The 115343-nt window shown below is 71.0% G+C and carries 101 protein-coding genes and 4 tRNA genes (2 of these 105 only partly in view); 43 read left to right on the top strand and 62 right to left on the bottom strand.

Annotated features, from left to right (window positions below; all coding sequences use genetic code 11):
* Positions 1–21: the start of an aspartate--tRNA ligase gene (gene aspS, locus ABS735_RS38015; RefSeq protein WP_373904801.1), read on the bottom strand. 1743 nt of this gene lie to the left of the window's left edge; 21 of the gene's 1764 nt are visible here — the first part of the coding sequence; it begins with the start codon at positions 19–21; its stop codon lies beyond the left edge, outside the window.
* A gap of 173 nt (positions 22–194) precedes the next feature.
* Between aspS and ABS735_RS38010 the strand changes: the two genes are divergently transcribed.
* On the top strand, positions 195–2348 hold the full coding sequence (locus tag ABS735_RS38010) for a SpoIIE family protein phosphatase (RefSeq protein ID WP_373904800.1): 2154 nt from the start codon (positions 195–197) through the stop codon (positions 2346–2348).
* Here ABS735_RS38010 and ABS735_RS38005 read toward each other — a convergent pair.
* The 3 genes from ABS735_RS38005 to ABS735_RS37995 form a co-directional block, all read right to left on the bottom strand.
* Positions 2291–3364, bottom strand: coding sequence for an AI-2E family transporter (locus tag ABS735_RS38005; RefSeq protein WP_373904799.1), 1074 nt, complete (start codon positions 3362–3364; stop codon positions 2291–2293). The genes ABS735_RS38010 and ABS735_RS38005 overlap by 58 nt on opposite strands.
* Positions 3365–3429: 65 nt before the next feature.
* Positions 3430–4407, bottom strand: coding sequence for a pirin family protein (locus tag ABS735_RS38000; RefSeq protein WP_373904798.1), 978 nt, complete (start codon positions 4405–4407; stop codon positions 3430–3432).
* 144 nt (positions 4408–4551) lie between these two features.
* A complete protein-coding gene (locus ABS735_RS37995; RefSeq protein WP_373904797.1) occupies positions 4552–5022 on the bottom strand; it encodes an SseB family protein in 471 nt (156 codons plus the stop codon).
* A 149-nt stretch (positions 5023–5171) separates the two neighbouring features.
* Here ABS735_RS37995 and ABS735_RS37990 point away from each other — a divergent pair, with 149 nt between their 5' ends.
* The 4 genes from ABS735_RS37990 to ABS735_RS37975 all read left to right on the top strand — a co-directional run bounded on the left by ABS735_RS37990 (position 5172) and on the right by ABS735_RS37975 (position 9314).
* Positions 5172–6998 carry an acyl-CoA dehydrogenase gene (locus ABS735_RS37990; protein ID WP_373904796.1) on the top strand — a complete coding sequence of 609 codons (1827 nt, stop codon included), beginning with the start codon at positions 5172–5174 and terminating at the stop codon, positions 6996–6998.
* A 78-nt stretch (positions 6999–7076) separates the two neighbouring features.
* Complete coding sequence (locus tag ABS735_RS37985) at positions 7077–8375, top strand: M18 family aminopeptidase (RefSeq protein ID WP_373904795.1); 1299 nt, start codon at positions 7077–7079, stop codon at positions 8373–8375.
* 113 nt (positions 8376–8488) lie between these two features.
* Positions 8489–8743: a DUF6458 family protein gene (locus tag ABS735_RS37980; RefSeq protein ID WP_373904794.1), complete on the top strand. Its 255-nt coding sequence runs from the start codon at positions 8489–8491 to the stop codon at positions 8741–8743.
* A 76-nt stretch (positions 8744–8819) separates the two neighbouring features.
* Positions 8820–9314 carry an LURP-one-related/scramblase family protein gene (locus ABS735_RS37975; RefSeq protein WP_373904793.1) on the top strand — a complete coding sequence of 165 codons (495 nt, stop codon included), beginning with the start codon at positions 8820–8822 and terminating at the stop codon, positions 9312–9314.
* Positions 9315–9420: 106 nt separating this feature from the next.
* On the opposite strand, the gene ABS735_RS37970 is transcribed toward ABS735_RS37975, so the two are convergent.
* A complete protein-coding gene (locus tag ABS735_RS37970; protein ID WP_373904792.1) occupies positions 9421–9576 on the bottom strand; it encodes a hypothetical protein in 156 nt (51 codons plus the stop codon).
* Positions 9577–9651: 75 nt separating this feature from the next.
* Positions 9652–10449, bottom strand: a complete 798-nt coding sequence (locus tag ABS735_RS37965) for a carbon-nitrogen family hydrolase (protein ID WP_373904791.1) — start codon at positions 10447–10449, stop codon at positions 9652–9654.
* A gap of 182 nt (positions 10450–10631) precedes the next feature.
* Between ABS735_RS37965 and ABS735_RS37960 the strand changes: the two genes are divergently transcribed.
* Positions 10632–11456: a maleylpyruvate isomerase family mycothiol-dependent enzyme gene (locus tag ABS735_RS37960; protein WP_373904790.1), complete on the top strand. Its 825-nt coding sequence runs from the start codon at positions 10632–10634 to the stop codon at positions 11454–11456.
* A 110-nt stretch (positions 11457–11566) separates the two neighbouring features.
* Here the strand turns inward: ABS735_RS37960 and ABS735_RS37955 are convergent, their stop codons facing one another.
* Together ABS735_RS37955 and ABS735_RS37950 are read right to left on the bottom strand one after the other, a co-directional pair.
* Entirely contained in the window at positions 11567–12877 is a 1311-nt protein-coding gene (locus tag ABS735_RS37955; protein ID WP_373904789.1) for an MFS transporter, read from the bottom strand.
* Positions 12874–13524 carry a GntR family transcriptional regulator gene (locus tag ABS735_RS37950; RefSeq protein ID WP_373904788.1) on the bottom strand — a complete coding sequence of 217 codons (651 nt, stop codon included), beginning with the start codon at positions 13522–13524 and terminating at the stop codon, positions 12874–12876. The genes ABS735_RS37955 and ABS735_RS37950 overlap by 4 nt, the downstream gene beginning before the upstream one ends.
* 219 nt (positions 13525–13743) lie before the next feature.
* Between ABS735_RS37950 and ABS735_RS37945 the strand changes: the two genes are divergently transcribed.
* From ABS735_RS37945 to ABS735_RS37930, 4 genes are all read left to right on the top strand, one after another.
* Positions 13744–14676: a D-alanyl-D-alanine carboxypeptidase family protein gene (locus ABS735_RS37945; RefSeq protein WP_373904787.1), complete on the top strand. Its 933-nt coding sequence runs from the start codon at positions 13744–13746 to the stop codon at positions 14674–14676.
* A gap of 125 nt (positions 14677–14801) precedes the next feature.
* Complete coding sequence (locus ABS735_RS37940) at positions 14802–15149, top strand: GntR family transcriptional regulator (RefSeq protein ID WP_007451644.1); 348 nt, start codon at positions 14802–14804, stop codon at positions 15147–15149.
* Positions 15146–16135, top strand: coding sequence for a DUF1648 domain-containing protein (locus ABS735_RS37935; protein WP_373904786.1), 990 nt, complete (start codon positions 15146–15148; stop codon positions 16133–16135). The genes ABS735_RS37940 and ABS735_RS37935 overlap by 4 nt, the downstream gene beginning before the upstream one ends.
* Positions 16136–16280: 145 nt before the next feature.
* Positions 16281–17258: a BRO-N domain-containing protein gene (locus tag ABS735_RS37930; RefSeq protein ID WP_373904785.1), complete on the top strand. Its 978-nt coding sequence runs from the start codon at positions 16281–16283 to the stop codon at positions 17256–17258.
* 83 nt (positions 17259–17341) lie between these two features.
* Here the strand turns inward: ABS735_RS37930 and ABS735_RS37925 are convergent, their stop codons facing one another.
* The 3 genes from ABS735_RS37925 to pdhA (ABS735_RS37915) are packed head-to-tail and all read right to left on the bottom strand — an operon-like array spanning position 17342 to position 21018.
* Positions 17342–18778 carry a dihydrolipoamide acetyltransferase family protein gene (locus ABS735_RS37925; RefSeq protein ID WP_373904784.1) on the bottom strand — a complete coding sequence of 479 codons (1437 nt, stop codon included), beginning with the start codon at positions 18776–18778 and terminating at the stop codon, positions 17342–17344.
* A 10-nt stretch (positions 18779–18788) separates the two neighbouring features.
* Positions 18789–19769, bottom strand: coding sequence for an alpha-ketoacid dehydrogenase subunit beta (locus ABS735_RS37920; protein WP_373904783.1), 981 nt, complete (start codon positions 19767–19769; stop codon positions 18789–18791).
* 1 nt (position 19770) lies between these two features.
* Entirely contained in the window at positions 19771–21018 is a 1248-nt protein-coding gene (gene pdhA, locus ABS735_RS37915; protein ID WP_373904782.1) for a pyruvate dehydrogenase (acetyl-transferring) E1 component subunit alpha, read from the bottom strand.
* Between the two features lie 323 nt (positions 21019–21341).
* Here pdhA (ABS735_RS37915) and ABS735_RS37910 point away from each other — a divergent pair, with 323 nt between their 5' ends.
* Together ABS735_RS37910 and ABS735_RS37905 are read left to right on the top strand one after the other, a co-directional pair.
* Positions 21342–21998 carry a response regulator gene (locus ABS735_RS37910; RefSeq protein WP_373904781.1) on the top strand — a complete coding sequence of 219 codons (657 nt, stop codon included), beginning with the start codon at positions 21342–21344 and terminating at the stop codon, positions 21996–21998.
* Between the two features lie 107 nt (positions 21999–22105).
* Positions 22106–22513 carry a pyridoxamine 5'-phosphate oxidase family protein gene (locus ABS735_RS37905; protein ID WP_373904780.1) on the top strand — a complete coding sequence of 136 codons (408 nt, stop codon included), beginning with the start codon at positions 22106–22108 and terminating at the stop codon, positions 22511–22513.
* A gap of 70 nt (positions 22514–22583) precedes the next feature.
* Here ABS735_RS37905 and ABS735_RS37900 read toward each other — a convergent pair whose 3' ends face one another.
* Positions 22584–24227 carry a protein kinase domain-containing protein gene (locus ABS735_RS37900; protein ID WP_373904779.1) on the bottom strand — a complete coding sequence of 548 codons (1644 nt, stop codon included), beginning with the start codon at positions 24225–24227 and terminating at the stop codon, positions 22584–22586.
* Positions 24228–24573: 346 nt separating this feature from the next.
* Between ABS735_RS37900 and ABS735_RS37895 the strand changes: the two genes are divergently transcribed.
* Positions 24574–26229 (top strand): protein kinase domain-containing protein, encoded by a 1656-nt coding sequence (locus ABS735_RS37895; RefSeq protein WP_373904778.1) that lies wholly within the window; start codon positions 24574–24576, stop codon positions 26227–26229.
* A 128-nt stretch (positions 26230–26357) separates the two neighbouring features.
* On the opposite strand, the gene ABS735_RS37890 is transcribed toward ABS735_RS37895, so the two are convergent.
* Positions 26358–26897, bottom strand: a complete 540-nt coding sequence (locus ABS735_RS37890; protein WP_133888806.1) for a bacterial proteasome activator family protein — start codon at positions 26895–26897, stop codon at positions 26358–26360.
* A 180-nt stretch (positions 26898–27077) separates the two neighbouring features.
* Between ABS735_RS37890 and ABS735_RS37885 the strand changes: the two genes are divergently transcribed.
* Entirely contained in the window at positions 27078–27839 is a 762-nt protein-coding gene (locus tag ABS735_RS37885; RefSeq protein ID WP_373904777.1) for a hypothetical protein, read from the top strand.
* Between the two features lie 65 nt (positions 27840–27904).
* Here the strand turns inward: ABS735_RS37885 and ABS735_RS37880 are convergent, their stop codons facing one another.
* The 7 genes from ABS735_RS37880 to pdhA (ABS735_RS37850) form a co-directional block, all read right to left on the bottom strand.
* Positions 27905–28885: an NAD(P)H-quinone oxidoreductase gene (locus ABS735_RS37880; RefSeq protein ID WP_373904776.1), complete on the bottom strand. Its 981-nt coding sequence runs from the start codon at positions 28883–28885 to the stop codon at positions 27905–27907.
* Between the two features lie 209 nt (positions 28886–29094).
* Positions 29095–30192 carry a potassium channel family protein gene (locus ABS735_RS37875; RefSeq protein WP_373904775.1) on the bottom strand — a complete coding sequence of 366 codons (1098 nt, stop codon included), beginning with the start codon at positions 30190–30192 and terminating at the stop codon, positions 29095–29097.
* The gene (locus ABS735_RS37870) at positions 30189–31553 is read right to left on the bottom strand and encodes a molybdopterin molybdotransferase MoeA (protein WP_373904774.1); all 1365 of its coding nucleotides are present in this window, start codon (positions 31551–31553) and stop codon (positions 30189–30191) included. The genes ABS735_RS37875 and ABS735_RS37870 overlap by 4 nt, the downstream gene beginning before the upstream one ends.
* Entirely contained in the window at positions 31553–32638 is a 1086-nt protein-coding gene (locus tag ABS735_RS37865; RefSeq protein WP_373905148.1) for an NTP transferase domain-containing protein, read from the bottom strand. The genes ABS735_RS37870 and ABS735_RS37865 overlap by 1 nt, the downstream gene beginning before the upstream one ends.
* 223 nt (positions 32639–32861) lie before the next feature.
* Positions 32862–34337: a dihydrolipoamide acetyltransferase family protein gene (locus tag ABS735_RS37860; RefSeq protein ID WP_373904773.1), complete on the bottom strand. Its 1476-nt coding sequence runs from the start codon at positions 34335–34337 to the stop codon at positions 32862–32864.
* Positions 34337–35341 (bottom strand): alpha-ketoacid dehydrogenase subunit beta, encoded by a 1005-nt coding sequence (locus ABS735_RS37855; RefSeq protein WP_373904772.1) that lies wholly within the window; start codon positions 35339–35341, stop codon positions 34337–34339. Before ABS735_RS37855 ends, ABS735_RS37860 begins: the two co-directional genes overlap by 1 nt.
* Positions 35338–36522, bottom strand: coding sequence for a pyruvate dehydrogenase (acetyl-transferring) E1 component subunit alpha (pdhA, locus tag ABS735_RS37850; RefSeq protein ID WP_373904771.1), 1185 nt, complete (start codon positions 36520–36522; stop codon positions 35338–35340). Before pdhA (ABS735_RS37850) ends, ABS735_RS37855 begins: the two co-directional genes overlap by 4 nt.
* 190 nt (positions 36523–36712) lie before the next feature.
* On the opposite strand from pdhA (ABS735_RS37850), the gene ABS735_RS37845 reads away from it, so the two are divergent.
* The gene (locus tag ABS735_RS37845) at positions 36713–37216 is read left to right on the top strand and encodes an Lrp/AsnC family transcriptional regulator (protein WP_121701438.1); all 504 of its coding nucleotides are present in this window, start codon (positions 36713–36715) and stop codon (positions 37214–37216) included.
* Positions 37217–37256: 40 nt separating this feature from the next.
* On the opposite strand, the gene ABS735_RS37840 is transcribed toward ABS735_RS37845, so the two are convergent.
* Positions 37257–37886, bottom strand: coding sequence for a TetR/AcrR family transcriptional regulator (locus ABS735_RS37840; RefSeq protein ID WP_373904770.1), 630 nt, complete (start codon positions 37884–37886; stop codon positions 37257–37259).
* A complete protein-coding gene (locus ABS735_RS37835; RefSeq protein ID WP_373904769.1) occupies positions 37883–39397 on the bottom strand; it encodes a 3-hydroxyacyl-CoA dehydrogenase in 1515 nt (504 codons plus the stop codon). The genes ABS735_RS37840 and ABS735_RS37835 overlap by 4 nt, the downstream gene beginning before the upstream one ends.
* 192 nt (positions 39398–39589) lie before the next feature.
* Between ABS735_RS37835 and paaN the strand changes: the two genes are divergently transcribed.
* A complete protein-coding gene (gene paaN, locus ABS735_RS37830) occupies positions 39590–41281 on the top strand; it encodes a phenylacetic acid degradation protein PaaN (protein WP_373904768.1) in 1692 nt (563 codons plus the stop codon).
* A 9-nt stretch (positions 41282–41290) separates the two neighbouring features.
* Here the strand turns inward: paaN and ABS735_RS37825 are convergent, their stop codons facing one another.
* From ABS735_RS37825 to ABS735_RS37800, 6 genes are all read right to left on the bottom strand, one after another.
* Positions 41291–42064, bottom strand: coding sequence for a TrmH family RNA methyltransferase (locus ABS735_RS37825; protein WP_373904767.1), 774 nt, complete (start codon positions 42062–42064; stop codon positions 41291–41293).
* Positions 42061–43362 (bottom strand): HTTM domain-containing protein, encoded by a 1302-nt coding sequence (locus tag ABS735_RS37820; protein WP_373904766.1) that lies wholly within the window; start codon positions 43360–43362, stop codon positions 42061–42063. The genes ABS735_RS37825 and ABS735_RS37820 overlap by 4 nt, the downstream gene beginning before the upstream one ends.
* Entirely contained in the window at positions 43359–44339 is a 981-nt protein-coding gene (locus ABS735_RS37815) for a DUF5819 family protein (RefSeq protein ID WP_373904765.1), read from the bottom strand. Before ABS735_RS37815 ends, ABS735_RS37820 begins: the two co-directional genes overlap by 4 nt.
* A 195-nt stretch (positions 44340–44534) precedes the next feature.
* The gene (locus ABS735_RS37810) at positions 44535–44864 is read right to left on the bottom strand and encodes a rhodanese-like domain-containing protein (protein ID WP_373905147.1); all 330 of its coding nucleotides are present in this window, start codon (positions 44862–44864) and stop codon (positions 44535–44537) included.
* Between the two features lie 49 nt (positions 44865–44913).
* Complete coding sequence (locus ABS735_RS37805) at positions 44914–45729, bottom strand: hypothetical protein (protein WP_373904764.1); 816 nt, start codon at positions 45727–45729, stop codon at positions 44914–44916.
* A gap of 107 nt (positions 45730–45836) precedes the next feature.
* On the bottom strand, positions 45837–47375 hold the full coding sequence (locus ABS735_RS37800) for a DUF2252 domain-containing protein (RefSeq protein ID WP_373904763.1): 1539 nt from the start codon (positions 47373–47375) through the stop codon (positions 45837–45839).
* A gap of 406 nt (positions 47376–47781) precedes the next feature.
* Here ABS735_RS37800 and ABS735_RS37795 point away from each other — a divergent pair, with 406 nt between their 5' ends.
* Positions 47782–48678, top strand: coding sequence for a carbohydrate-binding protein (locus tag ABS735_RS37795; RefSeq protein ID WP_373904762.1), 897 nt, complete (start codon positions 47782–47784; stop codon positions 48676–48678).
* Positions 48679–48764: 86 nt separating this feature from the next.
* Here ABS735_RS37795 and ABS735_RS37790 read toward each other — a convergent pair.
* Positions 48765–48851: transfer RNA gene (locus tag ABS735_RS37790), tRNA-Leu, on the bottom strand.
* A gap of 517 nt (positions 48852–49368) precedes the next feature.
* Between ABS735_RS37790 and fhaA the strand changes: the two genes are divergently transcribed.
* From fhaA to ABS735_RS37755, 7 genes are all read left to right on the top strand, one after another.
* Complete coding sequence (gene fhaA, locus ABS735_RS37785) at positions 49369–50235, top strand: antibiotic biosynthesis regulator FhaA (RefSeq protein ID WP_373904761.1); 867 nt, start codon at positions 49369–49371, stop codon at positions 50233–50235.
* A gap of 10 nt (positions 50236–50245) precedes the next feature.
* On the top strand, positions 50246–50764 hold the full coding sequence (gene fhaB, locus ABS735_RS37780; protein ID WP_373904760.1) for an antibiotic biosynthesis regulator FhaB: 519 nt from the start codon (positions 50246–50248) through the stop codon (positions 50762–50764).
* A gap of 141 nt (positions 50765–50905) precedes the next feature.
* Positions 50906–52447, top strand: coding sequence for a Stp1/IreP family PP2C-type Ser/Thr phosphatase (locus ABS735_RS37775; protein ID WP_373904759.1), 1542 nt, complete (start codon positions 50906–50908; stop codon positions 52445–52447).
* Between the two features lie 27 nt (positions 52448–52474).
* Positions 52475–53911: an FtsW/RodA/SpoVE family cell cycle protein gene (locus ABS735_RS37770; protein WP_373904758.1), complete on the top strand. Its 1437-nt coding sequence runs from the start codon at positions 52475–52477 to the stop codon at positions 53909–53911.
* Positions 53908–55380, top strand: a complete 1473-nt coding sequence (locus ABS735_RS37765; RefSeq protein ID WP_373904757.1) for a peptidoglycan D,D-transpeptidase FtsI family protein — start codon at positions 53908–53910, stop codon at positions 55378–55380. The genes ABS735_RS37770 and ABS735_RS37765 overlap by 4 nt, the downstream gene beginning before the upstream one ends.
* A gap of 189 nt (positions 55381–55569) precedes the next feature.
* Positions 55570–57576, top strand: coding sequence for a Stk1 family PASTA domain-containing Ser/Thr kinase (gene pknB, locus ABS735_RS37760; RefSeq protein ID WP_373904756.1), 2007 nt, complete (start codon positions 55570–55572; stop codon positions 57574–57576).
* Between the two features lie 155 nt (positions 57577–57731).
* Positions 57732–58742: a restriction endonuclease gene (locus ABS735_RS37755; protein WP_373904755.1), complete on the top strand. Its 1011-nt coding sequence runs from the start codon at positions 57732–57734 to the stop codon at positions 58740–58742.
* A 96-nt stretch (positions 58743–58838) separates the two neighbouring features.
* Here the strand turns inward: ABS735_RS37755 and ABS735_RS37750 are convergent, their stop codons facing one another.
* From ABS735_RS37750 to ABS735_RS37730, 5 genes are read right to left on the bottom strand one after another with little or no spacing between them, the layout of a single operon-like run.
* Complete coding sequence (locus tag ABS735_RS37750) at positions 58839–59600, bottom strand: class E sortase (RefSeq protein ID WP_373904754.1); 762 nt, start codon at positions 59598–59600, stop codon at positions 58839–58841.
* A gap of 13 nt (positions 59601–59613) precedes the next feature.
* Complete coding sequence (locus ABS735_RS37745) at positions 59614–60672, bottom strand: class E sortase (RefSeq protein ID WP_373904753.1); 1059 nt, start codon at positions 60670–60672, stop codon at positions 59614–59616.
* A complete protein-coding gene (locus tag ABS735_RS37740) occupies positions 60669–61307 on the bottom strand; it encodes an aminodeoxychorismate/anthranilate synthase component II (protein ID WP_373904752.1) in 639 nt (212 codons plus the stop codon). Before ABS735_RS37740 ends, ABS735_RS37745 begins: the two co-directional genes overlap by 4 nt.
* Positions 61304–61501, bottom strand: coding sequence for a hypothetical protein (locus ABS735_RS37735; RefSeq protein ID WP_162832944.1), 198 nt, complete (start codon positions 61499–61501; stop codon positions 61304–61306). Before ABS735_RS37735 ends, ABS735_RS37740 begins: the two co-directional genes overlap by 4 nt.
* A gap of 45 nt (positions 61502–61546) precedes the next feature.
* On the bottom strand, positions 61547–62326 hold the full coding sequence (locus ABS735_RS37730) for a DUF881 domain-containing protein (protein ID WP_373904751.1): 780 nt from the start codon (positions 62324–62326) through the stop codon (positions 61547–61549).
* A gap of 151 nt (positions 62327–62477) precedes the next feature.
* Between ABS735_RS37730 and crgA the strand changes: the two genes are divergently transcribed.
* Complete coding sequence (gene crgA, locus ABS735_RS37725; RefSeq protein ID WP_003975080.1) at positions 62478–62732, top strand: cell division protein CrgA; 255 nt, start codon at positions 62478–62480, stop codon at positions 62730–62732.
* A 267-nt stretch (positions 62733–62999) separates the two neighbouring features.
* On the opposite strand, the gene ABS735_RS37720 is transcribed toward crgA, so the two are convergent.
* A complete protein-coding gene (locus tag ABS735_RS37720; protein ID WP_373904750.1) occupies positions 63000–63905 on the bottom strand; it encodes a rhomboid family intramembrane serine protease in 906 nt (301 codons plus the stop codon).
* 103 nt (positions 63906–64008) lie between these two features.
* Complete coding sequence (locus tag ABS735_RS37715; protein ID WP_373904749.1) at positions 64009–64542, bottom strand: peptidylprolyl isomerase; 534 nt, start codon at positions 64540–64542, stop codon at positions 64009–64011.
* 320 nt (positions 64543–64862) lie between these two features.
* On the opposite strand from ABS735_RS37715, the gene ABS735_RS37710 reads away from it, so the two are divergent.
* On the top strand, positions 64863–65564 hold the full coding sequence (locus tag ABS735_RS37710; RefSeq protein WP_373904748.1) for a DUF5324 family protein: 702 nt from the start codon (positions 64863–64865) through the stop codon (positions 65562–65564).
* Positions 65565–65663: 99 nt separating this feature from the next.
* On the opposite strand, the gene ABS735_RS37705 is transcribed toward ABS735_RS37710, so the two are convergent.
* Entirely contained in the window at positions 65664–66440 is a 777-nt protein-coding gene (locus tag ABS735_RS37705; RefSeq protein WP_373904747.1) for an isoprenyl transferase, read from the bottom strand.
* Positions 66441–66849: 409 nt separating this feature from the next.
* Positions 66850–66922: transfer RNA gene (locus tag ABS735_RS37700), tRNA-Ala, on the bottom strand.
* A 180-nt stretch (positions 66923–67102) separates the two neighbouring features.
* Here ABS735_RS37700 and ABS735_RS37695 point away from each other — a divergent pair.
* Both ABS735_RS37695 and ABS735_RS37690 read left to right on the top strand, forming a co-directional pair.
* Positions 67103–67651 (top strand): helix-turn-helix domain-containing protein, encoded by a 549-nt coding sequence (locus tag ABS735_RS37695; RefSeq protein WP_087808365.1) that lies wholly within the window; start codon positions 67103–67105, stop codon positions 67649–67651.
* 84 nt (positions 67652–67735) lie between these two features.
* A complete protein-coding gene (locus tag ABS735_RS37690; protein WP_373904746.1) occupies positions 67736–69628 on the top strand; it encodes a serine/threonine-protein kinase in 1893 nt (630 codons plus the stop codon).
* A gap of 22 nt (positions 69629–69650) precedes the next feature.
* Here ABS735_RS37690 and ABS735_RS37685 read toward each other — a convergent pair whose 3' ends face one another.
* Positions 69651–71003 (bottom strand): hypothetical protein, encoded by a 1353-nt coding sequence (locus ABS735_RS37685; protein ID WP_373904745.1) that lies wholly within the window; start codon positions 71001–71003, stop codon positions 69651–69653.
* 161 nt (positions 71004–71164) lie between these two features.
* Positions 71165–71293 carry a DLW-39 family protein gene (locus tag ABS735_RS37680; protein ID WP_003999697.1) on the bottom strand — a complete coding sequence of 43 codons (129 nt, stop codon included), beginning with the start codon at positions 71291–71293 and terminating at the stop codon, positions 71165–71167.
* A gap of 338 nt (positions 71294–71631) precedes the next feature.
* Here ABS735_RS37680 and ABS735_RS37675 point away from each other — a divergent pair, with 338 nt between their 5' ends.
* The 3 genes from ABS735_RS37675 to ABS735_RS37665 all read left to right on the top strand — a co-directional run bounded on the left by ABS735_RS37675 (position 71632) and on the right by ABS735_RS37665 (position 73798).
* Entirely contained in the window at positions 71632–72024 is a 393-nt protein-coding gene (locus ABS735_RS37675; RefSeq protein WP_373904744.1) for a DUF6344 domain-containing protein, read from the top strand.
* 203 nt (positions 72025–72227) lie between these two features.
* A complete protein-coding gene (locus tag ABS735_RS37670; protein ID WP_373904743.1) occupies positions 72228–73016 on the top strand; it encodes a GntR family transcriptional regulator in 789 nt (262 codons plus the stop codon).
* 8 nt (positions 73017–73024) lie between these two features.
* Positions 73025–73798 carry a glycosyltransferase family 2 protein gene (locus ABS735_RS37665; protein ID WP_373904742.1) on the top strand — a complete coding sequence of 258 codons (774 nt, stop codon included), beginning with the start codon at positions 73025–73027 and terminating at the stop codon, positions 73796–73798.
* A 105-nt stretch (positions 73799–73903) separates the two neighbouring features.
* Here the strand turns inward: ABS735_RS37665 and ABS735_RS37660 are convergent, their stop codons facing one another.
* Both ABS735_RS37660 and ABS735_RS37655 read right to left on the bottom strand, forming a co-directional pair.
* Positions 73904–74779, bottom strand: coding sequence for an FkbM family methyltransferase (locus ABS735_RS37660; RefSeq protein WP_373904741.1), 876 nt, complete (start codon positions 74777–74779; stop codon positions 73904–73906).
* Between the two features lie 80 nt (positions 74780–74859).
* The gene (locus ABS735_RS37655; RefSeq protein ID WP_373904740.1) at positions 74860–75072 is read right to left on the bottom strand and encodes a ferredoxin; all 213 of its coding nucleotides are present in this window, start codon (positions 75070–75072) and stop codon (positions 74860–74862) included.
* A 177-nt stretch (positions 75073–75249) separates the two neighbouring features.
* Between ABS735_RS37655 and ABS735_RS37650 the strand changes: the two genes are divergently transcribed.
* Together ABS735_RS37650 and ABS735_RS37645 are read left to right on the top strand one after the other, a co-directional pair.
* On the top strand, positions 75250–75825 hold the full coding sequence (locus tag ABS735_RS37650) for a hypothetical protein (RefSeq protein WP_373904739.1): 576 nt from the start codon (positions 75250–75252) through the stop codon (positions 75823–75825).
* A gap of 378 nt (positions 75826–76203) precedes the next feature.
* Entirely contained in the window at positions 76204–80535 is a 4332-nt protein-coding gene (locus ABS735_RS37645) for a WD40 repeat domain-containing protein (RefSeq protein ID WP_373904738.1), read from the top strand.
* 185 nt (positions 80536–80720) lie between these two features.
* Here ABS735_RS37645 and ABS735_RS37640 read toward each other — a convergent pair.
* From ABS735_RS37640 to dnaA, 10 genes are all read right to left on the bottom strand, one after another.
* Positions 80721–80795 (bottom strand) — tRNA-Trp (locus ABS735_RS37640).
* Between the two features lie 92 nt (positions 80796–80887).
* Positions 80888–80964, bottom strand: a tRNA-Ile gene (locus ABS735_RS37635).
* A gap of 111 nt (positions 80965–81075) precedes the next feature.
* A complete protein-coding gene (locus ABS735_RS37630; protein ID WP_373904737.1) occupies positions 81076–81819 on the bottom strand; it encodes a DUF3566 domain-containing protein in 744 nt (247 codons plus the stop codon).
* Positions 81820–81837: 18 nt separating this feature from the next.
* The gene (gene gyrA / locus ABS735_RS37625; RefSeq protein ID WP_373904736.1) at positions 81838–84432 is read right to left on the bottom strand and encodes a DNA gyrase subunit A; all 2595 of its coding nucleotides are present in this window, start codon (positions 84430–84432) and stop codon (positions 81838–81840) included.
* 42 nt (positions 84433–84474) lie between these two features.
* Positions 84475–86535, bottom strand: coding sequence for a DNA topoisomerase (ATP-hydrolyzing) subunit B (gyrB, locus tag ABS735_RS37620; protein WP_373904735.1), 2061 nt, complete (start codon positions 86533–86535; stop codon positions 84475–84477).
* A gap of 434 nt (positions 86536–86969) precedes the next feature.
* Positions 86970–87563, bottom strand: a complete 594-nt coding sequence (locus tag ABS735_RS37615) for a DciA family protein (RefSeq protein WP_373904734.1) — start codon at positions 87561–87563, stop codon at positions 86970–86972.
* Positions 87560–88681 carry a DNA replication/repair protein RecF gene (gene recF, locus ABS735_RS37610; RefSeq protein ID WP_373904733.1) on the bottom strand — a complete coding sequence of 374 codons (1122 nt, stop codon included), beginning with the start codon at positions 88679–88681 and terminating at the stop codon, positions 87560–87562. Before recF ends, ABS735_RS37615 begins: the two co-directional genes overlap by 4 nt.
* 58 nt (positions 88682–88739) lie before the next feature.
* Positions 88740–89615 carry a phosphogluconate dehydrogenase (NAD(+)-dependent, decarboxylating) gene (gene gnd / locus ABS735_RS37605; RefSeq protein ID WP_373904732.1) on the bottom strand — a complete coding sequence of 292 codons (876 nt, stop codon included), beginning with the start codon at positions 89613–89615 and terminating at the stop codon, positions 88740–88742.
* Between the two features lie 201 nt (positions 89616–89816).
* Positions 89817–90947: a DNA polymerase III subunit beta gene (dnaN, locus tag ABS735_RS37600; RefSeq protein ID WP_007388949.1), complete on the bottom strand. Its 1131-nt coding sequence runs from the start codon at positions 90945–90947 to the stop codon at positions 89817–89819.
* Positions 90948–91869: 922 nt separating this feature from the next.
* The gene (gene dnaA, locus ABS735_RS37595) at positions 91870–93858 is read right to left on the bottom strand and encodes a chromosomal replication initiator protein DnaA (RefSeq protein ID WP_373904731.1); all 1989 of its coding nucleotides are present in this window, start codon (positions 93856–93858) and stop codon (positions 91870–91872) included.
* A gap of 376 nt (positions 93859–94234) precedes the next feature.
* On the opposite strand from dnaA, the gene rpmH reads away from it, so the two are divergent.
* The 9 genes from rpmH (at position 94235) to ABS735_RS37550 (ending at position 101288) form a co-directional block, all read left to right on the top strand.
* The gene (gene rpmH, locus ABS735_RS37590; protein ID WP_003975051.1) at positions 94235–94372 is read left to right on the top strand and encodes a 50S ribosomal protein L34; all 138 of its coding nucleotides are present in this window, start codon (positions 94235–94237) and stop codon (positions 94370–94372) included.
* A gap of 21 nt (positions 94373–94393) precedes the next feature.
* Complete coding sequence (gene rnpA / locus ABS735_RS37585) at positions 94394–94765, top strand: ribonuclease P protein component (RefSeq protein WP_373904730.1); 372 nt, start codon at positions 94394–94396, stop codon at positions 94763–94765.
* A complete protein-coding gene (gene yidD / locus ABS735_RS37580) occupies positions 94762–95136 on the top strand; it encodes a membrane protein insertion efficiency factor YidD (protein WP_373904729.1) in 375 nt (124 codons plus the stop codon). The genes rnpA and yidD overlap by 4 nt, the downstream gene beginning before the upstream one ends.
* Positions 95137–95139: 3 nt before the next feature.
* A complete protein-coding gene (gene yidC / locus ABS735_RS37575) occupies positions 95140–96447 on the top strand; it encodes a membrane protein insertase YidC (RefSeq protein WP_373904728.1) in 1308 nt (435 codons plus the stop codon).
* 15 nt (positions 96448–96462) lie between these two features.
* A complete protein-coding gene (locus ABS735_RS37570; protein WP_373904727.1) occupies positions 96463–96975 on the top strand; it encodes a Jag family protein in 513 nt (170 codons plus the stop codon).
* Between the two features lie 127 nt (positions 96976–97102).
* Positions 97103–97822, top strand: a complete 720-nt coding sequence (gene rsmG, locus ABS735_RS37565; protein WP_373904726.1) for a 16S rRNA (guanine(527)-N(7))-methyltransferase RsmG — start codon at positions 97103–97105, stop codon at positions 97820–97822.
* 339 nt (positions 97823–98161) lie between these two features.
* The gene (locus ABS735_RS37560; RefSeq protein ID WP_373905146.1) at positions 98162–99235 is read left to right on the top strand and encodes a ParA family protein; all 1074 of its coding nucleotides are present in this window, start codon (positions 98162–98164) and stop codon (positions 99233–99235) included.
* On the top strand, positions 99232–100332 hold the full coding sequence (locus ABS735_RS37555) for a ParB/RepB/Spo0J family partition protein (protein ID WP_373904725.1): 1101 nt from the start codon (positions 99232–99234) through the stop codon (positions 100330–100332). The genes ABS735_RS37560 and ABS735_RS37555 overlap by 4 nt, the downstream gene beginning before the upstream one ends.
* Before the next feature lie 338 nt (positions 100333–100670).
* Positions 100671–101288, top strand: a complete 618-nt coding sequence (locus ABS735_RS37550) for a GNAT family N-acetyltransferase (protein WP_373904724.1) — start codon at positions 100671–100673, stop codon at positions 101286–101288.
* Positions 101289–101376: 88 nt separating this feature from the next.
* On the opposite strand, the gene trxA is transcribed toward ABS735_RS37550, so the two are convergent.
* The 7 genes from trxA to ABS735_RS37515 form a co-directional block, all read right to left on the bottom strand.
* Positions 101377–101709, bottom strand: a complete 333-nt coding sequence (gene trxA, locus ABS735_RS37545) for a thioredoxin (protein WP_003975042.1) — start codon at positions 101707–101709, stop codon at positions 101377–101379.
* Positions 101710–101748: 39 nt separating this feature from the next.
* Positions 101749–102717 carry a thioredoxin-disulfide reductase gene (trxB, locus tag ABS735_RS37540; RefSeq protein ID WP_373904723.1) on the bottom strand — a complete coding sequence of 323 codons (969 nt, stop codon included), beginning with the start codon at positions 102715–102717 and terminating at the stop codon, positions 101749–101751.
* A gap of 158 nt (positions 102718–102875) precedes the next feature.
* On the bottom strand, positions 102876–103760 hold the full coding sequence (locus ABS735_RS37535) for an anti-sigma factor family protein (RefSeq protein ID WP_373905145.1): 885 nt from the start codon (positions 103758–103760) through the stop codon (positions 102876–102878).
* A gap of 17 nt (positions 103761–103777) precedes the next feature.
* A complete protein-coding gene (sigM, locus tag ABS735_RS37530) occupies positions 103778–104503 on the bottom strand; it encodes an RNA polymerase sigma factor SigM (RefSeq protein WP_373904722.1) in 726 nt (241 codons plus the stop codon).
* A gap of 30 nt (positions 104504–104533) precedes the next feature.
* A complete protein-coding gene (locus ABS735_RS37525) occupies positions 104534–106252 on the bottom strand; it encodes a protein kinase family protein (RefSeq protein ID WP_373904721.1) in 1719 nt (572 codons plus the stop codon).
* A 139-nt stretch (positions 106253–106391) separates the two neighbouring features.
* Positions 106392–108806, bottom strand: coding sequence for a murein biosynthesis integral membrane protein MurJ (gene murJ / locus ABS735_RS37520; RefSeq protein WP_373904720.1), 2415 nt, complete (start codon positions 108804–108806; stop codon positions 106392–106394).
* A gap of 44 nt (positions 108807–108850) precedes the next feature.
* Positions 108851–111259: a DUF6049 family protein gene (locus ABS735_RS37515; RefSeq protein ID WP_373904719.1), complete on the bottom strand. Its 2409-nt coding sequence runs from the start codon at positions 111257–111259 to the stop codon at positions 108851–108853.
* A 224-nt stretch (positions 111260–111483) separates the two neighbouring features.
* Between ABS735_RS37515 and ABS735_RS37510 the strand changes: the two genes are divergently transcribed.
* Entirely contained in the window at positions 111484–112935 is a 1452-nt protein-coding gene (locus ABS735_RS37510; protein WP_373904718.1) for a CCA tRNA nucleotidyltransferase, read from the top strand.
* Positions 112936–113027: 92 nt separating this feature from the next.
* On the opposite strand, the gene ABS735_RS37505 is transcribed toward ABS735_RS37510, so the two are convergent.
* From ABS735_RS37505 to ABS735_RS37495, 3 genes are all read right to left on the bottom strand, one after another.
* Positions 113028–113546, bottom strand: a complete 519-nt coding sequence (locus tag ABS735_RS37505) for an LppU/SCO3897 family protein (protein WP_373904717.1) — start codon at positions 113544–113546, stop codon at positions 113028–113030.
* Between the two features lie 122 nt (positions 113547–113668).
* Complete coding sequence (locus ABS735_RS37500) at positions 113669–114931, bottom strand: MFS transporter (RefSeq protein ID WP_373904716.1); 1263 nt, start codon at positions 114929–114931, stop codon at positions 113669–113671.
* Between the two features lie 79 nt (positions 114932–115010).
* A protein-coding gene (locus tag ABS735_RS37495) for an inositol-3-phosphate synthase (protein WP_109029148.1) crosses the window boundary here: on the bottom strand, positions 115011–115343 show its 3' end. 750 nt of this gene lie beyond the right edge of the window; only the last 333 of its 1083 coding nucleotides appear in the window; its start codon lies off the right edge, out of view; the stop codon is at positions 115011–115013.

Below are 115343 nucleotides of genomic sequence, written 5' to 3'. Positions count from 1 at the left end.
GTGGGACCTGTACCGATGCATCGTCGTTCATCCAGCCTTCGCGGATCGGGGATGGTGTTTCGCGTTTCACGTGAAACAACCCCAGCGTACCGGGCAGCCATGCCTGCCTTCCTCCCCATTGACTCGCCCCGGGGCGGGCCGGGCGCCGCGGCGAGCGGTGGCAGCGTCCGATCACCTCTTCTTAAAGTGGGGCAATGCGTACTGGTGAGCCCCTGCCCGAGGTGGGGGACGTCCTTGCCGCCCTCGCGACCGGACTGTGGCACTGGGACACCGCCACGGGAGAGGTCGCGGTGGACGGAGAGGCCGCCCGCCTGCTCGGCCTGCCCGCCGAACCGGCGACCCTCACCGAGGCACAGGTGCGGGCCCGGCTGCATCCGGTGGACTGGAACGAGATCACCGGGGTGGTCCAGCTCGCCGTCGCCGAGGGCACTCTCGCCGAGGTCCGGATCCGGATCATGGACGAGCGCGGCCATGTCGTCCGGGTCGTCCGCAGCCGCTCCAAGCCCTCCTTCGATCCCGTGCGCAAGGCGTACGTGCTGACCGGCACCCTCCAGGAGGTGGCCGAGCCGAGGCCGGGCACCCCCGCCGGGCGCAGCGCGGTCACCGGCGAGTGGCGCCGCTCGCGGGAGGCCTTCCTGCTGGACGCGGGCCGGGCGCTGGCCGAGGCGCGGTCCACCGAGGAGGTGCTGCGGGTCGCGGCCGGACTGTCGATGCCGGGGTTCTCCCCGGACGGCCTCGCGGTGTTCGGGGTCTCGGGGGACCGGCTGACCGTCATCGGCCACCACGGTCAGCCGGAGAACGACATGAACCCGTTCGTCGACATGCCGCTGGAGACGGACTATCCGGCTGCCGAGGTGGTGCGCACCGGTCGGGCCGTCTACCTCTCCTCCCCCGGGCAGTACCGGTCCCGCTACCCCCTCACCTGGCCCCTCGCCGAGCCCTTCGGCCGCCGTTCCTGGGCTTTCCTGCCCCTGACGGTGGCGGGCCGCACCATGGGCGCCTGGATGGCGGCCTTCACCTACCCGGTCGCCTTCACGCCCGACGAGCGCTCCGTGCTGACCACCGTGGCGCGGATGCTGGCCCAGGCCCTGTCCCGGGCGGGCGCCGCCGAGAACCAGCGGGAGCTGGCCGAGGGGCTGCAGCGCTCCATGCTGCCCATGCTCGGCCCGGAGATCCCCGGCATGGACATCGCCGCCCGCTATGTCCCCACCGGTGGCGGCCTCCAGGTCGGCGGCGACTGGTACGACATGATCCCGCTGCCCGGGGGCCGCTTCGCGCTGGTGATCGGCGACGTCCAGGGCCACGACGTGCGGGCGGCCGGGCTGATGGGCCAGCTGCGCATCGCCCTGCGCGCCTACGCCTCCGAGGGCCACCGCCCCGACGCGGTGCTCGCTCGCGCCTCCCACTTCTTCCACGGCCTCGCCGCGTCCGAGGACGACCCCGGCGACCTGCGCTTCGCGACCTGCTACTACGCCGAGGTCGACCCCGCCACCGGCACCGTGGAGAGCGCCCGTGCGGGACATCTGGACCCGGTCGTACGCATGGCGGACGGCACGGCGCTGATCCTCGCCACGGCAGGCGGACTGCCGCTGGGCATCGACCCGGACTCCGACTACCCGACGACGCGGCTCGCCCTGGAACCCGGGGACACCCTGATGCTGTGCACGGACGGCCTGGTCGAGACCGGCGGCCACGATCTGCAGAGCGGCTGGCACCGCCTGCGCGTGATCCTGGAGGAGCACGCCGACGGCCTGGAGGAGCTGGCCGACGCGCTGGTCCAGGCCGTGCACGGACCCTCCTCGCACCACACCGTCGGCCCGCTGTCCGACCGCCGGGAGGACGACATCGCGCTGTTGCTGCTGTGCCGGCAGGGCGAGGGCTGCGGCTGCGGCGAATCCACCGCGACGCGGGCGCCGGTGCGGCGCACGATGCTGACGGTCGCCCAGGCCGAGCCGGCGCGGATCGCCACCGCCCGGCAGCACCTGCGCGACCTGCTGCACGACTGGCCGGGCGAGGAGCAGCGGGACGCGGCCGTGCTGCTGCTCTCCGAGATGCTGACGAACGTCCTGGTCCACACCGACACCGACGCCCTGCTCGTCGCCGAGGTCGCCGGGGAACCGGGCGAGCGGCGGATCCGGGTGGAGGTCACCGACAACGGAGACGACCTGCCGCACAAGCGCAGGCCGGGGGAGATGGCGTCCTCCGGACGCGGGCTGATGCTGGTCGAGCTGCTCGCGGACTCCTGGGGCGTCGCCCCGCGCGGCGAGGGCAAGAGCATCTGGTACGAGCTCTACGAGTCCGAGGGCGGGGACGACGCCTCCGGCCCCGCGGCGGCCGGGGCCTCGTAACGCCCCTGAAGCTCGTGCACGACCCCGAACGCCGCGGCGGTCAGGGGCACGGCGAGGAGCATCCCCAGGATGCCCGCCACCGAAGCGCCCGCGGTGAGCGCCAGCAGTACGACGGCCGGATGCATCTGGACGGTACGGCTCTGGATCATCGGCTGGAGCACGTGTCCCTCCAGCACCTGCACGGCCAGCACCACGCCGAGGGCCCACAGCGCGATGACGAATCCCCGGTCGGCCAGCGCCACCAGCACGGCGACGGCACCGGAGATGAACGCGCCGAGGTAGGGGATGTAGGCGCCGACGAAGACCAGCGCCCCGAGGCCGATCGCGCCGGGCACGCGCAGGACGAGCAGCCCGACGGTGATGCAGACCGCGTCGATGAGGGCGATCAGGGTGGTGCCCCGCATGAATCCCTCGACGGCCCCGAACGCCCGCCGTGCCATGGCCTCGACCATGTCGGCGCCGCCGGGCGGGGCCAGGGCGCGCACCGTGCCGACGGCCCGGTCGGAGTCGCGCAGGAAGAAGAACACGAGCAGCAGGGCGAGTACGGCCATGGCCAGCATCTCGCCGGCGACGCTGATCCCGCTGACCACGCCCGAGGCGGCCGTACCGCCGAACTTGCCGAGGAGTTCGCGTGCGTTGGAGGCGACGTCGTCCAGCGAGGTCCCGGCCGCACCGAAGTGGTCGGCGACGCCCTTCGCCGCGTCCCGGAGCGAGGCGATGATCTGGTCACCGGTCTCGATGAGCGCGGAGACCACGATGTACACGGCCCCGCCGACCACGGCCAGCACGGCGACGCAGGTCAGCCCGGCGGCCAGCGACCGCTGCACATGGGCCTTCACCAGCCGCCGGTGCAGCGGTCTGAGCAGGGCGGTGCCGAGCAGCGCGAGCAGCGCCGGAGTCACCGCGGTGCGGAACTCGACGCAGAGCCGGATCGCGACGTAGACGACGCCACTGGCGAGCAGGATGACGGCGCACCAGGCGGCGAACCGGCGCACCGGGCCGGGGAGCAGCTGCACGTCCCCACCCGATCACGCGCCGGGCGGGCTGTCCTGCGCGGACGGCCCGCCCGGGTGACGCACGGTCAGGCGCCGGGGCCCTCGTCGGACATCCCGTGCACCGCCGGGACGGTCCCGAGGCGCCCCTTCTGGAAGTCCTCGAAGGCCTGCATCAGCTCGTCCTTGGTGTTCATCACGAACGGGCCGTAGTGGGCCATCGGCTCCCGGATCGGCCGCCCGCCGAGCAGCACGACCTCCAGGTCCGGGGTGTGCGAGTCCTGCTTCTCGTCCGCGCGGACGGTCAGCGAGCCCCCGGCGCCGAAGACGGCGGTCTGCCCGAGGTGGACCGGACGCCGCTCGGCGCCCACGGACCCGCGCCCGGCCATGACGTACGCGAGGCCGTTGAAGTCCTCCCGCCAGGGCAGGGTGACCTCGGCGCCCGGCGCCAGCGTCGCGTGGACCATCGTGATCGGCGTGTGCGTGATGCCGGGGCCCTCGTGCCCGTCCAGCTCGCCGGCGATGACGCGCAGCAGCGCGCCGCCGTCCGGGGAGGTGAGCAGCTGGACGCTGCCGCTGCGGATGTCCTGGTACCTGGGGGCCATCATCTTGTCCTTGGCCGGCAGGTTCACCCACAGCTGGAGCCCGTGGAACAGCCCGCCGGACATCACCAGCTGCTCCGGCGGCGCCTCGATGTGCAGCAGCCCGGAGCCCGCCGTCATCCACTGGGTGTCGCCGTTGGTGATGGTGCCGCCGCCGCCGTTGGAGTCGTGGTGGTCGAAGATCCCGTCGACGATGTAGGTGACCGTCTCGAAGCCGCGGTGCGGGTGCCAGGGGGTGCCCTTGGGCTCGCCGGGCGCGTACTCCACCTCACCCATCTGGTCCATCATGATGAACGGGTCGAGATGGCGGTAGTTGATCCCGGCGAACGCGCGGCGCACCGGGAAGCCCTCGCCCTCGAAACCGCTGGGCGCGGTCGTGACGGTGAGCACGGGACGTGCGACGGCGTCGGCGGGCGCGGATACGCGGGGCAGCGTCAACGGGTTCTCGACGGTCACGGCAGGCATGTCGACCTCCTCGGGCGGTGTGCGCCCACTTTAGTTGAGCGTTGAACTTCTTGTCACCTCGAACCACGAAAGCCCGGAGGGCATTCCCTCCGGGCTCACGAGCGTCCACTCGGCGGCACCTGGCCGTCTGCGAAGCAATGGCGTCTAGCCATACATGCGACGCATGGCGAAATCGACCATTTGTTCGACAGCCTTCGCGTCGAACACCATCCGGTGCTCGCCCTCCATGTCCAGGACGAAGCCGTAGCCGGTCGGCAGCAGGTCGATCACCTCCGCGCCGGTGATCACGAAGTACTTCGACTCCTTGCCCGCGTACCGGCGCAGCTCCTTCAGGCCGGTGAACATCGGGATCACCGGCTGCTGGGTGTTGTGCAGCGCGAGGAAGCCGGGGTTGTCGCCGCGCGGGCAGTAGACCTTCGAGGTCGCGAAGATCTGCTGGAAGTCCTCGGCGGACATCTGGCCGGTGGTGAAGGCGCGCACCGCGTCCGCGAGCGAGGGCGGGGACGGCTCGGGGTACAGCGGCGGCTGCTGCCCGTACCCGCCGCCCATCGGCTGCTGCGGGGGCGGGGTGTACTGCTGCTGCTGTTGGCCCGCGGTCTGGTCGTAGCCGTACATGCAGCACAGAGTAACGAGTAACGAGTCACAGATGGGCGGCTCGGGGTTGCTTCTTATTACCGACGGGTAGCATCATCGTAGCTACTAGTTGGTACGTGTACGGATGCGAGGAGCGAGTGCCTCGCCGATCTCTCAACGGAGCCGTCGCCATGGGGCACTACAAGCCGAATCTCCGGGACATCGAGTTCAACCTCTTCGAGGTGCTCGGCCGTGACAAGGTGTACGGCACGGGCCCGTTCGCGGAGATGGACACGGACACCGCCAAGAGCGTCCTGGAGGAGCTGACCCGCCTCTCCGAGAACGAGCTGGCCGAGTCCTTCGCCGACGCCGACCGCAACCCGCCGGTCTTCGACCCCGAGACCAACACCGCGCCGGTCCCCGCGTCCTTCAAGAAGAGCTACCAGGCCTTCATGGACTCCGAGTACTGGCGCCTCGGCCTGCCCGAGGAGATCGGCGGCACCACCTCGCCGCGCTCCCTGATCTGGGCGTACGCGGAGCTGATCCTGGGCGCCAACCCGGCCGTGTGGTTGTACTCCTCCGGCCCGGCGTTCGCCGGCATCCTCTTCGAGGAGGGCAACGAGGTCCAGAAGCACATCGCCTCGATCGCCGTCGAGAAGCAGTGGGGCTCCACCATGGTGCTCACCGAGCCGGACGCCGGTTCGGACGTGGGCGCCGGCCGCACCAAGGCCGTGCAGCAGGAGGACGGCTCCTGGCACATCGAGGGCGTGAAGCGCTTCATCACGTCCGGCGAGCACGACATGTCGGAGAACATCCTCCACTACGTCCTCGCCCGCCCCGAGGGCGCAGGACCCGGCACGAAGGGCCTGTCCCTCTTCCTCGTCCCGAAGTACGAGTTCGACTTCGAGACCGGCGAGCTGGGCGAGCGCAACGGCGTCTACGCCACCAACGTCGAGCACAAGATGGGCCTGAAGGCCTCCAACACCTGCGAGATGACCTTCGGCGACCGCCACCCCGCCAAGGGCTGGCTGATCGGCGACAAGCACGACGGCATCCGCCAGATGTTCCGCATCATCGAGTTCGCCCGCATGATGGTCGGCACGAAGGCGATCTCCACCCTCTCCACCGGCTACCTCAACGCCCTGGAGTACGCCAAGGAGCGCGTCCAGGGCCCGGACCTGGCCAACTTCATGGACAAGTCGGCCCCCAAGGTCACCATCACGCACCACCCGGACGTCCGCCGCTCGCTGATGACGCAGAAGGCGTACGCCGAGGGCATGCGCGCGCTGGTGATGTACACCGCCTCCGTCCAGGACGAGATCCAGGTCAAGGAGGCGAACGGCGAGGACGCCTCGACCGAGCACGCCCTCAACGACCTGCTCCTGCCGATCGTCAAGGGCTACGGCTCCGAGAAGGCCTACGAGCAGCTCGCCCAGTCCCTGCAGACCTTCGGCGGCTCCGGCTTCCTGCAGGAGTACCCGATCGAGCAGTACATCCGCGACGCCAAGATCGACACCCTGTACGAGGGCACGACGGCGATCCAGGGCCAGGACTTCTTCTTCCGGAAGATCGTCCGCAACCAGGGTGCCGCGCTGAACTCGCTCGCCGAGGACATCAAGAAGTTCCTGGCGCTCGCCACCGGCGGCGAGGAGCTGTCCGGCGCCCGCGAGCACCTGGCCAAGGCCGCCGTCGAGCTGGAGGCCATCGTCGGTCTGATGCTCACCGACCTCGCGGCCACCGAGCAGGACGTCAAGAACATCTACAAGGTGGGCCTCAACACCACCCGCCTGCTCCAGGCCTCCGGCGACGTGATCGTCGGCTACCTGCTCCTCAAGGGCGCCGCCGTCGCCGCCGAGAAGCTGCCGACGGCCTCCGCGAAGGACAAGGCCTTCTACACCGGCAAGATCGCCGCGGCGAAGTTCTTCGCGGCCAACGTCCTGCCCGGCCTCACCCTGGCCCGCAAGGTCGCCCAGGGCGTCGAGCTGGACCTGATGGAGCTGGACGAGGCGGCCTTCTAGGACCGGCCGTCCCTCCCCCCGAGGGCCCGCTCCCGCCGGACGGGAAGCGGGCCCTCGTACGTCGTTAAGGTGAACCCCATGAGCGCACCCTCCCGCTTCGACCGCGGCCACACCGACGACCTGATGACCTTCCTGTCGGCGAGCCCGACTCCGTACCACGCCGTGGCGAGCGCCGCCGAGCGGCTGGAGAAGGCCGGCTTCCGCCAGGTCGCGGAGACCGACGCCTGGGAGGGGACCGGCGGCGGCAAGTACGTCCTGCGCGGCGGCGCCATCGTCGCCTGGTACGTCCCGGAGGGCGCCGCCGCCCACACCCCCTTCCGCATCGTCGGCGCCCACACCGACTCCCCCAACCTGCGCGTCAAGCCCCGCCCGGACACCGGGGGGCACGGCTGGCGCCAGGTCGCCGTTGAGATCTACGGCGGCCCGCTGATGAACTCCTGGCTGGACCGCGACCTGGGCCTGGCCGGCCGCCTCTCGCTGCGCGACGGCTCGACGCGCCTGGTCGACATCGACCGCCCGCTGCTGCGCGTCCCGCAACTCGCCATCCACATGGATCGCAACGTCTCCACGGACGGCCTCAAGCTCGACAAGCAGCGCCACCTCCAGCCCGTCTGGGGCCTGGGCGACACCGTGCGCGACGGCGACCTGATCGCCTTCCTGGAGGAGGAGACCGGCGTTCCCCGCAGCGAGGTCACCGGCTGGGACCTGATGACGTACCCCGTGGAGCCCCCGGCGTACCTGGGCCGCGGCAGGGAGCTGCTGGCGGGCCCGCGGATGGACAACCTCCTGTCCGTGCACGCCGGTACGGCCGCCCTGGCCGCGGTCGCGGCCTCCGGCGCCGACCTGCCGTACATCCCCGTCCTGGCCGCCTTCGACCACGAGGAGACCGGCTCCCAGTCGGACACGGGCGCCGACGGACCGCTGCTCGGCAGCGTGCTGGAGCGCTCGGTCTTCGCCCGCGGCGGCTCCTACGAGGACCGCGCACGCGCCTTCGCCGGCACCGTCTGCCTGTCCTCCGACACGGGCCACGCCGTCCACCCCAACTACGCCGAACGGCACGACCCGACGCACCACCCGCGCGTCAACGGCGGCCCGATCCTCAAGGTCAACGTCAACAACCGCTACGCCACCGACGGTTCGGGCCGCGCGGTGTTCGCCGCCGCCTGCGAGAAGGCGGGCATCCCCTTCCAGACCTTCGTCTCCAACAACTCCATGCCGTGCGGCACGACCATCGGCCCCATCACCGCGGCCCGGCACGGCATCAGCACCGTCGACATCGGCGTGGCCATCCTGTCGATGCACAGCGCCCGGGAGTTGTGCGGCGCCGACGACCCGCACCTGCTGGCCAACGCGCTGGTGGCGTTCCTCCAGCCGTGACCCGCAGGCAGAACGACCGCCCACGGCATGGGGGTTGACACGCGGGGTACCCGCACGGAACCGGATCGGCCGGAAAGCCGGAACCGACCGGATCTGACAGGGAGGCAACACTCATGGGCCTCGGCGGGTGCATCATCCTCATCGCCGTGGGAGCCATCCTCACGTTCGCGACCGACTGGGACATGCAGGGCGTCAACCTCGACCTGGTCGGTGTGATCTTCATGGTCGTCGGCCTGATCGGCATCGCGACGTTCAGCAGCATCGCCCGGCGCCGCCGGGTCGTGATGCCGCCGTCGACCCCGGTCGTCGAGGAACAGCCCCACCACCACCACACGCAGGACGGCTACCACAACGGCTACGGCGCCTGAGCCGGCCGGGCACGGCACTCAGCCTGTCGGCCTACCGGCCGCGTTCCGCGGCGGCCGGCGGGGAAGCGGTCAGAACATGAGATTCCTCGTGTACGACCGGCTCCTCGGTATCGGTGACGACTACTGGATCGAGGACGACCACGGCAACAAGGTCTTCCTCGTCGACGGCAAGGCGATGCGGCTGCGGGACACCTGGGAGCTGAAGGACGCCCAGGGGCGCGTGCTCATCGACATCCACCAGAAGATGTTCGCCCTGCGCGACACGATGGTGATCGAGCGGGGCGGCGAGCCCCTGGCACGCCTCAAGCGGAAACGTCTCTCCCTGCTGCGCAACCACTACCGCGTCACCCTGGCCGACGGCACCGAACTGGACGTCAGCGGCAAGATCCTCGACCGGGAGTTCGCCGTCGAGTACGACGGCGAACTCCTGGCGGTCGTCTCCCGGCGGTGGCTGACCCTCCGGGACACCTACGGCGTGGACGTCGTACGGGACGACGCGGACCCGGCGCTGCTGATCGCCCTGACCGTGTGCGTGATCCATCTGGCGGAGAAGGAGCGGGAGGACGACTGAGGGGCCGACGGCTCCTCGGACCGCCCGGCGGACGGCGCGTCCCGGGAGCAGCGGCACGACCAGGTGGCGCATCGGCGCGGCCCCGACTCCACGGTGCGCCGTCCCCTCACGTGCCGCGCCGAGGACCGCGTCCCGGGCGCAGGCCCAGCACACCCGTCCAGCCGGTCCGGAGCAGTTCGCGCAGTACCGCGGGAGTGTCCTCGAAGGTCGAGCGGGCCCGCTCCTCGGCCGTCCGGCGCGGCAGCCCGGCGGCCGGGAGCACGAACGCCGACGCGAAGTGGGCGCCGTCCGAGCCACCGCGCCCGCACCGCGCCCTGCCACCGCGCCCGCACCGCCGCTACCGCCGTGGTGGCTCCAGACCCAGCACCCGGTCCTTCAGGGCCGGGAACTGCTCCCGGGTCCGCGCCACCTTCGCCGGATCGAGGTCCACCGTGAGGACCTCCTCGTCCGCGCCGGCCTCCGCGAGCACCTCGCCCCAGGGATCCACCACGATCGAGTGACCGGCCTGCGGAACCCCGGCGTGCGTCCCGGCCGTTCCGCAGGCGAGGACGAACGCCTGGTTCTCCACGGCCCGCGCCTGGGCCAGGAGCGTCCAGTGGGACCGGCGGCGCTCCGGCCAGCCCGCCGGGACGACGAGGATCTCGGCACCGGCGTCGACGAGGGAGCGGAAGAGTTCGGGGAAACGGAGGTCGTAGCAGGTCGCCACGCCGAGGGTGGTGGTGTCCGCCAGCCGGACCGTCACCGGCTCGCGCCCCGCGCCCATCAGCACGGCCTCGCCCTTGTCGAAGCCGAAGCGGTGGATCTTGCGGTAGGAGGCGGCCAGCTCGCCGGCGGGGGAGAAGACGAGAGAGGTGTTGTAGAGCCGTCCGTCCGGGCCGCGCTCGGGGACCGACCCCGCGTGCAGCCACACGCCCGCGTCGCTCGCCGCCTTCGCCATCACCTCGTGCGTCGGTCCGCGCAGCGGCTCGGCCGCCGCGTCGAACTCCTCGAAGGCGAACGCGCCCGTGGTCCACAGCTCCGGCAGCACGACGAGATCGGCGCCCGCCTGCTCCCTCACCAGAGCCGCCGCCCGCAGGCGACGCCCTTCGACCGTTTCGTCCTCGTTCACAGCGATTTGGAGCAAAGAGGCGCGCACACTACCACCGTCCTGGCATTCGAGCCGTCCACACGGGCCTACGATCGTCACACGAAAGCACTGCCGGGGTACCGCACAGCAGCGTAACTTAGCCTCCCAAGACACCCGCCGACTGCCGCCACCGCCCACTGGCACCGCCGCCACCAACCGCCCGTGTACCGACCGCCGAGGGGTCCCGTTCCGTGAGTCTGCATCCCACCCTCCAGCCCTACGCCGACGCCTGGACTCACTCCATCGAGGCGATATCCGAGCTGGTCCAGCCGCTTGTGGAGGCAGAGTGGAACCGCCGGACCCCCTGCCCGGGCTGGTCGGTGCGCGACATCGTCTCGCACGTGATGGGCCTGGACTCCGAGATGCTCGGCGACCCGCGACCCATCCACACCCTCCCGCGCGACCTCTACCACGTCACCAACGACCACCAGCGCTACATGGAGATGCAGGTCGACGTCCGCCGCCACCACACGGCGCCGGAGATGACGTCCGAGCTGGAGTACATGATCATCCGGCGCAACCGCCAGCTGCGCAACGAGTCGCGGGACCCCGGCACGAAGGTGCGCGGCCCGCTCGGCACCGAGCTGACCCTCGAGGAGGCGATGCGCCGGCACGCCTTCGACGTGTGGGCGCACGAGCAGGACCTGCGCACGGCCCTCGGCCGCCCCGGCAACCTCGACTCCCCCGGCGCGCACGTCGCGCGTGACGTGCTGCTCGGCGAACTGCCCGACGTCGTCGCCGAGCGGGCGGACGCGCCGCGCAGCTCGGCCGTCGTCTTCGACGTGCACGGCCCGGTCGAGTTCCTGCGCACCATCCGCGTCGACATCCAGGGCCGCGGCACCCTCGAATCGTCCCCGGCCCTCGGCCCCGCCGCCACCCTCACCCTCGACTGGGAGACGTACTTCCGCCTGGCCTGCGGCCGCGTGACCCCGGAGGCGGCGGCGGACCGCATCAAGACGGAGGGCGACCCGGACCTGACGGCGGCAATCCTGCGGAACTTCACGGTGACGCAGTGATGCCGGTGAGCATCTCCGGCCCGTCCGGCGATTGAGGACGATGCCGTTCAGGCCGAAGCGGGGGTCTGGGGGCAGCAGCCCCCAGCCCGGCCCGCGTCTTCGCCGGGCGCCTACACAGGCACGTGCACCGTCTCCACCCGGCTCGCCACCAACCGCTCCCGCTCCCGCAGCGCGGCCCGCTTCCGCAACCGCAGAATCTGCGTGACCCCGAGCGCCTGCAACACGAACACGGACGAGAACGCCACCCCGTAGTCGTCCCCCGTCGCGTCCAGCAGCACCCCCACCGCGAACAAGGTCGTCATCGACGCCACGAAGCCCCCCATGTTCGTGATCCCGGACGCCGTCCCCTGCCGCTCCGGCGGATTGGCCGGCCGCGCGAAGTCGAAGCCGATCATCGACGCCGGCCCGCACGCCCCCAGCACGGTGCACAGCACCACGAGCAGCCACATCGGCGCGTGCTCGGCCGGGTAGGCCAGCGTCGCCGCCCACAGGGTGGCCGTCACGCCCACCGTGCCCAGCGCCAGCGGCAGCCGCGCCGCGTGGTGCCGGGCGATGATCTGGCCGTAGACCAGGCCGACCGCCATGTTGGACAGCACGACGAGGGTGAGCAGCGTGCCGGCCGTGGCCCGGGACAGCCCCTGCGCCTCGACCAGGAACGGCATCCCCCACAGCAGCAGGAACACCATCGCCGGGAACTGGGTGGTGAAGTGCACCCACAGCCCCAGCCGCGTCCCCGGCTCACGCCAGGACATGGCGATCTGCCGTCGCACGTACGCGGCCCCCTGGTGCGGCAGCGGCTCCGGCTCGTGCCCATCGGGGTGGTCCTTGAGGAAGAGCAGCAGCAGGACGAAGACGACGGCACCCGCCAGCGCGCTGCCCGCGAACGCCGCCGTCCAGCCGATGCCGTGCAGCAGCCGGGCCAGCACGAGGGTGGAGACGAGGTTCCCCGCCATGCCGACCAGACCGGCCAGCTGGGCGACCATCGGTCCCCGGCGGGCCGGGAACCAGCGGGTGCCCAGCCGCAGCACGCTGATGAACGTCATCGCGTCCCCGCAGCCCAGCAGCGCCCGCGAGGCCAGCGCCATGCCGTACGAGGGGGAGAAGGCGAAGCCCAGCTGTCCTGCCGTGAAGAGAACGACGCCGATCCCCAGCACCTTCTTCGTGCCGAGCCGGTCGACCAGCAGGCCGACGGGTATCTGCATGCCGGCGTAGACCAGCAGCTGGAGGATGGAGAAGGTGGACAGCGCGGAGGCGTTGACGTGGAAGCGGTCGGCGGCGTCGAGGCCGGCGACCCCCAGGGACGTACGGAAGATGACGGCGACGAAGTAGACGGACACGCCGATGCTCCACACGGCGATCGCCCGCCGACCGCCCGGCGGATCACCGGGCAGCGCGCGGCCGGCCGAGGTGGCCGAACTCATCGGACCTCCCCCCGGGCCAGATGCGAGAACCAGCCCACGTGCCGGCCCACCACGCCGACGGCCGCCTCCGCGTCCCCGGCGCGCAGTGCGTCGAGGATCTCCTCGTGCTCGGCGAGGGTGTGGGCGATCCGGTCGGGGTGGGAGTGCATGACGGCGACGCCCATGCGCAGCTGGCGGTCACGGAGCTGGTCGTAGAGGCGGGAGAGGATCTCGTTGCCGCCGCTGCGGACGATCTCGGCGTGGAAGCAGCGGTCGGTGACGGAGGCGGCGGCGAAGTCACCGGCGGCCGCCTGCTCCTTCTGCCGGGCGAGCAGCTCCTCCAGCCGTTCGACCAGCCCGGGCGGTGCGGGTACGGCCTTCCTGGCCGCGTGCTCCTCGACCAGCAGCCGGGTCTCCACCACGTCCGCGATCTCCTGCGCGGAGACGGGCAGGACCAGGGCGCCCTTCTTGGGGTAGAGCCGGATCAGCCCCTCGACCTCCAGCCGCAGCAGCGCCTCGCGCACCGGTGTGCGGGAGACGCCGACGGCCTCGGCCAGCTCCCCCTCGGTGAGCAGCGTCCCGCCCTCGTAGCGCCGCTCGAGGACGGCCTGCTTGACGTGGGTGTAGACGCGGTCCGCCGCGGGGGGTTGCTTCACTGCCGTGGTCATGCCGACAGGATAGATACAACAGGGACACAAGAGGGATCCGTTCCAGCATCCGGACGCCGCCCCACCCCGCTCACCCGCCAGGGGGAAACCGGCGCCTCCCCCGCCCCGCCGCACAACCATTCACCCCCTTCGGGTGTCGCACTGACGCGGCCACAGCTCCACCGACCACAACTCGGCCGCGTTCCAAGAGGCTTCACCGTAATCGGGGTAACCAACTCAATGAACACCATTCCGGGCAACCGTCTGCGCAGGGCCCTCGCCGTCGCCCTGACCGGCGGCGCCGTCCTCGCCACCGGTGCCCTCGCCACCGCACCCGCACAGGCCGCCGCTCCCGAGCGCGCCCTCGCGGCACCCGTGCGGGCCGCCGCCGTGCCCTCGATCGCCGCCAAGGGCGGCTTCGTGATGAACAACGCGACCGGCAAGTCGCTCTACACCAAGGCCGCCGACACCAAGCGCTCCACCGGCTCCACGACCAAGATCATGACCGCCAAGGTCGTGCTCTCCCAGCCGAAGCTGAACCTGGACGCCAAGGTCACGATCCAGATGGCGTACAGCGACTACATCGTGTCGAAGAACGCCTCCTCCGCCCGCCTGATCGTCGGCGACCAGGTGACGGTCCGCCAGCTGCTGTACGGGCTGATGCTGCCGTCCGGCTGCGACGCCGCGTACGCGCTGGCCGACAAGTTCGGCTCGGGCAAGACGCGGGCGGCGCGCGTGAAGTCGTTCATCGGCAAGATGAACGCGACCGCCAAGAGCCTCGGCCTGAAGAACACGCACTTCGACTCGTTCGACGGCATCGGCAACGGCAAGAACTACTCCACGCCGCGCGACCTCACGAAACTCGCGAGCAGCGCGATGAAGAACTCCACCTTCCGCACCATCGTCAAGACCAAGAAGTACACGGCGAAGACGAGGACCAAGAAGGGCGGCACCCGCACGATGGCGCCCTGGACCAACACCAACACGCTGCTCGGCAGTTACAGCGGCGCGATCGGCGTGAAGACCGGTTCGGGCCCGGAGGCCAAGTACTGCCTGGTCTTCGCCGCGACCCGGAAGGGCAAGACCGTCATCGGCACGGTACTGGCGTCCTCGTCGTCGGCGCAGCGCGCCAAGGACGCCACGAAGCTCATGAACTACGCCTTCACGAAGTAGGCCTGCCGCCTCAGTACCCGCGCACCCCACCACCGAGAAGGGCCCGTCGCCGACGCGACGGGCCCTTCTCGCCGTACCGATCCCCCTGTACCGATGAAACACATGGTGATAGTTTCATTAGCACCATGCTGCTGAGTCTGGACAAGACCGACACCCGCCCCCTGCACGAACAGGTGGCCGGCGCCGTCCGGCGCGCCATCGCCGAGGGCGAATGTGCGCCGGGGGACCGCCTGCCCTCGGCCCGCGACCTCTCCGAGGCCCTGGACGTCAACGTCAACACCGTGCTGCGCGCACTGCGCGGCCTGCGGGACGAGGGCCTGCTGGAGTTCCGCCGGGGCCGGGGGGTGACGGTGGCCGAGGGCGCCCGACCGCACTCCGAGCTGCAGATCAGGGTCAGGGAACTGCTCACCGAGGCGGCTCGGCTGGGCTACAGCAGGACCGATCTCATCGACATGATCAGGGGGATGCCATGAGGGACACGACAGCGGCGCGGCGTACGACGGCGGCGGTCTGGACGGCCGGGGTCACGGCCGTGCTCGCCGGGATGCCGCTGCTGGCGCGGGACCGGCTCCCCGACCGGCTGGCGACCCACTGGGGCCTGAACGGCGAAGCCCCCGACGGCTCGATGCCCCTGTGGGCGGCGTCCCTCGTTCCCGCACTGATCTGGCTGGGCACGGCGGCCGCGGTCACCGTCCCGCTGATGCGGGCGGGCCCGGCGGCCCGTCCGTGGACCACCGTGACCCTGCTCCCCATGGGCATCGTCCTCACCGGCGCGCAGGCCGCGGTCATCCGCTCCAACCTGGACCGCGCGGACTGGCACGAGGCCCGTCAGCCCACCGCCTGGGTCGTCGCGATCCTCGTCGCGGCCGTACTCGCGGGGGTGGCCGGATGGCTGCTCGTCACCCGGCGGCGCGGCACCCCGGACGACGAGACGACGCCCGACGAGGGCGCCCCCGCGCTGGACATCCCGAAGGGCCGGCGGCTGGTCTGGTTCTCCCGCACCGCCAACCCCTGGCTCCAGCTGCTGGCGGCCGGGACCGGCCTGGTGGCGGCCGGTGCGCTCGTCGCCCTGGTCGGCGGCCTGGCCGCCCCGCGCGGCCTGTGGTCACTGTTCGCCGGCTGCGCCGTCGCGTCCCTCGCCTGCGCGGTGTTCTCCTCGGTCCAGGCCCGCGTCTCCGAGCGCGGCCTGGAGGTCTCCTTCGGCCCGCTCGGCTGGCCCGGACGCCGCTGGGCGCCCGGTGACATCGACACGGCTCGGATGGAGGTCCGCCGGCCCGCCCAGGTCGGCGGCTGGGGCTACCGGCTCAGCGGCCTCGGCACCACGGTGATGCTCCGCGCCGGCGAATGCCTGGTCATACGGCCCCGGGGCCGCCGAACCGACTTCGCGGTGAGCGTCGACGACGCCGAACGCGGCGCGGCCCTGCTCAACGCACTGCGCACGGACCGACCCCGGGGCTGAGTACAGCGGCCTCGGGGCCGTCATACACACACTCGTCGGCCGCCGCAGGACTTTCGATCACCTTCGCTCGCAGTCGTGAACATCATCGATCTGGCTGGCATATGCCCTTGGCTTCGCCCTACGTTCCGCGGCGGAGGTGGTTCACATGAACGAACCCAGCAAACGACAGAACTCCGGCGCGCGGCACGAGGCGATCGACGTCAGCGACTTCGTGTACGCGGCCACCGGGGCCCGGGTACGCCGGCTGACCATGCCGGACGGAAGCCACTGGTTTCCGGCGGCGGACGTGTGCAAGGAGTTGGGATACACCACGACCCGAAAGGCGCTTCTCGATCACGTCCCGGAGGAACATCGAGACAATCTCGAGACTGTGACTGGAAGTCACAGTCTCAGCGTTCCTGCAGGTAGGAGTTGGCGACGAGACCTGCAACTCATCGATCTCCAAGGTCTCATCCTGCTCGTCAACGCCTGCACCAAACCGGCCTGTGCCCCCTTCAAGCAGTGGGTCGCCGAAGTCATCGAGACCGTGCAGCGCGAGGGTACGTACTCTCTGGACGAGGCAGAGGTGCAGCCCGTCGAACCCGGCGCCCCCATCGCCTACGCCATGCCGGACCAGGTCGCCGAAGCCATCGTCCGGCTGGAGGCGCACAACCTCCGACTGGACGAGGAGTTGGCCGAGGGACAACGTGCGTCCATCGCCCTGCAAAGGGAAATGCTGTCCACGCAGCAGGCCACTCTCGCCACCCAACAGGCCACCCTGGCCGTGCAACAGGCCATGGTTCGCGCCTTGGAGCGCATCGCGGACCGGTTCGACACCCTGGTTCTCCACCAGGGGCCGCCCCGCGGTCACTTCACCCCGGCACCGACCACGGAGTCCGTGCTGGCCGACTGGCGGCAGCGGTTGTCCGTGACGGAGGACGTGTGGACGGTCGCCCAGGTCATCGCGCCCGTGCTCGTCGAGAAGGGTGAGCTGAGGGAGCCGCTGGAGTCGATCGCCGCCCGTACGGGGCTTTCCGTGCGGCGGGTCAACGAGTGTCTCCGGCTGCTGCGCACCCACGCCTGCATCCGCTCGCGGGGCGGGGCCGGGGACGGGGCTCCGGTGTACGTGCTGCACCAGGTCTGATCCCGGTACGACACGACGGAAGGGGCGTCGCAACTCGAACTTGCGGCGCCCCTCCCGTCATGAACCTACTCGGTTCGTGGCTCTCATGCCCAGCTGATCAACCGCTTCGGCTGCTCCAGGACCGCCGCCACGTCGGCGAGGACCTTGGAGCCGAGTTCGCCGTCGACCAGGCGGTGGTCGAAGCTCAGCGCGAGGGTGGTCACCTGACGCGGCTTCACCTTGCCCTTGTGGACCCACGGCTGGAGCTTGATCGCACCGACCGCGAGGATCGCGGACTCGCCCGGGTTGAGGATCGGCGTACCGGTGTCGACGCCGAAGACGCCGACGTTGGTGATGGTCACCGTGCCGCCCTGCATGGCGGCCGGGGAGGTCTTGCCCTCCCGGGCCGTCGAGACCAGCTCACCCAGGGAGCCCGCCAGCTGCGGCAGCGTCTGGGCGTGGGCGTCCTTGATGTTCGGGACGATCAGGCCCCGGGGGGTGGCGGCGGCGATGCCCAGGTTGACGTAGTGCTTGACCACGATCTCCTGGGCGGCCTCGTCCCAGGACGCGTTGATGTCCGGGTTCCGCTTGATCGCGACCAGCAGGGCCTTGGCGATCAGCAGGAGCGGGTTCACCCGCAGGCCCGTGAACTCCTTGTCCTGCTTCAGCTCCTCGACCAGCTTCATCGTGCGCGTCACGTCGACCGTCACGAACTCGGTGACATGCGGCGCCGTGAAGGCCGAGCCGACCATCGCCGCCGCCGTCGCCTTGCGCACGCCCTTGACCGGCACACGGGTCTCCCGCGCCGTGTCGTACGACGTCGGCGCCGCCGTCGGGGACGGGGTGGGCGCGACGGCCGCGGGGGCCGCCTGCGACTCCGGCGTCGCGGGCTGCGCCGACACCGCCGCGTGCACGTCCTCGCGCGTGATGATGCCGTCCGGGCCGGAGGGGACCACGGTCGCCAGGTCGACGCCGAGGTCCTTGGCCAGCTTGCGGACCGGCGGCTTGGCCAGCGGACGCTCACCGCCGACCGGAGCGGCCGGTGCCGCGGGTGCCGCGGGCCCGTGGCCGTTCATCTCGGCCTGGATCGCCGCCGACGCCTCCTGCGCGGCGGCCGGGGCCTGAGCGCCCTTGCGGGGGCGGCGCCTGGTCGAGGAGGTGGAGACCCCGTACCCGACCAGGACCGGCTGGCGGCCCTCGGGCTTGGGCTCCTCCGCCTCGGCGGTGGCCGGCGTGTCCGCCACGGCCTCCTGAACCGGCTCAGCGGCGGCCGCCGCACCATCGCCGACGGCCACCGCGATGATCGACGTACCGACGTCGACCGTGGTGCCCTCGGGGAAGTGCAGCTCGCGGACCACGCCGTCGTAGGGGATGGGCAGTTCGACGGCGGCCTTGGCCGTCTCGACCTCGCACACCACCTGGCCGTCGGTGACCGTGTCACCGGCCTTGACGTACCACTTGAGGATCTCTGCCTCGGTGAGCCCCTCGCCCACGTCGGGCATCTTGAACTCACGCACGGAGCTGTCCGTCATCGTCGTCACGCTCCTCTCCTCAGTACGCCAGCGAGCGGTCGACGGCATCCAGCACCCGGTCCAGGTCGGGCAGGTACTCCTCCTCCAGGCGGGCCGGCGGGTACGGGGCGTGGTAGCCGCCGACCCTCAGCACCGGGGCCTCCAGGTGGTAGAAGCAGCGCTCCGTGATCCGGGCGGCGATCTCCGCGCCCGAGCCCAGGAACACCGGCGCCTCGTGGACCACGATCAGGCGGCGGGTCTTCTCCACCGACGCCTGGACGGTGTCGAAGTCGACCGGCGAGATCGAGCGCAGGTCGACGACCTCCAGGGAGCGGCCCTCCTCGGCCGCCGCGTCGGCGACCTCCTGGCAGAGCTTCACCATCGGGCCGTACGCGGCCAGCGTGAGGTCGGTGCCCTCGCGCACCACCCGCGCGGTGTGCAGCGGGCCGGGGATGGCCTCCACGTCGACCTCGGCCTTGTCCCAGTACCGGCGCTTGGGCTCGAAGTAGATCACCGGGTCGTCGCTCTGGATGGCCTGCTGCATCATCCAGTACGCGTCGGCCGCGTTGGAGGGGCTGACCACCTTCAGGCCCGCCACGTGGGCGAAGAGGGCCTCGGGGGACTCGGAGTGGTGCTCGACCGCGCCGATGCCGCCGCCGTAGGGGATGCGGATGACGACCGGCATCTTGACCTTGCCGAGCGAGCGGGCGTGCATCTTCGCCAGCTGGGTGACGATCTGGTCGTAGGCCGGGAAGACGAAGCCGTCGAACTGGATCTCCACCACCGGGCGGTAGCCGCGCAGGGCCAGGCCGATGGCGGTGCCGACGATGCCGGACTCGGCCAGCGGGGTGTCGATGACCCGGTCCTCGCCGAAGTCCTTGTGCAGGCCGTCGGTGACCCGGAAGACACCCCCGAGCTTGCCGACGTCCTCGCCCATGATCAGGACCTTGGGGTCCGACTCCAGCGCGCGGCGCAGCGACTCGTTGATCGCCTTCGCCAGCGCCATCTTTTCCGCTGCCATGTCAGACCCCCTCTGCGTCTGCGAACGATGCCTGGTAGGCGGCGAACTGGGCCCGCTCCTCGTCCACGAGCGCGTGCCCGTCCGCGTACACGTTCTCGAAGATGGCGAACCGGTCCGGGTCCGGCATGGCACGGACCACTTCGCGCACTCGTTTGCCCAACGTCTCGCTCTCGGCCTCCAGTTCCGCGAAGAATCCCTCGTCCGCGTGGTTTGCGGACTCCAGGAAGCGGCGAAGGCGCAGGATCGGGTCCTTCGCCTCCCAGGCGGCCCGCTCGTCGTCGTGCCGGTAGCGGGAGGGGTCGTCCGAGGTGGTGTGGGCGCCCATGCGGTACGTGTACGCCTCGATCAGGGCCGGACCCTCGCCGCGCCGGGCGCGGTCCAGGGCCCAGCGGGTGACCGCGAGGGAGGCCAGGACGTCGTTGCCGTCGACGCGGACGCCGGGGAAGCCGAAGCCCTGGGCGCGCTGGTAGAGCGGCACCCGGGTCTGCTTCTCGTTGGACTCGGAGATCGCCCACTGGTTGTTCTGGCAGAAGAACACCACGGGGGCGTTGTAGACGGCGGCGAAGTTGAACGCCTCGCTGACGTCGCCCTGGCTGGAGGCGCCGTCGCCGAAGTACGCGATCACGCCCGAGTCCGCGCCGTCCTTGGCCACGCCCATCGCGTAGCCCGTGGCGTGCAGCGCCTGCGAGCCGATGACGATCGTGTACAGGTGGAAGTTGTTGCTGTTGGGGTCCCAGCCGCCGTTGTTCACACCGCGGAACATGCCGAGCAGGTTGGTCGGGTCCACCCCGCGGCACCAGGCGACGCCGTGCTCGCGGTAGGTCGGGAAGACGTAGTCGTCCTCGCGGGTGGCCCGGCCGGAGCCGATCTGGGCGGCCTCCTGGCCAAGGAGGGAGGCCCACAGGCCCAGCTCGCCCTGGCGCTGCAGGGCGGTGGCCTCGGCGTCGAAGCGCCGGGTGAGCACCATGTCGCGGTACAGGCCGCGCAGCTCGTCCGGGGTGATGTCGGCGACGTACGAGGCGTACTCGGCGTAGGCGGCGTCCTCGACGCGCTCGCCCTCGGGCGTCAGCAGCTGCACCAGCTCCGTCTCGGAGCCCTTCTTGGCAGCGGTGCGGGTGGTACTGGTGGTGCGCTTGCTGCCGGTGCCGGCCTTGCTGCCGGTGGTCCCGGCCGCCTTGGTGCCGGTGGTGCCGGCCGCCTTGCTTCCGGCGCTGCGTCGCGGCTTGCGCGCGGCAGTGCTCTCGGTCACGTGTGCTCCTCCGTCGGTCCGGCCCCCGGGTTCGCCGGAAGCCAGTGCGGCTCACCTGCGGCCCGGCGGACGCACAAGGGTGGGTGCGGCCCGATCGGGAACAGGCGTGACAGGTGCCCCGGCGAGCGCCCTGCGAACAGCACGTTACCCAGTGCTCCACATTTCTGTGAAACCCCTCCTGACCTGCGTTTTTACTCGGATCTCCAAGTAAATCGGCGTAGGGCGGAAGTTTTACTGGTCACAGCCTTGCAGGGGGCCGGAACAACGGCACGTTATCCCGGCCACCCCGGGCACGGGAAGAGTCGGTGTGTGACACTGACCGCGTGCGCGAAGACGGAAAAATCCGGGTATTCCTCCTCGACGACCACGAGGTGGTCCGCCGCGGGGTGCACGATCTGCTCGCCGGAGAGGCCGACATCGAGGTGGTGGGGGAGGCCGGTACGGCCGCCGAGGCACAGGCCCGGGTCGCGGCCACCCGCCCGGACGTCGCGGTGCTGGACGTGCGGCTGCCGGACGGCAGCGGCGTGGAGGTCTGCCGCGACATCCGCTCGCGGGACGAGTCCGTCCGCTGCCTGATGCTGACCTCCTTCGCCGACGACGAGGCCCTCTTCGACGCGATCATGGCGGGCGCCTCCGGCTACGTCCTCAAGGACATCCGCGGCGCCGAGCTGCTCGGTGCCGTACGGGAGGTGGCCGCCGGGAAGTCGCTGCTCGACCCGGCGGCCACCGCGCGGGTGCTGGAGCGGCTGCGCGGCGGCGGGACGAAGCCCGACGACCGGCTGTCCAGCCTCACCGACCAGGAGCGCCGCATCCTGGAGCTGATCGGCGAGGGCCTGACCAACCGCGCGATCGGCGAGCGGCTGCACCTGGCGGAAAAAACGATCAAGAACTACGTGTCGAGCCTGCTGGGCAAGCTCGGCATGCAGCGGCGCTCGCAGGCGGCCGCCTTCGTGGCCCGGCTGGAGGCCGAGAACCGCTGACGGGCCCGGGCACAAGGGCCTGCTCCGGACTTACTCGGGACTTACGTCCCCTCCTGCCGGGGCGGGCGACTCTGTTCCCGCGCCTGCCGCTCCCGCACAGTGAGTCCATGCCCTCCGACGCACAGCTCGCCGTCGGCCTGCTCGGCCGTACCCCCTACGGCCGGGCGGCCACCACCATGCGCGCGCTGCCCGTCCTCGCCCTCGCGCGCCACATCGTGGCCGACGGCCGGGTCCTGCTGCGCATGCCCAGGAGCTGGGGGTATCACCAGGTGTGCGCCGGGAGCGTCGTCGCGTACGGAGCGGACAACCTGACCTCCGCACGGCCCGGCGAGAGCCTGTGGACCGTGCAGGTCGTGGGCCGGTGCGAGACCCACGAGCCGAGCGCCGCCGAGCTGGATCGGTTCGGTCCCGCGCCGGGCCGGGTGGACGGCGACCCGTTCGAGCCCGCCTACCTGCGCGTGGACCCGCAGTTCGGCACGGTGCACTTCACGGACGGGGCCACGGGGCCCGCGTAGGCGAACGCAACGCGCGCGTGGAGCCCGTTCCGGGGCCGCACGCGCGCGTGGGGTGTCGTGGGGGTTGCGGTCACTCGCCCGCCGGGTCGGTGGCGCCGCCCGTGTTTCCGGAGCCGCCCTCGGTGCCGCCGCCGTCCGGTGGGGTCTCGCCACCGCCGGGGGTCTCATTGCCACCAGGCGTGTCACCACCACCAGGGCTCTCACCGCCACCAGGCGTCTCACCGTCACCGGGCGACGCGTCGCCACCAGGCGTCTCACCACCGCCGGTCGAATCGTCCGTCTCCGTCTGCGACGGCGTCCACGACGGCGTGTCCGGCTGCTCCCAGTTCCCGTCGCCGCTGCCGCCCCCGCCCGAGCCCTGCTCGGTGCCCGGGTCGGTGGTCTCCTGGGTCTGCTCGTCGCTGGGCGACGAACTGGGCGTCTCCTCGCCGGTGCTCTGGGAGGTGGTCGCCGACGGGCTCTTGTCCGTCTCGGTGCCGCCCTTGTCGCCGCCGCCGTTGTTCAGGGCCAGCGCGACGCCGGCCGCAATGGCGATCACCGCGAAGACGGCCAGTATCCACAGCTTGCCGCGGCCGCTGCCCTTGTTGCCATGGCCCTCGAAGCCGCCGTCGTCGCCCCCGCCGTACCCGCCCGGCAGGATCGGCTGGGGGATCTGCTGGGTGCCCGACGCACCGTGCTGGTCGGGGTGCGGCAGCACCGTCGTGCCCGCCAGGCCGGCCGCGGGGGTGTGCCGGCCGTCGTGCGCGGCGACCGGGCCGGTGTTCCAGGTGCCGGTGTGGCCGCCCTGCTCGTACAGCATCTGCAGGCCGTACTGGACCAGGCCGCGCATCTCCTCGGCGGTCTGGAAACGGTCGTCGGGCTCCTTGGCCAGCGAGCGCATCACCAGGCCGTCCAGCTCCGGCGGGGTGGCGTCGGAGACCTCGGACGGGGGCGTCGGAATGTCCTGCACGTGCTGGTAGACCACCGACAGCGGGGTCTCCCCGGTGAACGGCGGGCGCAGCGCGAGGAGTTCGTAGAGCAGGCAGCCGGTGGCGTACAGGTCGGAGCGGTGGTCGACGGCCTTGCCGAGGGCCTGCTCGGGGGAGAGGTACTGCGGGGTGCCCATGACCATGCCGGTCTGCGTCATCGTCGACTGGGCGCCGTGCAGGGCGCGCGCGATGCCGAAGTCCATCACCTTCACCGCGCCCGCGTTGGTGATGATGACGTTGGCGGGCTTGATGTCGCGGTGCACGATGCCGTGCTGGTGGGAGTAGGCGAGGGCCTCCAGGACACCGGAGACGATGATCAGCGCCTGCTCGGGGCCGGGCGCCTCGGCGTTGAGGAGGAGGTCGCGGATGGTGCGCCCCTCGACGATCTCCATCACGATGTACGGCACGGACTGGCCGCCGACGACGTCCTCGCCCGAGTCGTACACGGCCACGATGGCATGGTGGTTGAGGCCCGCCACCGACTGTGCCTCGCGCGTGAAGCGCGCCTTGGAGACCGGGTCCTCGGCGAGGTCCGCGCGCAGCAGCTTGACCGCCACCGTGCGCCCCAGGCGGACGTCCTCGGCGGCGAACACCTCGGCCATGCCGCCCCGCCCGAGCCTGCGGGTCAGCCGGTACCGGCCGTCGCCGACCAGGCCGCCGTTGCCCCAGTTCTCCGGCGCGTCAGACATACCGCCGCCAGATGCCTCGGGTTCGGACGGGCCCTGGGCGCGCTGCTGCTGTGCCATCAGTCCTCGCCGTCGTTTCTGCCCGCGGTACGCGCGGTGTTGTTACGGTCTCCGTCGGCCACGCTACAGCCTTCGCGGGGGCCTCCGGTCCGGGATGAGCGCCGGGACCGGACATGAGACGGACCGGTCATGAAACCCTGGTTCCGTACTCTCGTGCAAATTCCGTGGACCGGAAGTACGCCGGCTGTAACGCTTCCGCGACGCTTCTTTCGCGTACGGTCACGGAACGGGCACCGCGCTTGACGTGTCAGTGCCCTGGGGCAGACTTGGCCGGGAATAGCACTTTCGATCACGAGCGCGCGTGCCGCTGCCACCGGCGCCCGCCGCCTATGGGGGACGCAGAGACATGAGCCAGGACGCCGGACAGGGACGGTATGCGGGGCGGGCGCTCGCCGGTGGCCGTTACCAGCTGCGCGACTTGCTCGGCGAGGGCGGCATGGCCTCCGTGCACCTGGCGTACGACTCGGTCCTCGACCGCCAGGTCGCGATCAAGACGCTGCACACCGAGCTGGGCCGCGAACAGGCCTTCCGCGAACGCTTCCGCCGCGAGGCCCAGGCCGTGGCCAAGCTCACGCACACCAACATCGTCTCGGTCTTCGACACCGGTGAGGACGATCTGGACGGCATGACCACGCCGTACATCGTCATGGAGTACGTCGAGGGCCGGCCGCTGGGCTCCGTGCTCGACGAGGACGTGCGGCAGCAGGGCGCGATGCCCGCCGACAAGGCGCTGAAGATCACCGCGGACGTGCTGGCCGCGCTGGAGATCAGCCACGAGATGGGCCTGGTCCACCGGGACATCAAGCCGGGCAACGTGATGATGACCAAGCGCGGCGTGGTCAAGGTGATGGACTTCGGCATCGCCCGCGCCATGCAGTCCGGCGTGACCTCGATGACGCAGACCGGCATGGTCGTCGGCACCCCGCAGTACCTTTCGCCGGAACAGGCCCTCGGCCGCGGCGTCGACGCCCGCTCCGACCTGTACTCGGTCGGCATCATGCTGTTCCAGCTGGTCACCGGACGCCTGCCGTTCGACGCCGACTCGCCGTTGGCGATCGCGTACGCGCACGTGCAGGAGGAGCCGGTCGCCCCGTCCACCGTCAACCGCGCCCTGCCCCCGGCGGTGGACGCGCTGGTGGCCCGCGCGCTGAAGAAGAACCCCAACGAACGCTTCCCCAGCGCCGAGTCCATGCGCGACGAGTGCCTGCGCGTGGCGGCCTCCTTCCAGGCGGCCCCGCCGAGCATCGTGCCCGGCGCCCGGACGTCGAGCGGCGCGGGTGTCGGCTCCGCGGTCTTCCCGCCGGTCGGCCAGGGCACCCCGGCGCCCGCGGGCCCCGTCCAGACGCCGTACCAGCCGACGCCGGCCCCCGGTCCGAACCCGTACGGCACCCCGGCCCCGGCGGCGCACTCGCCCGCGTACGGCTATCCGCAGCAGGCCGGGTACCAGACGCCGGCCCCGTCGCCGTACGCCCAGCAGCCGGCCACGCCTCCGCCGTACAACCTGACGCCGTCGCCGCAAGGCCCCGGTTCCCCGGGCGGGGGCAAGAACAACAAGCCGGTGATCATCGGCTCGGTCGTGGTCGCCCTCGTGGCCGTCGGCGGACTGATCGCCGCGCTGCTGATGAACGGCGGCGGGGACGAGGACCCGGAGGCCGGCGGTGGCGGCTCCGCGAGCGTGTCCGCTTCGCCGTCGAAGGCGGCGGGCTACCGCGGGCCGGACAAGACGAAGACGATCGAGACGGACAAGTGCACCGAGCCGGAGGAGTCGTACAACGACCCGGACAAGATCAAGGTGCCGGACTTCACGTTCAAGTACATCGGCTCGGTCAAGGAATGCTTCAACGCCGCGGGCTGGGAGATGAAGGTCGTCGAGGTCGACGAGAACACGTACGGCGAGGGATCGGTCCGGGACCAGTTCCCCGTCGCCGGCACGGACGTCGACCCGGAGGACATGCCGAAGATCCAGCTCAAGGTCTCGTCGGGCAACCCGGCCACCGAGTGAGCCCGTGACGGCGTGACGCGCGGCTGACGACGAAGGGCCCGGCAGCGAGTGCTGCCGGGCCCTTCGCGATGTCGGTGGACGCGAGTTCTACAAGGTCTCCAGGTCTACAGGTCTACAGGTCTACAGGTCTACAGGTAGGGACCGCCGGAGCGGCCGCCCGGATGCGGGGGCTCCTCGCCCTCCGGGGCGACGCCGGGCGGAAGCGCGCGGCGCATCTGCTCCAGCTGGGCCCGCGCGGCCATCTGCTGGGCGAACAGCGTGGTCTGGATGCCGTGGAAGAGACCCTCCAGCCAGCCGACCAGCTGTGCCTGGGCGATCCGCAGTTCGGCGTCGGTCGGGGTGCCGTCGTCCGTGAAGGGCAGGGAGAGCCGCTCCAGCTCCTCCACCAGCTCCGGCGCCAGACCGTCCTCCAGCTCCTTCACCGAGCTGGCGTGGATCTCCTTGAGCCGGACCCGGCTCGCCTCGTCCAGCGGCGCGACCCGCACCTCTTCGAGCAGCTGCTTGATCATGCTGCCGATCCGCATGACCTTGGCAGGCTGCTCCACCTGCTCGGTCACCGGGATCTCGCGGGAGTCGTCGTCCCCGCCGCCGCTGAGCGCCATTCCGTCCTGGCCGACGACCAGGATCTGGGGGTTCTCCGGCGACCTGTCGTTCCTCGGCATTTCCATGCCGCCATTGTCTCCCACGCGTGGTCCGCGAACGGGTGCTGCCCCGGGGAAACCGGCCCCCACGCGTTCGGCGGCGTCCGGAATGCCGGTATCGCCGACCGGTGTGAGGCTTGTTGCGTCGTTTTCCACGACTTCTACGACGCTTTCCACGACTGGTCTCACCGGGAGGGGGTCACGGACGTGACTCCATGGCTGCGCACACTGCGGGCGACGGGTTTGGCGGGCGCCCTGGGGGTCGGCGCGCTGGTGTCGCCGTACGGCGCGGAGCCGGCCCACGCCGCCTCTGCCGCCGGCGCCGGGTTCGCGGCGGTGGTGGCACCGTCCCCGGCGTCCTCCGCGGCGGGCCACGATCCGGCGCCGGAGGCGGCCACCGTCCCGGACGGCTCCGCCACCCACGACGGGCGGGGCGGTCACGAACGTCCCCGGCGCCCCGCCGGCCCCGACCGCCCGGAGCGCCCGGACGCCGGGTCCGCCTCCCGGCCCGCCGCGGACCCCGGCCCCTCGGACAGTGCGGGGCGCGGTTCCGCCAAGCCCTCCCCCTCTTCCCCCACACCGTCGGCGTCCCGCACCACGGCCGACCCCGAGCCCTCCCGGGCCGGGAGCCTGCCGGGCGAGGGAAGGCAGCGGCCCGGTCGCGCCGAGGAGCGTGAGCCGGAACACGACGGCACGGACGAGAACGCCGGTCGGCGCCAGGACGGCGACGGCGGCGACGGTGTCCCCGAGGACCCGGCCACCGCCACCGCCGCCGCCGTCCCGCCCGGACAGACCGAGGCAGCCCGGGCGCCCTCGGTCTCCCCGTCCCGGACGGGGTCGCAGGCCGGCATGCGGGCCCAGGGGGCCGCCGAGCCCGTACTGCGGGTCCTCCCGCTGGGCAGCGGGCTGGTCCTCATCGGGCTCGGCCTGGCCCTGGGCCTCGTGGGGCTGCGCCTGCGCCGGGCGTAGGGGCCCGCCGCGCACCGACCGTGCGTGCCGCCGTTCGTGCCGTTTGCGAGCCGTCCACGCGTCGTCTACGAGGTGACCAGCAGCACCTTGCCGATGTGTCCGCTCTCCTCCACCACCCGATGGCCCTCCGCGGCCTCGCTCATCGGCATCTCGCGGTCGACGACCGGGCGGACGTGGCCCCCGTCGAACAGCGGCCAGACGTGTTCCCGTACGGCCGCCACGATGGCCGCCTTCTCCTCCAGGGGACGGGCCCGCAGCGAGGTCGCGCTGACGGCGCCGCGCTTGGCGAGGAGCGTGCCGATGTTCAGCTCGCCCTTCCGGCCGCCCTGCATGCCGATGATCGCGAGCCGGCCGTTCACGGCGAGGGCCTGGACGTTGCGGTCGAGGTACTTCGCGCCCATGTTGTCGAGGATGACGTCGGCGCCCGCACCGCCCGTCGCGTCCTTCACCTCGGCGACGAAGTCCTGCTCCCGGTAGTTGATCAGGACGTCCGCGCCCAGCTCGGCGCAGCGCTCCAGCTTCTCCTTCGTCCCCGCCGTCACCGCGACCTTCGCGCCGACGGCCTTGGCGAGCTGGATCGCCATGGTGCCGATGCCGCTGGAGCCGCCGTGCACGAGCAGCGTCTCGCCGGGGCGCAGGTGGGAGACCATGAAGACGTTCGACCAGACCGTGCAGACCACCTCGGGCAGCGCCGCCGCCCGCTTCAGGTCGACGCCCTGCGGCACCGGCAGCAGCTGACCGGCCGGGACGACGACCTTCTCGGCGTAGCCGCCGCCCGCGAGCAGCGCGCACACCTCGTCGCCGACGGCCCAGCCGGACACCCCCAAACCGAGCGCGGCGATCCGTCCGGAGCACTCCAGGCCGGGGTAGGCGGAGGCGCCGGGCGGGGGGTCGTAGAAGCCCTGGCGCTGCATGATGTCGGCCCGGTTGACGGCGCTGGCCGTCACCTCGACCAGGACCTCGCCCTCGCCGGGCTGCGGGTCGGGGACCTCGGCCCACACCAGCGCCTCGGGGCCTCCGGGTTCGGGAATCGTGATCGCATGCATGGGGCCGACGCTACTCCTGTGCCCCGGTCGGGGCCCCGGCACGGGCCCGCGCGGCCTGATGACGGGCGACTGGCCCGGCGTCCAGATCGCCTGGACGCTGGGCTGGGCGGCCTGTTCCTGCGGGTCTTCGGCCCGGTCACGACGCGGCTCCACAACCGCAAGTAGCGCGCCCCGGGGAGCGGGCCCGCGACCGGGCCGAGAGGAGCGGCTCAGTCGCGGGGCAGCGGGCGGGCGTCGGGTGCCACATGGGTGGCCGGTGTCGCCCGTACGATCGTGATCAGGCGGTCCGTCAGCTCCAGCCCGCCGACGGCCGGATCGTCGTAGCCCAGGACCCGGTGCCCGCGCAGCACGCTCACCACCAGGTCGTCCATCTCCCGCGGGTTCCTGCCCACCTCGGCCTTTATGACGGGCCGTTCGATGAGGTCGAGTCCGCTGCCCTGGCTGATGAGGTCCTCCATGACCATGCCGGCGGCGGGGCTGAGCACGGAGAGTCCGAGCAGTCGGCCGGCGGCGCTGGCGCTGGTGATCACGGCGTCGGCGCCGGACTGCTTGAGCAGCGGCGCGTTCTCCTCCTCGCGGACCGCGACCACGATCTTCGCGCCGCGGTTGAGTTGCCGGGCCGTCAGCGTGACCAGCACGGCCGTGTCGTCGCGCTGCGTGGCGATGATGATCTGCTTGGCCCGGAACGCCTCGGCCCGGTTGAGCACGTCGCTGCGGGTCGCGTCACCGACCACGCCCGCGTAGCCGTGGGCCGTCGCGGCCTCGATGGCCTTGCCGCTGGGGTCGACCACGACCACCTGGTCCTTGCGCAGCCCGGTCGCGCAGACGGTCTGGATCGCCGACCGCCCCTTGGTTCCGAAGCCGACGACGACGGTGTGATCGCGCAAGGCGGACCTCCAGCGGTTCAGGCGCCACTCCTCCCGAGTGCGCTCGGTGAGGGCTTCCAGCGTGGTGCCGACCAGGATGATCAGGAAGAGCACGCGCAGGGGCGTGATGACGAAGATGTTGGTCAGCCGGGCGGCGTCGCTGACGGGCGTGATGTCACCGTAGCCGGTGGTGGAGAGGGTGACGGTGGCGTAGTAGAAGGAGTCGAGGAGGTCGACGGAACCGTCGGAGTTGTCGGTGTAGCCGTCGTGGTCGACGTACACGACGACGGCCGTCACCACCAGGACCACCAGGGCGATGGACAACCGCTTGGCGACCTGACGGAACGGGTGCTCCACCAGTTTTCTGGGGAGTTTCACCCGGTGGGTCACGAGGTGTTCGTCCGCCTGGCGGGCGATCGCGTCCTGGCCCGGAAGTTTCACGTGAAACACACCCCGATTCCGCCGGTCGCCCAGGGCAGGTCGAGCAGCTCGGCCTCCTGCCCGGACCGCGCACCGCCCGGGGGTACGACGGCCAGCGCGTCGGCGGCCGCGATACCGCGCAGCATCGCCGGACCGTTGTAGTGCAGCGACACGGCGCCCTCGCCGCGCAGTACGACGGGCACGAGCCGGGTGTCGTACGGGTGCCCGTGCACGGCGTCCCGCAGCGGCAGCGTGTACGGCTCGGGCGCCGGGCGGGCGGCGAGGGTGCGCAGCAGCGGCTCGGCGAGGGTGAGCAGTCCGGAGACGGCGGCGAGGGGATTGCCGGGCAGCCCGACGAGGTGCTGGTCGTCCTTGAGGCGGGCCAGCAGCATGGGGTGGCCGGGGCGCACCTTGACGCCGTCCACGAGGAGTTCGGCGCCGATCCGGCGCAGGGTCGGATGGACGTGGTCGACGGGTCCCGCGGCGGTGCCGCCGGTCGTGACGATCAGGTCGGCGTCGGAGGTCGTGACGGCGCGGCGCAGGGCCTTGGCGTCGTCGCCGATCCGGCGGACGGTGCGGACCTCGGCGCCCAGCGCGCGCAGCCAGGGCGGCAGCATCGGGCCGAGCGCGTCCCGGATGAGGCCGTCGTGCGGGAGGCCCTCGGTGAGCAGTTCGTCGCCGAGGACGAGGACGTCGACGCGGGGGCGGGGGACCGCGGTGAGCGTGTCGTATCCGGCGGCCGCCGCCAGGCCCAGTACCGCGGGGGTGGCGAGGGTGCCGACGGGCAGCAGCTGGTCGCCGCTGCGGCACTCCTGACCGCGCGGGCGGATGTCCTGGCCGTGGACGACCTCACGGGTGGGGTGCAGGCGGCCGCGTTCGTCGGTGCGGCCGTGCTCGGTGCGCAGGACGGCGGTGGTGTCCGGGGGGATCCGTGCGCCGGTGGCGATGCGGACGGCCTCGCCGTCGGTGAGGGGCGCGGGTTCCGCGTGTCCGGCCAGGACGCCCTCGTCGCGCACCGCCCAGGGGCCCGGCCCCGCGACGGCCCAGCCGTCCATCGCGGAGGTGTCGAAGGACGGCAGGTCGGTGAGGGCGGCCAGGGGTGCGGCCAGGGTGAGGCCGAGGGCCGCGTCGAGGGGCACGGAGACCGGGGTGCGGCGGACGGCACGGGCGGCGGCGCGGGCGGCACGCTCGGCGGTCGTCCGGGCCTCGGGCCAGGGGGTCGCGCGGTGGTGGGAGCCCGCTCGGCCGTGCTGCGGGGTGTGCGCGTCCTGTCCGGCGTGGCCGCGGTGGGCGGGGCCGGGGTTCTCCTGCACGAGGGCGAGTGCCTCCTCGACGCCGAGATCGTCCGCTTCCTCGTCGGCTCGCGTGCCGGGGGAGGTCATCACGCGTCCGGGCGGGTGTCGGGGGTGGCGTCCGGGGCCACGTCGGGCTTCCCCTTCGCGGCGGCGGGGCCGGTGCCGGCGGCCTCCTCCGCCCAGCGCAGTGCGAGGGCGGCGGCCCTGCGGGCGGTCTCGGCGACGGCCTCGGGGCCTCCCTGGGCCCGCCCGGCCGCGTAACCGACGAGGAAGGTGGTCAGCGGGGCCGCCGGCCTGGCCACCCCGTGCGCGGCGTCGCGCGCGAGATCGAGCAGGACCTTGGTGTCGACGTCCAGGTCGATGCCCAACTCGTCCTTGGCTGCGGAAATCCATTCATCCAACACGTGACCATGCTCCCTGATGCGTGCCCTTGCGGTGGCGATGTCGTCCCAGGTGTCGCAGTCGAAGGAGGCGACGGCGTCCGGGAGGCGAGTGAGGCGCAGAGCGCCGGTCAGGCGGCGCAGCGGCAGCCCGGTCAGGTGTCCCCCGTCTGCCCGGGCAGCCCCGCCTGCCTGGTCTGCGCGGTCCGTCCGCCGGCTCCGGTCGGTCCGGTCTTCCCGCTCACGCCGGTCGGCGCGGTCTACCCGTTCACGCTGGTCGGCGCGGTCTACCCGTTCACGCCGGTCGGCCCGGTTCCGTGCGAGTTCATTCCGGTCGGCCTGGTCTACCCGTTCACCCCGGTCGGCCCGGTTCCGTGCGAGCGCCGCCAGTTCGCGGCGCAGCGCGGACGCGCGGTAAGCGGCGACGAGGGGCTGGTCGCGGCCGTCGGCGTCGGTGAGCAGCACCCCGTCGGCGTCACCCGCGGCGAGCGCCGACAGCAGCCGCCCGACGGTCGGCCCGGCGAGGAACGGCAGGTCGGCGGAGAGCACCACGACGTGCTCCGCCGTGGTGTGCCGCACTCCGGCGGCGAGGGCGGCGAGCGGTCCACCGCCGGGCGGGTCCTCGCGCGCCCAGGTCACGGGACGCGCGGTGGACCGGGGTTCGGCGACGACGACGGTGGTGCGGGCCCCGGCGCAGGCGGCGAGCACCCGGTCGAGGAGCGCGCGGCCGCCCACCCGCAGCCCGGGTTTGTCCGCGCCCCCGAGCCGCCGCGCGGCCCCGCCGGCGAGCACGACGGCGTCGTACCCGGCGGGGCCTGAACCCGGCGCGGGGTCCTGGCCCGGCCCGGCATCGGAACCCGGCGCGGGGTCGCTGCCGGCGCCTGGGTCGCCGACGGGCTCGTACGCGGTCATCCCCCGAGTATGGGGCCCTGCGCGATCACAGGGAACGCAGGGGAGCCCGCGCGATCGGAGTGTGCGCGGACACACCGTCACCCAGGGGGCGTCATCACCCCTGTCACAGGGTCCGCAGGAGCACCACCGGCTGTTCCACGCAGTCCGCCACGTACCGCAGGAATCCGCCCGCCGTACCGCCGTCGCACACCCGGTGGTCGAAGGTGAGCGACAGCTGCACGACCTGACGCACCGCCAACTCGCCCTCGTGCACCCACGGCTTGGGGACGATGCGGCCGACGCCGAGCATGGCCGCCTCGGGGTGGTTGATGATCGGCGTGGAGCCGTCGACGCCGAAGACGCCGTAGTTGTTCAGCGTGAAGGTGCCGCCGGTCAGTTCGCCCGGCGTCAGCCTGCCCGCGCGGGCCGCCTCGGTCAGCCGGGCGAACTCCGCGGTGAGCGACTCGGCGTCCCGCGCTTGCGCGTCCCGGACGACCGGCACGACGAGACCGCGGTCCGTCTGGGCGGCGAAGCCGAGGTGGACCCCGTCGAGCCGGACGATCTCCCGGGCCTCCGTGTCGACCGTCGAGTTCAGCTCCGGGAAACGGGCCAGGGCGGCCGTGCAGATCCGGGCCAGCAGGGCGACCAGGGAGATCTTCGGCCCGCCGGAAGCGTTCATCGCGGCACGCGCACGCATCAGCTCGGTCGCGTCGGCGTCCACCCAGCAGGTCGCGTCCGGGATCTCCCGCCGACTGCGGGAGAGCTTGTCGGCGACGGCTGCGCGCACGCCCTTGAGGGGGATGCGGGTGCCCTCGGCGGGCGAGGCGGAGGAGGTGACAGGAGGGGAGGAAGCGACGGGAGGGGAGGAGGCGACGGACGCGGCGGTCGGCACCTCGCTCGTCCCGGCCTCCTGATCCACCGTGCGGCCGCCCTGCGCGGCGGCGGCCCGCAGCGCGTACTCCACGTCCGCCCGCAGGATCAGCCCGTCCGGTCCTGAACCGGTCAGCTCGCGCAGGTCCAGGTCGTGCTGCCGGGCCAGCCTGCGCACCAGCGGGGAGATGACCGGGACCGGGCCGTCCACCGGCTCGGCCGTGCGAACCTGGCCGCCCACCGGCTCCACCGTACGAACCCGGCCGTTCGCCCGCCCGGACGGTCCGGTGGCCGCCGGTCGGCCGGGCCGCACCCTGCGCCGCCGCGCGGGCGCCTCGGAGGTGCCGTAGCCGACCAGGACGTTGCCGGAGCCCTCCGCCTTCCTCTCCGCGGCGGACGGCTCGGCGGCCGGCGTCTGTGCGGCGCCGGTACCGGATTCCCGTGCCGGGACGTCGGCGGCGGCCTCACCTCCACCCACCGCCACGGTCACCAGCGGCGCCCCGACGGGCAGCTCGGTGCCCTCCTCACCGAAGCGGGCGGTGACCACGCCGCCGTAGGGGCAGGGCACCTCGACCATCGCCTTGGCCGTCTCGACCTCGACGACCGGCTGGTCCACGGCGACCACGTCGCCGACCTCGACCAGCCAGCGCACGATCTCCGCCTCGGTGAGCCCCTCACCCAGGTCGGGCAGCTTGAACTCCAGAATGTGCCCGTCAGAAGCGTGTGCCATCAGCTTTCGGCCTCCCACTGCAGGCGCCCCACGGCGTCCAGAATCCGGTCCACACCGGGCAGGTGGTGACGCTCCAGCATCGGCGGAGGATACGGGATGTCGAACCCGGCCACACGCAGCACCGGCGCCTCCAGGTGGTGGAAGCAGCGCTCCGTGACCCGGGCCGCGATCTCCCCGCCCGGGCCCCCGAAGGAACCCGACTCGTGGACGACGACCGCCCGTCCCGTCCGCCGCACCGAAGCGCACACCGTCTCGTCGTCGAACGGCACCAGGGAGCGCAGATCGACGACTTCGAGGTCCCAGCCCTCGGCCCGGGCCGCCTCGGCCGCCTCCATGCAGACGGCCAGCGACGGCCCGTACGTGATGAGCGTGGCGCTCCGGCCGGAGCGCCGCACCACCGCGCGGCCCATCGGCTCAACGGGCGTCGGCTCCTCGGGGTTCCAGGTGTCCTTCGACCAGTACAGCCGCTTGGGTTCGAGGAAGACCACCGGGTCGTCGGAGGCGATGGACGCGCGCAGCAGCCCGTAGGCGTCGGCGACCGTCGCGGGCGTGACGACATGGAGCCCCGGAGTCGCCATGTAGTACGCCTCGGACGAGTCGCTGTGGTGCTCGACGCCGCCGATGCCGCCGCCGTAGGGGATGCGGATGGTCAGCGGCAGGGGCATCTTCCCGCGCGTGCGGTTGCGCATCTTGGTGACATGGCTGACGACCTGCTCGAACGCCGGGTAGGCGAAGGCGTCGAACTGCATCTCGACGACCGGGCGCAGCCCGTACATCGCCATGCCGACGGCCGTGCCGAGGATGCCGGCCTCGGCGAGCGGGGTGTCCGTGCAGCGGTCCTCGCCGAACTCCGCGGCGAGCCCGTCGGTGACCCGGAAGACGCCGCCGAGGGTGCCCACGTCCTCGCCGAGGACGTGCACGCCCGGGTCGGCGGCCATGGCGTCGCGCAGCGCGCGCGTGAGGGCCTGCGCCATGGTGGCCGGCTTGACGGCGACGGTGGTCATCGACGTCCCCCTTCCGGTGTTCCGGCTTCCTGCGCTCCGCTCTCGGCCTCGGCCTCGGCCTCCGCCTCCGCCTCCAGCTCAGCGCGCAGTTGTGCCCGCTGCTCGCGCAGTTGCGGTGTGGGCTCGGCGTAGACGTGGTCGAACAGGTCCAGCGGGTTCAGCTCGGGGTCCTGGTTCATCCGGGCGCGCAGGTCGGCGGCCATGCTCTCGGCGTCCTCGCGGGCGGCACGGATGCCGTCCTCGTCGAGCAGGCCGCGCTCGGTCAGCTCCCGCTCCAGCAGCGCGACCGGGTCGTGCCGGCGCCAGGTCTCCACCTCGGCGTCGCCGCGGTAGCGCGTGGCGTCGTCGGCGTTGGTGTGCGCGTCGACGCGGTACGTCACCGCCTCCACCAGCGTGGGGCCGCCACCCGCGCGCGCGTGCCGTACGGCGTCGGACAGGACCTCGTACACCGCGGCGGCGTCGTTGCCGTCGACCAGGCGGCCGGGCATCCCGTAGCCGACGGCCTTGTGGGCCAGCGACGGGGCGGCGGTCTGCTTGTCGAGCGGGACGGAGATCGCGAAGCCGTTGTTCTGCACGAGGAAGACGACCGGGGCCTGCCAGACGGCGGCGAAGTTCAGCGCCTCGTGGAAGTCGCCCTCGCTGGTGCCGCCATCGCCGACCATGGCCAGCGCGACCACGTCGTCGCCCTTGAGGCGGGCGGCGTGGGCGAGACCCACGGCGTGCGGCAGCTGGGTGGCCAGCGGTGTGGACAGCGGGGCGACCCGGTGCTCGTAGGGGTCGTAGCCGGTGTGCCAGTCGCCGCGCAGCAGGGTGAGGGCCTCGACGGGGTCGACGCCGCGCGAGACGACCGCGAGGGTGTCGCGGTAGCTGGGAAAGAGCCAGTCCCGCTCCTCGAGGACCAGCGCGGCGGCGATCTCGCACGCCTCCTGGCCGGTGCTGGAGGGGTAGACGGCCAGCCGGCCCTGCTTGGTCAGCGCCGTGGCCTGCGCGTTGTAGCGGCGGCCGCGCACCAGCCGGGCGTACAGCGTGCGCAGCAGCTCGGTGTCGGCGCGGTCCGCGGCCTTCGTGCCGAGAACGCGGTACGGCTCCGCGTCCGGCAGCAGTGGCGCGGGGTCGGTACGGGGCTGCCAGGCGGGCGGCGGTGTGGGCCGGTACGCGCCCCGCTGCTCCATGACCGTCATGACGGCACCTCCTCGTGGGAGACGGCTCCGGGCTCGCCACGGGTGTGACGGGCCTCACCTACCGATTGTTCGGTCGCCGGCACATTTTGGCTACAGGCGGCCCCAGGCTGTGGACAAACGGTTCTCCACAGCCTGAGATGGACGCAGTACGTCCATGAGGGGAAGGCGGGGGCACGTGGCATCTGAACAAATGGCCGATCGCCCTGGGGAGGGCGGCGGCACGGACGAGGCCGGCGCCCCGCCGCCCCCGCGCCCGCTGGACGCCATCGATCAGGACATCCTGCGCATGCTCCAGGCGGACGGCCGCGCCTCCATACGGTCGGTCGCGGAGCGGGTGCACGTCTCGCGCGCGAACGCCTACGCCCGCATCAACCGGCTCGTCGAGGACGGTGTCATCCGCGGCTTCGGCGCCCGCGTCGACCACGAGCGCGCCGGGCACGGCACCTCGGCCTACATCACCCTGAAGATCGTCCAGAACTCCTGGCGGACGGTCCGCGCCCAGCTGCGGCAGCTGCCCGGGGCCTCGCACATCGCTCTGGTGGGCGGCGACTTCGACGTACTGCTGCTGGTGCACACCCCGGACAACCGGGCCCTGCGCGAGCTGGTGCTCAGCCGCCTCCAGGCCATCCCGGAGGTGCTCAGCACGCGCACCCTGCTGGTCTTCGAGACCGAGGACCTCGAACCGCAGAGCTGACCGGCGATGGGGCCGGCCGGCCCCACCCGTCCCAGGCCGCTCAGGACGCCTTGCGCAGCCCGCCGAACACCAGCCGCGCCACCGCCTCGACCACCTCGCGCTCGCCCGCGCCGCTCGCACCACTCACGCCACTCGCGCCACCCCGGCCGTCGGGACCGTCGGGGCGGTACCACTCGACGATCGAGTTGATCATGCCGAAGACGAGGCGGGTCGCGAGCCGCACCTCCACGTCGGCGCGCACGTCCCCCTCGGCCGCCGCGTCCTTCAGCAGGGCGGCGACCCGGTGGTCGAACTCGCGCCGCCGCTCCAGCGCCCACCGCTCGGTGCCGGTGTTGCCGCGCACCCGCAGCAGCAGCGTCACATAGGGCAGCTCGGCCATGAGCACCTCGACCATGCGCCGCACGACGTACTCGAGGCGCTCGGCGGCCGTCCCCACGCGCGCGTGCTCCTCGTCGAGGATCCCGAAGAGCTCGTCCAGGGCCCGGCTCACGGCCCGGCGCAGCAACTCCTCCTTGCCCGTGACGTGGTGATATATCGACGACTTGGAGATCCCCGCCGCCTTGGACAGGTGCTCCATGGAGGTGCCGTCGTAGCCGCGCTCGATGAAGACCTGCACGGCCACGGACAGCAGCGTCTCGGGCGTGTACGTGTCGCGCTTGGCGGTGGTCATGAGTCGGTGTCCTCCCGGGCCTCGGCGGCGTCGGCGTGGCGGTGGAGCGCGAGGGACGGCGCGCAGCGCCCGGACGGTTCCCACTCGTGGACGTGGGACAGCAGGTCGCGGGCCCAGGTGTCACCGAGCCGACGGCTCCATGCGAAGGGGCCGAGGGGATAGTTCACACCCAGCCGCATCGCCGTGTCGACGTCCTCCGGGGCGGCCACGCCCTTGGCCACGGCGTCGAACGCCAGGTCGATGATCCGGGCCACCGTCCGGGCCACGATCATGCCAGGGACGTCGCCGATGACGCTGACCTTCTTGCCGAGCGCCTGGAACAGGCCGGTGGCCTCGGACAGGAGGCCCGGACGGACGCCTCGGGACGCGGACAGGGCGACCCGGGTGGCCGCGCGGTAGTCGAGGGCGAGGTCGAAGTGGACGAGGTCCTTCGACACGGGCAGCTCACCGTCGGCGAGGCACAGCGTGCCGCCGCCGGGCAGGACGAGCCGTCCCGCGCCGTACCCGTCCTCCGGACGCACCTCGACGCCTGCCTCGCGGATCAGCGCGACCAGCTCGGCCGCCGGTCCCAGGTCCCCCTCGACGACGACGTACGCGGGCGCCCCGGCCGGTTCGGCGGTGTGCGGCCCGGGGCGCTCGGCGCCGTCGCGGTAGTCGTACCAGCCCTGCCCACTCTTGCGGCCGAGCCGGCCGGACTCGACCAGGCGGCGCTGGGCCAGGGACGGGGTGAAGCGCACGTCCTGGAAGAACGACTGCCACACGGAGTGCGTGACGGACTCGTTGACGTCCTGGCCGATGAGGTCGGTCAGCTCGAAGGCGCCCATCCTGAAGCCGCCCGACTCGCGCAGCACGGCGTCGATGGTGGCCGGGTCCGCGCCCCGTGCCTCGTGGACGGCGAGGGCCTCGGCGTAGAAGGGCCGGGCGACGCGGTTGACGACGAAGCCGGGGGTGTCGGCGCAGGCCACCGGGGTCTTGCCCCAGGCGCGGGCCGTCTCGTACGCGCGCGTGGCCGACGCGGGGTCGGTGGCGAACCCGGAGACCACCTCCACCAGCGGGAGCAGCGGCGCGGGGTTGAAGAAGTGCAGGCCCACGAAGCGGCCGGGGACGCGCAGTGCGCCGCCGACCGCGGTGACGGACAGGGAGGAGGTGTTGGTGGCGAGCAGGCAGTCGTCGCCGACGACGTCCTCCAGCGCGCGGAACAGCTCCTGCTTGACGTCAAGACGCTCCACGACCGCCTCGACGACGAGCGCGCAGTCGGCGAGTTCGGCGAGGGTATCGGCGGACGTGAGCCGGGCGCGGGCGGCGTCCCGTTCGGCGCCGGTGAGGCGGTCCTTCTCGACGAGCCGGTCGAGCCGGGCCCCGATCACGTCTGCCGCCTCCCGGGCCAGCCCCGGGGCGGCGTCGTACAGCCGTACGGGATGGCCCGCGACCAGCGCCACCTGGGCGATGCCCTGGCCCATGGTGCCGGTGCCGACGACGGCCACGGGGCTGCTGAGGTCGAGTGCTGTCATGTGCGCGATCCTCCCGCACGGGGTTTTCCACAGATGCGGCGGTCCCCCTTGTACCGACCGATCGTTCGGTTACTCTAGCCGTGTCCGCCTGTTTCTGCCCAGGTTTCCCCCAGGTCCACGGACTCGACAGACAGTCGACAGAGCGTCGACGGGAAGTCGGCGAGTCCGTGAGAAACGAGGAGTTGGTCCCGCATGGCCGCCGAACTCACCGCACACCAGCTGATCGCCCAGCACCGGCCGACCCTGGACCTGGCGCTGGAGACGATCCGCACGCGCGCGTACTGGTCCCCCCACCCCGAGCACCCCAAGGCCTACGGGGAGAACGGCAGCCTGGACACGGCCGCGGGCAAGGCCGCCTTCGACGCTTTGCACGGCACCCGCCTCGACCTCGGCCAGCCGGGCACCGACGGCTGGGTGGGCGGCGAGGTCTCCCCGTACGGCGTCGAGCTGGGCGTGGAGTATCCGCACGCGGACCTCGACGTGCTGCTGCCCGCCATGAAGGCCGGCCAAAGGGCGTGGCGGGACGCGGGCGCGGAGCTGCGCGCGATGGTCTGCCTGGAGATCATCGGGCGGATCGCCGACCGGACGATGGAGTTCGCCCAGGCGGTCATGCACACCTCAGGACAGGCCTTCATGATGGCCTTCCAGGCGGGCGGCCCGCACGCCCAGGACCGCGGCATGGAGGCCGTGGCCTACGCGTACGTGGAGCAGTCCCGCACACCCGAGACGGCGGAGTGGACCAAGCCCCAGGGCAAGCGCGACCCGCTCGCGCTCACCAAGCGGTTCACGCCGGTCCCGCGCGGCATCGGCCTGGTCATCGGCTGCAACACCTTCCCGACGTGGAACGGCTATCCGGGCCTGTTCGCCTCCCTCGCCACCGGCAACGCGGTCCTGGTCAAGCCGCACCCCCGCGCGGTGCTGCCGCTCGCCCTCACCGTCCAGGTCGCCCGCGACGTCCTCACCGAGGCCGGCTTCGACCCGAACCTGGTCGCGCTGGCCGCCGAGCGCCCCGGCGAGGGCATCGCCAAGACCCTCGCGACCCGCCCCGAGATCCGGATCGTCGACTACACCGGCTCCACCGCCTTCGGCGACTGGCTGGAGGCCAACGCCCGCCAGGCGCAGGTGTACACGGAGAAGGCCGGCGTCAACACGGTGATCGTGGAGTCGACCGACGACTACCAGGGCATGCTCGCCAACCTGGCCTTCTCGCTCTCCCTCTACAGCGGCCAGATGTGCACCACCCCGCAGAACCTGCTGATCCCCCGCGACGGCATCCGCACCGACCAGGGCGCCAAGACCTACGACGAGGTCACCGCCGACCTGGCCCGCGCCGTCGACGGCCTCCTCGGCGACGACGCCCGCGCGAACGCGCTGCTCGGCGCGATCGTCAACCCGGACGTCAAAGCCCGCCTGGAGGCCGCCGCCGGCCTCGGCGAGGTCGCCCTCGCCTCCCGCGAAGTGACCAACCCGGAGTTCCCGGACGCGGTCGTGCGCACCCCGGTGATCGTCAAGCTGGACGGCGCCAAGCCCGAGGACGAGGCCGCCTGGACCAGCGAGTGCTTCGGTCCGGTCTCCTTCACGGTCGCCGTCGACTCCGCCGACCACGCCCTGGAGCTGCTGCGCCGCAGCGTCCGCGAGAAGGGCGCGATGACGGTGGGCGCCTACACCACCGACCCCGAGGTCGAGGAGGCCGTGCAGGAGGTCTGCCTGGACGAGGCCGCCCAGCTCTCGCTGAATCTCACCGGCGGGGTGTACGTCAACCAGACGGCCGCCTTCTCCGACTTCCACGGCTCGGGCGGCAACCCGGCGGCCAACGCGGCCCTGTGCGACGGCGCGTTCGTCGCGAACCGCTTCCGGGTGGTGGAGGTCCGCCGCCCGGCCTGAGACAGGGCCCTAAGGCAGCACGTGCGGTGTGCCCCCGCCGGCACTCCAGTGGTACAGCGTCATGGCCACACTGGTCGCGAGGTTGTAGCTGGAGACCTGGGGGCGCATCGGCAGCGCCACCAGGTGGTCGGCCCGCGCGCGCAGCTCCCGCGAGAGCCCGCTGCGCTCGGAGCCGAACGCGAGCAGCGCGTCGTCCGGCAGCTTCAGCCCCCGGATGTCCTCGCCCTCCGGGTCCAGCGCGAACACCGGCCCCGGCGGCAGCCCGGCGACCTCCAGCCGCTCCACGACGGTCGCGAAGTGCAGCCCCGCCCCGCCGCGCACCACCGTGGGGTGCCAGGGGTCGAGCGTGCCGGTGGTGACCACACCGGTCGCCCCGAAACCGGCGGCCAGCCGGATCACCGCCCCCGCGTTGCCGAGGTTGCGCGGCTGGTCGAGGACCACGACGGGGGCGCGGCGGGGTGTGCGCGCCAGCGCCTCGAGCCCGGCCGCCCGCGAGGGCCGTACGGCCAGGGCGGCCACCGCCGTGGGGTGGGGCCGCGCGACGAGCGACGCGTACGCCTCCCGCGACACCTCGGTCAGCAGCCCCGCCAGCGCCTCGCGCACGTCCGGCGCCAGCTCGTCGGCCAGGGCCAGGACGCCCGCGCGGTCGCTCGTGACCGCCACCGGCACCTCGGCGCCGAAGCGCAGCGCGTGCTTGAGGGCGTGGAAGCCGTCCAGCAGCACGCACCGGCCGGCGTTCAGGTGCCAGGCGGCCGGCGGGCCGGGGGCGACGGGGTCGGTCATGTGCGGAAGCCTACGTGCGTGGGGTCGGGGTCCTTCCCGTCCATCGCGCCCGCTCCGGCTCCGTCCGCCTCCTCGCCCCCACGGGTGCGGGGCCCGGGCACCGTCGCCGTACGACCGCCCCCGTGCCGGTCCGCCGCCCCCGCGAGTACCACCGAGGGCCCCCGGCCCGACAGCCGGCCACTCGCGCGTGCCGTCCAGCCGCCCAGCCGGCGCAGGAACGAGGTCGGCAGGAAGACCGCGTCGGCGGCGATCATCGCCAGCGAGAAGAACGGCAGCCCGAGCGTCACGGCGATCACCGCGTGCTCGGTCATCATCACGGCGAGGAGCACGTTCTTGATCCGCCGGTTGAACAGCGTGAACGGGAAGGCGACCTGCACGGCGACCGTGCCGTACGTGATGAGCATGATCACCGTGCCGTTGGCGGCCAGCGCGTCGGACAGCGCGGGCCACGGCGAGAAGTAGTCCAGGCGCAGCGGGTAGTAGACGGCCGTGCCGTCCTGCCAGCGCGAACCCTGGATCTTGTACCAGCCGGCCGTCGCGTAGATCAGACACGCCTCGGCCATGATCACCACCAGCGCGCCGTTGTGCACGATGTTGGTGACCACGTCCAGCAGGATCCGCGGCTGACCGCCCTCCGCGCCCCGCCCCACGAGCCACCACAGGCCGAGCGAGACCCACACCGCCCACAGCAGCACCGGGACGAACCAGTCGCCGACGAGAACACCCGCCGACGTCACCGCCAGCAGCAGGAACCCCGAGGCGCACCACAGCACCGGCCCGACCCGGTCCACGACACGCTCTCCGCGCGCGCGTGCGGCCGCCGCACGCCGGGCGCGGCGCGCGTCCAGCGACCACACCTGGCCGCACCGGGTGAGGACCAGGTAGATGCTCATCAGGTGCACGACGTTGTCGCCGCCGTCCCCCATGAACACGCTGCGGTTCTGCAGCGAGAGCACGCCGACCATGAACAGCACGGACATGGTGCGGGTGCGCCAGCCCAGCAGGAGCAGCGCGCTGCTCAGAACGGCCAGCGCGTAGACGATCTCGAACCAGGCCCGCCCGTCCGACCACATCAGCGCCGTGAAGGCGCCGTTGTCCGCGATCAACTGCTCGGCGAGGTCGTGGCTCCAGGGCCCGTCCGGGCCGTACAGCTCGTTCCGGTGGGGCAGTTCGCGCAGCAGGAAGAGCAGCCAGGTGGCGCTGAAACCGATGCGGATCACAGCGGTCTGGTACGGGCCGAGCGCCGCGCCCGTGACGCGGGCGATGGAGCGGGAGACCGAGAGGACGATGCCGTTCACGCGGCGCCCCCTTCCTTCCCGGCCGTTCCGGCCTTCTCGGCCCTGGCGTCTCCGGTCTCCGCGGACACCGACCACCAGGGCAGCTCACGGACGGTCGGCCGGTCGGAGACCTTCTCACCGCTCCACGAGGGCGGCTCCACGTTCGTGGTCAGGGAACGGTACTGGACGCGCTCGACGACACCACCCGGTCCGGCGGCGTCGTCGCGGTCCAGGCGCAGCAGCGCGATGCGCCGCAGATACGTCTCGGAGAGGGCGCCCCTCAGGCCCACCGGGCGGTCCTCGGAGTCGTGGGTCGCGACGAAGAAGTCCCAGGCCCGGCGCAGTTCGTTCTGCTGGGTGTGGCTCGGCAGCGGATTGCCGTCGATGGCCCGGCCGTCCTCGGCGGACAGGTCGTGCCAGCCGGTCGTCCGTATCCCGCCGTCCGCCGTACCGACCTCGGCACGGACCTGGACGGAGACGTTCTGCTGGAGCGGGTTGGGCGCGAAGAGCTTCCAGTTCTGCTCGAACTCCGGGAAGACCCACTCGTCCACCGCCGCGCCGTGCTTCTTGGTGAGCGTGTTGGACGGGGCCACGTGCAGGAACACCAGGCCCATGTGGGCGCAGACGGCGACCGCGACCACCGCGAGGGCGACCACGGCACCGACCTGGTAGCGCGGGGAGAGCGCGGCGACGCCGGTACGGGGCTCGGGGGTCTCCGCGGGCCGCACGGCACCGGCTTCCCCGGAGGCGGCGGCCACGACGCCCTCGGACGCGCCGGCTTCCCCGGAGGCGGCGGCCACGACGCCCTCGGACGTCCCGGCCTCTTCGGCGGCCCCCGCCGCCTCCCCCGGAGCCGCGGCGGTCCCGGCAGTCCCGGCCGGCCCGCCGGTTTCCTCCGCGTCCGCTTCGCCGTCCGGCCCGTCCGGCCCGTCCTGCCCCTGCCCCTGCCCCTGCCCCTGCCCCTGCCGGGCGTCCGAGTCCTTGTCGTACGCGTCCATTCCGCCCCGTTCGGTCCCGATCCGTCCATCCGCCCGTCCCGTCACGGGACGCCCAGCGCCACCTGTGCGGCTGCTCGGCGACGTTCGAACGGGAACGGTACTCAGGACCGGCCGCCCGCACAGCCCCCGGCGGACCGGCCGCACCGTGGCCGTCGCCACATCCGGCGGGACGGCCCGGAGCCGTTCGGGGACGGCCTAGAGAACGTGCCCGGGCTCACCCTTGTCGTCGACCACGGGGCGCCCGGCCGCGGCCCACTCCTGCATGCCGCCGTCGACGTTCACCGCGTCGACGCCCTGCTGGACCAGGTACATGGTGACCTGCGCCGAGCGACCCCCCACGCGGCAGAGCACGTGCACCCGGCCGTCCTGCGGCGCGGCCTCGGTCAGCTCACCGTACCGGGCCACGAACTCGCTGAGGGGAATGTGCAGCGCCCCGGCGGCATGACCCGCCTGCCACTCGTCGTCCTCGCGGACGTCCAGCAGGAAGTCGCCGTCCTCGAGGTCGTCGATCCCGACCGTGGGCACACCAGCTCCGAAACTCATGCCCCAGACGCTACCGGAGCCGCCGGCCGGCTCAGTCCTGCGCGAGCATCCCCGCCAGCTCCGCCTCGCGCTCCCGCACCTGGGCCGCCAGCTGCTCGGCGATCTCGTCCAGCAGCCGGTCGGGGTCGTCCGGGGCCAGCCTGAGCATGGCGCCGATCGCGCTCTCCTCCAGCTCCTTGGCGAGCAGGGTGAGCATCTCCTTGCGCCGGTCGAGCCATTCGAGCCGGACGTAGAGTTCCTCGCCGCGGCTCGGGCGCCGCTCGGGCACCGGCCCGGCGGCCCACTCCTCGGCCAGCTCGCGCAGTTCCGTCTCGTCACCGCGGGCGTAGGCGGCGTTGACGCGGGTGATGAACTCCTCGCGCCGGACCCGTTCGGCCTCCTCCTGCGCCAGGTCGGGGTGGGCCTTGCGGGCCAGCTCGCGGTAGAGCTTGCGGGCCTCCTCGCTCGGCCGGACCCGCTGCGGGGGCCGGACCGCCTGGTCGGTGAGCATCGCGGTCGCCTCCGGGAACAGCCCGTCCCCGTCCATCCAGCCGTTCAGCAGCTCCTCGACCCCGGGGATCGGCATCAGCCGGGCCCGCGCCTCGTCGGCCCGGCGCCGGTCCTCGTCGTCGCCCGTGCGGGCCGCCGTCGCCTCGAGGATCTGCGCCTCCAGCTCCTCGAGCCGGGCGTACACCGGGCCGAGCCGCTGCTCGTGCAGCCGCGAGAAGTTCTCGACCTCCACGCGGAAGGTCTCCAGCGCGATCTCGTACTCGATGAGTGCCTGCTCGGCGGCCCGTACGGCCTGTTCCAGCCGTTCCTCGGGACGCGGCGCACCCTCCTGCTCGGGCTCAGCTTCCGGCGTCGTCACCCGACCAGCCTAGGGGGTGTCCGGCGGACCGTGCCGCAGACGCGGGGCCGGGGCCGCCCGCACGCCCCCGCACACCCCGCCCGCCCCGATCGTCCCGCAGACCCCGCTCACACCCCCAGCTCCGCCGCGACCCGCCCCGTGCGCACCGCGGCCACCAGCTCCGCGTGGTCCGCCTCGGTGCGGTCGGCGTAGGCGACGGCGAAAGCGGCCACGGCCTGGTCCAGCTCGCCGTTCTTGCCGCAGTAGCCCGCGATCACCCGCGGGTCGGCGCTGTGCGCGTGGGCCCGGGCCAGCAGGGCCCCGGTCATGCGGCCGTAGTCGTCCAGTTGGTCGGCGGCCAGCGCCGCGGGGTCGACGCTGCCCTTGCGGTTGCGGAACTGCCGTACCTGGAAGGGCCGTCCGTCGACCGAGGTCCAGCCCAGCAGGATGTCGCTGACCACCTGCATCCGCTTCTGCCCCAGGACCACCCGGCGGCCCTCGTGCGCGGTCTCGGGGGCGTCGAACCCGGCGGCCGCCAGGTGGGGCAGCAGCGCGGAGGGCCGGGCCTCCTTGACCTGGAGCACGAGCGGCTCGCCCCGGTGGTCCAGGAGCAGTACGACGTACGACCGCGTGCCCACGCTGCCGGTGCCGACGACCCGGAAGGCCACGTCGTGCACCGCGTACCGGGCCAGCAGCGGCAGCCGGTCCTCGGAGAGCGTGCCCAGGTACGCCTCCAAGGCGCCCGCGACCGTCGCCGCCTCGGCGTCCGTCACCCGGCGCAGCACCGGTGCCGCGTCCACGAAGCGCCGGCCGCCGTTCTCGGTGGACTCGGTCGACTTCGCGGCGAAGCGCCCGCTGGTGTTGGCCCGCGCCTTCTCGGACACCCGCTCAAGCGTGCCGAGCAGGTCGTGGGCGTCGGTGTGGGAGACCAGTTCCTCGTCGGCGATGGCGTTCCAGGCGTCCAGCGCGGGGAGCTTCGCCAGCAGCCGCATGGTGCGCCGGTAGGCGCCCGCCGCGTCGTGGGCGGCCTCGCGGCAGGTGTCCTCGTCGGCGCCGGCCTCCCGGCCCGCGAGGACGAGCGAGGCGGCGAGCCGCTTGAGGTCCCACTCCCAGGGGCCGTGGACCGTTTCGTCGAAGTCGTTCAGGTCGATGACCAGACGGCCGCGGGCGTCGCCGTAGAGGCCGAAGTTGGCGGCGTGCGCGTCCCCGCAGATCTGGGCGCCGATCCCGGTCACCGGCGTGCGCGCCAGGTCGTGCGCCATCAGGCCCGCCGACCCGCGCAGGAAGGCGAACGGCGTGGCCGCCATCCGCCCGGCGCGGATCGGAGCGAGCCCCGGTATCCGGCCGCGGTTGGACTCCTCGACCGCGCTCACCGCGTCCGGCCGGGCGGCGTCCGGGTCGAACGCGGCGTGCGCGGACCGCGGGACGCGCGTGCGCAGCGCCTTGCCCTCCGCCTTCGGCGAGCCGGCCGCGGGCCACCGCGCGAACCCCGGGACGACCGGCATCCGCCCGCTCCGCACCGCCCCGCCCGTCCGTTCCGCGTCCCCGCCCGCACGCGCCGCCGGCACCACTCCGTCCGCCGCCTCCACGGACGCCGCCTCCGTGCCCGTCCCCGCCGCCTCCACGGTCGCCGCCTCCGTGCCCGTCCCCGCCGTCGCCCCGGTCATCCCGGCCGCCTCCCCGTACTCGTCGTACCTGTGCGTCGTACCGCGCTGAGTCGTGCCGCGCCGGGCCCGTGCGGCGTACCCGTGACCCGCACCCGTGCCCGTGCGCGCCGGGCCGCTCCCTGCCCCGGCGCCGGCGCGCCACGACCGTACCCCCGCCCGCACCGCCCGTACACGGGCCCCTGCCCGCCGCCCGCATAACGCCGGGCAGGGGGCGAAACAGGAGGTGCCCCCACCCCCCGCGACGCGCCTACGGTGGCCAGCGATCACCACGGAGCGCGCCCGTCGAAGCAATCACAGCAGCCTGCCCCGCGCCGGCGGGCGCGCTCCCTGTCCCCGACGTCCCGGATGTCGCACGTCCCGTTCAGCTTCCCCAGGGACCACTCACCGAGGAGACCGAGGAACCGCCATGACCTCCCACACCCCCACCACCCCCGACGGGCCCGAGCCCGGCCCCAGGCCCGGACCCGGCCCGGGCTCCGGCGGCGACCGCGGCATCAGCCGCAAGACGCTGCTCAGGGCGGCCGTCGCCGCCGGCGCCACCGTCCCGCTGCTCGCCACCGGCGGTATCGCGCTGGCCCGGGACGCCGCCCGCTCCTCCGACGGGCAGCGGCTGACGCCGACCCCGTACTGCGACGACGGCGACGACCCGACCCCCGACCAGATCGAGGGCCCGTACTTCAAACCGAACTCCCCGCTGCGCACCAGCCTGGTCACGCCCGGCACCCCGGGAACCCCGCTGACCGTCAGCGGCTACGTCTTCGGCCGCAACTGCGTCCCGCTGTCCGGCGTGCTCCTCGACTTCTGGCAGGCCGACGACAACGGCGACTACGACATGGCCGGGTACACCTTCCGCGGCCACCAGTTCAGCGACGCCACCGGCGCCTTCGCCCTGCAGACGGTCGTCCCCGGCCTCTATCCCGGCCGGACCCGGCACATCCACGTCAAGGTGCAGGCCCCCGGCGAGCCCGTGCTGACCACCCAGCTCTACTTCCCCGGCGAGCCCCGCAACAGCACGGACATGATCTTCGACCCGGCCCTGCTGATGAACGTCCGCGGCGCAGGCAACGGCAAGGAGGGCACCTTCGACTTCGTCCTGAACGTGGACGGCGACACCGGCCCCACGGATCCGCCCACCGACCCGCCCACCGACCCGCCGGGCGGCACCTGGACGAGCGGCCACGCCTACACCGCCGGCGACCGGGTGACGTACGGCGGACACTCCTACCGCTGCCTCCAGGCGCACACCTCGATGACCGGCTGGGAGCCGCCGAACGTACCGGCCCTGTGGCAGTCGGAGTCCTGAGACCTTCCTCACAGCGCACGCGTCCCGGGGTACCGTGCCCGGACACGCGGAAGCCCCCCAGGTCCGAGACCTGGGGGGCTTCCGGCTGGTGCGCGAGGGGGGAGTTGAACCCCCACGCCCTTGCGGGCACTGGAACCTGAATCCAGCGCGTCTGCCTATTCCGCCACCCGCGCATTGGGTGTGTCTTCCGGGCTTTTCCTTGCGGTCCGGCGCCTTCCGACACGAGAACATTAGCACGCTGGAAGGGGTCGATTCACATCCCTTTCCCCGGGCGGACCGGGGCGCCCGCCCTCCTTCGGGCACTCGTCCCGGTCCTTGGCCGTTCACGTATCAACCTCGTACCGGTCCGGCCCGTCTCCCCAGGAGCCGGTAGGGGACCGCGGTCAGGTGCGGGACACTGGTCTGCGGCCGCCTCTACGATCCTGGGCATGAGTACCTGAGGGAGCACATCCCGAGGGAACCGCGGGAGTTCGAAGAGGAGCCCCGGCGGGAACTCCGAGAGGCGTCGACACCCGTCGACCGGGCCGACAGGGGGAACCAGCCGATCGACCGGCGCGTGGATACGATCAGTAAGCAGTACCAGGTGGGCAGTGCGCGCACGCACCGCACTGCGCGGAGCAGCGGTACGCAACACAGCACTACGCAGGACAGTGGAAGCGGACAGGACGGCAGCGACGGAGGAGGTGCCCCATGGGAGTCCTGAAGAAGTTCGAGCAGCGACTCGAAGGCCTGGTCAACGGCACCTTCGCGAAGGTGTTCAAGTCCGAGGTGCAGCCCGTGGAGATCGCGGGAGCGCTTCAGCGTGAATGCGACAACAACGCGACCATCTGGAACCGCGACCGCACCGTGGTACCCAACGACTTCATCGTGGAACTGAGCACGCCCGACTTCGAACGCCTCAGCCCCTACTCCGGACAGCTCGGCGACGAGCTGGCCGGCATGGTCCGCGACTACGCCAAGCAGCAGCGCTACACCTTCATGGGACCGATCAAGGTCCACCTGGAGAAGGCGGACGACCTCGACACCGGCCTGTACCGGGTGCGCAGCCGTACCCTCGCCTCCTCCAGCAGCCACCAGGGCGGCCCGGCCCCCGCCGCGCCCCCGGCACCCCCCGCACGGCCCGGCGGACCGGGCGGCGGGTACGGCTACCCGCCGGCCGCCCCCGCGGGCGCCCCGCCCATGCCGGCCGCGCCGCCGCCCGGCCGCCCAGGCGGCTACGGCTACCCGCAGCCCGCCGGCGGCCAGCAGCCCCCTCCCACGCCCGCCCCAGGCGGACGCACCCGCCACTGGATCGAGATCAACGGCACCCGCCATCAGATCTCCCGCGCGACGCTCGTGCTGGGCCGCAGCACCGAGGCCGACGTGCGGATCGACGACCCCGGCGTCTCCCGCCGGCACTGCGAGATCCGGACCGGAACGCCCTCGACGATCCAGGATCTCGGGTCCACCAACGGCATCGTGGTGGACGGGCAGCACACCACCCGCGCTACGCTCCGCGACGGCTCGCGGATCGTCGTGGGCAGCACCACCGTTATCTACAGGCAAGCCGAAGGGTGATCCGGGGGCAATGTCAGAGCTGACCCTCACGGTCATGCGGCTGGGTTTTCTCGCCGTACTGTGGCTGTTCGTGATCGTGGCCGTGCAGGTCATCCGCAGCGACCTCTTCGGTACGCGGGTCACCCAGCGCGGCGCGCGGCGCGACGCCGCCCGACCGCAGCAGACCGCCACGCGCCAGGGCCAGGCGCCTCCACCGCAGCGCCAGCAGTCCGGCGGCAGCCGCGGCCGCCGGGGCGCGCCCACCAAGCTGGTCGTGACGGAGGGCACCCTCACCGGCACCACCGTCGCCCTCCAGGGCCAGACCATCACGCTCGGCCGGGCACACGACTCGACGATCGTGCTGGACGACGACTACGCCTCCAGCCGCCATGCCAGGATCTACCCGGACCAGAACGGCCAGTGGATCGTCGAGGACCTGGGCTCCACCAACGGCACCTACCTGGACCGGGCCCGGCTGACGACCCCGACACCGATTGGCCCCGGGGCGCCGATCCGCATCGGCAAGACCGTCATCGAGCTGCGGAAGTAGTGCTACACCAATGAATGAGCGCGAGCGGAGCGAGCACGCAGCGGCGGCCGGCACCCCGGGCCCCGGCGCGCTCCCGACCGGAGGGTGGGCAGTGTGGCTCGACACGACCGGCTGCAGTCGGAGCCGACGGGCGAGGTGCGCATGAGTCTGTCACTGCGCTTCGCCGCCGGTTCCCACAAGGGCATGATCCGCGAGGGCAACGAGGACTCCGGCTACGCCGGCCCCCGCCTGCTCGCCATCGCCGACGGCATGGGCGGCCAGGCCGCCGGTGAGGTCGCCTCCTCCGAGGTGATCTCCACCATCGTCGCCCTCGACGACGACGTACCCGGCTCCGACGTCCTCACCTCCCTCGGCGCCGCCGTACAGCGCGCCAACGACCAGCTGCGGCAGATGGTCGAGGAGGACCCCGCCCTGGAGGGCATGGGCACCACCCTGACCGCCCTGCTGTGGACCGGCCAGCGCCTGGGAATGGTCCACGTCGGCGACTCCCGCGCCTACCTGCTGCGCGACGGCGTCCTCACCCAGATCACCCAGGACCACACCTGGGTGCAGCGCCTCGTCGACGAAGGACGCATCACCGAGGAGGAGGCGGACACCCACCCGCAGCGCTCCCTGCTGATGCGCGCCCTCGGCAGCGGCGACCACGTCGAACCCGACCTGTCCATCCGCGAGGTCAGGGCCGGCGACCGCTACCTCATCTGCTCCGACGGACTCTCCGGCGTCGTCTCCCACCAGACGATGGAGGACGCCCTCGCCAGCTACCAGGGCCCGCAGGAGACCGTCCAGGAGCTGATCCAGCTCGCCCTGCGCGGTGGCGGCCCCGACAACATCACCGTCATCGTCGCCGACGTCCTCGACCTCGACACCGGCGACACCCTCGCCGCGCAGCTCTCCGACACCCCCGTGGTCGTCGGCGCCGTCGCCGAGAACCAGGCCCAGACGGGCGACAACGGCATCATGCAGACCCCGGCCGGCCGCGCCGCCGGCCTCGGCCGCCCGCGCGGCGGAGGCGGCGAGTTCGGCCCGCCCGGCAGCGGCGACACCACCGGCTTCATCCCCACCGGCGGCTTCGACGACTACGGCCCCGACGACTTCGTCAAACCCCGCAAGAACCGCAAGTGGCTCAAGCGGTCCCTCTACACCGCCCTCGCCCTCGCCGTCATCGGCGGCGGCACCTACGGCGGCTGGCGCTGGACCCAGACCCAGTACTACGTCGGCACCAACAACGACCACCTCGCGCTGTACCGGGGCATCAGCCAGGACCTGGCCTGGGTCTCCCTCTCCAAGGTCCAGAAGGACCACCCCGAGATCGAACTCAAGTACCTGCCGCCCTACCAGCAGAAACTGGTCGAGGCCACCATCCCCGAGAGCGACCTCAACGACGCCCGGGCCAAGATCGAGGAACTGGCGGTCCAGGCCTCCGCCTGCAAGAAGCAGGCCGACCGCCGCGCGGCTCAGACCGAGAAGAACGCGAAGACGGGCGAGGGCGAGGCCGGAGGCACCACGGGAACCTCTCCCGCCTCCTTCACGTCCAAGGCCTCACCGAGCCCGAACCCTTCGGGATCCCCCGAGGCACCCGAATCGTCCGAGTCCCCGTCCACGACCGCACCCACTCCAGGCTCAGGCCCGACCCTCTCGGAGGAAGAGCAGAAGGTCGTCTCGCTGTGCGGTAAGCAGCAGTAGGCAAGCCGTGAGAGGCCCCGTCACACGATGAGCAGTACTACCAACCCGTCGACGCACCACACGTCCACGATCGGCGCCATCGGCGCCCCGAGCCGGCGCAACACCGAGCTGGCTCTGCTCGTGTTCGCCGTCCTCATCCCGGTCTTCGCCTACGCCAACGTGGGTCTGGCCATCAACGACGAGGTGCCCGCCGGCCTGCTGAGCTACGGCTTCGGCCTCGGCCTGCTGGCCGGCGTCGGCCACCTCGTCGTGCGCAAGTTCGCCCCGTACGCGGACCCGCTGCTGCTGCCGCTGGCCACCCTGCTCAACGGACTCGGACTCGTCGCCATCTGGCGCCTGGACCAGTCCGAACTGCTCCAGAGCATCGACCAGGCCGGCACCGCCGCACCACGCCAGCTGATCTACACCGCGATGGGCATCGCCCTGTTCGTCGCCGTCCTCGTCTTCCTCAAGGACCACCGCGTCCTGCAGCGCTACACCTACATCTCCATGCTCGGCGCCCTGTTCCTGCTGCTGCTCCCGCTCGTACCGGGCCTCGGCAAGAACATCTACGGCGCCAAGATCTGGATCCAGGTCGGCTCCTTCTCCATCCAGCCCGGCGAGTTCGCCAAGATCGTCCTCGCGATCTTCTTCGCCGGCTACCTGATGGTGAAGCGCGACGCCCTCGCCCTCGCCAGCCGCCGCTTCATGGGCCTCTACCTGCCGCGCGGCCGCGACCTCGGCCCCATCCTGGTCGTCTGGATCGTCTCGATCCTGATCCTCGTCTTCGAGACCGACCTCGGCACCTCGCTGCTGTTCTTCGGCATGTTCGTGATCATGCTGTACGTCGCCACCGAGCGGACCAGCTGGATCGTCTTCGGCATGCTGATGTCCGCGGTCGGCGCCGTCGGCGTGGCCAGCTTCGAACCCCACATCCAGCAGCGCGTCGACGCCTGGCTCGACCCGATGCGGGAGTTCGCGCTCTCCCGCGCCAACCAGGTCGGCCACTCCGAGCAGGCCATGCAGGCCCTGTGGGCCTTCGGCTCCGGCGGCACCCTCGGCACCGGCTGGGGCCAGGGCCACTCCGAGCTGATCCGCTTCGCCGCCAACTCCGACTTCATCCTCGCCACCTTCGGCGAGGAACTGGGCCTGGCCGGCCTGATGGCCCTGCTGCTGCTCTACGCCCTGATCGTGGAACGCGGCGTGCGCACCGCCCTCGCCGCCCGCGACCCCTTCGGCAAGCTCCTCGCCATCGGCCTCTCCGGCGCCTTCGCCCTCCAGGTCTTCGTCGTCGCCGGCGGAGTCATGGGCCTCATCCCGCTCACCGGTATGACCATGCCCTTCCTGGCCTACGGCGGTTCCTCCGTCATCGCCAACTGGGCGCTGATCGGCATCCTGCTGCGCATCAGCGACACCGCGCGCAGACCGGCACCCGCCGCGCCCGCCAGCCCCGACGCCGAGATGACCCAGGTGGTCCGACCGTGAACAAGCCACTGCGCCGAATCGCGATCTTCTGCGGCCTCCTCGTCCTCACCCTCCTCATCCGGGACAACTGGCTCCAGTACGTCCAGGCCGACGAGCTCAAGGAGGACGAGCACAACCGCCGGGTCGCTATCGAGCGGTACGCCAGCCCCCGCGGCGACATCATCGTCGACGGCAAGGCCATCACCGGACACACCACCACCGAGGGCGACTTCAAGTACAAGCGCACCTACAAGGACGGCGCCATGTGGGCGCCCGTCACCGGCTACGTCTCCCAGGCCTTCGGCGCCACCCAGCTCGAGTCCATCGACGACGGCATCCTCACCGGCAACGACGACCGGCTCTTCTTCCGCAACACCCTCGACATGGTCACGGGCAAGAAGCGCGAAGGCGGAAACGTCGTCACCACCCTCAACGCCGCCGCCCAGAAGGCCGCCTACGACGGCCTGAAGAAGCAGGGCGCCAAGGGAGCCGTCGTCGCGATCGAGCCGTCCACCGGCAAGATCCTCTCCATGGCCTCGTACCCCTCGTACGACCCCACCTCCATCGCGGGCAGCAACGACGCGGCCGGCGAGGCCTGGAACAAGCTCCAGAAGAAGAACAACCCCGACGACCCGATGCTCAACCGCGCCCTGCGCGAGGTCTACCCGCCCGGCTCCACCTTCAAGGTGGTCACCGCGGCGGCGGCCCTGGAGCACGGCACGTACGACTCGGCCGACGAGAAGACCGACTCCCCGCTGCCCTGGACGATGCCCGGCACCACCACCGAGCTGAAGAACGAGGGCGACATCCCCTGCGAGAACGCCACCCTCCGAGAGGCCCTGCGCGTCTCCTGCAACACCGTCTTCGGCAAGCTCGGCTACGACCTCGGCAACGACAAGATGCTGGAGACCGCCAAGAAGTTCGGCTTCACCGAGGAGCAGTTCGTCCCGGTCCGCTCCAGCGCCTCCGTCTTCTCCGACGGCATGAACGACTCGCAGGTCGCGCTCTCCTCCATCGGCCAGTACAACACCGCGGCGACCCCGCTGCAGATGGCCATGGTCACCTCGGCCATCGCCAACAACGGCACCCTGATGAAGCCGTACATGGTCGACGCACTCCAGGCACCCAACCTCGACACCATCGAGAAGACCGACCCCGAGGAGATGAGCAAGCCGCTGTCCGCGGACAACGCCCAGATCCTCCAGTCCATGATGGAGACCGTCGTCGAGGACGGCACGGGAACCAACGCCAAGATCGACGGCGTCAAGGTGGGCGGCAAGACCGGTACCGCACAGCACGGTGTCGACAACAGCGAGAACCCCTACGCCTGGTTCATCTCGTACGCCAAGGGTGACGACGGCAGCTCGCCCGTCGCCGTGGCCGTGGTGATCGAGGACGAGAACGCCGTCCGCGACGACATCTCCGGCGGCGGCCTCGCGGCACCGATCGCGAAGAACGTCATGGAGGCCGTCATCGACAGCAAGAAGTGACCGCGCCATGAACGGGACGTGACTCCGGTCACGTCCCCTTCACATCGGCGCACGTTGCGATACCGGTCCTGTATCGGCTGCCCGGCTCGGCCAAGGGGCCCGGAGCGAGCCGGGTACGGTAGGCCGGACGGCAGCCTCCGACCGTACAAGCATGCCGGTCGGGACCGACGGAGAGGGCTGGTAGTAACCATGGAAGAGCCGCGTCGCCTCGGCGGCCGGTACGAGCTGGGCCAGGTGCTCGGCCGTGGTGGCATGGCGGAGGTCTACCTCGCGCACGACACCCGGCTCGGCCGCACCGTGGCAGTGAAGACGCTCCGCGCCGACCTCGCGCGCGACCCGTCCTTCCAGGCCCGCTTCCGCCGGGAGGCCCAGTCGGCCGCCTCGCTCAACCACCCCGCGATCGTGGCGGTCTACGACACGGGCGAGGACTACATCGACAACGTGTCGATCCCGTACATCGTCATGGAGTACGTCGACGGCTCCACGCTCCGTGAGCTGCTCCACTCCGGCCGCAAACTGCTGCCGGAGCGGACGCTGGAGATGACCATCGGCATCCTCCAGGCCCTCGAGTACTCGCACCGGGCCGGCATCGTCCACCGCGACATCAAACCGGCCAACGTCATGCTCACCCGCAACGGCCAGGTCAAGGTCATGGACTTCGGCATCGCCCGCGCCATGGGCGACTCCGGCATGACGATGACCCAGACCGCCGCCGTGATCGGCACCGCCCAGTACCTCTCCCCGGAGCAGGCCAAGGGCGAGCAGGTCGACGCCCGCTCCGACCTGTACTCCACGGGCTGCCTGCTCTACGAGCTGCTCACCGTCCGCCCGCCCTTCGTCGGCGACTCCCCGGTCGCCGTCGCCTACCAGCACGTCCGCGAGGAACCGCAGGCGCCGAGCGTCTTCGACCCCGAGATCACGCCCGAAATGGACGCGATCGTGCTGAAGGCCCTGGTCAAGGACCCTGACTACCGCTACCAGTCGGCCGACGAGATGCGCGCCGACATCGAGGCCTGCCTCGACGGCCAGCCCGTCGGGGCCACCGCCGCCATGGGCGCCATGGCCGCCGGCGGCTACGGCGCCTACCCCGACGACCAGCCCACCACCGCCCTGCGCTCCGACTCGGGCGGCGGCGCCACGACCATGCTGCCGCCCATGAACCCGGACGACGGCGGCTACGGCTACGACGACCGCCCCGACCGGCGCCGCCAGCAGCCCCGCAAGAAGAACACCTCCACGATCCTCCTGGTCCTGGCCGGCATCCTCGTCCTGGTCGGCGCCATCCTGATCGGCAAGTACGCCTTCAGCGGGGGCGGAGGGCCGGGCGACAGCAAGGTCACGGTCCCGGCGTTCATCGGGCTGAGCAAGAGCGACGCCCAGCAACAGGCCGACAACATCGACCTCGAGCTGACGTTCAAGCAGCAGGAGTGCGAGGACCAGCCCAAGGGCAACATCTGCGACCAGGACGTCAAGCAGGGCACCGACGTCGAGAAGAAGTCCACCGTCAACCTGGTGGTCTCGACCGGCGCGCCCAAGGTCGCCGTCCCGAACGTCATCGACAAGAACATCGACGAGGCCAGGAAGCAGCTCGAGAACAAGGGCTTCGTGGTCGAGACCAAGCAGACCGAGTCCTCCCAGGACGAGGGCACGATCCTCAGCCAGAACCCCGACCCGGGCAAGGAACTGGAGAAGGGCTCCACGGTGACCCTGGAGGTCGCCAAGGCCGAGGAGAAGGCCACGGTGCCGGACGTCGTCGGCCAGTCCTGCGACGAGGCCAAGTCCCGGATGGAGAACGACGACCTCCAAGCCACCTGCACGGACCAGCCCACCAACGACCCCAATCAGGTCGGCAAGGTGATCTCCACCACACCGCAGGGTGGACAGCAGGTCGACCCGGGCTCGCAGGTCACGATCGTCGTCGGCAAGGCCGTGGCGAAGACGAAGGTGCCGGAGGTGCGCACCAAGACCCTCGCGGAGGCCCGTCAGATCCTGCAGCAGAGCGGCTTCACCAACGTGCAGGTCGCGCAGGGCGCCCCCGGTGACGACAACGCGGTGGTCATGGCCATCGACCCGCAGCCCGGCACCGAGGTCGACGACCCGGCCGCCACGCCGATCACCCTCACCACGGTGGGCGGCAACAACAACGGCGGTAACAACAACGGCGGCATCATCGGCGGCCTCCCCGGCCGCGACTGACCCGCCCGCCCGCCCGACCGACCGGAGCCCCGGCCCCTCAGCTCAGCGGAGGGACCGGGGCTCCGTCGTACATGTCGGCATGCATCGATCGTGTCTTCGTATGTCATGACTCGTTGACTCTGAGTGACCGCACGACCCGACCCGGGAGGACCACCGTGATCTGCGAGACCGCCCTACTGGAATCACCTGCCCTGCGCAGCAGCGTGCTCGAGCGCACGGACGTACTCGACCGCGTCAAGGCACTGTCCCTGCTTCCGGACGGCCTGCATGTGACCACGGCGATGGTGGCGACGTACTTCGGCGTCACCGTGGAAGCGATCCGCGCACTCGTCCATGATCACCGCACAGAGATGGAAGCAAGCGGCTACCACGTGCTGACGGGTTCGCAACTGAGTGACTTCAAGCAACTCAGTGGGATCCGGTCCCAGACCAGGTCTCTCGCCCTCTTCCCTCGCCGGACCGTCCTCAACGTCGCCATGCTGCTCCGTGACAGCGAAGTCGCACGTCAGGTACGTGTCTACCTCATGGACATGGAGTACCTGGCCCGCACACAGCCTGTGGAAATCCCAGCCCCCACAGACACCGCCACCCTCGACGCCCGCATCACCCACATCCTCGGCAAGACCGTCGTACCGATGTTCAACGCCCTGATCGCCACCTCCGGCGAACACCGCCATGAGCTGATCGAACTCCGCCAGGACATCGAAAACGTCGAGCGCAAACTCTGCTGGCACCACAAACGCCTCGGCGCCCTGGAAGGAGACACCCCCGACGACGACGTCAGGGCGACGATCAAGGCCATGACATGGCAGGCCTTCGAGCATCACGTCGCCGAGCTGCTGCGGCGCGACGGATGCGTCGACGTCGTCGTACGGAAGGCCCGCACCGACCGGGGTATCGACATCACCGGACGCACCGCCGACGGACGTACCGTGGCCGTCCAGTGCAAGAACCGGGCCGGCCGCTGGACCGTACCCAGCGCCGACATGCAGAAGTTCGCCGGGGCGGCGCGTGCCATCGCCCCCGTGGACATCGCCCTGTTCGTCGCCACCTGCAACTTCAGCCACGAGTCGGAGGCGATCGCCAAGCTCAGCGGCGTCATCACCGTGAACCGCGACGAGCTGGAGGCCTGGAGCGCCGGGGTGCGCCTCAAGGCGCTCCGTTAGGCACCACGGCAAGAGGCCCGAAGCCGCAAGAGGAAGTTGCGGCTTCGGGCCTTCGTCATGTTAGGGGACCGAGGTCCCCAAAGGACCCCAGTCCCCTCAGCGCAGCTCCTTCGGCGGCGTCCGCTCCCCGTCCACCTTCTCCGTGCGGACCAGCTCGCCCCACACCACGTACCGGTACCGGCTCGTGTAGACCGGGGTGCAGGTCGTCAGGGTGATGTAGTGGCCGGCCTTCTTCTTGCCGGACTCGCCGGGGACCGCGTCCAGGACGTCGACGTTGAACTTCGAGGTCTCGGGAAGGACTGCGTACGTCTTGTACACGTACCAGGTGTCCTTCGTCTCGAAGACGATCGGGTCACCCTTCTCGATCTTGTCGATGTTGTGGAACTTCGCGCCGTGCCCGTCGCGGTGCGCGGCGAGCGCGAAGTTGCCCTTCTTGTCCGAGGTGGGCAGCGTCGCCTTGACCGGGTCGGTGTAGTAGCCGGCCACGCCGTCGTTGAGGACCTTCATCGACGTGCCCTTCTCCACCAGGACGTCGCCCTCGCCCATCGCCGGGACGTGCAGGAACCCGATGCCCGCCTTGGTGTCCAGCGCCCCGGGGCCGTCCGAGCCGCCCCCGCCCACCCGGTCCTGGGCCCAGTCGTCACGGACCTTCTCGGCCTGCTTGTCCGCCGCACGGTCGGCGACCACGTTGGTCCACCACAGCGAGTAGACGACGAACAGGCCCATCACCAGGCCCGCGGTGATGAGCAGTTCGCCGAAGACGCTGACCGCCTGCGCGACGATCCGTCCGGGACGACGCCGCCCGCGACCGCGGGCCTCGGCGTGCTCCTGCTGCTCCGTGTCGGTGGTCGATGCCACTGGTCATCCGCCCTTAACTGACGAGCGCATCCGGCTTGCCCTTGCTGCGCGGCCGTTCCTCGACCATCTTGCCCCAGACGATCATGCGGTACTTGCTGGTGAACTCCGGCGTGCAGGTGGTGAGGGTGATGTAGCGGCCGGGTTCCTTGAAGCCCGACTGCTTCGGGACCGGGTCCAGCACGCTGACGTTGCTCGGCGACGTCACCGGCAGGATCGAGGCCATCTTGTACACGAAGTACTTGTCCTGCGTCTCCACGACGATCGGATCGCCCGGCTCCAGCTTGTTGATGTACCGGAACGGCTCTCCGTGCGTGTTGCGGTGCCCCGCCAGCCCGAAGTTCCCCGTCCTGGCGTCCGGCATCGCCGTCTTCAGCCCGTCCTCCGCGTAGTGCCCGACCATGCCCCGGTCCAGCACCTTCTTGCTGCTGATGCCCTCCGCGATCGGCACCACCACGTCCAGCTTCGGAATGTGCAGCAGCGCGAACCCCTGACCCGGTTCGAACGATCCCGGAGCGCGCTTGCCGTTCGCCCAGTCGTCCTGGAGGTTGCTCGCTGCCTGGTTCGCCTGCGCGTGCGCCCGCACGTTCGTCCACCACAGCTGGTAGGTGACGAACAGCAGCATGAGCACACCGGTCGTGATGAAGATCTCACCGATCGCCCGACTGGCGATCACCGCGGCGCCGGGCTTGCGCGCCCGGGCCTGCCGACGGGCCTCCACGCGCGACAGAGGCGCCTTCGGGGTCTCCTCGGCCTCCTCCTCCGGAGACTGGCCCCTGGGCGCCCCACGGCGCCCGTGACGCCGTTTCGCGGCCTTCCTGCGGGCCGCGCGACCACCGCCCACGGGACCGTCCCCGGCGGATCCCGTCCCGGTGGCCGTCCGGGGCACCGGCGGCTCCGGGATCCGCAGGGCCACCGTCTCGTCGTCGACGGGGGGCAGCCGGTACTCCTCCCCGGAGGCGAACTCCTCGTACCAACCGTCCCCGAACGCACCGGAATCCCCGTACGGCTGCCCGTACGAGGATCCCTGGTCACCGGCCGTGCCGGAGTCGCGCTCGGGGCGCAGCGCGGTCACGCCGTGGCCCTGCCCACCACCGGGGCGAGCCCCGCCGACCTCGCCACCGCGTCCCGGTCGCCGCACTCCACCAGCCAGTTGGCCAGCATCCGGTGCCCGTGCTCGGTGAGCACCGACTCCGGGTGAAACTGCACGCCCTCGACGAGCAGTTCCCGGTGGCGCAGGCCCATCACGATCCCGTCGGGCGTACGGGCCGTCACCTCCAGCTCCGCCGGCACCGTCGCCGGCTCCGCCGCCAGCGAGTGATACCGCGTCGCCGTGAACGGCGAGGGCAGCCCCGCGAAGACGCCCTTGTTCGTGTGCTCCACCGGCGAAGTCTTGCCGTGCAGCAACTCCGGCGCCCGGTCCACCACACCGCCGTACGCCACCTGCATCGACTGCATGCCCAGGCACACGCCGAAGACCGGCACCCCACTCGCCGCGCAGTGCCGCACCATCTCGACGCACACCCCGGCCTGCTCCGGCGTGCCCGGCCCCGGCGACAGCAGCACCCCGTCGAAGCCGTCCTGAGCGTGGGCCGTCGACACCTCGTCGTTGCGCAGCACCTCGCACTCGGCGCCGAGCTGGTAGAGGTACTGGACCAGGTTGAAGACGAAGCTGTCGTAGTTGTCGACGACGAGGATGCGCGCGCTCACTGGTTGTCCACCGTCACATCGTTGAAGGGCAGCAGCGGTTCGGCCCACGGGAAGACGTACTGGAACAGGACGTAGACCACGATCATCGCCAGCATGAGCGAGAGCAGCGCCTTCACCCACGCGTTCCCCGGCAGATGCCGCCAGATCCAGCCGTACATGCCGTCCCTTCCGTCGCACCACGACGCCAGACTCACGCCGTACCGCACCAGACTAGCGGCGCGCGGGCCCGCGGAACGGCCCTAATCCACAGGCTGGGCATACTGCAGGTCCGCCGTGCCCGAGTAGCCCGGCAGCGTCACCCGCCCGTCGTCCTCGACCTTCCAGCCGAGCCCGTACACGTTGACGTACACCATGTAGTTCTGAATCGCGGGCGCCTTCGCCAGCGCGTCCTTCAGCCGCTCCGGGTCGCCGACCGCCTGGATCTTGTACGGCGGTGAGTAGACGCGGCCCTGCAGGATCAGGGTGTTTCCCACGCAGCGCACCGCACTGGTGGAGATCAGCCGCTGGTCCATGACCTTGATGCCCTGCGCGCCGCCCTGCCACAGCGCGTTCACCACGGCCTGCAGGTCCTGCTGGTGGATCACCAGGTAGTCGGGCTGCGGCTCCGGGTAGCCGGGGAGCTTCGCGGTGGCGTCCGGCGGGGCGTCGTCGAGCGTGACGGTGATCGCCTCGCCCTTCATTTTCTGCGTACCCGCCTTCTCCTCCAGCTCCGCGAGCTTGTCGTCCTCCGACTTCGTACGGCCGTCGTCGCGCTCGGCGAGCGATTCGACCTCCTCGCGCAGGGCCCCGTTCGACTCCTCCAGATCGCCGTTCCCCCGGCTGCGCTCATGGATGAGATCGGACAACTTGAGCAAAGAGGCGTCCGTACGGATATTGGTGCCCTTCGCGGTATTGAAGCTGGTGAAGAAAATAAGTCCCGCGAGCGCGAAGACGGCCGCCGTGAGGACCCGCACGGGCCGGAAACGGCGCCGTCGGACAGGGCTGGATCCCGTTCCGGGGGAGTCGGCAGAATTGCTCAACGTACCCTTATCTCCTTCGGCGCCACGGAAGGACTACGCTAACGGACGCCCGGGGGAGCGCTCAGAGTCCCCTTGTCCCATGTACGCCGCATCCCGAGACCGACCCCCGTTCCCTGCGCGGCCACGCAGCGCATCGACAGGAGAGACCCTCGTGCCGAAGTCACGTATCCGCAAGAAGGCCGATTACACGCCGCCGCCCTCGAAGCAGGCAACCAGCATCAAGCTGACCAGCCGCGGCTGGGTGGCGCCCGTCATGCTGGCCATGTTCGTCATCGGCCTGGCCTGGATCGTCGTCTTCTATGTCACCGACGGTTCCCTCCCGATCGACTCCCTGGGCAACTGGAACATCGTGGTGGGCTTCGGTTTCATCGCCGCGGGGTTCGGCGTCTCCACGCAGTGGAAGTAGCCCCGGCGGCGACTCCCCGGTAGCTCTGCCCAGGGGTATTCGCGGAGTTATCCACAGGCGCTGTCCACACGCTGGGGAAAAGAAAGACGATCTGTGGATAACCCGCCGGACGTTGACGCCGGTGTGACGGAAGTACCGGCTGGGCCCAGGTACCGAAAACGTGTTCGCCCCCTGCCTGACCTGCGGTAACACGGGTCAGCGACAGGGGGCACATACGTTCCCGCACGCTGTGCACAAGATCCGCCACCTACTGTGGACAACGGGCGCTCAGGTGAGCTGAACCGTCCTCAACAGGGTCAGTCCGACGACGGCCACAAGGACCAGCGCGCAGGTGCCGTACTGGACGAGCGTGCGCCGCTCGCGCGGGGCGTGGAGCATGGCGTAGCCGATGACGCCGCCGGCGACGAGGCCGCCGATGTGGGCCTGCCAGGCGATGTTGGCCCAGGTGAAGGTGAAGATCAGGTTGATCACCAGCAGGATGACGACCGGCCGCATGTCCGCGTTGAGCCGGCGCACCAGCGCGGCGGTGGCGCCGAAGAGCCCGAAGACCGCACCGGAGGCACCGAGGGTGGCCGTGGTGGGTGCGGCCAGAAGGTAGGTGAGGGCGCTGCCGGCGAGGCCGGAGACGAGGTAGAGCGCGAGGTAGCGGGCTCTGCCGAGGGCTGCTTCCAGGGGGGCGCCGAGGAACCAGAGGCTGATCATGTTGAAGCCGATGTGCCAGATCTCCTCGTGGGTGAACATCGTGGTCACCAGGCGGTACCACTCGCCCTCCGCGACGCCTTCGGTGGGGACGAAGGGGGCCGGGGGCCAGCGTCCGATGAGCACCATGTCGCTGAGGAAGGACGACGGGAGTGCCTGGACGGCGATGAACACCGCCACGTTGATCCCGATCAGGATCTTGGTGAGGAGGTGGGGGTCGGCGGCGACCGTGCCGCCCGCGAGGGTGCGGGGGCGGGAGGCGGCCGGGGCCGGTCCGCTGCCGCCGGTGCGGCCTGCGGCGCAGTCCGGGCAGTGGAAGCCGACGGAGGCGTTGACCATGCAGTCCGTGCAGATGGGGCGTTCGCAGCGGGTGCAGCGGATGCCGGTCTCGCGGTCGGGGTGGCGGTAGCAGCCGGGCAGGCTCTGGGCTCCCGGTGGTCCGGCGTCCGGTGGGCCGGCGGCCGCGTGGTCCATGACATCCCCTCGGTCGTCCTGCGGGCGGTGTGTGCAGATGCACCGCCCCGCCCTTCTTTACGGATGGGCGGGGCGTTTGGTTCCTGCCCGGTGTGCGGGGGCCTCAGGCGTTGCGGGTCTCGATGACGACCGACTCGATGACGATGTCGTTGAGGGGGCGCTCGGTGCGTGGGTTGGTCCGGGCGGCGGCGATGGTGTCGACGACCTTCTGGCTGGCCGCGTCGGTCACTTCGCCGAAGATCGTGTGTTTGCGGTTGAGCCAGGTGGTCGGGGAGACGGTGATGAAGAACTGCGAGCCGTTGGTGCCGGGGCCGGCGTTGGCCATGGCCATCAGATAGGGCTTGTCGAAGGCGAGGTCGGGGTGGAACTCGTCCGGGAACTGGTAGCCGGGGTCGCCGGTGCCGTTGCCCAGCGGGTCGCCGCCCTGGATCATGAAGCCGCTGAGCACCCGGTGGAAGACGGTGCCGTCGTAGAGCCGGGCCTTGGACTTCTCTCCGGTGGCGGGGTGGGTCCATTCCCGCTCGCCGCGGGCCAGCTCGACGAAGTTCTTGACCGTCCTGGGTGCGTGGTTCGGCAGCAGCCGGACCTCGATGTCACCTTGGTTGGTCTTCAGGGTGGCGTAGAGCTGCTCGGCCACGGTGTGCCTTCCGTCGTCCTGTGGTGCGCACCGATCCTCGCACGGTCGGGGGCGCGTGCGGCGCTCTTACCGCTGGGTCACGAGCGTGGGGCGCCGATCCGTGGCATGGTCGTGGACAGGCTCGTGTTGCCCGGTATTCATCGGTTATTGACGCTGATCAGCTCTTGTTCGCAACTTCATCACCACTTGTCCCAGAGGTCCCGGCGGCATCGTCCGTGACCCGGATGCCCGCCCTCACATGCCTGGTGGTGCGTCCCCAGGCATGATCCGTAAAAGGGTGGAAAGTCGAATTACCGTACGCCACCGAGGAGGAGGAACCCGTGACCCGCATCGACAGCGTGCGCGCCGCGACCGGTTCGGCGAAGGACAGCGTGCTGCACGCCGCGGAAGTGGTGGCGCCCTACGCCGACACGGCCAAGGACAGGGCCGCTCACTATGCACAGGAGGCGCGCGTACGGCTGGCGCCCAAGGTGTCTCAGGCCACGTGCCAGGCGCGTCATCAGTACGGCACGCATGTCGCGCCGCGGCTGGAACAGGCCCGTACGCATGTGCCGCCGAAGATGGACGCGGCCGCGCAGGAGGCAGCGATCCGTACCCGGCTGGCCGCTCGGCAGGCGGCCGACTACTCGCGTCCGAGGATCGAACAGGCGGTGGCCGCGGCCGGTCCCGTGCGGGACGAGGCCACGGCGAGGGGTGCCGCCGCGCTGGCCGCGCTGCGTGGTCAGGTGACGGCGAAGGAGATCCAGAGGCTGACGCGCAAGCACCAGCGTCGGGCCAGGGCCGGTCGTGTCGCCAAGGTTCTCGCGGTGGTGGGTGTCGTCGCGGGCGGTGCCTTCGCCGCGTGGAAGTGGTGGGACAAGCAGGCCAACCCGGACTGGCTGGTGGAGCCGCCGGAGGCGACTGAGGTCCCCGAGTCCGGCCGGCTGACGTCGGTGGACGGTACCGGCGAGGCGGTCCTCGATCCGGAGGTGCAGGCCAAGCAGGCCCAGGACGAGGCGGCTGAGGGCGACGAGCCCCGCTGATCCCCGCTCGCAGTACTGGCGCCGTCCGCTTTCTTACCGCCGCGGGGCGGGAGACCCTGAGTCTCCCGCCCCGCGGCGATGTTTCACGTGAAACGGCGTTCAGCGGCCGTAGCGTCGTTCCCGCAGGGAGTAAGAGCGCAGGGCGCGCAGGAAGTCGATCTCGCGGAAGTCCGGCCAGTAGGTTTCGCAGAAGTGGACCTCTGCGTAGGCGGACTGCCAGAGCAGGAATCCGGAGAGCCGCTGTTCGCCGGAGGTCCGGATGATGAGGTCGGACTCGGACCGTGTCTTGGAGTACAGGTGCTTGGAGATGTGCTCCATGGTGAAGGTCTCGATGAACTCGTCGATGTCGCCGCCCTGGGAGCTGTGCTCGGTCAGGGCGGAGCGCACGGCGTCGACGATCTCGCGCCTGCCTCCGTAGCCCACGGCCACGTCGACCTTGGTGCCGCCCTTGCGGTCCTGGGTGGCTGCGGTGGCGGTCTTGAGGCGGCTCGCGGACTCGGCGGGCAGCAGGTCCAGGGCGCCGACGGCTTCGACGGGCCAGGGGTTGCCCGGCGCGGCCAGCTGCTCGACGACCTCGGCGATGATGTCGATGAGCGGGTTCAGCTGCTCTTCGGGCCGGTGGAGGTTGTCGTCGGAGAGCATGAACAGGGTGACGTGCTCGATCTGCGCGGAGTCGCACCAGCGCAGGAAGTCCAGCACCTTGGCGCCGCCGGCCCGATAGCCCTCTCGGGGGTCGTCGATGCCCGACATCTTGGCCCACCGGCGGTTGCCGTCGAGCATGATGCCGATGTGCTGGGGGCGTGGGCGTCCTTCCAACTCCCTGACCAGCCGCTTCATGTAGAGCGCGTCGAGAGCGGCTCGTACCTTCGCCCGCATGGTCTACCCCTTCCACCTCGTCGGTAGTGACCGGACGGCTCCGACGGCGATGAGCCACGTGGCACCGCCCCGCGGGGGTGTGGCGCTGATGCCCTGTGGGGTGACGATATCAAGAGCAGACAGCCCCGCCCGGGCGACAAGAGGGTCCCGTCCGTGGGCCCGCTCCGGTGGTGGCGCGGGCGTCGGAGCGTTGTTCCAGGCGTTCAACTGGCCTTTTTCCTCCGGTCGTTGTTGATCACCCGGGCGGCGCGTGCGGTGTCGGGCGCGGTGTGAGGGCGACGACGGTGAGCAACGTCTCCGCCCGCCCCGGGGCGGTGCGGCGGGATCACTGTGGTCCCGCCTGGCGGTCTCTGAAGAGAACAGAGCGCCTCCGATCTACGTTTCCGCAGGTCGGAGGCGCTCTTTACGGTGGAGCCTAGGGGAGTCGAACCCCTGACATCTGCCATGCAAAGACAGCGCTCTACCAACTGAGCTAAGGCCCCTCGGGAGGCGTCGTCGGTCCTGGTGTCGCAGACCGTCGGTCACCGCGGACAAGAGTACCGGGTCGCCCCCCGTATCTCACAAATGATTGGGGCTCCCGGGGAACGACCACGCTCCGTAAGATGCTCGGCGTGGTTCGCTGGAGCGAACTGCGGTTTTTGGGGAAGCGATGGGGAGACGCAATGGACGCCGCACAGCAGGAAGCCACCGCAAGAGCGCGGGAACTGCAGCGGAACTGGTACGGGGAGCCGCTGGGGGCGCTCTTCCGCAGGCTTATCGACGATCTCGGTCTCAACCAGGCTCGTCTCGCGGGGGTGCTGGGGCTGTCCGCGCCGATGCTGTCGCAGCTGATGAGCGGCCAGCGGGCGAAGATCGGCAATCCCGCGGTGGTGCAGCGGGTGCAGCTGCTGCAGGACCTGGCGGGTCAGGTCGCCGACGGCAGTGTGAGCGCGGCCGAGGCGACGGAGCGCATGGACGAGATCAAGAAGTCGCAGGGGGGCTCGGTGCTCAGCAACACCACGACGACCACGAGCAGTTCGGGTGCGCCCACGGTCAAGCGGGTGGTCCGTGAGATCCAGTCGCTGCTGCGCTCGGTGGCGGCCGCCGGGGACATCATCGACGCGGCGGACGCTCTCTCCTCCTCGCATCCGGAGCTGGCGGAGTTCCTGCGGGTGTACGGCGCGGGCCGCACCTCGGACGCGGTCGCGCACTACCAGTCCCACCAGAACTGATCCCGGGCCCGCTCGCCGAGGGGGTCGGCGGTCGGGCACGCGGGAGTGGCGCGACAGGTCCCAGGGGAGGAGCGGCGCACAGCCATGGGTGAGGTCTTCGCGGGCCGGTACGAGCTGGTCGACCCGATCGGCCGGGGCGGAGTGGGCGCCGTCTGGCGTGCCTGGGACCACCGGCGCAGGCGTTATGTGGCCGCGAAGGTGCTTCAGCAGCGGGACGCGCACTCGCTGCTGCGGTTCGTCCGTGAGCAGGCGCTGCGGATCGATCACCCTCATGTGCTCGCGCCCGCGAGCTGGGCCGCCGACGACGACCAGGTCCTGTTCACCATGGACCTGGTCACGGGCGGTTCGCTGGTCCATCTGGTCGGGGACTACGGGCCGCTGCCGCCGGACTTCGTGTGCGCGCTGCTCGACCAGCTCCTGTCGGGCCTGGCGGCGGTGCACGGGGAGGGCGTGGTGCACCGCGACATCAAGCCCGCCAACCTGCTCCTCGAGGCGACGGGGACGGGCCGCCCGCGCCTCAGGCTGTCCGACTTCGGCATCGCGATGCGGCTGGGTGAGCCCCGGCTGACGGAGACCAACCTCGTGGTGGGGACGCCGGGTTATCTCGCGCCGGAGCAGATGATGGGCGCGGAGCCGGACTTCCCGGCGGACCTGTTCGCGGTGGGTCTGGTCGCCCTGTACCTGCTGGAGGGGGCGAAGCCGGACGCCAAGGCGCTCGTGCAGCACTTCGCCGAGCACGGTACGCCGCCCGCGCCGCGGGGGATGCCCGAGCCGCTGTGGCAGGTCGTGGCGACACTGGTGCAGCCGGATCCGTCGGCGAGGTTCCGTACCGCGACGGGGGCGCGCAAGGCGCTGGCCGCGGCGGTGGAGCTGCTGCCGGAGCCCGGGCCCGACGACGAGCTGATCGAGATATTCGACCAAGTGGGTCCGCTGCCTGCGGGGTTCGGGCCCGAGGGTCCGCTCAAGAGGGCTTCCGGCCTGGACGACATGGCGACGGACCCCCGTCGGCCGGCGGACCCGGCCCCGGCTGCCCAGCAGGCCGCCCCTCCCTCTCCCTCGTGGACATCCACGCCCCCGTCCGGCGCGTCTGCGGCCCCGGACCGGACGCCGGCACCGCCGCCGACACCGACACCGCCGGCACCGCCGACACCGACCGGCCCGCCCCCTGCCTCGGACTGGACACCCGCCGCCCGGGGCACGCCCCCGCCGGAGACAGCGGGAACGGGGTCGACGCCTGTGTCCGCGCCGACCGGTACGCCGCCGCCCCCAGCCGGTAGGCCGCCCGCACACGGCTGGGCCCCGGCCGCACCCGGCGCACCCCCGGCAGGCACGGCAGGCACGGCAGGCACGGCAGGCACGGCGCCGACGTCTGCCGGCACGTCGCCCGCCGTCGACGGCAGGTCGGCCGCGCGGACCGGTGCGCCGGCCTCCCCCACCGGACACACGTCGTCCCCGACCGGCACACCGCACGCCCAGAACTGGACGACCTCCGCCTCCACCGCGCCACCTCCGCCCCCCGGCGCCCACCCCGCCCCGGACGGAACCCCGCCGACGGCGGCTCCCGGGGCCGAGCGGCCGGGCGCGGGTGCCATGTCGGAGACCGGGAGTTTCCACCTGCCGCCTCCGCAGCCGACCGTCACCTCGGCCGCGGCCCCGGCGGGTGCTGCGGCGCAACCTCCCGTGCAGAGCCCGGCGTTCACGGGAGGCCCGGAGCACCGGCCGCCGGGCCGGACGCAGTCCCGGGCGCCGCACGTCCCACCGCTGCCCGCCCAGGCCCTCGCGCCGTCCCCGCCGCAGCGTGCCGACGTTCCCACCGCCCCGTACACCGCCCGGAACCCGCGGTCCGCGCCGCCCGCCCAGCACCGTGGGACACGGCGGCGGCGCCGTCCCGGTCCCCCGGCGAAGGTGGCGTTGCCGCTGCTGTTGCTCGCGCTGGCCTGCTATGCCGTGGGTTTCTGGGCGCTGACCCGCATCTGAGTCCGGCGCGCCAGGGTCCGGCTCAGGTCCTGCGCCGGGCAGCCGCCGTCCACACGGCCAGGCCGAGGAGCAGCAGGCTGCCGGTTCCGATTCCGCCGACGGCGACCGCCTTCATGGCCACGTCGTCGCCGGCGGCTGCGCTCCCGTTCCCACTCCCGGGTGCGGCGATCCGGTCCTGTGCGGAGACCTCGAAGAGGCCCTTCGGCCGGGACTCCCCCGCGTACTCGGGGCCGCTCTGTGCCGCTCCCCCGAGTCGCAGGCGCAGTGTCAGTCCGAACGGGCCCTGGCCGAAGTCCTCGGCCACCTGCGCCGCGAGGTGGACGACGACGTAGTAGTCGCCGGCGAACCGCAGCGCGCCGGTCTGTCCCGCGGTGGCGTACCGGTTGGGGTACGCCACGGGCGGCAGGGGGGCGAGGCCGACGGTGGTGCGGCGGCCGGTGTAGCCCTTGGCGGCGTCGTCGACCTCGCCGCGCACGGGGTTGTGCAGGGCGAGTCGCAGGGCACCGGTGGCATAGCCGGAGGCGTCCGCGGAGCCGGCGAGTTCGGCGGTGGCGTACACCTGGCGGCCCCAGTCGACCGGCACCTTGTAGTAGAGGGTCTCCCCGGGCCGGATGTCGTCGCGCCAAACCCCCTGCCCGACGAGGGTGGCGTGGCCGAATCCGCTGCCGCCCGGCCGGAGTTCCGGCTCACCGGCCAGGGGTTCGGGCGAGGCGGAGTCCCAGGTCTCCGGGGCCCTCGTCGCGCCGGTCTGTCGCGGGCGGGGTTCGGTGGCGGCGGTGAGTTCCAGGTCCCAGTCGTCCGGCGGGGAGTCCTGGGGCCTGGTCCGCTGGACGCTGACGTAGTAGGTGCCGGGGTCCTGGCACCGGTTGGCGCCGGGGTCGATCTCGCGCATGCCCCAGGCGGTGACCGGACGGGGGCTGTGGGCGGCGCCGAAAGTCGCGCTGTGCACGGAGCAGGAGCCGCCGTCGGCGTCCTGCACGGAGACCCGGATGCCGTCGACGGCGGTGACGTCTCCGTCGGCGCCGGGTACGGCGGTCACGGAGACGTAGGCGTCGGAGGCCGCGTCGAGTTCGAGGCGGTAGTAGAGGGTGCCGTTCCTCGGCAGGGAGCTGCGGTAGGTGGAGCCGGCCGCCAGCGTTTCGGCGTCCGCGGTGGCACTCGCGCCCGCGATCCGCACGGCGTCGTCGGCGAAGCCGTACCCGGCGTCCGGTCCGGCCGAGCCGGCCGCGAGGACCGTGGCGCCGGGCAGGGCGGCGGTCGTGGCCAGTACGGCGAGCACTACGGCCGTCCGCGCGAACACCGTCGGCAGCGTGGGCACTGTCGGCCGTGCACGCCCCGTTCCGGCGCGCCGCCGAGCCGTACACCACCGTCCCATGACCCGCCACCCCTCGCGTTCACCGGCTCAGTCGTTCAGTCGCTCAGTCGTTCAGTCGCTCTGTCGCCGCCCACCCCGAGCGGACCGTGCCCCCTCAGGGCAACACAAAACCCCGACCGTTCGACGGCCGGGGTCTGCTCAGGACCGGATGTCGGTCGTACTCACGAACCCGTGGGCACGGAGTCAGTCGCCTCCGTCCACAGATCCTGCTCGGCGCGATCCGCCTGGATCTGGCGGTACACGAGGAGCCCGCCGATGGCGGCCAGTGCGACCAGGAGAAGCTTCTTCACCGCGCGACCTCGTCTTTCCTTGACGTAGGGGACTTCTGGCGCCCGACTATACACACCGGCCGATACCGATCGGTGACCTGCGTCGGTGGTCAACTGCCCGTCGCCGGAACCCTTTAGAAGCGGACGAAACCGTTCTGATCGGAGGGTGATCACACCCTCACGTGTGGTGACTTTTGCCCACCTCCCTCCCGTCTGCGCACCCTTTCCGCCCTCTTGCGGCTATTCGGGTGGTGTTCATCTGAACATCGACGCGCCACGGGCGTAGGTCCACCACTTCGCGACCCTCATACACATCATGAGGAAAGTACGCAAATCGCCCAACCCGAAAGTGAGGGGCCATGGCCCGGAACAAGGTCCTGACGCTGTGGACCAGCATCGTCACCGCCTTCCTCGCGCTGTGCACGGCGCTCGGACTCATCACGACGACGGCCGCCGCGGCCGTACCGCAGACCGGAACGCACAGCAACACGGAGAGCGCCTCCCCCGAGGCGGCACCCGCGGCCGCGGCACCCCGGCCCTGGTCCCGAACCGGGTCCCTGCCCCCCACGATGAAGCAGCGCATCCGCGCCGAGGCGCACGGCGCGGCACCCAGTTGCCGCCACCACCCGCTCACCGGCGCATCCGCGGCAACGGCCACCACCGCCACGATCACCGGCCTTCCGTGCGACACCGCCACCACCACCGCCACCGCCGAGACCCTGGCCCAGCACACCATCCCGCTCCAGCGCTGAGCGGACCGCGCCGCCCCCGACCCCGACGCAACGGCGATCTGCGTACAGGCACCACACGCGAGAAACGGCCCGGCCGCTCGACAGAGCAGCCGGGCCGCCGCCGTGTGTACGCGAGAACAAGCGGTTCCGGGCCGGTTCCCCGCATCCCGCGCCGAACCCGCCCCGACTCCTCAAGACCTCTTGAGGAGTTGTAGCCTGCCACCGTGCCCAAGGCCTACGAAGTGATTGCTGACGATCTCCGCCGCTCGATCCGTGCGGGTGAGCGCGAGCCCGGCGACCGGCTGCCCTCGGAGGCCGACCTCGCCCACCACTACCGGCGCAGCGTGCCCACCGTGCAGAACGCGCTCCGGCTGCTGAGCGACGAGGGCCTGATCGACAGGCGGCACGGCCTCGGCACCTTCGTCCGGCGCCCCCGCACTCCGGCGGTGCGGGACAACCGCCGGCACCAGTGGGAGAAGGACCGGGCCCGCCGGCCGCTCGCCACGCGGGCCGAGACCGGCGCCACGGAACGCGACACCGGCCTGCGCGCCGACGACCTCGTCTTCCACGCGGAGTACCGCGAGCGGGAGGCGTCCGGGGAACTGGCCGATGCCTTCGGCGTTCCCGAGGGCACCGTGCTCCTCCAACGCACCTACCGGACGCGGTACTCGGCCGAGCCCGCCCCCTTCAACCTCGTGACCTCCTACCTCGTCCGCGACATGATCGCGGCCAACCCCGACCTCCTGGACGAGGCCAACGAGCCCTGGCCGGGCGGCACCCAGCACCAGCTCCACACCGTGGGCATCGAACTGGACCGGGTGGAGGAGCGTTTCACCGCACGCCCGCCGACACCGGAGGAGGCCGCGGCGCTGGACCTGCCGCCGGGCACGTCGGTGATCCTTCTCCGCAAGACCTCGTACGACACCGAGGGCCGGGTGGTGGACGTCTCGGACGTCACACTGCCCGGCGACCGCACCGAACTGCTCTTCACGACCCGTCTGGAAAGGTGGTGAGTGCCGCCGTGAACCGGCGCGTCATCGTCGTCACGGCCGTCCACGGCCCCTCCGCCCCCTACCTGCCCGAGGCCTACGCCTCGTTGTGTGCCCAGGAGCTCCCCGACGGCTGGGAGTGGCGCTGGGTGATCCAGGAGGACGGCCGCACGCAGGACGTCCGGCCGTACGTGCCCGACGATCCACGGGTCCTCTTCCACCAGGGGCGCCACGGCCGGCAGGGCGGACCCGGGGTGACACGCACCATGGCCCTGGCTCACGCGGACGGCGCGTACGTGAAGGTCCTGGACGCCGACGACCGGCTGACCCCGGGCGCCCTGGCGCGCGACCTCGCCGCCCTGGAGGCCGACCCGTCGATCGGGTGGGCGACCTCGCGGGTCCTGGACCTCCTGCCGGACGGTTCGACGGCCGGCTTCCCCGGCGACCCGTCGCACGGTCCGGTCGAGCGCGGCGAGGTGCTCGCCTTCTGGAAGGCGAACGGCTTCCGCGCCCAGGTCCATCCGGCGACCCTCCTGGTCCGGCGGGACCTGCTGCTCGCCCTCGGCGGCTGGATGGCCCTGCCCGCGTCCGAGGACACCGGCCTGCTGCTGGCGCTCAACTGCGTGAGCCGGGGGTGGTTCTCGGAGGAGGTGGGCCTTCTCTACCGCAAGTGGGAGGGCCAGGAGACCGGCCAGGCCTCCCATGTGGAACCCGCCGAACGCGATGCCCGGATGGCGGTGGTGGAGGCCAGGGCGCGGGCTCTGGCGTCCTTCGGGTGGCAGCTGCCGGAGGGCAGCAGGCAGTAGGACAGGCGGCAAGCGCGAGAACAGGCAGCAGGACAGGCGCCGGGCAGGGACACAGGCAGCAGGACAAGCGGCAGGCAGGGACACAGGCAGCCAGGTGCCGGCCGTTCAGGGCAGCCGCTCGGCGTCGACCCGCGAGAAGATCAGGTCGCTCTCCTCGGTCACCGGCCCGCGCCAGCGGACCGGCGCCCGGGGCTCACCGACCAGCGCCGGGGGATAGCTCCCGGGCGCGTAGTCGTTGGCCAGCCGGTAGACGTGGAACCCGGCGTCACGCATCACCCCCAGCAGGTCGTCGACGCGGTCCCCGAGCCGGGCCATGCGCTCGGGTGCCACCTCGACCGTGATCTCCGCGTCGGGCCGCAGCGCGCCCAGCATCGGGGCGAGACCGCGCACGACGCTCCCCTCCGCGCCCTCTACATCGATCTTGATCACCCGGGCGGTCGCGACCTCCGCCTGGTCGAGGAGTTCCGGCAGCGGCCGGGCCTGCGTCTCGAAGCTGGACTCCACCGGGCCGTCGTACGGGACGATGCTGTTCGCGCCCGTGTTCCGTGAGCTGGCGAGCGTGAAGGTCAGCGTCCTGGTGCGGTCCGAGACCGCGGCGTTGAGCGTGCGGATGTTGCCGAGGCCGTTGAGCCGGGCGTGCCGCGCCAGGCGGCGGTGGAGGTCGGGGGACGCCTCGATCGCGACGACCCGGCCTCGGTCACCGACGAGCCGGGCCGCCAGGACGCTGAAGACGCCGATGTTGGCCCCGACGTCGACGAAGCCGTCCCCGGGCCTCAGCCGGCGCTGCAGCCATCCCGTCATGTGCGGTTCCCAGGCGCCGAACAGGTACAGGTACCGCTGGATGAGGTCCTGTGTGTCCACGGCGAACCGGCCACCGGAGCGCGCTTCGACTACGGCCCGGCGAGGGTGTTCGCGCAGGTGCGGGTTGAGCCAGCGCTCGGCGAGGGCCGCCTTCCCGAAGGTGCCGGGGCCGCGCCGCACGTACCGGACGGCGAGGCCGACCAGGGCCTCCGTGAGGGCAACGCTCGGTCCGCCGCAGCCGCTCGGTCCGCTTCGGCCGCTCAGCCTCGGGCCTCTTCCGTGTCCGTGCGGGTGATGGTGATCGCGGCGGACGGGCATCCCTCGGCCGCCTCCCGCACCCGCGGGGCGTCGACGTCGTGTTCCCGGCCGGGTATGACGGCACCGAGGCCGTCCACCTTGGTGAACACGGACGGGGCCCGGTGGACGCAGTCGCCGGAGCCGTAACACTGCTCGGGGTCGAGGGAGATCCTCATGCGCACTCCAGCGGCGGTCGGTGTCGGAGCCTTCACGACGTGCCTTCCCACCGATCGGCGCGCTGAATCCGCCCTGCCCGCAAGCCTGTTGGCCGGGTCCCCCCGACTCTCATAAGATCATCCGGCATTTCCACGGAGTGCGGCGTGCGGCGTGCGGCGTGGTGACTGGGGGACGGTATGGGGACCGGCGAGCAACTCGTGACGATCGCGGCCGTACTGCTCGGCGCGCTGACCACACACGTCACGAATTACCTGATGGAGCGGAGCAGGAACCGCAACCAGCTGCTGACCCGGTGGGACGACAAGAAGGTCGACACCTACGGGGAGTACGTCGACGCCGCCAAGATGCGGATCGCCGCCTCCGTGCCGCTGTACGAGACGCGGGAGGGACTGCGCGACAGCCACCGGAGCGAGGAGGACCTCCGCGACGACCTGGCGGAGGCGAGCCGCCGCTGGGGGTCGGCCTTCGAGCGGGTCATGCTGCTCGGCGGGGACGACGCCATCGAATCCGGGCACGAGCTGAACGCGGTGCTCGCCGAGATCGACTGGCAGGCGACCGGCCGTGTCGACGGCACCCTGGAGGAGTGGCGCGAGCGGCACCGGGCCGCGTTCCGTGCCATCAACGCCTTCCACGAGGACGCCAGGGCCGATCTCGGCATCCGGGGCGGCGTCACCGGTGAGAAGCACCCGGAGCGCGATCTGCTGGTCCCGCCCGCCCGCCGTCCCGACCGCCGGTCGGCCGCCGGGGACTGACTCACGGCGGCTGCCGCTGCCCGTTCACACGTGCGCGTCGGCATGGTTTGGCTCCGGTCCCTCCCCTCGTGGGGACCGGTGCCAAACCATGCCGGCGCCGTTTTCTCGTGCGGTAGCGGGACTGGGACGGGTCAGGGAGGGACAAGCCACCGAAAGCTGACCGAGAACATGCGGCCTCATGGGGTGGCTCTCCGAGTACCGAGCCGCTGACCTGTCCGGGTGCCGCGGGGCCGCCTCGCCACTGCGACGCGATCCTGCCATCCGTGGTCGCCGCCGGGGAGGTCCCGGAACCAGGAAACCGCTGTAGCCGCAGGTCAGCCGTATAGAGTGAGTTTTCCGGTCCGGACGTCCAGGTGCGGGGGAAGTAAGAAGTAAGGAGTGGAGACCTTGAGTTTCGACTCAGGGGCACGCACGGCCTTCGCAGAACGCCTCGCACTGCTGTACAGGGAGGCCGGCAATCCTCCCCTCAAACGCGTGTCCGAGGCCGTCGTCCGGCTCCAGCGGGTCGACGAACGAGGGCGGCCCGTACGGGTCTCCGCCCAGCGGATCAGCGACTGGCGGCGGGCCAAGAACGTGCCCGCCCAGTTCCCCGCCCTCGCGGCCGTCCTGCACGTACTCGTACCGCAGGCTCGGCGCGCGCGGCCCGTACCGGTCTCCGCCGGTCTGTACGACCTGGTCCAGTGGCAGCGCCTGTGGGAGCGGGCGCTGGCCGACCCGACCGGCGAACGCCCGGCGCCGCCCGCGGCCGAGGATCAGCCCGCTGCCGAGGCGCCGGCCGCGGGCCCCGGTGGGGTCTGCCCCTACCGGGGACTGGCCGCCTACCGCCGGCAGGACGCCGGCTGGTTCTTCGGGCGGGAACGGAGCACGCAGGCCCTCGTCGCCCAGCTCCACGCGACGCGGGACACGGGCGGCCTGGTCATGCTCGTGGGCGCCTCGGGGGCGGGGAAGTCCTCCCTGCTGAACGCCGGCCTGGTGCCCGCCCTGCGTGCCGGCGCGCCGAGCGCCGGTGACGGTCCGCCCAGGCAGGTGCTCCAGCTCGTACCGGGGGCCGACCCGCTCGGGGAACTGACCCGGCTGATACCGCAGCTCGCGCCGGTCGTCGGCGCCGTGAGGGAAGCGGTGGCGCGCAGGACGGCGGCCGCGGACCGGGGCGCCGTCGAGACCCGGGACACGGGCGGCCCGCGGACCGACGACGCGGCCAGGGCGGCCTTCGCGGCGTGGGCGGCGTCCGCCGACGACCGAGACGGACCGGCCGACTCGGGCAATCCGGGCGATCCGGGCGATCCGGAAGGCTCCGACGGACCGGGCGGTCCGGGCGGCTCCGACGGCCCGGACGGCCCGGACGGGCACTGGGGCGGTCGCGAAGGCCATAGGGGCCAAGCAACGCACACCGGCTCGACAAGCCCGGACGGCCAGCCCGACCAGCCCGACCAGCACGGCCAGCCCGACCAGCACGGCCAGCCCGACCAGCACGGCCAGCACATCGGAAACGCCCAAAACGCCCAAGCAGCCCCGGCCACCCCACCCACTGCCCGTCCGGTCGTCATCGTGGACCAGTTCGAGGAGCTCTTCACGCTCTGCGCCGACGAGACGGACCGGCGCCTGTTCATCCGGCTGCTCCAGGCCGCCTGCGTACCCGGCGCCGACGGGGGCCCGCCACCGGTGCTGGTGACCCTGGGCGTACGCGCCGACTTCTACGACCAGTGCCTGCGGTACCCCGAGCTGGCCGACGCGCTCCAGCACCGGCACATGGTGCTCGGGCCGCTGACCACCGCGGAACTGCGCGAGGCGGTGACCGCCCCCGCCAGGGCCGTCGGTATGGAGCTCGAACCGGGACTCGCCGAGCTGATCATCCGCGAGGTGAGCACCGACGGAGCGCACGACGCGGGCGTACTGCCGCTCCTCTCCCACGCCCTGCTCGCCACCTGGCAGCGGCGCAAGGCGGGCCGGCTGACCCTGGCCGGATACCGCGCGGCCGGCGGCATCCAGGGCGCGGTGGCCGCGACCGCCGAGCGGGCCTGGTCCGGTCTGGACCCGGCGGCCCGCACGGCCGCGCGCCTGCTGCTGCTCAGGCTGGTCCGGCTGAGCGAGGACACCCAGGCCACCCGCAGGCGCAGTACGCGACGCCGGCTGGCCGAGGAGTCGGGGGACCCCGGCAAGACCGAGGAGTCCCTCGAAGCGCTGGTGCAGGCCCGGCTGGTGACCCTCGACGCGGACACCGTGGAGATCACCCACGAGGCACTGCTGCACGCCTGGCCCCGGCTGCGCGACTGGATCGACGAGGACCGCGCCGGGAACCTGCTGCGCCAGCGGCTGGAGGAGGACGGCCTGGCCTGGGAGGAGTCGGACCGCGACTCCGCACTGCTCTACCGGGGCTCCCGACTGGCGCAGGCCAGCGGCTGGGCGAAGTCGGCCGGCGACACCTTGCTGACCCGCAGCGCGGTGGAGTTCCTGGCCGCCGCGGTCAGGCTGCGCAGGCGCACCGTCATGATCAGTCGTGCCGCGGTGGCGGCGGTGGTCGTCCTGGCCCTGGTGGCCGTCGGCTCGGCGGTGCTCGCCTGGCAGCAGCGCAACGACGCCGTGTTCGAGCAGGTGGTCGCCGAGGCGGACCGGGTCCAGGACACGGACCCGTCGCTGTCGGCCCAGCTCGACCTGGCGGCACACCGCCTGCGGCCGGACGACGAGGACGTCAGGAACCGGCTGATCTCGATCGTGAACGCGCCCCTGGCCACCCCGCTCCTCGGGCACACGGGCGCCGTCTACCTCACCTCCTTCAGCCCCGACGGACGGATCCTGGCGACGGCCAGCTACGACCGCACCGTCCGGCTCTGGGACGTCTCGGACCCCGCCCGGCCCAAGCAGCTCGGCAAGCCCCTCACCGGGCACACCAGCTGGGTGAGCACCGCGGTCTTCAGCCCCGACGGCCGCACCCTGGCCAGCGCCTCGGACGACGGCACGCTCCGGCTGTGGGACGTGCGGGACCCCAGCCGTCCGCGCCCGCTCGGCGCCCCCCAGGCCGGCCACGGCGGCACCGTCTACCTGCTCGCCTTCAGCCCGGACGGCCACACCCTGGCCTCCGCCCACGACGACCACGCCGTACGCCTGTGGAACGTGGCCGACCCTCGCGACCCCAAGGCGCTCGGCACCCTGACCGGCCCCACCGCGGCGGTGCGCTCGGTGGCCTTCAGCCCCGACGGACACACGCTCGCGGCCGGCGGCGACGACGACAAGGTCCGGCTCTGGGACGTCACCGATCCCGCCCGCGCCGAGCCCGCCGGAGAACCGCTCAACGGTCACAGCGGCCTGGTGCACTCCGTGGCCTTCAGCCCCGACGGCCGCACCCTCGCCAGCGGCAGCGCGGACGACACCGTCCGGCTCTGGGACGTCACCGAACCCGCCCGCGCCAAGCCCGCCGGCGCACCGCTCACCGGACACAGCGGCCCCATCTGGGCGGTGGCCTTCAGCCCCGACGGCGCCATGCTCGCCGCGAGCAGCGCGGACAGTACGGCGAGCCTGTGGAACGTCAGCGACCCGGCCTATCCCTCACAGGTCGGCGTGCCGCTGGCCGGGGGCAGCGGCGAGATGTACGCCCTCGGCTTCAGCCCCGACGGCCACACCCTCGCCACCGGCAGCGGCGACAGCAAGGTCCGCCTGTGGTCGCTGCCGACGTCGGACATGATCGGCCGTATCGGAGCCTTCCGTCCGGACGGGCACGTACTGGCCACGGCGGCCCGCGACGGCAGGGTCCGGCTGTGGAACGTGACGGACCCCGCCCGGCCCGTGTCGCTGAGCGCCCCCTTCAGACCGGGGGAGGGCGACATACGGTCGCTGGCGTTCTCCCCGGACGGCGACACGCTCGCGGTGCTCGCCGGCGGCCGCGCGCTGCAGCTGTGGGACGTCACGGACCCGGCCCGACCCAAGGCCCACGGACCGCCCGTGGCGCTGCGCACCCGCTACGCGGGCCCCGACACCCTGGCTTTCAGCCCCGACGGCCGCACCCTGGCCACGGCCCACGACGACCGCACCGTCCAGTTGTGGAACACCGACGACCCATCCCGCCCCCGCCGGCTGGGCAAGCCGCTCTCCGGCCACTCGGGATACGTCAACACCCTCGCGTTCAGCCCGGACGGCCACACCCTCGCGAGCGGCGGCGCGGACGACGCCGTACGCCTCTGGGACGTCACCGACCCCGCGCACGCCACCCGTCTCGAGGCGCCCCGTACCGGGCACCTCGGGCCCGTCAACGTGCTCGCCTACAGTCCCGACGGCCACACCCTGGCCAGCGGCAGCGACGACGGCACGGTCCGGCTCTGGGACGTCACCGAACCGGGCGAGGCGTCCGGAGCCGAGGCCACGCTCGCCGGACACACCGACTCGGTGGTGTCGCTGACGTTCAGCCAGGACGGCGCCACCCTGGCCAGCGGCGCCAACGACAACACGGTCCGGCTCTGGAGCGTCTCCGACCCCGCCGAGGCCACCCCCATCGGCCAGGCGATGAGCCCCAACGCCAAGACCGGCAACTTCCTGTCCTTCAGCCCCGTACGCCATATGCTCGGGGTCTCCAGCGGCACGGACACCGTCCGGCTGTGGAGCCTGGGCGTGGACGACGCCATCGACCGCATCTGCTCCGCCACGCGGGGTGTGATGACCGAGGAGAAGTGGCACGAGTACCTGCCGCGCCTGGACTACGAGCCACCGTGCGACCACTGATCAATCCCAGCGAATGAGTGACCCCTGTCACATATCCACCACCCGACCGACCAGTCGGCACCCACCGGCCATCCGGCCTTGTTAGCCTTGGCCACAGCCCGACCGCTGGCGCATCCCCCGTCGCCAGCGGTCGGGTCTTTTGCTGCCCGTCGCGGCCGCTGCCCGCGCAGTGAACACTTGAGGGGGCGGGACGACCGGATTCGAACCGGCGTCCTCGCGGTTCTGGAGACCGCTCGCGTCGACCACTGCGCTACGTCCCGCCCGTGGCCGTGATCGTAGCGGCCGACGCCGGCCGGCGGCAGCCCGTAGATGACGAAGACCCCCAGCCGATACCGGCTGGGGGTCTTCATGCTGGTGGGGCTAACAGGATTTGAACCTGTGGCCTCATCCTTATCAGGGATGCGCTCTAACCAACTGAGCTATAGCCCCGCCGCGCTCTGCGGTGTATGTCCCGCGCGCTGACTCCTGAAGATTAGCGCACGAGGCGGGCAGTCCCAAAATCGGTTGTCGCGCGGCCGGAGAGCGCGGACGACTCGCGGATCACTCGTCCTCGGCGAGCGTCAGCTCCACGCCGCCGACGAAGCCGGCGGACAGGTTGTAGATGAACGCGCCGAGGGTCGCCAGGGCCGTCGCGAGGACGACGTCGATGACCGCGATGATCGTCGTGAACATCAGCACGTTGGGCAGCGACAGGAAGGACTGCAGGTCGAAGCCGTTGGACTCGTTGGAGCCGGTGGCCTCGGAGATCGTGCCGCCGACCGTGGAGAAGACGCCCATGGCGTCCATGACCATCCACAGCACGGCGGAGGCGACGATGGTGCAGATGCCGAGCGCGATGGAGAGCAGGAAGCTGACCTTCATCACCGACCACGGGTCCGCCTTCGACACCCGCAGGCGTGCCTTGCGAACGCGGGGCGTGGTGCGGGCGCCGGTGCGCGGGCGGCGCACGGCGGACGCGTTGCCGCCGTGGGTCTGATTGCCGCCCTGGGTCTGGTAGGCCTGCGGCGGGTGATAGGGCCCGCCGGGCTGCTGGGGCTGCCGCTCTCCCGGCAGCGGCGAGGCCGCCTGCTGAGCCCGCTGGCCTCGGGTGTCCGTCACAGTTCCCCCCTGGGATCCATGCGTTGAGGACGAGCTCCCCGAGTGCGAGTCGGTCGCTCCGTCGTCGATCTTGCGCAGTTGAGTCGTGTGCGAATCCGTCGCACGCGCGGCTGAGCCACGGCCGCCGCCGCCCGTTTCCGTACCCGTGGGGGTACCGGCCGATCCGGCGCCCGTGGCTCCGCTCACGATGACTCTCTCCTCGTGCTACTCGGCCGAGGGCGCCTCACCCTCGTCCGTGCCGGTGGTCGCGGCACCCTCGGCGGTCTCGTCGGCGGCCACATCGCCGTCGACCTCCTCCGCCTCGCGTCCCGCCTCGGCGTTGCGTGCGATGCCGACGACGGCATCGCGCTTGCCCAGATTGATCAGTTGAACGCCCATGGTGTCACGGCCGGTCTCCCTGACCCCGTTGACTCGCGTACGAATCACACCGCCCGAGAGTGTGATGGCGAGGATCTCGTCGCTCTCCTCGACCACCAGCGCGCCCACGAGCGACCCGCGGTCCTCGACGATCTTGGCGGCCTTGATGCCGAGGCCGCCGCGACCCTGGACGCGGTACTCGTCGACGGAGGTCCGCTTCGCGTAACCGCCGTCGGTGGCAGTGAACACGAACGTACCGGCTCGAACAACATTCATCGAGAGCAGCTCGTCCCCTTCGCGGAAACTCATGCCCTTGACGCCCGAGGTGGCACGCCCCATCGGACGCAGCGTGTCGTCCGACGCGGTGAACCTGATCGACTGCGCCTTCTTGCTGATCAGCAGCAGATCGTCCTCGGCCGAGACGAGTTCGGCACCGATCAGTTCGTCGTCACTGCCGTCCGCCTGCTCCCGCAGGTTGATGGCGATGACACCACCCGAACGCGGCGAGTCGTAGTCCTTCAGCGGCGTCTTCTTCACCAGGCCGGCCTTGGTGGCCAGGACCAGGTACGGAACCGCCTCGTAGTCGCGGATCGCGCGGATCTGGGCGATCGTCTCGTCCGGCTGGAAGGCCAGCAGGTTCGCCACGTGCTGGCCGCGCGCGTCCCGGCCGGCGTCCGGCAGCTCGTAGGCCTTCGCGCGGTAGACACGGCCCTTGTTGGTGAAGAACAGCAGCCAGTGGTGCGTGGTCGACACGAAGAAGTGGTTGACGATGTCGTCTTCCTTGAGCTTCGCGCCGCGCACGCCCTTGCCGCCGCGCTTCTGGGCGCGGTAGTCGTCGGTCTTGGTGCGCTTGATGTAACCGCCACGCGTGACCGTGACGACGATGTCCTCCTCGGCGATCAGGTCCTCGATGGACATGTCGCCCTCGTACGGGATCAGCTTCGTCTTGCGGTCGTCGCCGTACTTCTCGACGAGGGCGGTCAGCTCCTCGCTGACGATCCCGCGCTGACGGACGGGGGAGGCGAGGATCTCGTTGTACTCGCTGATCTTCGCCTGGAGCTCGTCGTGCTCGCGGACGATCTTCTGCCGCTCCAGGGCCGCCAGGCGGCGCAGCTGCATCTCGAGGATCGCGTTGGCCTGGATCTCGTCGATCTCCAGGAGGTCCATCAGGCCCCCGCGCGCGATCTCGACGGTGTCACTGCGCCGGATGAGCGCGATGACCTCGTCGATGGCGTCCAGGGCCTTGAGCAGGCCGCGCAGGATGTGCGCCCGCTCCTCCGCCTTGCGCAGCCTGAAGCGCGTACGGCGGACGATGACCTCGATCTGGTGGTTCACCCAGTGGCGGATGAACGCGTCCAGGGACAGGGTGCGCGGCACGCCGTCGACCAGGGCCAGCATGTTGGCACCGAAGTTGGTCTGCAGGTCGGTGTGCTTGTACAGGTTGTTCAGGACGACCTTGGCGACCGCGTCCCGCTTCAGCACGATGACCAGGCGCTGGCCGGTGCGGGAGCTCGTCTCGTCGCGGACGTCGGCGATGCCGCCGATCTTGCCGTCCTTCACCAGGTCGGCGATCTTCTGCGCGAGGTTGTCCGGGTTGACCTGGTAGGGCAGCTCCGTGACCACCAGGCACTGGCGGTTCTGGATCTCCTCGACCTCGACGACCGCACGCATCGTGATCGAGCCGCGGCCGGTGCGGTAGGCCTCCTCGATGCCCTTGCGGCCCACCACCAGGGCGCCGGTCGGGAAGTCGGGGCCCTTGATGCGCTCGATGAGCGCGTCGAGCAGCTCCTCGTGCGAGGCCTCGTAGTTCTCCAGGTACCACTGCGCGCCGGCCGCGACCTCGCGCAGGTTGTGCGGCGGGATGTTGGTCGCCATGCCGACCGCGATGCCCGCCGAACCGTTGATCAGCAGGTTCGGGAAACGGGCCGGCAGGACGGTCGGCTCCTGGGAGCGGCCGTCGTAGTTGTCCGTGAAGTCGACGGTCTCCTCGTCGATGTCGCGGACCATCTCCATCGACAGCGGCGCCATCTTGCACTCGGTGTACCGCATGGCCGCCGCCGGGTCGTTGCCCGGCGAGCCGAAGTTGCCGTTGGAGTCGACGAGCGGCATCCGCATCGACCAGGGCTGCGCGAGGCGGACCAGGGCGTCGTAGATGGAGGAGTCGCCGTGGGGGTGGTAGTTGCCCATGACGTCGCCGACGACGCGGGCGCACTTGTAGAAGCCGCGCTCGGGGCGGTAGCCGCCGTCGTACATGGCGTACAGCACGCGCCGGTGCACGGGCTTGAGGCCGTCGCGGACGTCGGGCAGCGCACGCGAGACGATGACGGACATCGCGTAGTCGAGGTACGAGCGCTGCATCTCCGTCTCGAGCCCGACGGGCTCGACACGCATCGCCAGGGCGTCACCCTCGGGCGTGGTCACAGGAGTGTTCTCGTCGGTCATTGCTGGTGAAGGTCCTTCCTGGTGCGGTCAGCTGAGACCGACTCAGATGTCGAGGAAGCGGACGTCCTTGGCGTTGCGCTGGATGAACGCGCGCCGGGCCTCGACGTCCTCGCCCATCAGCACCGAGAACAGGTCGTCGGCCTGCGCGGCGTCGTCGAGCGTGACCTGGCCGAGCACACGGTGCTCCTGGTCCATGGTCGTGATGCGCAGCTCCTCGGCGTTCATCTCGCCGAGGCCCTTGAAGCGCTGCACGGAGTCCTCACGGATGCGCTTGCCCGCCTGGCGGCCCATCTCGATCAGCGCGTCGCGCTCACGGTCGGAGTACGCGTACTCGAAGTCGTCCCGGCCCCACTTGATCTTGTACAGCGGCGGGCGGGACAGGTACACGTGCCCGGACTCGACCAGCGGCCGCATGAAGCGGAACAGGAAGGTCAGCAGCAGGGTGTTGATGTGCTGGCCGTCGACGTCGGCGTCCGCCATCAAGATGATCTTGTGATAGCGGAGCTTCTCGATGTCGAAGTCCTCGTGCACACCCGTGCCGAACGCGGAGATCATCGCCTGGATCTCCTGGTTCTGCAGGATCCGGTCGATGCGCGCCTTCTCGACGTTGAGGATCTTGCCGCGGATCGGGAGGATCGCCTGGTACTGCGGGTTCCGGCCGGACTTGGCCGAGCCGCCGGCGGAGTCGCCCTCGACGATGAAGATCTCGCACTTGGTCGGGTCGTTCGACTGGCAGTCGGACAGCTTGCCCGGCAGCGAGGCCGACTCCAGCAGGCCCTTACGGCGCGTCAGGTCGCGGGCCTTGCGGGCCGCCACGCGCGCGTGGGCCGCCTGGATGCCCTTGCGGATGATGTCCGCGGCCTCGTTGGGGTTGCGGTCGAGCCAGTCCGTCAGGTGCTCGTAGACGACCTTCTGGACGAAGGTCTTCACCTCGGTGTTGCCCAGCTTGGTCTTGGTCTGGCCCTCGAACTGCGGCTCCGCCAGCTTGACCGAGATGATCGCGGTCAGACCCTCGCGGATGTCGTCACCCGTGAGGTTGTCGTCCTTCTCGCGCAGCAGCTTCTTGTCGCGCGCGTACTTGTTGATCAGCGAGGTGAGCGCCGCGCGGAAGCCCTCCTCGTGGGTGCCGCCCTCGTGCGTGTGGATGATGTTGGCGAACGAGTACACGCCCTCCGTGTAGCCGCCGTTCCACTGCATCGCGACCTCTAGGGACAGGCTCTTGTCCTTGTCCTCGGCCTCGAGGTCGATCACGGTCGGGTGCACCAGCTCTCCCTTGCGGGAGTTGAGGTACGTCACGAAGTCGACGATGCCGCCCTCGTAGTGGTACGAGACGCTCTTGACCTCGTGCTTCTCGTCCTCGCCCGCCTCGTCCGCGCCGGCGGTGGCCTTCGCCGACTCGCGCTCGTCGGTGAGGTTGATCTTCAGGCCCTTGTTGAGGAAGGCCATCTCCTGGAAGCGTCGGGAGAGCGTCTCGAAGGAGTAGTCGGTGGTCTCGAAGATGTCACCGTCGGCCCAGAAGGTGACCGTCGTGCCGGTCTCCTCGGTGGCCTCGTGCCGGGCCAGCGCCGCCGTGGGCACGCCCAGCTTGTACTCCTGCGTCCAGCGGTAGCCGTCGGTCTTGACCTCCACCGCCACCCGCGTGGAGAGGGCGTTGACGACGGAGACACCCACGCCGTGCAGACCACCGGAGACCGCGTAGCCGCCGCCGCCGAACTTGCCGCCCGCGTGCAGCACGGTCAGCACGACCTCGACGGCGGGCTTCCCCTCGGAGGGGACGATGCCCACCGGGATGCCACGGCCGTTGTCGACGACGCGGACACCGCCGTCGGGGAGGATCGTGACGTCGATCGTGTCCGCGTGACCGGCCAGCGCCTCGTCGACGGAGTTGTCCACGACCTCCTGCACCAGGTGGTGCAGACCGCGTTCACCGGTCGAGCCGATGTACATACCGGGTCGCTTGCGGACCGCGTCCAGACCCTCGAGGACGGTGATGGCACTGGCGTCGTACGAGGCGGGAACCTCGTCGTGCGAGGTGCTCACCGCGTCGTTCACGCCGGTGTCGGTGGACGGGTTGTTCTCGTTGGGGTTGCCGGAATCGGCCACGAAGCGCCCTTTCTGGCACAGCACGAGCCGGGCTCGTCGGCAGGTTGCCGGAGCGGCTGCGGCATGTTGCGTTGGTAAGCCTTGATCAGCGTTGCTCAGCTAGTCCCGGACGGTCCCCACGTTCGGGGCGGGATTCTCTCCCATTCTACCGGTACCACTGACACTGATGGGGGTTTGCCGGTACCTGAGTCCGCATGTGCCGCCCTGAACGAGCCTTGTCCGACTCCCGATATGCGGATGGGGTCCTCAAGAGGCTCACAACGGCACTCAGCGCTTCGAGGCGTCAACCCTTTGCTACTTGGGAGTCAGATGCCCATTCGCCACCGCGCACGGCGGCACGACACGGCACGCGCCGGCGGTTCACACCGACCGTCGGCGCCAATTTTTGTGAGGTACATCACGCATCGCTGACGGGGTGCCAGACCGCCCCCAAGTCACCCGTAGGTGTCACCCGGGCCCTGGCTGCCGGGGGCTCGCAACGGCCCGTAACGCCGACCCGGGCCGCCCGCACCGCCGGGCCCCAGCACCTTGATCATCCGTACCGACCCGTGCCCCAGGTCCTCGTTGAGACGGGCCACCAGCGTCGGCGCGAGCAGCCGCAGGTTCGTCGCCCAGGCCGTCGAGTCGCAGCGCACCACCAGCACCCGCTCGTCCTCGTCGTACCGCTCCGGCACACAGTGCTTCGCCACGTCCTCACCGACGATCTGCGGCCAGCGGCCCATCACCCCGCCCACCGCCGCCGGCGTCTCCCAGCCCCGCTCGGTGATCAGCCGGTTGATCGCCGAACCCAGCGCCATGGGATCACGCCCGTCGGCCCGCGCCCCGGAGCGCAGACCGCCACGACGCGCCTGCTTCTTCTGCTGAGCCGCGTCCCCACGCGCGCGTGCCGCCTCCCGCGCCGCTCTGAGCGCCACGCGCGCGAGGTCGACGCCGGACGGCTCCGGGCCGCCGCTCTTCCCGGGGTCCTTCCTGTGGTCCTTCTTGTGGCCGCCGGGAGGGTCTGCGGGGGCCGGCTCGTCGGCGCTCATACGCGCTCCACCGTGCCCTCCGCCACCTTGAACCGCGCCCCCGCCAGCACATGCGGTACGTCGTCGTCGACCGCGGCCGTCACCAGCACCTGCTCACCGGGCGCCACCAGCTCCGCCAGCCGCTCCCGGCGCCGCGCGTCCAGCTCGGCGAAGACGTCGTCCAGCACCAGCACCGGCTCGTTGCCCTCGGCCCGCAGCAGGTCGAACGACGCCAGCCTGAGCGCCAGCGCGTACGACCACGACTCGCCGTGGGAGGCGTAGCCCTTGGCGGGCAGCGAGCCGAGCTTGAGCAGCAGATCGTCCCGGTGCGGACCGACCAGGGTGACGCCGCGCTCGATCTCCTGCTTGCGCGCCTCGGCCAGCGCGGCCATCAGCTGCTCGTACAGATCCTCACGCGTGTGCGCCTCGCCGGGCGCCGACGGCTTGTACTCCAGGGCGAGGGGGCCGCCGCCCGGGGCCAGCTGCTCGTACGCCTTGTCGGCCAGCGGCTGCACGGCCGCGATCAGGTCCAGCCGCTGGGCGAGCAGCTCGGCGCCCGCGCGCGCGAGATGCTGGTCCCAGACGTCGAGCGTGGACAGGTCCATCGTGCGCCCACCGTGTCGGCGGGCGAGCGCGGCCGACTTCAGCAGGGTGTTGCGCTGCTTGAGGACCCGGTCGTAGTCGGAGCGCACCCCGGCCATCCGCGGCGAACGGGCGGTGATCAGCTCGTCCAGGAAACGGCGCCGCTCACCGGGGTCGCCCTTCACCAGCGCGAGGTCCTCCGGCGCGAACAGCACGGTGCGCACGATGCCGAGCACATCACGCGGTCTGACCTGCGAGGACCTGTTGATACGGGCACGATTGGCCTTGCCCGGGTTCAGCTCCAGCTCGATCAGCTGCTGCCGCTCGCCCTGCCGGACCTGGGCGCGGATCACGGCCCGCTCGGCGCCCATGCGCACCAGGGGGGCGTCGGAGGAGACCCGGTGGCTGCCGAGGGTGGCGAGATAGCCGACCGCCTCGACCAGGTTCGTCTTGCCCTGCCCGTTCGGGCCGACGAAAGCGGTGACGCCCGGGTCCAGGGGCACCTCGACCCGGGCGTACGAACGGAAGTCGGCCAGCGACAGATGCGTGACGTGCATGGTCGTGCGCCGACCTCCCGGGTGTTCGTCCCTCGGGCGCGTGGCCCTCGGGTGCTGCCTACTTCTTCTCGACCGCGTGGCCGCCGAACTGATTGCGCAGCGCGGCGATCATCTTCATCTGCGGCGAGTCGTCCTGCCGGGACGCGAACCGCGCGAAGAGCGACGCCGTGATCGCGGGCAGCGGCACCGCGTTGTCGATCGCCGCCTCCACAGTCCAGCGTCCCTCACCGGAGTCCTGTGCATAACCCCGGAGCCCGTCCAGGTGCTCGTCGTCGTCGAGCGCGTTGACGGCCAGGTCGAGCAGCCAGGAGCGGATCACCGTGCCCTCCTGCCAGGACCGGAAGACCTCGCGGACGTTCTCCACGGAGTCGACCTTCTCCAGCAGCTCCCAGCCCTCAGCGTAGGCCTGCATCATCGCGTACTCGATGCCGTTGTGAACCATCTTCGCGAAGTGGCCCGCGCCCACCTTGCCGGCGTGCACGGCGCCGAAGTCGCCCTCCGGCTTGAGGGCGTCGAAGACCGGCTGCACCTTGGCGACGTTCTCCGCGTCGCCGCCGTACATCAGCGCGTAGCCGTTCTCCAGGCCCCACACGCCGCCGGAGACGCCGCAGTCGACGAAGCCTATGCCCTTGGCCGCCAGCTCCTCGGCGTGCTTCTCGTCGTCCGTCCAGCGGGAGTTACCGCCGTCCACGACGACGTCGCCGGGCTCCAGCAGCTCGCCGAGCCGGTCGACGGTGGCCTGGGTGGCCTCGCCGGCCGGGACCATCACCCACACCACGCGCGGTGCGCTGAGCTTGCCCACAAGCTCTTCCAGGCTGGGGACGTCGGCGAGGTCCGGATTGCGGTCGTATCCGACGACGGTGTGGCCCGCGCGGCGGATCCGCTCGCGCATGTTGCCGCCCATCTTGCCGAGGCCGACGAGACCGAGCTCCATCAGTTGCGTTCCTTAGGTGTGCGAGGTGGCAAGGCGGCACCTCCGTACCCGCCGGATGCGTGCCGCGGCACTTTCGTACCCGCGTCGAGCCTAAACCCGGACGCCCGTGCACAGCTGTGGGCATACGCGCTCAGACGTATGCCCCCACCTGCGGGTTCGTCCCCACCCTGTGGACAGCGACCGACAGTGCGACGGCCCTGCTCAGCCGCTCAGCCGCACCGGCATGATCAGGTACTTGTAGGCCTCGTCCGCCTCCGCGTCCACCGCGGGCTTGCCGCTGAGCAGCGCCGGCTTCGTGGACGTCGTGAAGGAGAGCTGGGCGACCGGGGAGTCGATGGCGCTCAGACCGTCCAGCAGGAAGGTCGGGTTGAAGGCGATCGAGATGTCGTCGCCCTCCAGCTGGGCGTCGACCCTTTCCACAGCCTGTGCGTCGTCGCTGGAGCCGGCCTCCAGGATGAGCACGCCCTGCTCGAAGCTGAGCCGCACCGGGGTGTTGCGCTCGGCGACCAGGGCCACACGCTTGACGGCCTCCACGAAGGGGGCGGTCTCGATCACGGCGACGCTGTTGAACTCCGTCGGGAACAGCGTCTTGTACTTCGGGAGGTCACCCTCCAGCAGCCGCGTCGTCGTCCGGCGGCCCGCCCCCTCGAAACCGATCAGGCCCTCGCCCGCGCCCGAGCCGGACAGCGCCAGGATCACCTGGTCACCGCTGGTCAGCGCCTTGGCGGTGTCCTGGAGCGTCTTGGCGGGCACCAGGGCGACCGCGGAGATCTCCGGGTTCTCCGGCTTCCACAGGAACTCGCGGACCGCGAAGCGGTAGCGGTCGGTGGAGGCCAGCGTCACCGAGTCGCCCTCGATCTCGATGCGCACACCGGTGAGCACGGGCAGCGTGTCGTCGCGGCCCGCGGCGATGGCCACCTGCTGCACGGCCGAGGCGAAGACCTCGCCGGGGACCGTGCCCGTCGCCTCCGGCATCTGCGGCAGCGCCGGGTACTCCTCCACCGGCAGGGTGTGGAGGGTGAACCGCGAGGAGCCGCAGACCACCGTCGCCCGTACACCGTCTGTGGAAATCTCCACCGGCCGGTTGGGGAGGGCGCGGGAGATGTCGGCGAGCAGGCGGCCGGAAACGAGGACCGTGCCCTCCTCCTCGATCTCCGCCTCCACGGACACCCGCGCCGAGACCTCGTAGTCGAAGCCGGACAGGCTCAGCTGTCCCTCCTCGGCCTTCAGCAGCAGGCCCGCGAGGACCGGCGCCGGCGGACGGGCCGGGAGGCTGCGAGCCGCCCAGGCCACTGCCTCCGCGAGTACGTCGCGTTCCACCCGGATCTTCACTGTTGCCGCCTCCTGCTGTTGCCGGCGCTGCTCGCCCTGCTTCGCCTTCGTCGTCTGACCGGTGTCGTCCGCCGCTGTGAGGGGCAGAACACCGGGGACCAGTCTGACGCACCCCACTGACAGTAGGTGCCGTTCGGGGTCAAGTCGTGACGAGGGGCGGTCGGGCTCGAGAGGGCGAGTTGTGCACAGGACCCGCTTCGAAACGAATTCCGCTCTCTCTCTAGTCGTCAGTAGTAGTAGGGCCTGTGGATACGGTGGATAACCTTGTTTGCCCAGGTCAGAGCATGAATTTTGTCCACGGGTCCTGTGGGCGGAGCCGGTGGACAACCGGGCGCATCTGTGGAGAACGGAAAGTTCTGCACACACCGTGCACAGGGAGAGGCGACTTCTCCCCAGAGCCGTCCCCAGCTTTACCCACGTTTCCCACAGCCCAACCAGGCAGCCTGGTGTGACGCCTTTCACTCGACGCGGTGACGGGGCGCGTCACGTTGCCGAACAGTGGACAGGCGTGTGGAGAAGCTGGGGATCGCTGGGGACAACCCACTCCAGCCTGTGGGTTGCCCGTGGACAACTGAATGCACAGCCTGTGGATCATTTCTTCGTCCACAGCCTGTGGAGATCGTTCGTCCACGAATCCACAGGGGGCTGACCTGCCTTGATGATCCCTCACCAGCCTGGCCTGTGGACAGGATCGGGACAACTTCCCAGTCCCCAAGGTGTGGACGGAAAAAACTGGCCGAATCTGTGGAGGACGGCCGTAACCCGGCAAGTATTCGAACAGTGGGCAGGACGGCAGTGCGACCGCGGTGGGGCGGGAGGAGGGTCGGCGGGACCGGCGGGACCGCGGGAGGGCCCCTCGCGGGCACGCAAAAGGCGCCCCCGAGGAGTCCAGGGGCGCCCGTTCGGCCGGTGCCGGCGGCCGTCAGCCGTTCTTGATGCGGTTGGTCAGCTCGGTCACCTGGTTGTAGATCGAGCGCCGCTCGGCCATGAGATTGCGGATCTTGCGGTCGGCGTGCATCACCGTGGTGTGGTCCCGGCCGCCGAACAGCGCGCCGATCTTCGGCAGTGAGAGGTCCGTCAGCTCGCGGCACAGGTACATCGCGATCTGCCGGGCGGTCACGAGCGCCCGCCCGCGCGAGGTGCCGCACAGGTCCTCGACCGTGAGGCCGAAGTAGTCCGCGGTCGCGCCCATGATGGCCGTGGACGTGATCTCGGGGGCCGAGTCCTCGCCGCCGGGGATCAGGTCCTTGAGGACGATCTCGGTGAGACCCAGGTCCACCGGCTGCCGGTTGAGCGACGCGAACGCCGTCACCCGGATCAGCGCGCCCTCCAGCTCGCGGATGTTGCGCGAGATCCGCGAGGCGATGAACTCCAGCACCTCGGGCGGGGCGTTGAGCTGCTCCTGCACCGCCTTCTTGCGCAGGATCGCGATGCGCGTCTCCAGCTCCGGCGGCTGGACGTCGGTGATCAGCCCCCACTCGAAGCGGTTGCGGAGCCGGTCCTCCAGCGTCACCAACTGCTTGGGAGGCCGGTCGCTGGAGAGCACGATCTGCTTGTTGGCGTTGTGGAGGGTGTTGAAGGTGTGGAAGAACTCCTCCTGCGTCGACTCCTTGTCCGCGAGGAACTGGATGTCGTCGACGAGCAGGATGTCCATCTCGCGGTAGCGCTTGCGGAAGCTGTCGCCCTTGCCGTCGCGGATGGAGTTGATGAACTCGTTGGTGAACTCCTCCGAGCTCACGTAGCGCACGCGCGTGCCGGGGTAGAGGCTGCGCGCGTAGTGCCCGATGGCGTGCAGGAGGTGGGTCTTGCCGAGCCCCGACTCCCCGTAGATGAAGAGGGGGTTGTAGGCCTTCGCGGGTGCCTCGGCGACGGCGACGGCTGCCGCGTGGGCGAAGCGGTTGGAGGCGCCGATGACGAAGGTGTCGAAGAGGTACTTCGGGTTCAGGCGCGCGGTCGGCTCGCCCGGTCCGGTCGCCGGCGCGGGCTGTGCGGCCAGCGGTCCGGGCGCCCCGGTGGCGGGTCCGGGGCCGACGGGGCCGCCGCGGTGGACGTGTCCGGATCCGGCCGGGGGCTCAGGACGGTCCCGGCGGGGGCCGCGCTGGTCGTACTCGCCGCGCTGCTGCTCGTAGTCCTTTCGCTGCTGGTCGTAGTCGCCGCGCGGGCTGTCGTAGTCGCCGCGGGGCTTGTCGTAGTCGCTTCGGGACTGCTCGTACTCACCGCGCGGAGAGTCGTACGACGGGCGTTCCGGGGGCTGCTGCCGGTAGTCCTGCTGGTACGGGGTGTGGGATTCGTGGGAGTACGGCGGTGGCGGCGGCTCCTGGCCGTACGGCTCCTGGGACGGGGACGCGTAGGGGTCCCGTTCCGGGAATCCGAGGCGCTGCTGCTGCCAGCCGTAGTCGTCCTGCTGCGCGGGCCGCGGCCAGGAGCCGGGCTCGGGGCGCTGGTACTCCTGCGGGTAGGCGGGCCGGGCGGTGGGGAGCTGGTCGGCGCGGTTGCGGCCGTAGCCCTCGTACTCGTCGCGGTAGTCCTCGCGGCCGCCCTGGCCGGGGGCGGGGAGCTCGGGCTCCTCGTAGCGGGGCTGGGGGCGGGCGGGCGGTGCCTGGGGTGCCTGCGGCGCGGGGCCGGCGGGTTCGCCGGCGGTGTCGTCGACGGTGATCGCGATGCGGATCGGGCGGCCGCATTCGCGGCTCAGGGTCTCGCTGACGATCGGGGCGAGGCGGCCCTCCAGTACGCCCTTCGCAAATTCGTTCGGTACGGCGAGCAGGGCGGTGTCGGCGACCAGCGCGAGCGGCTGGCAGCGGCGGATCCAGTGCTCGTCCTTCGACTCGACGCCCTGCCCGCGGCCTTCTCCGAGGAGTTGCTCCAGTACGCGTGGCCACACTGCGGCAAGATCGGCAGGTACGTCAGCCACAGGGCACGCTCTCTCACGAGTCCCTCGAAGGTGTGATTCGGGGACGGGTCGGGATGAAACTCGGGTGGGGCAGGGATAAGGGAACGAATCGGAGTCCAGTCACGGTAGTCAGCGCGACGGGTAGGGTTCAAGTTGTTGTCCCCAGCCTGTGGACAAGTGTCTCCCGGTCACCGCTGGTTTGACCGAATGGCGCAGTCGCACGTACCGTAACCAGGTCGAGTTGTCGATGGCTGCTGCCGCCTGCCTCCGATGGGCACAGGTCACGTCCAAGGTGATCGAAAAGCGGTGCACTCGGGCGTAACGCGAGCTACTCGTGGGCGCACGGTGACAGCCAGGACGGCACCCCGCCAACCCCGATTCTTTCTGGAGCCCCCGAGTGAGCAAGCGCACCTTCCAGCCGAACAACCGTCGCCGCGCGAAGACCCACGGCTTCCGGCTGCGTATGCGTACCCGTGCCGGCCGCGCGATTCTCGCGACCCGCCGCAGCAAGGGTCGCGCCCGTCTGTCCGCCTGATCCCGGTCAGGTCATGACATCGTGCTGCCCACCGAGAACCGGCTGAGGCGGCGCGAGGACTTCGCGACCGCGGTACGACGAGGCCGCCGGGCCGGCCGTCCGGCTCTCGTCGTCCACCTTCGAAGCGGTGCCACGGACCCGCACGCGCCTGGGGAGAGCGCTCCCCCGACACGTGCGGGTTTCGTCGTGAGCAAAGCCGTGGGTGGTGCGGTCGTGCGCAACAAGGTGAAGCGCAGGCTTCGTCACCTGATGCGCGACCGGATCGACCTGTTGCCCCCCGGTAGCCTGGTAGTCGTACGAGCGCTGCCCGGTGCGGGTGACGCCGACCATGCACAGCTGGCCCGAGACCTGGACGCCGCCCTGGGGCGGCTACTGGGAGGGGGCGCGCGATGAAGTACCCGCTGCTGGCTCTGATCAAGCTCTACCAGTGGACGATCAGTCCGCTGCTGGGGCCGGTGTGCAAGTACTACCCGTCGTGTTCCCACTACGGCTACACGGCCATCGACCGGCACGGAGCCGTCAAGGGCACGGCGCTCACCGCCTGGCGCATCCTGCGGTGCAATCCGTGGTCGCCGGGCGGCGTGGACCATGTTCCGCCGCGCAAGCGCCCGCGGTGGCACGAAATGCTGCGTGCCGCCTGGCGGGCACGCAAGGGCGGGACCTCCGCCGCCGAACCGGCCACCGAAGGAAGGCCTGCTCACCCGAGCTCGTCCGATCCTTCGAGCCCGGCCGCAGAGACCTCGCCCCATGCCCAAGGAGCATGATTAGTGGACACGATTGCCAGCCTCTTCAGCTTTATCACCTGGCCCGTCTCCTGGGTCATCGTCCAGTTCCACACGGTGTACGGGGCGATCTTCGGACCTGACACCGGATGGGCCTGGGGCCTGTCCATCGTGTCCCTGGTGATCCTCATCCGTATCTGCCTGATCCCGCTCTTCGTGAAGCAGATCAAGGCGACGCGCGGGATGCAGACGCTCCAGCCGGAGATGAAGAAGATCCAGGAGCGCTACAAGAACGACAAACAGCGTCAGTCCGAAGAGATGATGAAGCTGTACAAGGAGACGGGCACCAACCCGCTCTCCTCGTGCCTTCCCATCCTGGCGCAGTCCCCGTTCTTCTTCGCCCTCTACCACGTGCTCAACGGCATCGCGTCCGGTGACACCATCGGCGCCGTCAACCAGGACCTGCTGGAGAGCGCACAGAAGGCGCACATCTTCGGGGCCCCGCTGGCCTCCAAGTTCTTCAGCAGCGAGAGCGACGTCGCCGCCCTCAGCGCCTCCCTGACCGACGTCCGCGTCGTCACCGCGATCATGATCGTGCTGATGTCGGCCTCGCAGTTCTTCACCCAGCGCCAGCTGATGACGAAGAACGTCGACACCACGGTGAAGACGCCGTTCATGCAGCAGCAGAAGATGCTGATGTACGTCTTCCCCGTCATGTTCGCCGTCTTCGGTGTGAACTTCCCCGTCGGTGTCCTCGTCTACTGGCTGACCACCAACGTGTGGACCATGGGCCAGCAGATGTACGTCATCCGCAACAACCCGACGCCGGGCTCCAAGGCGCAGGCCGCCTACCTGGAGCGGCTGCACAAGAGCGTCACCGAGCACGGCAAGATCCGCGGCCGGGGCGAGAAGGCCATCGTGAAGGCCATCGTCGCCAAGGGCCGGGACCGCAACGAGGCCGAGCGCAAGTTCATCAACGGTCTGAACAAGGCGGGCATGGCGGCTCAGGCCGACGGCAGTGTGGTGAAGAACGACGCCGCTGTCGCCGCCCAGAGCGCGGACGGCTCGACCGTGACGACCACGGGCCAGCCCAAGCGCCAGCAGCCGAAGCGGCAGAGCAAGTCCCAGCGCCAGGCCAAGCCCGCCGGTGAGGCCGAGCCGAAGACGTCGCTGACCAAGTCGGACGAGCCGCAGGACGCCAAGCCGGACGCCGAGCCGGCCGGCAAGCAGGATGCCAAGTCTGCCGCCGGTGCCAAGAAGCCGGCTCAGAAGTCCGGTGGCGGTGGCCGCAGCAAGGCCCAGTCCGGACAGCGCAAGGGCCCGCAGCGGCCCAAGTCCCCGTCGAAGAAGTAAGAAGGAGTCCATCCCGTGACGGAAGGCACCACCTCCGCCGCTGCCGAGGGTGCAGACACCCTGACTCGCCTCGAGCAGGAGGGCGAGATCGCCGCGGACTACCTGGAGGGTCTGCTCGACATCGCCGACCTCGACGGCGACATCGACATGGACGTCGAGGCCGACCGTGCCTCTGTCTCGATCATCAGCGACAGCAAGAGCCGGGACCTGCAGAAGCTGGTCGGCCGGGACGGTGAGGTGCTGGAGGCTCTGCAGGAGCTGACGCGCCTGGCCGTTCACCGGGAGACCGGTGACCGCAGCCGGCTCATGCTCGACATCGCGGGTTACCGGGCGGGCAAGCGCGCCGAGCTGTCCGAGCTGGGCGCCAAGACCGCGGCCGAGGTCAAGAGCAGCGGCGAGTCCGTGCGGCTTGCGCCGATGACGCCCTTCGAGCGCAAGGTCGTGCATGACGCGGTCAAGGCCGCGGGACTGCGCAGTGAATCCGAGGGCGAGGAGCCGGAGCGCTTCGTCGTCGTGCTCCCCGCCTGATCGGTTCCCTCTCGTTCTCCGGCCCCGTCTGTTGCGCAGGCGGGGCCGAATTTTGTCAGCCTGATAGTTCTGGTGGTTCTGGTACCGGCGCCCCGTGCGCCCGTGCCGTACGGAAGGACGGTCCCCCGTGTCGGAGGCAGCGGAGCTCCCCCCTGTACCCGAGCAGGCACGTGACGTGTTCGGTGATCGCTACGCGGACGCGGTCCGCTACGCGGAACTGCTCGCCGAGGCGGGGGTGAAGCGCGGCCTGATCGGCCCGCGTGAAGTGCCCCGGCTCTGGGAGCGGCACCTGCTGAACTGCGCGGTGCTCTCGGAGGTCGTACCCGAGGGAGTGACGGTGTGCGACGTCGGCTCGGGTGCCGGCCTGCCCGGGATCCCGTTGGCGCTGGTGCGCGAGGACCTGAAGATCACTCTTCTTGAGCCGCTGCTGCGCCGCACGAACTTCCTCACCGAGGTCGTGGAGCTGCTGGGCCTGGACCACGTCACCGTGGTGCGGGGCCGGGCCGAGGAGGTCATGGGCAAGATGACGCCGGTGCATGTGGTGACGGCCCGTGCCGTCGCTCCGCTGGACCGGCTCGCCACTTGGGGCATCCCGCTGCTGCGCCCGTACGGCGAGATGCTCGCCCTCAAGGGCGACACAGCTGAGGAGGAGCTGAGGGCGGCGACCGCGGCGCTGAGCAAACTCGGAGCGGAGGAGACGTCCATCCTTCACGTCGGCGAGGGCGTCGTGGAACCCATGTCCACCGTGGTACGGGTCGAGGTGGGCGAGAGCCCCGGTGGGGTGCGTTTCGCGGCCAAGCGTGCCAAGGCCGCCCGGACCGGACGGACGCGCCGGCGTCGCGGATAGCCTCTCTGCTGGTTGCGTCGGGTGGCTGGGGGCCGGTGGCGGGCGGTGTTTGCTCGCTCGGGTGGCGCTCTGAGCTTGCTCTGACGGTCCGCCGTACTCCACACAAGCTGCCCTGCCTACGTGTGCCGGAGTGTCGCGGCAGTTCGGCTTCGGCTGCGCTGCATCGTGTTTCACGTGAAACGTCGCTCACTGCTGCACGGCATCATCAGTCGCGGCCGCGCCGCGGCCGATCCACGCGACCGAAAGCCTCTCGGGTCGCTCAGAGAGGGCACGGAGTTGTCCACAGAGGTGGATTTCTCCACAGAAGACCAGGCCTCACTGGTTCATGACCCCGAAGGCATGGGAGGCTCTGTTCATTGCGAGCCTGAAGTCGAGGAGAGTGAATCCTTGCGGTCCGACGCCAATATCGCGGGACCGATGACCGATCCGGTCCCCGGTCCCCGTACCGAGTCGATGGGGGCGGATGTTTCACGTGAAACACCGCCTCCGATGGACGACACTCCGATCGGTCGTGCTGCCCAACTGGCGGTGGAGGCTCTGGGCCGCGCCGGCGAGGGGCTGCCGCGACCCGAGCAGACCCGGGTCATGGTCGTAGCGAACCAGAAGGGCGGTGTGGGCAAGACGACGACGACCGTCAACCTTGCCGCATCACTCGCCTTGCACGGTGCGAGAGTCCTGGTCGTCGACCTCGACCCACAGGGCAACGCCTCCACCGCTCTGGGTATCGACCATCACGCCGATGTGCCCTCCATCTACGACGTGCTGGTCGAGAGCCGACCGCTCTCGGAAGTGGTCCAGCCGGTCCCTGATGTCGAAGGCCTGTTCTGCGCGCCCGCCACCATCGATCTCGCCGGTGCGGAGATCGAACTGGTCTCTCTGGTCGCACGCGAGAGCCGGCTCCAGCGGGCGATCACCGCGTACGAGCAGCCGCTGGACTACATCCTCATCGACTGCCCGCCCTCCCTCGGCCTGCTCACGGTCAACGCGCTCGTCGCGGGCCAGGAGGTACTGATCCCGATCCAGTGCGAGTACTACGCGCTGGAAGGACTGGGACAGCTGCTGCGCAACGTCGACCTGGTACGGGGACACCTCAACCCCACGCTGCATGTGTCGACGATCCTCCTCACCATGTACGACGGTCGGACGCGGCTTGCGTCCCAGGTCGCGGACGAGGTGCGCAGCCACTTCGGCGAGGAGGTGCTGCGGACGAGCATTCCCCGCTCGGTCCGGATCTCCGAGGCCCCGAGCTACGGGCAGACGGTACTGACCTACGATCCTGGATCAAGTGGAGCCCTCTCCTACCTGGAGGCGGCCCGTGAGATCGCGCTGAAGGGCGTGGGCGTCAACTATGACGCGACCCACGCCCATGTCGGCGCTCAGAATGATCCGAACATGGTGGAGGGGATCCAGTGAGTGAGCGACGGAGGGGGCTGGGCCGTGGTCTGGGCGCACTGATCCCCAACGCCCCGACCGAGAAGTCGGTTGCCTCGGCGGCGTTGGGAAGCCCGGCTTCCGCGTCCCCGGGGACGCGGCCTCTGCTGCCGAACGAACGCGGAGTGGCCGCGGCGAAGGTGGCCACGCTGGCGCATGTTTCACGTGAAACGGAAGAGCCGACGGCACCCCATGGTGCTGAAGGCCTTCGTCCGCCCATGGGGGCGCACTTCGCCGAGGTTCCTCTCGACGCCATCACGCCGAATCCGAAGCAGCCGCGCAAGGACTTCGACGACGACGCACTGGCCGAGCTCGTCACCTCCATCCGGGAGGTCGGCCTTCTTCAGCCGGTCGTCGTGCGGCCGACGGAGCCCGGGCGCTATGAGCTCATCATGGGCGAGCGCCGTTTCCGGGCCTGCCGAGAGCTGGAACTGGACGCCATCCCGGCGATCGTGCGGGCGACGGAGGACGAGAAGCTCCTCCTGGACGCACTCCTGGAGAACCTGCACCGCGCTCAGCTGAACCCGCTGGAGGAGGCCTTCGCTTACGACCAGCTGCTGAAGGACTTCAACTGCACGCACGACCAGCTGGCGGACCGCATCGGTCGTTCACGTCCGCAGGTGTCCAACACGTTGCGGCTGCTCAAGCTCTCCCCGAAGGTGCAGAACCGGGTCGCCGCAGGTGTGCTCTCCGCGGGGCACGCGCGAGCGTTGCTGTCCGTCGACGACCCGGAGGAGCAGGACCGGCTGGCCCATCGCATCGTGGCCGAAGGGCTCTCGGTGCGGTCGGTCGAGGAGATTGTGACCCTGATGGGTTCACGGCCGCAGAAGCCGCAGCGAGCCAAGGGCCCCCGGGCCGGCTCTCTGGTTTCCCCGGCGCTGTCGGACCTGGCGACGCGACTCTCGGACCGCTTCGAGACCCGGGTGAAGGTCGACTTGGGGCAGAAGAAGGGCAAGATCACCGTGGAGTTCGCCTCCATGGACGACCTTGAGCGGATCCTCGGCAGTCTCGCTCCTGGTGAAGGCCCCGTACTGCAGAAGGGCCTCCTGGAGAACGAGGAAGAGGACGCCGAGTCCTGATGCTTCGGTAGTCGGGGCGCCCAGGGCGCTGCGGCTGCCGCAAGGGCGGTCAAGGGCGGGCCGTGTCCGGTGCATACCGGAACACGGCCCGCCCTTTGCATTGCGCCGGTGTCGGGGCCATCACATCGTGGATACGATGCGAGCGGGATGGCGTTGTCACCTGGCAGTACCTCTGAGAGGAAGGCAGGGGCCATGCGGACGATGAGCCGTACCGAACTGGTGAGCGCGGGCTTGGGGCTGGGCGCGGTCGGCGGGTTCATCAGCAGCCTGCTCAGGGAACGGAGCGCTCTGACAGCCGCCCGTGACGCGGCAGGGGAAGGAAGGGAGGAACGGCCTTCATGGGGCGCCGGCTCGTACCGCTCACGCTGGACAACCTTCAGGACTTTCCCCAGCGCTGTCGCTCGTGCGTCTTCTGGGAACTGGACCCCGTCAGCGGCGAGGCCGCGGTAAAGGCCGGCACGCCGACCCTGGAGAAGGAGTCCTGGATCTCCGCCGTACTGCTGGACTGGGGGTCCTGCGGCCGGGTGGTCTACGTCGATGACGTGCCGGTGGGCTTCGTTCTCTACGCGCCGCCCGCGTATGTACCGCGCTCGGCGGCTTTCCCCACCAGTCCGGTCTCCTCCGACGCGGTTCAGCTGATGACCGCGTTCGTGATGCCGGGGTACCAGGGGCAGGGACTGGGCCGGGTGATGGTCCAGACGGTCGCCAAGGATCTCCTGCGCCGTGGTTTCAAGGCCATCGAGGCGTTCGGGGATGCCCGCTGGAAGGAGCCCGCCTGCGTGCTGCCGGCGGAGCATCTCCTGGCGGTGGGCTTCAAGACGGTCCGACCGCACCCCCGGCATCCGAGGCTGCGGCTGGATCTGCGCTCCACGCTGTCCTGGAAGGAAGATGTGGAGATGGCACTGGACCGCCTGCTCGGTGCCGTGCAGAAGGAACCGGCGCTGCGTCCGCTGTAGTGGCGGCACCGGGGACCCGCTGTAAACCGAATGGGCCGACCCGGTCGGGTCGGCCCATTCGTGTTTCACGTGAAACGTCAGTCGGTCGTCAGTCGGCGATGAAGTCCTCGAGGTCGCGGACGATCGCGGCCTTCGGCTTCGCACCGACGATGGTCTTGGCGACCTCGCCACCCTGGTAGACGTTCAGGGTCGGGATGGACATGACGCCGTACTTGGCAGCCGTACCCGGGTTCTCGTCGATGTTCAGCTTGACGATCTCGATCTTGTCGCCGTACTCGGCGGCGATCGCCTCGAGGGACGGCGCGATCTGACGGCAGGGACCGCACCAGGCGGCCCAGAAGTCCACCAGGACGGGCTTGTCGTTCTTGAGGACGTCCTGCTCGAAGGAGTCGTCGGTTACATGCTTCAGGGTGCCGGCCACGGCGGGCTCCTTAACTGGTTGGTGCAGTGGGGTGGGTGGTCAGACGGCGGTCTTCTCGGGCTCCGCCTTGTCCTCGTCGCTGAGGGCGGCGAGGAAGCGCTCGGCGTCGAGTGCGGCGGAGCAACCGGTGCCCGCGGCGGTGATCGCCTGGCGGTAGGTGTGGTCGACCACGTCACCGGCTCCGAAGACACCCGTCAGGTTGGTGCGGGTCGAGGGCGCGTCGACCTTCAGGTAGCCCTCCGGGTCCAGGTCGAGCTGGCCCTTGAAGAGCTCCGTGCGCGGGTCGTGGCCGATCGCGATGAACAGGCCGGTCACCGGCAGATCGGAGAGTTCGCCAGTCTTGACGTTGCGCAGCTTCAGGCCCGCGAGCTTCTGTTCACCCTGGACCTCGGCGACCTCGCTGTCCCAGACGAACGTGATCTTGGGGTCGGCAAAGGCACGCTCCTGCATCGCCTTGGAGGCGCGCAGAGTGTCGCGACGGTGGACGATCGTCACGGACTTCGCGAAGCGGGAGAGGAACGTGGCCTCCTCCATCGCGGTGTCACCGCCGCCGATCACGGCGATGTCCTGGTCCTTGAAGAAGAAGCCGTCACAGGTCGCGCACCAGGAGACGCCGCGGCCGGACAGGGCGTCTTCGTTCGGCAGGCCGAGCTTGCGGTGCTGGGAGCCGGTGGTGACGATGACGGCCTTGGCCTGGTGGACCGTTCCCGCGGTGTCGGTGACGGTCTTGATCTCACCGCTGAGGTCGACGGCCACGACATCGTCCGGGATCAGCTCGGCACCGAAGCGCTCCGCCTGGGCGCGCATGTTGTCCATGAGCTCGGGGCCCATGATGCCGTCCTGGAAGCCGGGGAAGTTCTCCACCTCGGTGGTGTTCATCAGCGCTCCGCCCGCGGTGACGGCACCCTCGAACACCAGCGGCTTCAGGGACGCTCGCGCGGTGTAGAGCGCCGCCGTGTAGCCGGCGGGCCCGGAGCCGATGATGATCACGTTTCGGACGTCGCTCACGGCTTCATTCCTCGTCTCTGGACTGCGTCTTCAGGCCGGGTGGAGCTGCACTCGGAACTCTCACCCCACCTAACGGATCCTACGGGGCGCGCATTCCCGCTGTGCCCGGGCACACGGCGACAGTGCTGGACCGCCCCGGCAAGGGAAAGACCCAACCCCTACGAACGCGCGTAGGAGTGCTTCAGGAGGATCTTGGCCTTGCCGATCGCGGGCTGGTCCACACACGCCGACTCGACGATGTAGGCGGTGACCCGGGTGTCGTTGGCGGCATCGGGCAGTACCACCAGCAGTGCTTCCTTGCCCTTGTAGACGCCCTGCTCCGTGGCGATCGCCGCGTCGTCGCGGCCGATGCCCTTCTGAATGCACTCGGGGACGGTCGGCTGTTTGAAGACGTGATTCTCGGCGTCGCCACCGTTCTCGGACTCCATGCCGAAGCTGCGCGGTGTGCGGGGCTCGTTCTGGGCGCTCCCGTCGGCGACGAGGCCGGTGACCTTGTCCTTGAGGTGTCCCTCGGAGAAGGTGTCCGCGAGTGCGGTCTGCTGCTCGTGGGCAGTGTCGTCGGACGGGCTCCCGCCGGTCAGGGAGGACACGATGACCGAGCCGAGCCCGATGGCGGCAGCGGCGGCCACGGCGCCGAGTGCAGCGATCCTTCGTCGCCTGCCTCGGCGACGGTCGTTGCGGCCGGGGCCGGTGGAGGAGTGTCGGGCGTGCCCGGCGGGCCGGTCGGCCGGTGCCGACGTTTCACGTGAAACATAGGCGTCGTCGTTGCCGGACGAGGCTTCCGTGGGCCGGGGTTCCGGGGTGGCTGCGCCTGGTAGCGGCTCGGCTGCCAGGGCGGCGTCGATACGGGCGGCCACGTCGTCCGGCATGGGGGGCGGGGTCGGCAGGGTGCCGAGCAGACCCTGGATCTCCTCCAGCGACGCGTAGACGTCCGCACAGAGCGCGCAGCTCTCCAGGTGCTGTCGTACGTCGGTGGTCCGTGCGGTCGGGAGGATGCCTTCGGCGAGGTCGGAGATCTCCGCGACGTCCGGGTGTCCGGTCATGTCTGTCGTCGACGACGTCACGCTCGTCCACCTCCGCCCTTCACTGCGGCTGAATCGCTCGGCCCTGCCTTCGGCGGACCCGCACGCTGCGGCCCCGCTGCGGGTGGGACGGATGCCCCCTGCGTCCGGTTCCGCTCCGCGCCCGGTTTCGTCTTCTCCTTGCTGCCGTCAGGCCGGAGGTGGGTGAGCAGCGGCAGTAGCCTGGCTCTGCCCCGGGCGCACCGGCTCTTGATCGTTCCGGTCGGTACGTCGAGGACACGGGCGGCCTCCGCGACGGGGTAGCCCTGCATGTCCACCAGGACGAGAGCGGCCCGCTGGTCGGCCGGCAGGGTGTCCAGGGCCTCCAGCAGCTGGCGGTGCAGATCGTTGCGCTCGGCGGGCGCCGAGGCCGACTCGTGGGGCTCCAGGAGCTGATCCAGGCGCTCGGTGTCGTCGACGGGCGCGGTCTTCCGTGACGCGGCCTTGCGGGCACGGTCCAGGCAGGCATTCACTGTGATCCGGTGCAGCCAGGTCGTGACGGCGGCTTGGCCGCGGAAGGTGTGGGCGGCCCGGTAGGCGGATACGAGCGCGTCCTGGACGGCGTCAGCGGCCTCCTCGCGATCTCCCAGCGTCCGCAGGGCCACCGCCCAGAGACGGTCGCGGTGACGGCGTACGAGCTCACCGAAGGCGTCAGGGTCGCCCTGGACGTGGCGGGCGAGGAGGTCCTGATCGCTGATGCCGTCGTGAGCGGTGTCATCTGCCATCGGCCTCCTCCCCCTTTCCTCGGAAGGGCCTCAGCCCGTGAACGTCACGTCGGTGATCGCCTGCTTGTAGCCGGCGCCGCTGTAGCCGTCGGACGGAGCATTCGGCACGTCGGTCATCCACAGCAGGACGTACCGCGTCTTGACGGGCTTCGACGCCTTGGCCGTGAGCGAGGTACCGGTCGTGGTGGCGGACGCGATCTCCTGCATGCCGTCGACGCCCGTCGAGGGCGACAGGGAATCGGCGGCGTAGAGGTGCACCGTCGTGTGGTCACCGGTGTACCGGAGTCCTATCGACGCCGTCGAGACGTCCTGCGGTGAACCGAGGTCGTAGACGATGCCGACTCCGGGCTTGTACGGCGCGAGCTTCGGACCGTCGTCGTACTTCTTCGTGCGCCAGAAGGTGGAGGCGTCGCCGTCGTAGGTGTTGGCCACGTCCTGCGGTGCCTGGGCCCCGCCGCTGGCGACGTACTCCTGGGCTTCCTGGACGCTGATCGGCTTGGCCGGCTTGGTCTGCTCGTTGTTCTTGTCGTTGCTGTCCGTCGTCTGGGTCTGGTTCTGGTCGTCGGCCTTGCCGCCCCGCTCCATGAGGGCGTCCGCGAGCTGCCAGCTGCCGAGGCCGAGCGCGGCGATCAGCAGGGCCGAGACGCTCCACTTCAGGGCCTTGCCGGTACGGCTCTGCAGCGGGGGCGGCGGCGTCGGCACGGGCGGGGTGGCACCCGGGTGCGGTGCCGGACGGCCGTACGCGCCCTGCTGGTAGGCCGTGCGCTGGTACTGGGGCGGGGCGGTGTACGCCGGCTCCGGCGGGCGGATGCGCGGCATCTCGCCGATCGCCTTCACCAGTTCCTCCGGCGTGGTGCACGGCGACTCGTGGCGGGAGGCGGTGGCGCCGTCGTTGGCGAGCGCCCGCATCGCCAGTTCGGACAGGCCGCGGTGGACGCCGGCCCGCACCTGGTCCGGCGGGATCAGTCCGATGTCCTTGGGCAGTCCCGCCAGACCATGGGCGTCGCTCTCGTACGGCCAACGCTGGGTGAGTGTGGCGTACAGGAGGGCGCCGATGGCCTCGGTGTCGGTGCGCTGCGGAGTGTCGGAACTGATGCCGCGCAGCGCGGCGTTGACGGCGAGTCCGCGGATCCGCCACTGGCCCGTCGACGTACGCAGCACCGCGTTGGGGCTCAGGCGCAGGTGCGCGAGGCCCTCGCGGTGGGCTGCCGCCATGGCCGAGGAGATCTGACTGACCATCTGGTAGGCGTCGTAGACCTCCAGCGGTCCGGAGGCGAGGAGCGCGGTCAGCTCGGTGGCATCGGGGAGCCACTCGTGCACGACGTAGACGAGGTCGTTGTCCTCGACGGCGTCCAGTACCTGGACGAAGCGGGGGTCGCCGAGCAGGGCGGAGGAGCGTGCCGCGGCCAGCACGGAGCGGGCTCGCGCGTGGTCCGCCGGGAGGAGATGGACTCCGACGGCGCGGCGCAGCTTCTCGTCGACGGCCCGCCAACTGCTGAAGCCGTCCAGACGGGTGACGCACTCCTCGAGGCGGTAGCGTCTGGCGAGCTTGTGCCCGCTGTGCAGTTCGGGAGGCGAGGCTTTGCCGGATTCCTCGCTCGTGGAGTTCCCCTGTGCCTCGTCGCTGTCCGTGTCCCGCTCCCGGTTGTTGGCCACCCCGTCGGCCGTGGACTGGTCCGCCTGTGCGGTCAGCGGCTCATCGCCGCTGTTGTCTGCCACGTCGACGGCAGCTGTGCTCCGTTCCGCCACCGTCGTTCCTGCCTCCCCATTCCGTGCGCGTCGGCCGACTCCCGATCCGCGCGTCCGACGCCGAACCCAATTGTGCCCACAGTCCGCCGCTATGCACGACACACAGCGGCGGGCGATGGTTGTGCGCCTACCCCGCGTCTCAGCGTCCCAGGCGTCCGCGCACCATGCCGACCAGAGAGTTGACTTCCTCGATGCGCATGCGGCGGGCGGCGACGAAGAAGACGCCGAACAGGAGCAGTCCGCCGGCCAGCAGCGCGGCGAACGAGCCCACGACGCCCTGGCCGAGCGCGTGGCTGACCGCGTAGCAGGCGGCACCACCGATCAGAGCGGCCGGTACGGACGCGATGCACAGCCGGGCGTACGTGCGCAGCACCCGGGCGCCGTCCAGGTCACCGCCGAGCCGCTTGCGCAGCCTGCGCCAGGCGACGCCCACGCCGATCACGTAGGCCAGGCCGTAGGAGGCGGCCATGCCGACGACGGCCCAGCGCGAGGGCAGCAGGAGGTAACACAGTCCCGCGGCGGCGGCGTTGACCGCGGCCACGATGACGGTGTTGTAGAACGGCGTCCGGGTGTCCTCGTAGGCGTAGAAGGCGCGCAGGACGACGTACTGCACGGAGTACGGGATGAGACCGAGACCGAAGGCCATCAGCATGTAGCCCATGTTGGTGGCTTCGCTGGTGCCCGAGGAGCCGAACATGAGCGTGCACATCGGGATGCCGAGCGCGACGAAACCGAAGGACACGGGGACGATGGCCACTGCAGTGGTGCGCAGGCCCTGGGAGATGTCGTCACGGACCGCTCCCCCGTCCTCCTCGGAGGCCGAGCGGGAGATGCGGGGCAGCAGGGCGGCCATGAGGGAGACAGTGATGATGGCCTGCGGCAGCCCCCAGATCAGCTGTGCGTTGGCGTAGGCGGCGAAGCCTGTGCCGTCGACGGGTGATGCCTTGCCCGCCGCGGTGGAGAGCTGGATGACGATCATGGCACCCGCCTGGTTGGCGAGCACGAACAGGACCGTCCACTTGGCGAGGGTGATGGCCTTGCCGAGTCCGTGACCCTTCCAGTCGAAACGGAGCCGAAGACGGAAGCCCGTCTCCCGCAGGTAGGGGATCATGGCCAGGGACTGCACGATGAGGCCCAGCAGTACACCGATGCCGAGCAGACGCTCGCCTTCCGGCGGGATGCTCGTGACCTTCATTCCCGAGCTCTCAGCAGTGCCGTAGACCCAGATGAACATTCCCAGGGTCACGATGATGACGATGTTGTTCAGGACCGGGGTCCACATCATCGCGCCGAACCTGCCACGGGCGTTGAGGACCTGCCCCATCACCACGTGCAGACCCATGAAGAAGATGGACGGCAGGAAGAAGCGGACGAAGGTGATGCCGACCTCGTTCGCGGCCGGGTCACTGGCCACCGGGTTGGACAGGAGCTGGATCAGCAAAGGCGCGGCCACGACCGTGATCACCGTCAGCGCGCCCAGCGCCACCATGACAAGGGTCAGCAGGCGGTTGGCGTACGCCTCGCCACCGTCCTCGTCGTCCTTCATGGCGCGCACGAGCTGCGGTACGAAGACCGAGTTGAGTCCGCCACCAACGGTGAGGATATAGATCATCGTGGGCAGCTGGTAGGCGACCTGGAAGGTGTCGCCGAGCAGGCCGACACCCAGTGCCGAGACGATCAGCGCCGACCGGATGAACCCGGTCAGCCGCGACACCATCGTGCCCGCCGCCATCACGGCGCTCGACTTCAGCAGGCCCCCTGCGCGCCCGCCCTTCTTGGGAGCGGCGGCCGGCGGTGCCGCAGGGGCGGGCTCGGGCTCCTGGAGGGGTGCCTCGGCCGCCTCCGGCGTGGGCGCCACCGCGTACTGGCCGGGCGCGGGCGCCGCGTGCTGCCCGGGCGTCGGGGCGGGGCCGCCGTACTGGCCGTGCGCCGGAGCGTTCCCGTACGGGTCGGGCCCCTGGTGCCCTCCGTACTGTCCTGGAGCGGGTGTCGTGCCGTACTGTCCCGGCTCCGCCGCCCCGCCGTACGGACCTGGTACCGGGGCCGGGGCGGGTACGGCCGCCTGGTCGTCGTACGAGGGATGGCCGCCGCCCTGCTGCTGGTCGCGGAACAGGTGCGCGAAGGCGTCCGGCTCGTGACGCTGGTCACCGGCCTGGCCGACCAGGTCGTCCACGCCGACGAACTGGGTGGTCCGAGGGTCGTCGCCGTACGGCAGGTACTGCGTCGGGCCCTCCGGTTCGGGGGCCGGGGTCTGGGCCCAGAGGCGGGGGTCGGGGGCGTGGGGCGACTGGGCGGGCTGGGAGTACAGCGGTTGCTGCGGCGGGTACGTGCCCGGGGGCGGAGGGGGGTGCGCGGCGCGGTCGTAGAGCGCCTCGGAGACCGGGTCCTGGGCGGAGAGGTCCTGCGCCCGGTAGGGATCCTGGTCGTAGGCGTCCTGGAGGTACATGTCCGCGGGCGGCTGCGGCGGCGTATGACCGGGGTCCGGCGGCGGCCCCTGGGGGTGACCCGAGCCGTCCGCGGCCCGACCGCGGTCACCGTCGTACGGCGCGTTCATGGTTACCCCACCTCATCGTCCCGGGCCGACCGGCCACGACATCCTCAACGGTCCACTCTCTCACCCGTGCCGGACGGGTCGGCGCTTTCCGCTGCGGTGTCCGGTGTCGGGTCACTCGGCTGCTCCGGGTCGCCTGCCCGGGCCGGTGCCTCGGACTCCTGTGTGTGACGTGCTTCGGGGTCTTCCGGGTTCTCCGGGGCGTCCTCGGAGTACTCCGGCGTCTCCGACTCCCCGGACTCGGTCTCCTTGTCGGCCTTCTCGGCGGCACGGGCCGCGGCGCGCTTGCGCTGCGTGTACATCCGGAAGCCGGCGAGGACGAGCAGCAGGACGCCGCCGCCGATGACGAGCATCACGGTGGCCGTGATCTCGGTGACCTTCACGTCGAAGGTGACGGGCTCGCCGTACGGCCGCCCGTCCGTCGTGTACAGCTGGGCGATCACCGTCGCCCGACCGTTGGCGTTGGCCGACGTGGTGAACTTCACCGACTGGCTGTGGCCGCCGGAGACCGAGATCGGCTGCTCCTCGTAGCGGGCGCCGTCGATCTCGAGACGCGTGGGGTTCGTCGAGGTGAGCCGCAGAACCAGGGGGCCGACGTCCTGCACCAGGTTGTTCTGCACCGTCACCGGGATCGTGGCGCTGCGGCCGGAGAGCTTCGTCTCCGACTTGTCGATCAGTCTGACCCGCCCGGACAGACCGTCGAGGTACGACTTCACTCCGGCGCGGAACGACTCCGCCTCGGCGGCCCGGCCGCGCCACGACACGGACATCTCCCGGTTCAGGGCGCGTCCGAAGGGGGTCACCACCCGGGCCGGGTCCGAGAGCACGACCTGGAAGCTGGCCAGGGAGTCCTGCGTCCGCGCGCTCTCCACGAAGGCCGACCGGGGCAGCTCCTTCTTGCGCAGCGCAGACGGGTAGGAGGAGGTTCCCGGGACCTTGGTGGTGGCGTCCGGGTCCGGCTTGGCCGCGGAGGCCGCCGCCAGCTTCTGGGACTGGGACCAGGTGCCGCTCTGGAGGGCCCGCAGGGCCTCGGCCATCGCTCGGGCCTGGCTGCCGGAGGGCGTGCGCTGGGGGGCGATGACGACGCTGCGCTGCTTGTCGGTCTGGAGGCCCAGGCCGAGGCTCTGGGCGAGGAAGTGCTGCACGGCGATGGTGGAAGCGGACGCCGCCGTCAGGTCGGCTTCGAAGGCCGTGGACAGCCGGGAGTCCGCCACGACGGCCGTGGTGCCGCCGCCGATGGGACGGGCGGCGGAGGGCGTGTAGGGCAGGCCGTTGGTCTCCTGGAGGCTGTCGCTGCGTGCGATCACCTTGTCGGCGCCCGCGGAGGTGGCGACCTTGATGATCGACCGGTCGACGGCGCCGTCCACGGGCCAGGCGAAGTCGGTGTTCGGCTTCACATGGAGGATCGGCTCGACGGTGTTGTCGACGACGTCCGTCGCGTCCTTGAGCTGGCTCAGGGAGCCGGTGACGTCCGTGCCGTTGTGGGCCAGGGACGCCAGGTCGGGGTCGGCGAAGGGGAGGGCGACGACCTCCTTGTCGGCGACCGCGTCCTGCAGGTCGGCCAGCCACTGCTTGGCGATCGTCTGATGGGTGCCGGCGGTGGTCCTGTCCCCGTCACGGACGCGGTAGCTGCCCGTCATCGCGTCGACGGAGGCCAGCAGGTCCGGATCGACCACCCAGGTGACGTCGAGGTCCTTGCCCAAGGTCACCATCTGGTTCAGGCGGCCGCCGGGGGAGATCTCCTTCGCCAGGTCGTCGTTGAGGAAGACCGGTGTCTGCTCCTCGTTCGGCCCCGTCTCGGCGGCCATGTGCGTCGTCGAGATGAGCGGCCACAGCGCCGTGGTCTTGGTCTTGGTGCCGGCCTCGTCGGGCTGCCACGGCAGGAAGGTCCGCTGGATCCCGAGAATCTGCTGCCACGGCTGTGCGGAGGTCTCACCGGACAGCGAGACGGCGAATTCGTAGACGCCGTCGTCGCCGAGGTTCAGATCGTCGACCGGGACGGAAATGTTGAAGTGCTCGGCGACGCCGGGTGTGAGCTTGGAGAACTTCTCGGTGTACTTGTTGTCGATCTCCGGAGAGATGGAGCCTTGAAGATCGTCGCTGTCCTTGGCGATCGCGTCGACGGACGAGCGGGTGTCGATCTCCGGGCCCACGCGCAGGCCCACATGGGCGTCGGTGACGGTCTGCTTGCCCTTGTTGGTCACGGTGCCCGACACGGTCACCGTGTCCCCGTCCGTGGGTGCGGAGGGGGTGAGCGAATCGACGGCGACCGCCACCGATCCCGAGTCGGAGTCGGCCAGGGCGGCGGTTGCTTCCTGGGCCTGTGCCGTGCCGGCGGCAGGCAGCTGGACCAAGCCGGCCAGCAGCGGCGCCCCGGCGATCAGTGCCGTGGTGCGCCGGAGCCACCGGCGGGCAGGTGAGGCACTGGTCCCCTGGAAGTCTGCCGCCTCGGCCACGCGCTCGCCCGTCCCTCGTCGTGATCAGTGGTCGTCGGAATGTGCGTCCACGCATGGTAACGATGTGCGCCGAGGGGAAGTGCCGCGGAGTACGCCACAAGATCCGCTGTCGGGCCGGGGTTCCCTGTATGTGCGCCTATAAAGGGAGCCGTGCGGAAGTGGGGGATTCGGTGCGCGATCAATGGGGGCGCCTGTCTCCCCCGGGCCACGTACCCTGTTCTGTTGTGCCGAACGCCAACGAAGTCAATCCCACTGTCCTGAGTCAGGAGCAGCACCCCGCGGTGAATGAGCCGCTGCGGACCGCCCCTGTCGCCGACGATCTAGCCCGCCGTTTCCAGGAGGCCGGGTTCTCGCTCGCCCTGGTCGGCGGCTCGGTGCGGGACGCCTTGCTCGGGCGGCTCGGCAACGACCTGGACTTCACGACCGATGCCCGTCCTCAGGACGTACTGAAGATCATGCGTCCCTGGGCGGACGCGGTCTGGGAGGTCGGGATCGCCTTCGGCACGGTCGGGGGGCAGAAGGACGGCTGGCAGATCGAAGTGACCACCTACCGGTCGGAGGCGTACGACCGCACCTCGCGCAAGCCCGAGGTGTCCTACGGCGACTCCGTCGAGGAGGACCTCGTCCGGCGTGACTTCACGGTGAACGCGATGGCCGTCGCGCTTCCGGAGAAGGTGTTCATCGACCCGCACGGTGGACTCGACGACCTCGCGGCCGGCGTGCTGCGTACGCCCGGTACCCCCGAGGACTCCTTCTCGGACGACCCGCTCCGGATGATGCGGGCCGCGCGCTTCGCCGCGCAGCTCGACTTCGAGGTGGCGCCGGAGGTCGTCAAGGCCATGCAGGACATGGCCGAGCGCATCGACATCGTCTCTGCCGAGCGGGTCCGTGACGAGCTGAACAAGCTCATCCTCGCCTCTCACCCGCGCAAGGGGCTGACCCTGCTGGTGGAGACGGGCCTCGCCGAGCGGGTCCTGCCCGAGCTGCCGGCCCTGCGGCTGGAGCGGGACGAGCACCACCGGCACAAGGACGTCTACGACCACACACTCATCGTCCTGGAGCAGGCGATGGCCCTGGAGAGCGAGGGGCCCGACCTGACCCTCCGCCTGGCTGCCCTGCTCCACGACATCGGCAAGCCGCGCACCCGCCGCTTCGAGAAGGACGGCAGGGTCTCGTTCCACCACCACGAGGTGGTCGGGGCCAAGATGACGAAGAAGCGCATGATCGCGCTCAAGTACTCCAACGAGCTGGTGAAGGACGTCTCACGCCTGGTCGAGCTGCATCTGCGCTTCCACGGCTACGGCACGGGTGAGTGGACGGACTCCGCGGTCCGCCGTTATGTCCGGGACGCCGGACCGCTGCTCGACCGTCTCCACAAGCTGACGCGGTCGGACTGCACGACGCGCAACAAGCGCAAGGCGTCGGCGCTCTCCCGCGCGTACGACGGTCTGGAGGAACGGATCGCGCAGCTTCAGGAGCAGGAGGAGCTGGACGCTATCCGCCCGGACCTGGACGGCAACCAGATCATGGAGATCCTCGGCATCCGGCCCGGACCGGCTGTCGGGCAGGCGTACAAGCATCTGCTGGAGCTCCGTCTGGAGAACGGCCCGATGGAGTACGACGCGGCGGTGGCGGCTCTGAAGGAGTGGTGGGCGCAGCACCCGGAGAACGCATGAGAAACGGGCGGCACGTTTCACGTGAAACGTGCCGCCCGCTCAGTTCATGTTTCACGTGAAACATGCCCGTGAAGCAGAAGCGGAGAAGACCCTCAGGCCTCGCCGAGGCAGAGCAGGAACTCTTCACCGTCGCCGGTCTCGGCGTAGAAGCCGGTGGCTCCGTCCACCTTCCGGCACTCCGTCTCGGCGGTCACCGACGTGAAGTGGCCCTTTACCTTCGACAGGACCTTGCCCTCGGCCTCCGAGGAGGAGCAGTCCACGACCTCCATGCGGTCCGAGGACGACGACGCGGACTTCAGGCAGTCACCCACGCCGGCCTGGTCGGCGTCGTCCCGACTGGCGATGTAGCCGCCGACCGCGACACCCACGACGACCACCGCGATGACGATGTTCTTGATCGTCTTGAAGCTCAGCTTGCGACGGGCCGGCTGCGGCGGCACCGGGGCGTACGGCACACCCTGCTGCGGGAAACCGGGCTGGCCGGGCTGGCCGGCCTGCTGCGGGAAGCCCGGCTGCCCCTGGGCGAAGGGGTTCTGCCCCTGAGGCTGCTGCGGAGCCTGCGGCTGGTTCTGCGCGAACGGGTTGCCCTGAGGCGGCGGCTGGGTGGTCACTGGGGGTCCCCCTGGAAATAGATGCGTGTCGCGGACATGCCGCGAGATAAGACGCACGTAAGCTACCGGGTCCCACTGACAACTCTGTAGTCCGGTAGGGCTCTGTGTCACTGATGTGACACTTACCGGCTCTCAAACCGGGCCATAGCTGCCGCAACCACTCCGTAGACCACGGAGACCGTCACGACCAGCGGCACCGATCTGCCGTCCGGCGGCAGCATGAGTGCGGCCACCCCGGCCGCACCGACGAAGGCCACGTTGAACAGCACGTCGTAGACGGAGAAGATCCGGCCGCGGAAGGTGTCGTCGACCGAGAACTGCACGACCGTGTCGGTCGCGATCTTCGCCCCCTGTGTCGTCAGGCCCAGCACGAATGCGGCAGCGAGCAGTGACGCCGTGGCGAACGGCAGGCCCAGCGCCGGCACCAGCACGGTGGCGACCGCAGCGCAGACGGCCATCCAGCGGCCGGGGCCAAGCCGTCCCGCCGCCCAGGGGGTGACCACCGCGGCCGCGAAGAAACCCGCCCCGGAGACCCCGAGCGCCAGCCCCAGCAGGGCGAGTCCCTCGTCCGTGTCCGAGGTCAGGGCGTACCGGCACAGCATCAGCAGCATGACCAGCAGGGCGCCGTAGCAGAACCGCATCAGCGTCATGCCCGCCAGCGCCCAGGCAGCCTCCCGGCGGGCCGGCGCGGCGAGGTGACGTACGCCCGCCACCAGGTCTCGGGCGGTGCCGGTGAGCGCCGAGGTCAACCTCGGCGGCACGCGTGCCGGGTCCGGGCCCAGCAGCTCCACGGCGATCCGCAGCGACGCCAGCGCGCCGCACAGGTAGAGACCCGCTCCGAGCAGCACCACGGCGGCGTCGGAGTCCGAGACCACGAGGCGCACGACGAACGCGAGGCCGCCGCCCGCCGTGGCGGCCAGGGTGCCGGCCGTCGGGGAGAGCGAGTTGGCGATCACCAGACGCTCGGAGTCGACCACCCGGGGCAGCGCGGCGGACAGGCCCGCGAGAACGAAGCGGTTGACGGCAGTGACGCAGAGAGCCGAGACGTAGAAGAGCCAGTCGGGGACGGAGGCGATCATCAGCACCGCCGTCACCGAGGCCAGAACGGCGCGCAGCAGATTGCCGTACAGGAAGACCTGGCGGCGGCGCCAGCGGTCCAGAAGGACACCGGCGAAGGGACCCACCAGGGAGTACGGGAGCAGCAGGACCGCCATCGCGGAGGCGATTGCGGCGGCCGAGGTCTGCTTCTCCGGGGAGAAGACGACGTAAGTGGCGAGCGCGACCTGGTAGACGCCGTCGGCGCCCTGGGAGAGCAGGCGAACGGCGAGCAGGTGCCGAAACCCCTTCAGGCGCAGCAGGATGCGCAGGTCACGGACGACGGCCATGGGGCACAGCCTCACATACGGGAAAGGTCCCCGGGTCATGCGACCCGGGGACCCTCGGCAGACCGGGGTCAGCGGCTTTTCAGCGCTCGACCTCGCCCGCGATGAACTTCTCGACGTTGGCGCGGGCCTCGTCGTCGAAGTACTGGACCGGCGGGGACTTCATGAAGTAGCTCGACGCCGACAGGATCGGGCCGCCGATGCCGCGGTCCTTGGCGATCTTCGCGGCGCGCAGGGCGTCGATGATGACACCGGCCGAGTTCGGGGAGTCCCAGACCTCGAGCTTGTACTCCAGGTTCAGCGGGACGTCGCCGAAGGCGCGGCCCTCGAGGCGGACGTAGGCCCACTTGCGGTCGTCCAGCCAGGCGACGTAGTCGGACGGGCCGATGTGGACGTTGTCCGCGCCCAGGTCGCG

Origin of the sequence: Streptomyces sp. MMCC 100 (assembly GCF_041538145.2) — a bacterium.
Lineage (GTDB): Bacteria > Actinomycetota > Actinomycetes > Streptomycetales > Streptomycetaceae > Streptomyces.
Note: the sequence above shows the minus strand (reverse complement) of the source record. Positions and strands in the feature narration are given on the sequence as shown.

What these genes read in the sequence shown, in the direction of transcription:
- ABS735_RS38010 (WP_373904800.1), top strand. Translation starts at nt 195, where the DNA reads ATGCGTACTGGTGAGCCCCTGCCCGAGGTGGGGGACGTCCTTGCCGCC.
- ABS735_RS38000 (WP_373904798.1), bottom strand. Translation starts at nt 4,407, where the DNA reads ATGCCTGCCGTGACCGTCGAGAACCCGTTGACGCTGCCCCGCGTATCC.
- ABS735_RS37995 (WP_373904797.1), bottom strand. Translation starts at nt 5,022, where the DNA reads ATGTACGGCTACGACCAGACCGCGGGCCAACAGCAGCAGCAGTACACC.
- ABS735_RS37990 (WP_373904796.1), top strand. Translation starts at nt 5,172, where the DNA reads ATGGGGCACTACAAGCCGAATCTCCGGGACATCGAGTTCAACCTCTTC.
- ABS735_RS37985 (WP_373904795.1), top strand. Translation starts at nt 7,077, where the DNA reads ATGAGCGCACCCTCCCGCTTCGACCGCGGCCACACCGACGACCTGATG.
- ABS735_RS37980 (WP_373904794.1), top strand. Translation starts at nt 8,489, where the DNA reads ATGGGCCTCGGCGGGTGCATCATCCTCATCGCCGTGGGAGCCATCCTC.
- ABS735_RS37975 (WP_373904793.1), top strand. Translation starts at nt 8,820, where the DNA reads ATGAGATTCCTCGTGTACGACCGGCTCCTCGGTATCGGTGACGACTAC.
- ABS735_RS37955 (WP_373904789.1), bottom strand. Translation starts at nt 12,877, where the DNA reads ATGAGTTCGGCCACCTCGGCCGGCCGCGCGCTGCCCGGTGATCCGCCG.
- ABS735_RS37950 (WP_373904788.1), bottom strand. Translation starts at nt 13,524, where the DNA reads ATGACCACGGCAGTGAAGCAACCCCCCGCGGCGGACCGCGTCTACACC.
- ABS735_RS37945 (WP_373904787.1), top strand. Translation starts at nt 13,744, where the DNA reads ATGAACACCATTCCGGGCAACCGTCTGCGCAGGGCCCTCGCCGTCGCC.
- ABS735_RS37940 (WP_007451644.1), top strand. Translation starts at nt 14,802, where the DNA reads ATGCTGCTGAGTCTGGACAAGACCGACACCCGCCCCCTGCACGAACAG.
- ABS735_RS37935 (WP_373904786.1), top strand. Translation starts at nt 15,146, where the DNA reads ATGAGGGACACGACAGCGGCGCGGCGTACGACGGCGGCGGTCTGGACG.
- ABS735_RS37930 (WP_373904785.1), top strand. Translation starts at nt 16,281, where the DNA reads ATGAACGAACCCAGCAAACGACAGAACTCCGGCGCGCGGCACGAGGCG.
- ABS735_RS37920 (WP_373904783.1), bottom strand. Translation starts at nt 19,769, where the DNA reads ATGGCAGCGGAAAAGATGGCGCTGGCGAAGGCGATCAACGAGTCGCTG.
- ABS735_RS37905 (WP_373904780.1), top strand. Translation starts at nt 22,106, where the DNA reads ATGCCCTCCGACGCACAGCTCGCCGTCGGCCTGCTCGGCCGTACCCCC.
- ABS735_RS37900 (WP_373904779.1), bottom strand. Translation starts at nt 24,227, where the DNA reads ATGGCACAGCAGCAGCGCGCCCAGGGCCCGTCCGAACCCGAGGCATCT.
- ABS735_RS37895 (WP_373904778.1), top strand. Translation starts at nt 24,574, where the DNA reads ATGAGCCAGGACGCCGGACAGGGACGGTATGCGGGGCGGGCGCTCGCC.
- ABS735_RS37890 (WP_133888806.1), bottom strand. Translation starts at nt 26,897, where the DNA reads ATGGAAATGCCGAGGAACGACAGGTCGCCGGAGAACCCCCAGATCCTG.
- ABS735_RS37880 (WP_373904776.1), bottom strand. Translation starts at nt 28,885, where the DNA reads ATGCATGCGATCACGATTCCCGAACCCGGAGGCCCCGAGGCGCTGGTG.
- ABS735_RS37870 (WP_373904774.1), bottom strand. Translation starts at nt 31,553, where the DNA reads ATGACCTCCCCCGGCACGCGAGCCGACGAGGAAGCGGACGATCTCGGC.
- ABS735_RS37860 (WP_373904773.1), bottom strand. Translation starts at nt 34,337, where the DNA reads ATGGCACACGCTTCTGACGGGCACATTCTGGAGTTCAAGCTGCCCGAC.
- ABS735_RS37855 (WP_373904772.1), bottom strand. Translation starts at nt 35,341, where the DNA reads ATGACCACCGTCGCCGTCAAGCCGGCCACCATGGCGCAGGCCCTCACG.
- pdhA (WP_373904771.1), bottom strand. Translation starts at nt 36,522, where the DNA reads ATGACGGTCATGGAGCAGCGGGGCGCGTACCGGCCCACACCGCCGCCC.
- ABS735_RS37845 (WP_121701438.1), top strand. Translation starts at nt 36,713, where the DNA reads ATGGCCGATCGCCCTGGGGAGGGCGGCGGCACGGACGAGGCCGGCGCC.
- ABS735_RS37840 (WP_373904770.1), bottom strand. Translation starts at nt 37,886, where the DNA reads ATGACCACCGCCAAGCGCGACACGTACACGCCCGAGACGCTGCTGTCC.
- ABS735_RS37835 (WP_373904769.1), bottom strand. Translation starts at nt 39,397, where the DNA reads ATGACAGCACTCGACCTCAGCAGCCCCGTGGCCGTCGTCGGCACCGGC.
- paaN (WP_373904768.1), top strand. Translation starts at nt 39,590, where the DNA reads ATGGCCGCCGAACTCACCGCACACCAGCTGATCGCCCAGCACCGGCCG.
- ABS735_RS37825 (WP_373904767.1), bottom strand. Translation starts at nt 42,064, where the DNA reads ATGACCGACCCCGTCGCCCCCGGCCCGCCGGCCGCCTGGCACCTGAAC.
- ABS735_RS37815 (WP_373904765.1), bottom strand. Translation starts at nt 44,339, where the DNA reads ATGGACGCGTACGACAAGGACTCGGACGCCCGGCAGGGGCAGGGGCAG.
- ABS735_RS37800 (WP_373904763.1), bottom strand. Translation starts at nt 47,375, where the DNA reads ATGACCGGGGCGACGGCGGGGACGGGCACGGAGGCGGCGACCGTGGAG.
- ABS735_RS37795 (WP_373904762.1), top strand. Translation starts at nt 47,782, where the DNA reads ATGACCTCCCACACCCCCACCACCCCCGACGGGCCCGAGCCCGGCCCC.
- fhaA (WP_373904761.1), top strand. Translation starts at nt 49,369, where the DNA reads ATGGGAGTCCTGAAGAAGTTCGAGCAGCGACTCGAAGGCCTGGTCAAC.
- fhaB (WP_373904760.1), top strand. Translation starts at nt 50,246, where the DNA reads ATGTCAGAGCTGACCCTCACGGTCATGCGGCTGGGTTTTCTCGCCGTA.
- ABS735_RS37775 (WP_373904759.1), top strand. Translation starts at nt 50,906, where the DNA reads ATGAGTCTGTCACTGCGCTTCGCCGCCGGTTCCCACAAGGGCATGATC.
- ABS735_RS37770 (WP_373904758.1), top strand. Translation starts at nt 52,475, where the DNA reads ATGAGCAGTACTACCAACCCGTCGACGCACCACACGTCCACGATCGGC.
- pknB (WP_373904756.1), top strand. Translation starts at nt 55,570, where the DNA reads ATGGAAGAGCCGCGTCGCCTCGGCGGCCGGTACGAGCTGGGCCAGGTG.
- ABS735_RS37720 (WP_373904750.1), bottom strand. Translation starts at nt 63,905, where the DNA reads ATGGACCACGCGGCCGCCGGCCCACCGGACGCCGGACCACCGGGAGCC.
- ABS735_RS37705 (WP_373904747.1), bottom strand. Translation starts at nt 66,440, where the DNA reads ATGCGGGCGAAGGTACGAGCCGCTCTCGACGCGCTCTACATGAAGCGG.
- ABS735_RS37695 (WP_087808365.1), top strand. Translation starts at nt 67,103, where the DNA reads ATGGACGCCGCACAGCAGGAAGCCACCGCAAGAGCGCGGGAACTGCAG.
- ABS735_RS37690 (WP_373904746.1), top strand. Translation starts at nt 67,736, where the DNA reads ATGGGTGAGGTCTTCGCGGGCCGGTACGAGCTGGTCGACCCGATCGGC.
- ABS735_RS37685 (WP_373904745.1), bottom strand. Translation starts at nt 71,003, where the DNA reads ATGGGACGGTGGTGTACGGCTCGGCGGCGCGCCGGAACGGGGCGTGCA.
- ABS735_RS37675 (WP_373904744.1), top strand. Translation starts at nt 71,632, where the DNA reads ATGGCCCGGAACAAGGTCCTGACGCTGTGGACCAGCATCGTCACCGCC.
- ABS735_RS37655 (WP_373904740.1), bottom strand. Translation starts at nt 75,072, where the DNA reads ATGAGGATCTCCCTCGACCCCGAGCAGTGTTACGGCTCCGGCGACTGC.
- ABS735_RS37650 (WP_373904739.1), top strand. Translation starts at nt 75,250, where the DNA reads ATGGGGACCGGCGAGCAACTCGTGACGATCGCGGCCGTACTGCTCGGC.
- gyrA (WP_373904736.1), bottom strand. Translation starts at nt 84,432, where the DNA reads ATGACCGACGAGAACACTCCTGTGACCACGCCCGAGGGTGACGCCCTG.
- ABS735_RS37615 (WP_373904734.1), bottom strand. Translation starts at nt 87,563, where the DNA reads ATGAGCGCCGACGAGCCGGCCCCCGCAGACCCTCCCGGCGGCCACAAG.
- recF (WP_373904733.1), bottom strand. Translation starts at nt 88,681, where the DNA reads ATGCACGTCACGCATCTGTCGCTGGCCGACTTCCGTTCGTACGCCCGG.
- gnd (WP_373904732.1), bottom strand. Translation starts at nt 89,615, where the DNA reads ATGGAGCTCGGTCTCGTCGGCCTCGGCAAGATGGGCGGCAACATGCGC.
- yidD (WP_373904729.1), top strand. Translation starts at nt 94,762, where the DNA reads ATGAAGTACCCGCTGCTGGCTCTGATCAAGCTCTACCAGTGGACGATC.
- ABS735_RS37560 (WP_373905146.1), top strand. Translation starts at nt 98,162, where the DNA reads ATGGGAGGCTCTGTTCATTGCGAGCCTGAAGTCGAGGAGAGTGAATCC.
- ABS735_RS37550 (WP_373904724.1), top strand. Translation starts at nt 100,671, where the DNA reads ATGGGGCGCCGGCTCGTACCGCTCACGCTGGACAACCTTCAGGACTTT.
- ABS735_RS37535 (WP_373905145.1), bottom strand. Translation starts at nt 103,760, where the DNA reads ATGACCGGACACCCGGACGTCGCGGAGATCTCCGACCTCGCCGAAGGC.
- sigM (WP_373904722.1), bottom strand. Translation starts at nt 104,503, where the DNA reads ATGGCAGATGACACCGCTCACGACGGCATCAGCGATCAGGACCTCCTC.
- murJ (WP_373904720.1), bottom strand. Translation starts at nt 108,806, where the DNA reads ATGAACGCGCCGTACGACGGTGACCGCGGTCGGGCCGCGGACGGCTCG.
- ABS735_RS37500 (WP_373904716.1), bottom strand. Translation starts at nt 114,931, where the DNA reads ATGGCCGTCGTCCGTGACCTGCGCATCCTGCTGCGCCTGAAGGGGTTT.